82 protein-coding genes, 3 tRNA genes and 5 riboswitches (1 of these 90 running past the window's edge) are annotated in these 115343 nt (G+C 40.6%); of the genes, 57 read left to right on the top strand and 28 right to left on the bottom strand.

Translation table 11 applies throughout. The annotated features are described in order from the left end of the window. From DXB63_RS02345 to DXB63_RS02310, 8 genes are all read left to right on the top strand, one after another. Positions 1-712, top strand: partial view of a hypothetical protein gene (locus DXB63_RS02345; protein WP_122124774.1) — the 3' portion only. It extends 11 nt beyond the left edge of the window; 712 of the gene's 723 nt are visible here — the last part of the coding sequence; the start codon falls outside the window, past its left edge; it ends in the stop codon at positions 710-712. Further along, positions 712-1239, top strand: a complete 528-nt coding sequence (locus tag DXB63_RS02340; RefSeq protein ID WP_122124773.1) for a hypothetical protein — start codon at positions 712-714, stop codon at positions 1237-1239. Before DXB63_RS02345 ends, DXB63_RS02340 begins: the two co-directional genes overlap by 1 nt. 90 nt (positions 1240-1329) lie before the next feature. After that, positions 1330-1995 (top strand): YitT family protein, encoded by a 666-nt coding sequence (locus DXB63_RS02335; RefSeq protein WP_122124772.1) that lies wholly within the window; start codon positions 1330-1332, stop codon positions 1993-1995. A 195-nt stretch (positions 1996-2190) separates the two neighbouring features. Further along, positions 2191-4098 (top strand): NADH-quinone oxidoreductase subunit NuoF, encoded by a 1908-nt coding sequence (locus DXB63_RS02330; RefSeq protein ID WP_122124771.1) that lies wholly within the window; start codon positions 2191-2193, stop codon positions 4096-4098. A gap of 11 nt (positions 4099-4109) precedes the next feature. Next, entirely contained in the window at positions 4110-5876 is a 1767-nt protein-coding gene (locus DXB63_RS02325) for an NADH-dependent [FeFe] hydrogenase, group A6 (protein WP_122124770.1), read from the top strand. Positions 5877-5896: 20 nt separating this feature from the next. Then, the gene (nuoE, locus tag DXB63_RS02320) at positions 5897-6373 is read left to right on the top strand and encodes an NADH-quinone oxidoreductase subunit NuoE (RefSeq protein WP_122124769.1); all 477 of its coding nucleotides are present in this window, start codon (positions 5897-5899) and stop codon (positions 6371-6373) included. A 1167-nt stretch (positions 6374-7540) separates the two neighbouring features. Then, the gene (locus tag DXB63_RS02315) at positions 7541-8293 is read left to right on the top strand and encodes a DUF4469 domain-containing protein (RefSeq protein WP_122124768.1); all 753 of its coding nucleotides are present in this window, start codon (positions 7541-7543) and stop codon (positions 8291-8293) included. Positions 8294-8495: 202 nt separating this feature from the next. Further along, entirely contained in the window at positions 8496-9770 is a 1275-nt protein-coding gene (locus DXB63_RS02310; RefSeq protein ID WP_122124767.1) for a leucine-rich repeat protein, read from the top strand. Positions 9771-10000: 230 nt separating this feature from the next. Here the strand turns inward: DXB63_RS02310 and hydF are convergent, their stop codons facing one another. The 4 genes from hydF to DXB63_RS02290 form a co-directional block, all read right to left on the bottom strand. Further along, positions 10001-11197 carry a [FeFe] hydrogenase H-cluster maturation GTPase HydF gene (gene hydF / locus DXB63_RS02305; RefSeq protein ID WP_122124766.1) on the bottom strand — a complete coding sequence of 399 codons (1197 nt, stop codon included), beginning with the start codon at positions 11195-11197 and terminating at the stop codon, positions 10001-10003. Positions 11198-11372: 175 nt separating this feature from the next. Continuing rightward, positions 11373-12785: a [FeFe] hydrogenase H-cluster radical SAM maturase HydG gene (gene hydG, locus DXB63_RS02300; RefSeq protein ID WP_122124765.1), complete on the bottom strand. Its 1413-nt coding sequence runs from the start codon at positions 12783-12785 to the stop codon at positions 11373-11375. A gap of 36 nt (positions 12786-12821) precedes the next feature. Further along, a complete protein-coding gene (gene hydE, locus DXB63_RS02295) occupies positions 12822-13871 on the bottom strand; it encodes a [FeFe] hydrogenase H-cluster radical SAM maturase HydE (protein WP_122124764.1) in 1050 nt (349 codons plus the stop codon). Beyond that, the gene (locus DXB63_RS02290) at positions 13855-15327 is read right to left on the bottom strand and encodes a 4Fe-4S dicluster domain-containing protein (RefSeq protein WP_122124763.1); all 1473 of its coding nucleotides are present in this window, start codon (positions 15325-15327) and stop codon (positions 13855-13857) included. Before DXB63_RS02290 ends, hydE begins: the two co-directional genes overlap by 17 nt. A gap of 269 nt (positions 15328-15596) precedes the next feature. On the opposite strand from DXB63_RS02290, the gene DXB63_RS02285 reads away from it, so the two are divergent. The 5 genes from DXB63_RS02285 (at position 15597) to DXB63_RS02265 (ending at position 22521) form a co-directional block, all read left to right on the top strand. Next, positions 15597-16214 (top strand): type 1 glutamine amidotransferase family protein, encoded by a 618-nt coding sequence (locus DXB63_RS02285; RefSeq protein ID WP_122124762.1) that lies wholly within the window; start codon positions 15597-15599, stop codon positions 16212-16214. 397 nt (positions 16215-16611) lie between these two features. After that, positions 16612-18654 carry a glycoside hydrolase family 2 TIM barrel-domain containing protein gene (locus DXB63_RS02280; RefSeq protein ID WP_122124761.1) on the top strand — a complete coding sequence of 681 codons (2043 nt, stop codon included), beginning with the start codon at positions 16612-16614 and terminating at the stop codon, positions 18652-18654. A 314-nt stretch (positions 18655-18968) separates the two neighbouring features. After that, entirely contained in the window at positions 18969-20450 is a 1482-nt protein-coding gene (gene nrfA / locus DXB63_RS02275; RefSeq protein ID WP_122124760.1) for an ammonia-forming cytochrome c nitrite reductase, read from the top strand. Positions 20451-20461: 11 nt separating this feature from the next. After that, positions 20462-21733, top strand: coding sequence for a cytochrome c biogenesis protein ResB (locus tag DXB63_RS02270; RefSeq protein WP_122124759.1), 1272 nt, complete (start codon positions 20462-20464; stop codon positions 21731-21733). Then, positions 21730-22521, top strand: a complete 792-nt coding sequence (locus DXB63_RS02265) for a cytochrome c biogenesis protein (protein ID WP_122124758.1) — start codon at positions 21730-21732, stop codon at positions 22519-22521. Before DXB63_RS02270 ends, DXB63_RS02265 begins: the two co-directional genes overlap by 4 nt. Positions 22522-22549: 28 nt before the next feature. Here the strand turns inward: DXB63_RS02265 and DXB63_RS02260 are convergent, their stop codons facing one another. Then, positions 22550-24931 carry a PAS domain-containing sensor histidine kinase gene (locus DXB63_RS02260; protein WP_122124757.1) on the bottom strand — a complete coding sequence of 794 codons (2382 nt, stop codon included), beginning with the start codon at positions 24929-24931 and terminating at the stop codon, positions 22550-22552. Positions 24932-25324: 393 nt separating this feature from the next. On the opposite strand from DXB63_RS02260, the gene DXB63_RS02250 reads away from it, so the two are divergent. After that, complete coding sequence (locus DXB63_RS02250; RefSeq protein ID WP_122124756.1) at positions 25325-25699, top strand: DUF4625 domain-containing protein; 375 nt, start codon at positions 25325-25327, stop codon at positions 25697-25699. A gap of 1071 nt (positions 25700-26770) precedes the next feature. Here the strand turns inward: DXB63_RS02250 and DXB63_RS02245 are convergent. After that, a complete protein-coding gene (locus DXB63_RS02245) occupies positions 26771-27610 on the bottom strand; it encodes an AraC family transcriptional regulator (RefSeq protein ID WP_122124755.1) in 840 nt (279 codons plus the stop codon). A gap of 95 nt (positions 27611-27705) precedes the next feature. On the opposite strand from DXB63_RS02245, the gene DXB63_RS02240 reads away from it, so the two are divergent. From DXB63_RS02240 to DXB63_RS02230, 4 genes are read left to right on the top strand one after another with little or no spacing between them, the layout of a single operon-like run. Continuing rightward, a complete protein-coding gene (locus tag DXB63_RS02240; RefSeq protein ID WP_122124754.1) occupies positions 27706-28359 on the top strand; it encodes a flavin reductase family protein in 654 nt (217 codons plus the stop codon). Beyond that, on the top strand, positions 28344-28931 hold the full coding sequence (locus tag DXB63_RS02235) for a PepSY-associated TM helix domain-containing protein (protein ID WP_122124753.1): 588 nt from the start codon (positions 28344-28346) through the stop codon (positions 28929-28931). Before DXB63_RS02240 ends, DXB63_RS02235 begins: the two co-directional genes overlap by 16 nt. 17 nt (positions 28932-28948) lie before the next feature. Continuing rightward, complete coding sequence (locus DXB63_RS18175) at positions 28949-29107, top strand: hypothetical protein (protein ID WP_233522738.1); 159 nt, start codon at positions 28949-28951, stop codon at positions 29105-29107. Continuing rightward, positions 29107-29736, top strand: coding sequence for an EamA family transporter (locus DXB63_RS02230; protein WP_233522737.1), 630 nt, complete (start codon positions 29107-29109; stop codon positions 29734-29736). Before DXB63_RS18175 ends, DXB63_RS02230 begins: the two co-directional genes overlap by 1 nt. Positions 29737-29790: 54 nt before the next feature. Here DXB63_RS02230 and DXB63_RS02225 read toward each other — a convergent pair. Continuing rightward, positions 29791-29864, bottom strand: a tRNA-Asp gene (locus DXB63_RS02225). 231 nt (positions 29865-30095) lie between these two features. On the opposite strand from DXB63_RS02225, the gene purU reads away from it, so the two are divergent. The 8 genes from purU to lysA all read left to right on the top strand — a co-directional run bounded on the left by purU (position 30096) and on the right by lysA (position 37103). After that, positions 30096-30974: a formyltetrahydrofolate deformylase gene (purU, locus tag DXB63_RS02220; RefSeq protein ID WP_122124752.1), complete on the top strand. Its 879-nt coding sequence runs from the start codon at positions 30096-30098 to the stop codon at positions 30972-30974. 2 nt (positions 30975-30976) lie between these two features. Further along, positions 30977-31567 carry an imidazole glycerol phosphate synthase subunit HisH gene (gene hisH / locus DXB63_RS02215; RefSeq protein ID WP_122124751.1) on the top strand — a complete coding sequence of 197 codons (591 nt, stop codon included), beginning with the start codon at positions 30977-30979 and terminating at the stop codon, positions 31565-31567. 22 nt (positions 31568-31589) lie between these two features. Next, positions 31590-32309: a 1-(5-phosphoribosyl)-5-[(5-phosphoribosylamino)methylideneamino]imidazole-4-carboxamide isomerase gene (gene hisA, locus DXB63_RS02210; RefSeq protein ID WP_122124750.1), complete on the top strand. Its 720-nt coding sequence runs from the start codon at positions 31590-31592 to the stop codon at positions 32307-32309. A gap of 12 nt (positions 32310-32321) precedes the next feature. After that, positions 32322-33077, top strand: a complete 756-nt coding sequence (hisF, locus tag DXB63_RS02205) for an imidazole glycerol phosphate synthase subunit HisF (RefSeq protein ID WP_122124749.1) — start codon at positions 32322-32324, stop codon at positions 33075-33077. Positions 33078-33102: 25 nt separating this feature from the next. Continuing rightward, complete coding sequence (hisIE, locus tag DXB63_RS02200; protein ID WP_122124748.1) at positions 33103-33696, top strand: bifunctional phosphoribosyl-AMP cyclohydrolase/phosphoribosyl-ATP diphosphatase HisIE; 594 nt, start codon at positions 33103-33105, stop codon at positions 33694-33696. Positions 33697-33703: 7 nt separating this feature from the next. Further along, complete coding sequence (locus tag DXB63_RS02195) at positions 33704-34462, top strand: cell division ATP-binding protein FtsE (protein ID WP_122124747.1); 759 nt, start codon at positions 33704-33706, stop codon at positions 34460-34462. 97 nt (positions 34463-34559) lie between these two features. Beyond that, the gene (locus tag DXB63_RS02190; RefSeq protein WP_122124746.1) at positions 34560-35879 is read left to right on the top strand and encodes an aspartate kinase; all 1320 of its coding nucleotides are present in this window, start codon (positions 34560-34562) and stop codon (positions 35877-35879) included. Between the two features lie 63 nt (positions 35880-35942). After that, positions 35943-37103: a diaminopimelate decarboxylase gene (gene lysA, locus DXB63_RS02185; protein ID WP_122124745.1), complete on the top strand. Its 1161-nt coding sequence runs from the start codon at positions 35943-35945 to the stop codon at positions 37101-37103. Between the two features lie 94 nt (positions 37104-37197). On the opposite strand, the gene DXB63_RS02180 is transcribed toward lysA, so the two are convergent. Both DXB63_RS02180 and DXB63_RS02175 read right to left on the bottom strand, forming a co-directional pair. Continuing rightward, positions 37198-38166, bottom strand: a complete 969-nt coding sequence (locus DXB63_RS02180; protein WP_122124744.1) for a type I phosphomannose isomerase catalytic subunit — start codon at positions 38164-38166, stop codon at positions 37198-37200. A gap of 112 nt (positions 38167-38278) precedes the next feature. After that, positions 38279-38352: transfer RNA gene (locus tag DXB63_RS02175), tRNA-Asp, on the bottom strand. A 246-nt stretch (positions 38353-38598) separates the two neighbouring features. Between DXB63_RS02175 and DXB63_RS02170 the strand changes: the two genes are divergently transcribed. Continuing rightward, the gene (locus tag DXB63_RS02170) at positions 38599-39915 is read left to right on the top strand and encodes a pyridoxal phosphate-dependent aminotransferase (RefSeq protein WP_122124743.1); all 1317 of its coding nucleotides are present in this window, start codon (positions 38599-38601) and stop codon (positions 39913-39915) included. Positions 39916-40007: 92 nt separating this feature from the next. Then, positions 40008-40598: a YqgE/AlgH family protein gene (locus DXB63_RS02165; protein ID WP_122124742.1), complete on the top strand. Its 591-nt coding sequence runs from the start codon at positions 40008-40010 to the stop codon at positions 40596-40598. A gap of 14 nt (positions 40599-40612) precedes the next feature. On the opposite strand, the gene DXB63_RS02160 is transcribed toward DXB63_RS02165, so the two are convergent. Genes DXB63_RS02160 through DXB63_RS02145 form a run of 4 tightly spaced genes read right to left on the bottom strand, consistent with a single transcriptional unit; the run spans position 40613 to position 43228 of the window. Then, on the bottom strand, positions 40613-41140 hold the full coding sequence (locus DXB63_RS02160) for a GNAT family N-acetyltransferase (RefSeq protein ID WP_122124741.1): 528 nt from the start codon (positions 41138-41140) through the stop codon (positions 40613-40615). Between the two features lies 1 nt (position 41141). Continuing rightward, a complete protein-coding gene (locus DXB63_RS02155; RefSeq protein WP_122124740.1) occupies positions 41142-42320 on the bottom strand; it encodes a glycosyltransferase family 2 protein in 1179 nt (392 codons plus the stop codon). Between the two features lie 6 nt (positions 42321-42326). Beyond that, positions 42327-42773, bottom strand: coding sequence for a BT0820 family HAD-type phosphatase (locus DXB63_RS02150; RefSeq protein ID WP_122124739.1), 447 nt, complete (start codon positions 42771-42773; stop codon positions 42327-42329). After that, the gene (locus DXB63_RS02145; protein ID WP_122124738.1) at positions 42770-43228 is read right to left on the bottom strand and encodes a hypothetical protein; all 459 of its coding nucleotides are present in this window, start codon (positions 43226-43228) and stop codon (positions 42770-42772) included. The genes DXB63_RS02150 and DXB63_RS02145 overlap by 4 nt, the downstream gene beginning before the upstream one ends. A 115-nt stretch (positions 43229-43343) precedes the next feature. Here DXB63_RS02145 and DXB63_RS02140 point away from each other — a divergent pair, with 115 nt between their 5' ends. Beyond that, positions 43344-43853, top strand: coding sequence for a flavin reductase family protein (locus DXB63_RS02140; RefSeq protein ID WP_122124737.1), 510 nt, complete (start codon positions 43344-43346; stop codon positions 43851-43853). Here the strand turns inward: DXB63_RS02140 and recR are convergent, their stop codons facing one another. Continuing rightward, positions 43854-44471, bottom strand: coding sequence for a recombination mediator RecR (gene recR, locus DXB63_RS02135; RefSeq protein ID WP_122124736.1), 618 nt, complete (start codon positions 44469-44471; stop codon positions 43854-43856). A 95-nt stretch (positions 44472-44566) separates the two neighbouring features. Between recR and yihA the strand changes: the two genes are divergently transcribed. After that, positions 44567-45172, top strand: a complete 606-nt coding sequence (gene yihA, locus DXB63_RS02130; RefSeq protein WP_122124735.1) for a ribosome biogenesis GTP-binding protein YihA/YsxC — start codon at positions 44567-44569, stop codon at positions 45170-45172. A 218-nt stretch (positions 45173-45390) separates the two neighbouring features. On the opposite strand, the gene DXB63_RS02125 is transcribed toward yihA, so the two are convergent. From DXB63_RS02125 to DXB63_RS02100, 6 genes are all read right to left on the bottom strand, one after another. Continuing rightward, the gene (locus DXB63_RS02125; RefSeq protein ID WP_122124734.1) at positions 45391-46266 is read right to left on the bottom strand and encodes a histidinol-phosphatase; all 876 of its coding nucleotides are present in this window, start codon (positions 46264-46266) and stop codon (positions 45391-45393) included. 7 nt (positions 46267-46273) lie between these two features. Continuing rightward, entirely contained in the window at positions 46274-48139 is a 1866-nt protein-coding gene (locus DXB63_RS02120) for an ABC-F family ATP-binding cassette domain-containing protein (RefSeq protein ID WP_122124733.1), read from the bottom strand. 110 nt (positions 48140-48249) lie between these two features. After that, positions 48250-49098, bottom strand: a complete 849-nt coding sequence (locus DXB63_RS02115; RefSeq protein WP_122124732.1) for a DUF3805 domain-containing protein — start codon at positions 49096-49098, stop codon at positions 48250-48252. 23 nt (positions 49099-49121) lie between these two features. Continuing rightward, positions 49122-49499, bottom strand: coding sequence for a VOC family protein (locus tag DXB63_RS02110; RefSeq protein ID WP_122124731.1), 378 nt, complete (start codon positions 49497-49499; stop codon positions 49122-49124). Positions 49500-49515: 16 nt separating this feature from the next. Continuing rightward, positions 49516-50223, bottom strand: coding sequence for an MBL fold metallo-hydrolase (locus tag DXB63_RS02105; RefSeq protein WP_122124730.1), 708 nt, complete (start codon positions 50221-50223; stop codon positions 49516-49518). A gap of 36 nt (positions 50224-50259) precedes the next feature. After that, on the bottom strand, positions 50260-51450 hold the full coding sequence (locus tag DXB63_RS02100; RefSeq protein ID WP_122124729.1) for a hypothetical protein: 1191 nt from the start codon (positions 51448-51450) through the stop codon (positions 50260-50262). A 379-nt stretch (positions 51451-51829) separates the two neighbouring features. On the opposite strand from DXB63_RS02100, the gene DXB63_RS02095 reads away from it, so the two are divergent. The 4 genes from DXB63_RS02095 (at position 51830) to DXB63_RS02080 (ending at position 59942) form a co-directional block, all read left to right on the top strand. Then, entirely contained in the window at positions 51830-52519 is a 690-nt protein-coding gene (locus DXB63_RS02095; protein WP_122124728.1) for a response regulator transcription factor, read from the top strand. Continuing rightward, entirely contained in the window at positions 52516-54309 is a 1794-nt protein-coding gene (locus tag DXB63_RS02090; RefSeq protein WP_122124727.1) for a cell wall metabolism sensor histidine kinase WalK, read from the top strand. The genes DXB63_RS02095 and DXB63_RS02090 overlap by 4 nt, the downstream gene beginning before the upstream one ends. 461 nt (positions 54310-54770) lie before the next feature. Continuing rightward, the gene (locus tag DXB63_RS02085) at positions 54771-56588 is read left to right on the top strand and encodes an Omp28-related outer membrane protein (RefSeq protein WP_158563614.1); all 1818 of its coding nucleotides are present in this window, start codon (positions 54771-54773) and stop codon (positions 56586-56588) included. Between the two features lie 57 nt (positions 56589-56645). Then, on the top strand, positions 56646-59942 hold the full coding sequence (locus DXB63_RS02080; protein ID WP_158563613.1) for a carboxypeptidase regulatory-like domain-containing protein: 3297 nt from the start codon (positions 56646-56648) through the stop codon (positions 59940-59942). A gap of 79 nt (positions 59943-60021) precedes the next feature. Here DXB63_RS02080 and DXB63_RS02075 read toward each other — a convergent pair whose 3' ends face one another. Beyond that, entirely contained in the window at positions 60022-61242 is a 1221-nt protein-coding gene (locus tag DXB63_RS02075; RefSeq protein WP_122124724.1) for an ROK family transcriptional regulator, read from the bottom strand. A gap of 207 nt (positions 61243-61449) precedes the next feature. Next, positions 61450-61650: riboswitch (cobalamin riboswitch) on the top strand. A gap of 202 nt (positions 61651-61852) precedes the next feature. On the opposite strand from DXB63_RS02075, the gene DXB63_RS02070 reads away from it, so the two are divergent. Continuing rightward, positions 61853-62953, top strand: a complete 1101-nt coding sequence (locus tag DXB63_RS02070; RefSeq protein ID WP_122124723.1) for a T9SS type A sorting domain-containing protein — start codon at positions 61853-61855, stop codon at positions 62951-62953. 200 nt (positions 62954-63153) lie between these two features. On the opposite strand, the gene DXB63_RS02065 is transcribed toward DXB63_RS02070, so the two are convergent. Continuing rightward, the gene (locus DXB63_RS02065; protein WP_158563612.1) at positions 63154-70080 is read right to left on the bottom strand and encodes a DUF4465 domain-containing protein; all 6927 of its coding nucleotides are present in this window, start codon (positions 70078-70080) and stop codon (positions 63154-63156) included. A 150-nt stretch (positions 70081-70230) separates the two neighbouring features. Further along, a riboswitch (cobalamin riboswitch) is annotated at positions 70231-70435 on the bottom strand. A 336-nt stretch (positions 70436-70771) separates the two neighbouring features. Next, positions 70772-70976, top strand: a riboswitch (cobalamin riboswitch). Positions 70977-71109: 133 nt separating this feature from the next. Between DXB63_RS02065 and DXB63_RS02060 the strand changes: the two genes are divergently transcribed. From DXB63_RS02060 to DXB63_RS02015, 10 genes are all read left to right on the top strand, one after another. After that, a complete protein-coding gene (locus DXB63_RS02060) occupies positions 71110-73122 on the top strand; it encodes a TonB-dependent siderophore receptor (protein WP_122124721.1) in 2013 nt (670 codons plus the stop codon). 6 nt (positions 73123-73128) lie between these two features. Continuing rightward, positions 73129-74307, top strand: coding sequence for a YncE family protein (locus tag DXB63_RS02055; RefSeq protein WP_122124720.1), 1179 nt, complete (start codon positions 73129-73131; stop codon positions 74305-74307). Then, entirely contained in the window at positions 74304-75536 is a 1233-nt protein-coding gene (locus DXB63_RS02050; protein WP_233522735.1) for a PKD-like domain-containing protein, read from the top strand. Before DXB63_RS02055 ends, DXB63_RS02050 begins: the two co-directional genes overlap by 4 nt. A gap of 35 nt (positions 75537-75571) precedes the next feature. Next, positions 75572-77302: a DUF5074 domain-containing protein gene (locus tag DXB63_RS02045; RefSeq protein ID WP_122124719.1), complete on the top strand. Its 1731-nt coding sequence runs from the start codon at positions 75572-75574 to the stop codon at positions 77300-77302. A 65-nt stretch (positions 77303-77367) separates the two neighbouring features. Next, positions 77368-78537, top strand: coding sequence for a leucine-rich repeat protein (locus DXB63_RS02040; RefSeq protein ID WP_122124718.1), 1170 nt, complete (start codon positions 77368-77370; stop codon positions 78535-78537). A 115-nt stretch (positions 78538-78652) separates the two neighbouring features. Then, positions 78653-78881: riboswitch (cobalamin riboswitch) on the top strand. An 87-nt stretch (positions 78882-78968) separates the two neighbouring features. Then, positions 78969-82931 carry an Ig-like domain-containing protein gene (locus DXB63_RS02035; protein WP_122124717.1) on the top strand — a complete coding sequence of 1321 codons (3963 nt, stop codon included), beginning with the start codon at positions 78969-78971 and terminating at the stop codon, positions 82929-82931. Between the two features lie 472 nt (positions 82932-83403). Further along, positions 83404-83611, top strand: a riboswitch (cobalamin riboswitch). Between the two features lie 68 nt (positions 83612-83679). Further along, on the top strand, positions 83680-84423 hold the full coding sequence (locus DXB63_RS02030; RefSeq protein WP_122124716.1) for a DUF4465 domain-containing protein: 744 nt from the start codon (positions 83680-83682) through the stop codon (positions 84421-84423). Between the two features lie 89 nt (positions 84424-84512). Beyond that, a complete protein-coding gene (locus DXB63_RS02025; RefSeq protein WP_122124715.1) occupies positions 84513-86531 on the top strand; it encodes a TonB-dependent receptor in 2019 nt (672 codons plus the stop codon). A gap of 5 nt (positions 86532-86536) precedes the next feature. Next, positions 86537-88534, top strand: coding sequence for a YncE family protein (locus tag DXB63_RS02020; protein ID WP_233522733.1), 1998 nt, complete (start codon positions 86537-86539; stop codon positions 88532-88534). Between the two features lie 103 nt (positions 88535-88637). Next, positions 88638-90011: a tryptophanase gene (locus DXB63_RS02015; RefSeq protein WP_122124714.1), complete on the top strand. Its 1374-nt coding sequence runs from the start codon at positions 88638-88640 to the stop codon at positions 90009-90011. A gap of 116 nt (positions 90012-90127) precedes the next feature. On the opposite strand, the gene DXB63_RS02010 is transcribed toward DXB63_RS02015, so the two are convergent. Together DXB63_RS02010 and DXB63_RS02005 are read right to left on the bottom strand one after the other, a co-directional pair. Further along, the gene (locus DXB63_RS02010; RefSeq protein WP_122124713.1) at positions 90128-92032 is read right to left on the bottom strand and encodes a nucleoside-diphosphate sugar epimerase/dehydratase; all 1905 of its coding nucleotides are present in this window, start codon (positions 92030-92032) and stop codon (positions 90128-90130) included. Between the two features lie 136 nt (positions 92033-92168). After that, complete coding sequence (locus DXB63_RS02005; protein ID WP_122124712.1) at positions 92169-93497, bottom strand: PhoH family protein; 1329 nt, start codon at positions 93495-93497, stop codon at positions 92169-92171. Positions 93498-93631: 134 nt separating this feature from the next. Between DXB63_RS02005 and DXB63_RS02000 the strand changes: the two genes are divergently transcribed. Continuing rightward, positions 93632-94930 (top strand): folylpolyglutamate synthase/dihydrofolate synthase family protein, encoded by a 1299-nt coding sequence (locus tag DXB63_RS02000; RefSeq protein WP_122124711.1) that lies wholly within the window; start codon positions 93632-93634, stop codon positions 94928-94930. Positions 94931-95067: 137 nt separating this feature from the next. Here DXB63_RS02000 and DXB63_RS01995 read toward each other — a convergent pair whose 3' ends face one another. Together DXB63_RS01995 and DXB63_RS01990 are read right to left on the bottom strand one after the other, a co-directional pair. Beyond that, complete coding sequence (locus tag DXB63_RS01995; protein WP_122124710.1) at positions 95068-95445, bottom strand: RidA family protein; 378 nt, start codon at positions 95443-95445, stop codon at positions 95068-95070. 7 nt (positions 95446-95452) lie between these two features. Next, positions 95453-97162, bottom strand: a complete 1710-nt coding sequence (locus DXB63_RS01990; RefSeq protein WP_122124709.1) for a DUF4153 domain-containing protein — start codon at positions 97160-97162, stop codon at positions 95453-95455. A gap of 362 nt (positions 97163-97524) precedes the next feature. On the opposite strand from DXB63_RS01990, the gene rho reads away from it, so the two are divergent. Continuing rightward, positions 97525-99534 carry a transcription termination factor Rho gene (rho, locus tag DXB63_RS01985; RefSeq protein WP_122124708.1) on the top strand — a complete coding sequence of 670 codons (2010 nt, stop codon included), beginning with the start codon at positions 97525-97527 and terminating at the stop codon, positions 99532-99534. Positions 99535-99656: 122 nt separating this feature from the next. Continuing rightward, the gene (locus tag DXB63_RS01980; RefSeq protein WP_122124707.1) at positions 99657-101120 is read left to right on the top strand and encodes a sulfatase; all 1464 of its coding nucleotides are present in this window, start codon (positions 99657-99659) and stop codon (positions 101118-101120) included. 526 nt (positions 101121-101646) lie between these two features. On the opposite strand, the gene DXB63_RS01975 is transcribed toward DXB63_RS01980, so the two are convergent. After that, positions 101647-102015 (bottom strand): DUF3127 domain-containing protein, encoded by a 369-nt coding sequence (locus tag DXB63_RS01975; RefSeq protein WP_122124974.1) that lies wholly within the window; start codon positions 102013-102015, stop codon positions 101647-101649. A gap of 161 nt (positions 102016-102176) precedes the next feature. Between DXB63_RS01975 and dnaN the strand changes: the two genes are divergently transcribed. The 7 genes from dnaN to DXB63_RS01940 all read left to right on the top strand — a co-directional run bounded on the left by dnaN (position 102177) and on the right by DXB63_RS01940 (position 110528). Then, positions 102177-103301: a DNA polymerase III subunit beta gene (dnaN, locus tag DXB63_RS01970; RefSeq protein ID WP_122124706.1), complete on the top strand. Its 1125-nt coding sequence runs from the start codon at positions 102177-102179 to the stop codon at positions 103299-103301. 5 nt (positions 103302-103306) lie between these two features. Continuing rightward, positions 103307-104077, top strand: a complete 771-nt coding sequence (locus DXB63_RS01965; RefSeq protein WP_122124705.1) for a 3'-5' exonuclease — start codon at positions 103307-103309, stop codon at positions 104075-104077. A 15-nt stretch (positions 104078-104092) separates the two neighbouring features. After that, on the top strand, positions 104093-105292 hold the full coding sequence (gene coaBC, locus DXB63_RS01960) for a bifunctional phosphopantothenoylcysteine decarboxylase/phosphopantothenate--cysteine ligase CoaBC (RefSeq protein ID WP_122124704.1): 1200 nt from the start codon (positions 104093-104095) through the stop codon (positions 105290-105292). Between the two features lie 176 nt (positions 105293-105468). Beyond that, entirely contained in the window at positions 105469-106389 is a 921-nt protein-coding gene (locus tag DXB63_RS01955; protein ID WP_122124703.1) for a DUF4835 family protein, read from the top strand. Position 106390: 1 nt separating this feature from the next. Beyond that, the gene (gene recN, locus DXB63_RS01950; protein WP_122124702.1) at positions 106391-108049 is read left to right on the top strand and encodes a DNA repair protein RecN; all 1659 of its coding nucleotides are present in this window, start codon (positions 106391-106393) and stop codon (positions 108047-108049) included. A gap of 15 nt (positions 108050-108064) precedes the next feature. Then, positions 108065-108808 (top strand): 23S rRNA (guanosine(2251)-2'-O)-methyltransferase RlmB, encoded by a 744-nt coding sequence (gene rlmB / locus DXB63_RS01945; RefSeq protein ID WP_122124701.1) that lies wholly within the window; start codon positions 108065-108067, stop codon positions 108806-108808. 19 nt (positions 108809-108827) lie between these two features. Then, on the top strand, positions 108828-110528 hold the full coding sequence (locus tag DXB63_RS01940; protein WP_122124700.1) for a tetratricopeptide repeat protein: 1701 nt from the start codon (positions 108828-108830) through the stop codon (positions 110526-110528). 247 nt (positions 110529-110775) lie between these two features. Here DXB63_RS01940 and tilS read toward each other — a convergent pair whose 3' ends face one another. Then, entirely contained in the window at positions 110776-112110 is a 1335-nt protein-coding gene (tilS, locus tag DXB63_RS01935; protein WP_122124699.1) for a tRNA lysidine(34) synthetase TilS, read from the bottom strand. 118 nt (positions 112111-112228) lie between these two features. On the opposite strand from tilS, the gene feoB reads away from it, so the two are divergent. Both feoB and DXB63_RS01925 read left to right on the top strand, forming a co-directional pair. Continuing rightward, complete coding sequence (gene feoB, locus DXB63_RS01930) at positions 112229-114781, top strand: ferrous iron transport protein B (RefSeq protein WP_122124698.1); 2553 nt, start codon at positions 112229-112231, stop codon at positions 114779-114781. Positions 114782-115079: 298 nt separating this feature from the next. Next, positions 115080-115151: transfer RNA gene (locus tag DXB63_RS01925), tRNA-Cys, on the top strand. Positions 115152-115343 lie beyond the last annotated feature (192 nt).

Raw genomic sequence — 115343 nt, 5'->3', positions numbered from 1 at the left:
GTTTTTAACTTGGATTTGTATTGCAGCGACTCTATGCAGTTCATGCAATAATGATTTGATTGAATACCGGAAAGGTGATATTAAAGTTTCCATAGAGGCAGGTGATGCCTATCTGCATGATTTCCCGTTATTCATGGGTATCAAAAGAAAAAACGCACCCCAGATGGCTGTTTGGATAGAAGATATGCAAGGCAACTATCTCTCTACCATTTACGTAACCGATAAGATAGCCAATCAATCATGGGCTTTTGCCGGAGGTAACAGAAGAAAAGAGGCTTTGCCGCATTGGTGCTACTCCAGAGGTGTACAAGCGGAAGACGGATTATACCTCCCAACCAAAAGCGCGCCTGTTACAGACGCTGTCTCCGGTGCAACTCCACACGAAAGTTTCAACCTGAAACTGATTCCACAGAAGGAACTCAAACAATTCATTGTAAAGATTGAAGTCAACCACTCAACAGACTTTAATGAATTTTATCCTAAATCGGCAAAAGAAGGAGAAGCAAATTATTCCGGCGGCAAGATGGGAAGCGGACAGCCTGCCGTGGTATACGCAGCGCAAGTAGACTTGAACTCCGGTGAAAAGGCATTTGAAGCCAAACTTATCGGGCACAGCAGTCCCGACGGAAGCGATGGAAAAATAACTGCCGATACCTCTACCCTTACCACCGCTTTGAATATCGTTAAAAAGATAACTATAAATATAGAATAATGAAACGGCTGATATTTATTCTTCTGCTATCCGCTATCCACCTATCCGGGTTCGGACAAAAGAAGCCTCAACAATTTACTCTATCCACTGGCATAGGGACGGGAATAGCGATTGACTCCCCGTCCCGGACTCCTCTCCTATGGCAACTATGCGGATATTACAACGTCAGCCGGCGTTTCTCCGTCGGAGCAGGAACGGGCATCTCCATATACGAAAAGACGCTATTGCCCCTATTTGCCGATGTAAAATACAAGTTGACCAAGCCACATCTGTTTACTCCTTATCTGAACTGCGGAATAGGATATTCCGTTGCGCTAAGTGCCGACTGTAACGGAGGATTCCTGTTTTCACCCGGTATCGGCACGGAAATTCCCGTTTACAAAAAGATGAAACTATTCGTCTCTATCGGATATGAATATCAGAGACTTGAAAGGATAAAAAAATACAAAGGCGAATATCTTTCTGCCGAATTTAGTGAAGAATTAAGACACAACTCTATCACCTTCAGAGCAGGTATAACATTTTAGCACATCCTGCATTTATTCTGAAATGATGACATATTTCTCGATAAAAATCATGATATTTGCACTTCATTTAATGTAGACGTACAGAGAAGCATGAAAAATATACTAAAAAGATATTCGGTCTTTGTAATTGGTTTGTTCTTTCTGGCAGCAGGTATCGTACTAATTATACACTCCGCATTAGGCACTACTCCCATATCAAGCGTAAATTATGTATTAAGTCTCAACAGTCCGCTATCCTTGGGCACTTGTACATTTATCATCAATATGTTATTGATTTTAGGACAATTCTGGTTGATAAGAGGGCATCAGAATCGTCAGGACACGATAGAGATACTTCTCCAGATACCATTTTCGTTTATATTCTCTATGTTTATCGATCTCAATATGACATTAACAGAAGGACTGCATCCATCCGGGTACGTTATGTCCATGATACTGTTGCTCATCGGCTGCATAGTCCAGTCCATAGGAGTTGTCCTCGAAATCAAGCCCAAGGTAGTCATGATGAGTGCAGAAGCATTTGTCAATTACGCATCACGTCGTTATAACAAAGAATTCGGGAAAATAAAGGTCGGCTTCGACATTACCTTAGTCACATTGGCTGTTATCATCTCCTTACTATTTACGCAAAGCATCGAAGGAGTAAGAGAAGGCTCACTTATAGCTGCCTGTATCACAGGATATATCGTTAGTTTTTTAAACAAGAAAATCATAACCAGAAAGACGCTATATAAGTTCACTTCAATACTGAAATAAAGACATTTCAAAAGTATTATAACCAAACGCCATCCTTTCTATCAGGCAGAATCAATATGCCACAAAAACAAGCGGGCATACACGAATTTAGCCCGTTATTTAGAAACATTCTTTTTAGCTTAACTATTCCCTACTTTCTTTTTGTTATTACAACCGAATCATTATCTTTGTCCCCCGAACCCAAATCTATTACAAATGAAAATATTATCACTTCATGATTTAGAACTAATCAGGAAAAAGGCGGAAAGCGCGCTTTTGTTGCGTGAAGAAAGCAACCAAAAGGTTTCTGAACAAAACTGCGGACTGGCATTGGGAACAAAACATTTGCAAATTCTTATTTGCGGAGGTACGGGTTGTAAAGCCTCGGCCAGTCATACAATAGCAGAGAATCTCCAAAAGGCACTGGAGAAAAATGAAATTACCGACAAAGTCGATGTCATCACTACCGGCTGTTTCGGTTTCTGCGAGAAAGGTCCTATCGTAAAAATCATTCCGGACAACACGTTTTATACGCAAGTCACCCCTGAAGATGCCGAAGAAATTGTATTCGAGCACATCATCGGCGGACGGAAAGTGGAGCGTCTGCTTTACATAGACCCGAAGACGGAAAAAGCCGTAAGTGACTCCAAGCACATGGATTTCTACCGGAAGCAGATGCGTATCGCTCTGCGCAATTGCGGTACAATCGACCCGGAAAACATAGAAGAGTATATCGCCCGTGACGGTTACATGGCTCTTGCCGACTGTCTGCTCAACAAACAACCGATCGATGTGATCAACATCATCAAACAATCCGGTCTGCGCGGACGAGGCGGTGGCGGTTTCCCTACCGGACTGAAATGGGAATTTGCCCACAAGCAGAAAGCGGACATGAAATATGTGGTATGTAATGCCGACGAAGGCGACCCCGGAGCATTCATGGACCGTTCCATCATGGAAGGCGACCCCAACTCTATCGTAGAAGCTATGGCACTTTGCGGTTACTCCATCGGGTCACCGAAAGGATTGGTTTACATCCGTGCCGAATACCCGCTTGCCATCCAACGATTGAAAAAAGCCATCGAACAGGCACGTGAATACGGACTGCTCGGAGATAATATATTAGGTACTGATTTTAGTTTCGATATTGAGATACGTTACGGTGCAGGTGCATTCGTCTGCGGTGAGGAAACTGCGTTGATTCACTCGATGGAAGGAAAACGCGGTGAACCGACTTTGAAGCCGCCGTTCCCTGCCGAATCCGGTTACCTGAACAAACCGACGAATGTGAACAACGTGGAAACACTTGCCAACGTGCCTATCATCCTGACAAAAGGTGCGGAATGGTTTGCTTCCATCGGTACAGAGAAGTCAAAGGGTACGAAAGTATTTGCCCTTGCTGGTAAGATTAATAATGTAGGTCTGATTGAAGTACCGATGGGAACTACCCTGCGTGAGGTAATCTATGAAATCGGCGGCGGCATCAAGAACGGCAAGAAGTTCAAAGCCGTACAAACCGGAGGCCCTTCGGGCGGTTGCCTGACGGAAAAGCACCTCGATACTCCGATTGACTTTGACAACTTGTTGGCAGCAGGTTCCATGATGGGTTCCGGCGGTATGATTGTCATGGACGAAGATGACTGCATGGTATCCGTTTCCCGCTTCTATCTCGACTTTACGGTAGAGGAATCCTGCGGAAAGTGCACGCCTTGCCGCATCGGCAACAAACGTCTGTTGGAAACACTGAATAAGATCACTGAAGGCAAAGGTACCATGAAAGACCTTGAATCCCTCTCCACATTGGCAAGAGTCATCAAAGACACTGCTCTCTGCGGGCTCGGACAAACGTCACCTAATCCGGTGCTCTCTACACTCGACAACTTCTACGAGGAGTATCTGGAACATGTGAAAGATCATACTTGCCGCGCCAAACAGTGCAAGGCATTGCTCACTTACACCATCAACCCGGACATCTGTACCGGCTGTCACCTCTGCTTCAAGCACTGCCCTGCCGGAGCCATCATGGGAGATGTGCGTAAGCCTCATGTCATCAACCCGGAGACCTGTATCAAGTGTGGCATGTGTATGGCACGCTGTAAATTCAAAGCAATCAACGTTTGCTAAAATCTACAACTATGGAAGAAAAACAAATAACCCTGCAAATAGACCACCATTTTATAACCGTGCCCGAAGGAAGTACCATTCTGGAAGCTGCACGCAAAATAGGTATCGACATCCCTACCCTTTGCCATATTGACCTGAAGGGTACTTGTATCAAGAATAACCCGGCATCCTGCCGTATCTGTGTTGTGGAAGTGGAAGGACGCAAGAACCTTGCCCCTGCCTGTGCCACCCGTTGTACGGAAAGTATGGTAGTCCACACCAGCACGCTCCGCGTGATGAATGCCCGCAAAGTAGTGGCGGAACTCATTCTTTCCGACCACCCGAACGAATGCCTTACCTGTCCCAAAAGCGGTGACTGCGAACTGCAAAACCTCGCCCTGCGCTTCAATATCCGTGAAATGCCGTTCAATGGCGGTGAACTCTCTCCACGCAAACGGGAAGTGACTGCTTCCATCGTACGCAACATGGATAAATGTATCTTCTGCCGCCGCTGCGAAAGTGTATGTAATGAGGTGCAGACCGTCGGTGCTTTGGGTGCTATCCGTCGCGGATTCAACACGACCATTGCTCCCGCATTCGACAAGATGATGGTGGACAGTGAATGTACTTACTGCGGACAGTGCGTTGCCGTTTGCCCGGTAGGCGCATTGACCGAACGCGATCATACCAACCGCTTATTGGAAGATTTAACTAATCCGGATAAGGTGGTTATCGTTCAGACCGCCCCTGCCGTACGTGCGGCTTTGGGTGAAGAATTCGGTTTGCCTGCCGGTTCGTTGGTGACCGGGAAGATGGTTTACGCCCTGCGCGAACTTGGTTTCGACTATGTATTCGACACCGACTTTGCCGCCGACCTTACCATTATGGAAGAAGGTACGGAGATCTTGAACCGCCTTACACGTTATCTGGACGGTGACAAATCCGTTCGTCTGCCTATCCTGACCTCTTGCTGTCCGGCATGGGTGAACTTCTTCGAACACCATTTCCCGGATATGCTCGACATACCTTCTACGGCACGTTCACCGCAACAGATGTTCGGCTCCATCGCCAAGAACTATTGGGCGGAGAAGATGGGCATCCCGCGTGAGAAACTCGTTGTAGTTTCCATCATGCCTTGCCTTGCCAAGAAATATGAATGTGACCGTGACGAATTCAAGACCGACGGCAACCCGGATGTGGACTATTCCATCTCCACCCGCGAACTTGCCCGTCTGATAAAACGCGCCAACATCGGCTTCACACTGTTACCCGACATGGAATTCGACAACCCTATGGGAGCTTCTACGGGAGCAGGTGTCATCTTCGGAACTACCGGAGGTGTGATGGAAGCCGCCTTGCGTTCCGTCTATGAAATCTATACGGGTCAGACTTTGGAGAACGTCAACTTCGAGAAAGTGCGCGGTCTGGACGGTGTTCGCCGTGCAAGCATCGATCTGAACGGGTTCGAGCTGAAAGTAGGTATCGCTCACGGATTGGGCAATGCCCGCCATCTGCTGGAGGACATACGCAACGGCAACAACGAATACCACGTGATTGAAATCATGGCATGTCCCGGCGGTTGCATCGGTGGTGGCGGTCAACCGCATCATCACGGCAACTCGGAAGTGCTTTACGCACGTGCCAACGCACTCTATCGGGAAGATGCCAACAAACCCTTGCGCAAGTCGCACGAGAATCCGTACATCAAGACCTTGTACGAGGAGTATCTCGGCAAACCGCTCAGTGAGAAGTCGGAAATGCTGCTGCATACGCACTATTTCAACAAAGCGATCGATTAACCCTTTAAACGAAAAGAACTATGTCAGATATAAAATTAGCCTGCGATGTAGCCGAACAAGTAAAGGCCATCTGCGACAAGCATGGAAACAATCCGGGCGAACTTATCAACATCCTGCATGAGGCACAGCACCTGCAAGGCTATCTGCCGGAAGAGATGCAGCGCGTCATCGCCCATAAACTGAACATCCCGGTATCAAAAGTGTACGGCGTGGTCACATTCTACACCTTCTTCACCATGACACCGAAAGGCAAGCACCCCATCTCCGTCTGTATGGGAACTGCCTGCTATGTGCGCGGCTCGGAGAAACTGCTCGAAGAGTTCAAGCGCGTGCTCGGCATCGAGGTAGGCGAAACCACCCCCGACGGTAAATATTCCCTCGACTGCCTCCGCTGCGTAGGAGCCTGCGGACTCGCTCCGGTGGTGATGATCGGCGAGAAAGTGTACGGACGTTTGCAGCCTGTCGATGTGAAGAAGATCATCGAGGAATTGGAATAAAGGGCACATAGAAAGTGTCCAATACTTTCTAATATGCGGTAACCCGGTTCAACTCCCTCCCCCCCTTCGGGGTACTCCCTCTATAAACAGAGGGAGAGTTTTCAGTTACTTCTGCCTATCATTGCCTGACGAATCAAAACTTTCGGATAGCTCTGCCAATGATAGTCAAAGGCAATTAAAGCTCTCCCTCTGTTTATAGAGGGAGCACCCCGAAGGGGGGAGGGAGTTCTTAAGAGTTAAATAAGAAAATATCCCCCGCCACCCGCACCATCCTAACTAAATAATCCCTATCTTTGCGCCCATGACAACCAACAACCTACACATATTAACCACTATTAACCCCGCACATTTGCAAGGCTCGGATAATTGTGTATACACACACACACACACACACACACACACACACACACACACACACACACACACACACACACACACACACACACACACACACACACACACACACACACACACACACACACACACACACACACACACACACACACACACACACACACACACACACACACACACACACACACACACACACACACACACACACACACACACACACACACACACACACACACACACACACACACACACACACACACACACACACACACACACACACACACACACACACACACACACACACACACACACACACACACACACACACACACACACACACACACACACACACACACACACACACACACACACACACACACACACACACACACACACACACACACACACACACACACACACACACACACACACACACACACACACACACACACACACACACACACACACACACACACACACACACACACACACACACACACACACACACACACACACACACACACACACACACACACACACACACACACACACACACACACACACACACACACACACACACACACACACACACACACACACACACACACACACACACACACACACACACACACAAGGCAGACGTACATTTAAGGTAACACACCCGCGCGTAATATACACTAAAATATTTCACCTGCAAGAGGACACAGCATTCTCCGGCAGGTTTTTTCATGTTTGTACCCCATGCGGGCACAAGCACCCGCTTATGCTGAAAATAACTCTCAAGTATCCACACTTTAATACCACTAAAAACGTATGCGTAGAAAAGTAAAACCGGGAAAGCTACGTGGCAACACAATGCCCAACGAACTCACCCTGAATCCCAATGACTTCACCCTCCAGCTCATCGGCGGAATGAAGTATTCACTCGCCGACATCATCCAACTCGTCCTCCTCGACGGAGCTACGGTGAAGACCGCCCAAGACCTCGAAGAGAGCTTCCGCATGGTGATGGAAAAAGGCATCGAAATGTCCCTGATGGGCAACAACGTCAGCCTCGAGTACATCCAAATGCGCGCCTCCGTGAGCGGCGTATTCGACAGCAGCACGGAAAGCTTCTCCCGCCCCAAGCACGAGGTGAACCCCGTCATCGTGGCAGGCGAAAGCTACCTCGAAGCCGCTCATCAGACCCTTGTGGAAAACATGGGCCCGGCACAGAACAATATCATCGCCGAAGTAGTGAACCGCAGCACCAAGCAGGTGAACACGGACATCACCGCCGGAGGCGTCCTCGAACTGCACGGCAAGGGCCTGAAAGTGGTAGGCAGCGAGGAATACCCCGCCCACGTCTACATCTGCGACGCCGCAACGGGCAACATCGCCAAGAACATCGCGGTGGAAGACCTGCTGACGAACCTCCCCACGCAAGTCATGTTCCAAGTGCCCGCAGGACTCGAAGCAGGCAAGAAGTACATCGTGAAGATCTCCACGCAGGCTACAGGCACTTCCACCAAGCTGCTGAAAATGCCCCGTCTTATTATAAGCGACATCGTACTGACATGCGTATAACCCCTCTTCTTGTTCGCTATGGCACGAACGTACGTGTTCGTGGTATGGCGAACGTATGCGTTCGTGGTGGTACGAACGTATGTGTTCATCGTATAGCGAACGTATGACGTCACGCCTTAGTGACTTTTTTGACAGAGAAACAAACGGGTGGTGAACACCCGACACATATTATATAGTACTAATCAATAAAAACAAAAAGAGTATGAAAACAAAAACATTACTTTTAGCAAGCCTGCTCGTCGCTGCATTGACGGCGCAGGCACAGACGGTGGAATACACGGATGCCAATGGCAAGTCCTCTAAATCAATCAATGAATTCCAAGACCATGATTTGCAAAATGCTACAACTATTACCCTTAGCGGAGCTTGGGATGATGAGGATTTAAGCAAGTTGAGGTTAGTATTGATACAGGAAGACTACAAGAATAAACAGCTAAAAACGGCAGACCTCAGTGCTATGACTTTCAGTGGCATCATTTCTAATGGAATGACTGAACTATTTAACCATTGTGAAGTACTAAGCACCTTGAAGATGCCGACGGATGCATCTGCTGCCAATGTGCATAGCTTTTCCGAAACCTTCTGGTATTGTTCTGAACTGACAGAGGTAGACCTCTCGGCATTTACCGGTATAAGTTATTTCGGCGGAGCTTTCGGAAGTTGTGAAAAGCTGAAAACTGTGAAGATGCCTGCCAAAAACGACTGTGAAGATATTTACGGTATCGATTTTAGCAATGCCTTCGAATTCTGCTCTGAACTGACAGAGATAGACCTTTCGGCTTTCACCAATATACATGATCTCACCGGTATCTTCGACCAATGCCGCAAGCTGACTACTGTAAAGATGCCTGCCAAGAATACGACGTATATGTACTTTAACTATGCCTTTAGAGGATGCTCAGAATTGAGAACTATCGATATTTCCGGCTTTACCAATGTGGGCTCTTTCTCTGCAACTTTTTCAGGATGCAAGAATTTGACGGAAGTAAAGATGCCTGCTAGCTCTGAATCTGAGGACGCATACTTTCGGAGTACATTCTCCGGATGCAGCAAGCTGACCTCCGTCGATTTGCGTGCATTTACTAGAGTAACCGACTATAAAGAAACTTTTCACGGCTGCACAAGCATGGAAGAAATCTATCTGGGTACTGCTGTAATCTTTGAGCCCGAGAACTATGGCGGTAGCTATACCGATACCTTCACCGATTGCCCTTCCACCTGCAAAGTCTACCTCCCCAAAGGCGTAATGGAAGCACCCGAAGCATGGCGTGACGCCCCTGTTACCTTCATTCCCGATGGCGGTGGTGCCGGCATCGAGGCTAACGGCGTGACGGAAGCGATCCCTGCCATCAGCCACGTCTACAGCATAGACGGACGTCTGATCAAGACCGTCCCTGCTGCCGAGTACAGCACATTGAAGAATGGTTTGGACAGAGGCATCTATATCGTGAACGGTGAGAAGATGATGGTGGAGTAGAATAGGAGAAACTCCCTCCCCCCTTCGGGGTACTCCCTCTATGAACAGAGGGAGAGTTTTTTGAATATCCTCCTCTGTTTATAGAGGAGGTGTCGCGTTAGCGACGGAGGAGTAAGAGGGAATAGAATGCGAATGACGCGGGTCAGAGTTAAAAGCCTGATCCGCGTCATTTGCATTCTATACGGTTGATGCGTAGCCCTTCGCGCGGTAATTGGCAAATTGGTTGCCGATCAACTGCTTATTACGCAGATCTTATCCAATATCCCGTTCATATAGGCAATAGCCACGCCGTAATTGGTCATGGGGATGCCTTGCGCACGGGCACGGGCGATACGGCTGAGCACGTATTTACGGTTGAACATGCAGGCTCCGCAATGGATGACGAGGTCGTAGGCGGACAGGTCTTCGGGAAAGTCGCTGCCTGCCACAATGTCTATTTGCAAGTGTTCCCCTACCCGTTTGCGTAACAATCTCGGAAGCTTCACCCGTCCGATATCTTCCGTCAGCGGAGCATGGGTGCAGGCTTCGGCTATCAGCACGCGGGAGCGTTCGGTAAGGCGGTCGATAGCAGCGGCACTCTCCATGTAGTAACGGATGTCTCCTTTGTATCCGGCAAAGAGGACGGAGAAGGAGGTGAGCAGGCTCTCGGCAGGCTTCTTCCGGTAGACCTCGTGAAATACTTGGGAGTCGGTGACAATCAGCCGGGGCGGGCGGGCAAGGACTCGAAGGGTATCGTCCATCTTGTCGGTGGTGCAGCTCATGACGAGGCACTTCTTGTCGAGCAGTTCACGGAGGGTCTGTACTTGCGGCAGGATAAGCCGGCCTTTCGGGGCTTGGATGTCCTGCGGCATAATGAGCAAGACCACATCGCCTTCCGATACAAGGTCACCGGTGATAGTCTGCGTGCCCGAATCGGCAGGAAGTACCTCTACGATAGCATTGAAGAGCTGGTTGATACCCATGCGTTCCTTTGCACTGACGGCTACGGACGGTACTTTATGAGTATCTCCCATAAGCCCGGCATACATTTCCGCACTCGGCAAAGTATCTGCCTTATTAACCACCAGAATGAGCGGGATACCCTTTTCCTTCAACATAACCACCCACTTACGTTCCAACTCCGACAGGTAGCGTCCACAAACAAACAGGATGACGTCCGCCCGCTCTATGGCTTTCAGGGTGCGGGCAACGCGCTTTCCGCCCAACTCCGCATCATCGTCATCGAAGCCCGGAGTGTCTATCAGCAGACATGCACCGAGCGGATGGATTTCCATCGGCTTACTGACGGGGTCGGTGGTGGTGCCCGGTATTATGGATACGATGGAAGTATCTTGCCCGGTCAAGGCATTGATCAGGGAGGACTTGCCCATGTTGCGCCGTCCTAAGAGGGCGATGTGCAGGCGGTTGGAGTTCGGAGTTTGATTCATATTGTTATTATTATTGTTTTAGGAAAAGGAAGAACGAAGAACAAGGTACGCGGATGACACAGATAAGGCTGATTAAAGCGGATTTAATATAATAATCCGTCTGTATCCGCTTAATCCGTGTCATCCGCGTACCTTGTTCTTTACTTTCAACATTCAATTCATTATTTCATTCTATTTAAAACCGGAAATCGCGTTTCCCCTCTTCTATCTCACGGAGGTTGCGCAGGGCTATCTCCTTTATCTTCGGGTTGGGAATCTGCTCCACCTCCCGGTGTATCATGCGGATACCTTTCTCACGGGTATCGGGAGAGGCATAATCCTCCAAATACTCCTTCAAAGTCATCAGGGCATTGGGCGCGCAGCAGTTGGCTATCTGACCGGACTTTACCAACGACATGAAACGGTCGCCCGTACGTCCGGCGCGGTAACAGGCGGTGCAGAAGCTGGGGATATGCCCCAAGTCGAGCAACCAATTCACCACTTCATCCAATGTACGGGTGTCGCTCACATCAAACTGTGCCGAGTTCTCCTCTTCCGGCACGGCATAACCGCCTACGCTGGTGCGTGAGCCTCCGCTTATCTGCGAGATACCGAGTTCGAGCACCTTACGGCGGGTGGCTTCCGATTCGCGGGTGGAGATAATCATCCCCGTATAAGGCACGGCGATACGAATGACGGCGATGATACGGCAGAAGATGTCATCGGATATGGCATCGGGAAAGTCCTGCGTAGAAATGTCGTCTGCCGGACAGATGCGCGGCACGCTGATGGTGTGCGGACCGACACCGAACCTTGCTTCCAGATGTTCGGCATGCATCAGCAGCCCCACGAAGTCGTAACGATACGTGTTCAGTCCGAACAGCACGCCTATGCCCACATCGTCGATGCCGCCTTCCATCGCGCGGTCCATCGCTTCCGTGTGATAAGCATACTTGCTTTTGGGCCCCGTAGGATGCAGTGCCTCGTAGTTCTCCTTATGATAGGTTTCCTGAAAGAGGATGTACGTACCGATACCGGCATCCCTCAATTTACGATAATTCTCCACCGTAGTGGCAGCGATGTTCACATTCACCCGGCGTATTGCACCGTTCTTATGCTTGATACCGTAGATAGTTTGGATGGACTCCAAGATATAATCGATAGGATTGCGCACGGGGTCTTCTCCGGCTTCCAATGCCAAACGCTTATGCCCCATATCCTGCAAGGCAATCACTTCCTGTTCTATCTCCTCCTGCGAGAGTTTCTTGCGGGCAATAGTCTTGTTCTTCAAATGATAAGGGCAATACACGCATCCATTCACACAGTAATTGGACAGGTACAGCGGTGCGAACATCACGATACGGTTGCCGTAGAACTTATGCTTAATCTCCCGTGCCAAATGGAAGATACGCTCGATCAAGTCGGGTTGGTCACACTCCAGCAACAGGGCGGCTTCCCTGTGTGAGAGGCCTTTGCATTGAGCAGCTTTATCTATCAGTTGTTCGATGAGAGGTCGGTTACTTTTGTTTGTGCGGGCATAGTCCAACGTATCAAGTATCTCCTGATGGTCGATGAACTCTTCCGCGTGTTTTGAATTTGGTTTATACATGACGTATATTGTTTTTATAGTACTGATTCTTCTTCATTATTCGTTTCGGGCAGCCTCATAGTCTCCCCTGCTGTTGGATATCTTGTATCCGATGGCATTCAGGCGTTCCGCCAATTGTCTTAGCCCCTCTGCCGCCTCCGCACCGAAAGATGCCTTATTGTCATACAGCGAGTATTTCTCCCGTTGCTCCGTAGGCGAAAGATTGGGCATCACCACATTTGCCCCTGCCTGTATGCCCCGTTCCCGTCCGTCTGCAACGAGCGTAGCCAACGCAGTGGTGGCAGGTATCAATGCTGCCGGATGCATCAGCCGGAAGATGGAGAGCAACCGCAAAGTCATTTCCACACTCCCTGCCGGATAGGACGCAAACGGCGTGTCATGATGCGGTATGAAAGGCCCGATACCGATCATCTCGGGGCGGAACTGCTCGATGAAGAGCACGTCCTCCACCAGATGGTCAACGGTCTGTCCCGGACTGCCTACCATCATACCCGTACCCGTCTGGTAGCCGATTTTTTTTAATCTATATAAACATTGCAACCGTTTGTCATATGACATTACGGCCGGATGGAGCAAGCGGTAATGCTCTTTATTATAGGTTTCGTGACGAAGCAGATAACGGTTTGCACCTGCCCGAAAGAAACGTTCATAGGCATCTCGGAATTTCTCGCCTAAAGACAAAGTGATAGCACAGTCGGGAAACTCACCGTGTATAGCAGAAACTATTTCCTCAATCCACTCATTTGTCATAGAGGACGACTCCCCTCCCTGCAGCACAAAGGTGCGGAAGCCGAGCCTGTACCCCTCGCGGCAACAGTCCAAAATCATCTCCCTGCTTAATTCATAGCGGGGTAACGAACGGTTTCCTATCCGTATGCCGCAATAATAACAGTTATTATGGCATTGATTGCCAATCTCGATAAGTCCTCGAATGAACACCTCGTTACCAAACCGGCCGAACGTCACTTCCTGTGCCTGCATCCGCAGATACTCCAGCGTATCGGCATCCCGGCAAAGGAGAAGTTGCTTGTACTCCCCGGCAGTCAGACGGTGTTCCCTACGGAACTTATCAATCAATTGTATCATACGTCTTCTCCTGCTTGTCCAACTCCTGCACAAACTGACGTTTACCGGCCACGATTTCATTATGTGCGCATGGCCCGGTGATGCATCCACCCTCGCACGCCATTACTTCAATGAATTGTCCGGCAGCCTTGCCCGTCTTGGCATAAGCACGCAATGTTCCTATATTCTTCTTATTCAGATCGGACACCTGAACCGCACTGATCTTATCACCGTCGGCTTTCAGATAAGCCTTCACCGCTCCCATCACTCCACCGGACTGACCGAAGCCATGTGCTTCACGTACGGATGAAAAGTCCACCACATACGATTGAGCCTGTTCCATTTGAATACCCAACCCATCCAATACAGAAGCCACTTCCTCGAATGTCATGACAAAATCCACCGCCTCATCACGTTGCGCTTCCTTGCGTTTCGCCACACACGGGCCGATGAACACCACTTTCGCATCCGGATATTTCTTCTTGGCAATACGGGCTGTATAATACATGGGCGAACCTGTGCCGGACACGTACGGTTTCATGTTCGGAATATGTTTATTCACTAATTCAATATAAGACGGACAGCAGGAAGTAGTCATGAACTTCTGTCCCTCTTCCAGTTTCTCCTGCAATTCATGGGCTTCGTTGCTCACCGTATCCATTGCTCCCTGAGCCACCTCAATAACGTCGGCAAATCCTAAAGCACGAAGTGCTCCGTACACCTTATCTATTGTCGTACCAAACTGTCCTAAGATGGAGGGTGCAACAATGGCTACTATCTTTTCACCTTTACGTATCTTATGCAATACATCGAACACTTGCGATACCTCGAAGATAGCCCCGAACGGACAAGCATTCAGACATTTGCCACAATAAATACACTTTGACTCATCAATATGCTCGATACCCTTTTCATCCTTACTGATAGCTTTTACAGGGCAAGCCTCCTCGCAGGGTACGGGAATGTAGACAATGGCATGATACGGGCAGTTCTTATGGCAAATACCGCAACTGATACATTCGTCATGATCAATCCATGCCTGCCCGTTATCTTTCACGTGTACCGCTTTCTTCGGACAATTGCTCTGACAACTGCGCGCCGTGCATCCGCGACAAAGATTGGTTATCTCATAGTTAATACGCACACATGCCGAGCAGGCTTCATCAATAACACACATGATGTTATCTTTCGGCTTTCCTGTCTCTGCACGTTCCAATGCCTGTCTTGCATATTCAGACAACAGCGTCAGTTCATCCGTTTCATCCTCCATATCCAGTCCGAGCAACGGTAATGATTTGTATTTCCATACGGCACGTTCCTTATGTACACAGCAACGCCCCGCATGCTTTGACCTTCTCGGACTCAGCTCAATAGGAAGCCGGTCTATCTTCTCAACTAATTCATTCGTATTCCACAATTTTACAAGCTCTGTCAACAACCTGTGACGGACAATCATAATGTTGTTCGTAAATGCCATAGTTCTTTATCTGGGTTAGTTAGTTATTACAGGATGCAAAGATAACTATAATTTATAGAGTGTACGGGAAAGATGAACAAGAAAATAAAGAGATTACCGATGAAAAGAACGGTGCTCCTCCACTTTTGAGAATTAATGCCGGCTTTGAAATGGACGTTGAATTGAACATGCAATGAAATAAAAGAGAGAAAGCCATTGCTTATCTATCTAAAGTAACTACTTTTGAACCATAGAAAGAGAACGGTAAACAAATTAAAACCTATCGATTAATGGATACGCACAAAGAAGTTATTTTCGTACTGCTCAATGAATTTGCAGATTGGGAGGGAGCATTTATAGCCTCAAGTCTTCATAGCGGAATAGAACCCGGAAGAGCCAAATATACAGTAAAAACCTTATCGCTCACAAAAGCCCCCGTAGTCTCCATCGGTGGTTTCAAAGTATTGCCCGACTATGACATTCACACGATTCCCGATGAATACGCGGGATTAGTCCTGATAGGCGGCATGAGTTGGTTCACCCCCGAAGCGCAGCTCTTGGTTCCTCTTGTAGAAGATGCCATAGCAAACAGCAAGTTAGTTGCCGGAATATGCAATGCATCCGTTTTTCTGGGTATGCACGGTTTCCTGAATCAAGTAAAACACACCAGCAACACACTGGAATATCTGAAACAATACGCAGGAGAAAACTATACCGGCGAAGCAGGTTACATCAACGAACAAGCTGTCAGAGACGGTAACATAGTAACCGCCAACGGAACCGGATACTTGGAGTTCTGCCGGGAAATACTATACGCTCTGGATGCCGACATACCGGAAAAGATTGAAGACAACTATCTTTTTTCTAAAGTCGGACTGTGTGAACTGATAAAGCAGAGAGGAGAATAACAGATTATACTAAGCAAGCCTAACCATCGACATCAGCAAGCCTAAGCATCAGCATAGGCAGGATTAAGCATGTCCATCCTGAAAAGTAGATCGTTTGACAACTGTCAGACGCATAACTGACAATTGTCAGACACGTGTTTGACAGCTGTCAAACGATCGTCGTACAGTTGGCAGACGATTTAGTTCACAGGAGGCACGAACTTAGCCATACGCACCCTTCGGCTTAAAGGTACGGAGGTGAACGCTTAGACATGGGCATCTGCGAAGCCTTAACTATACCGGCAAAAGACAGGACACGGCAGGCAGACGGGAGGTTTCTTTATTTTTTTGCCAATTAATGAAGGTAAAAAGCATTGATTTTATATCTTTGCAAAAACCATAATCATTAAACGAGACCATGAAAAAGCCCCTTTTTGCAGTTTACTTGTTTTTACTCTTCTCAACCGCACTATATGCAGAGCGAAAAGACATTTTATTGAATAGCGACTGGACGTTCCGCCTCAGTCATCAGATACAGAACAGCGAAGGCAGAAGGGTAGATCTGCCACATACATGGAATGCTCAGGATGCACCGGCGGGCAATCCTGCCTATATACGCGGAATAGGCAACTATAAGAAAACGCTTCATGTATCCGAAGAATGGAAAGGGAAAAGACTTTTCCTTCGTTTCGAGGGTGCAAACAGCATTACCAACCTGTTTATCAACGGGAAGCATTTGGGAGAACACAGAGGAGGATACGGTGCTTTTGTGTTTGAAATCACAGACGATGTAAAATACGGCGCGGATAATATCATCTGGGTACGGGTAAACAATGCAGAGCAACTTGAAGTGATGCCGTTGGTAGGTGATTTCACGTTCTATGGCGGCATTTACCGGGACGTACATTTACTGATAACAGACGGGATTTGTATTTCTCCGTTGGATTATGCTTCTCCGGGAGTATATCTCGTACAAGAATCCGTGACAGACGACGAAGCTAAGGTTTGCGCAAGAGTAAACCTGTCTAACGCTTCTCCCGAAGTCGGTGATGTGGAACTCCGTTTATCAGTACGCGACGGTCAGAAAGTTATTTACGAAACACGCCGGAAAGTATTTTTAGGCAAGCAAGCCACCAATCAGGAGCAAATACGTTTCACACTGACCAAACCTCACTTATGGAACGGGCGACAAGATCCCTTCATGTATCAAACGGAGATTGCCTTGTATAAGGAAGGCAAAGAAATTGATAAAGTAGTACAACCTCTTGGTTTACGGTATTACCACATCGATCCCGACAAAGGATTCTTCTTAAACGGAAAGCATTTACAGTTGAGAGGTGTATGCCGCCATCAAGATCGGGAAGGACTGGGCAATGCGCTGGTAGCGGATCATCATAAAGAAGATGTAGCGTTGATGCTTGAAATGGGTGTCAATGCCGCTCGTCTGGCACACTATCCGCAGGCCGACCTTATGTATGATTTAATGGATAAATACGGTCTGATAGTCTGGGCGGAGATTCCGTTTGTAGGTTCGGGCGGTTATGACGATAAAGGCTTCGTAGACCAACCCTCATTCCGGGAGAACGGTAAGGAGCAGTTAAGAGAACTGATCCGTCAACACTACAACCACCCTTCTATTTGTATGTGGGGACTATTCAACGAACTGAAAGAAATCGGGGACAATCCTGTGGAATATGTGAAGGAACTAAATAAGCTGGCACATCAGGAAGACCCTACGCGTCCTACCACCTCGGCCTGCAATGCTAAAGGAGAATTGAACTTCATTACTGACAATATCGCATGGAACCGTTATGACGGATGGTACGGACAGACTCCCGCTTACTTGGGTGAATGGCTGGACGATATGCATAAACAACACCCTAATATCCATATCGCAGTGAGCGAATATGGCGCCGGAGCAAGCATCTATCATCAACAAGATTCATTGGTACAATCCATTCCTAACAGTTGGTGGCATCCGGAGAATTGGCAAACCTATTACCACATCGAAAACTGGAAAGCGATTTCCGCCCGTCCGTATATATGGGGGAGCTTTATATGGAATATGTTCGACTTTTGTGCAGCCCACCGTACGGAAGGCGACCGTCCGGGTATCAACGACAAAGGTTTGGTTACTTTCGACCGTAAAGTACGTAAAGATGCATTCTATTTTTACAAGGCCAACTGGAATCATGAAGAACCTATGATTTATCTGGCAAGCAAACGCAATATTCACCGCACGAAACGCATACAGACCATACAGGCATTCACCAATCGTCCGGGAGCGGAATTGTTTGTAAACGGAAAGAGTTACGGTAAAGTTACAACGGATAACTATGCTGTTGCAGAATGGAAAGATGTAGAGTTACAACAAGGCAAGAACGATATTCGCGTGATATCTACCGACAAGAAAGGAGCGGTAAGCGACAGTTTTTGTTGCACTTTAGATCCTCTACCCTAACTATCATACAGACTTTCTCCGGTACGGATAATAGTCCGGACTTGCCCTTCCGACATCACCCATTAGTGAGGTCTATCGCTATCTAATAAAAAGTGACAGAGGTACGGTCGATTGTCTGCAAACTCCTATCGCTTGCAAACGATCGACCGTATGCCTTGATTACCCTCTATAAATAAAATATATATTGATATGCCATCATCTTATATAGCGGAATTTATCTATATTTGTAGCAAATATATAGCATTCATAACATGGAATTGAACAGGAACAAAAATGATAAAGCAATAACCACAAGTTTTCATACGAAATAGAATATGAAAAAGAAACTAAAATCATGGCAAGGATGGCTATTGTTTTGTGGTGCAATGGTCATTGTGTTCATCTCGGGTCTGGGTATTTCGGCTTTGATGGAACGAAGAAGCGAATCAGATAGCGTATTTAATAATCGTACAACAATAATAAAAGGGACCGAAGCACGCAACGAAATCTTTAAGAATGACTATCCCCATGAGTATCAGACTTGGAGTGAAACGACAAAAACAGATGTACAGGGTGAATTAAATGGGAATGCCGGGGAAGATGTATTGGAACAGCGCCCGGAAATGGTGATACTTTGGGCAGGATATGCTTTCTCCAAAGATTATTCCAATCCACGCGGACATATGCACGCAATCGATGACATCAGGGCTTCGCTCCGTACCGGTGCACCGGCAACGGATACTGACGGTCCACAGCCTTCTACTTGTTGGACCTGCAAAAGTTCGGATGTCCCCCGTATGATAGAGGCTATCGGGGTAGATGCTTTCTATAATAGTAAATGGGGCGCATTAGGAAGTGAAATCGTTAATCCCATCGGTTGTGCCGACTGCCACGAGCCCGAAAGTATGGACTTGCAAATCACTCGCCCGGCTTTAATCGAGGCTTTCCAACGTCAAGGCAAAGATATCACGAAAGTCACTCCGCAAGAGATGCGATCTTTGGTCTGCGCACAGTGCCATGTGGAATATTATTTCAAAGGTGACGGCAAGTACCTGACTCTTCCTTGGGATAAAGGACTCACAGTAGAAGATATGGAAGCATATTACGATGAGGCGGGTTTCTCTGATTACATTCACAAGCTAAGCCGTACTCCGATATTGAAGGCACAGCATCCCGATTATGAAATTTCAAAGATGGGTATTCACGGACAGCGTGGCGTATCATGCGCCGATTGCCATATGCCTTATAAGAGTGAGGGCAGTGTGAAGTTCAGCGACCATCATGTACAAAGCCCGTTGGCTATGATCGACCGTACTTGCCAGACTTGCCATCGTGAGAACGAAACGACATTGCGCAACAACATTTACGACCGCCAGAGTAAAGCAAACGAAATTCGTAACCGGTTGGAACAAGAATTGGCAAAAGCCCATATCGAAGCAAAGTTTGCCTGGGACAACGGAGCTACTGAAGAACAGATGAAAGATATATTGCCACTAATTCGTCAGGCACAGTGGCGTTGGGATATCGGTACGTCATCTCATGGCGGTTCCTTCCATGCGCCACAGGAAGTACAGCGTATTCTATCTCATGGGCTCGACAGAGCCATGCAAGCCCGTCTTGCCATATCCAAAGTATTGGCAAAGAACGGTTTTATAGATGATGTGCCCATGCCAGATATTTCCACTAAAGCTAAGGCGCAAGAATACATCGGCTTGGATATGGACGCCGAAAAGGCCGCGAAAGACATTTTTTTGAAAACTACCGTACCGGCTTGGTTGGAAAAAGCTAAGGCCAACGGACGTTTGGCACAGAAATAAGCGTATTCTGTATGTGGAAAAAACCGTGGGGATATAAAGAAGGTTTTATCTGCGGAGCAGGTCTGTTAGTCACAGGTTTGCTATTACAAAGTATTACAGGGGGAATACGTTGGGAGTTGTTTGCGTGGTCGATTAATATCATAGTCTTGGCATTGTACTTGTTTCTATTAACGGCAATGCATCTGCTTCGCAAACGGGTATATGCCTTTGAATGGTTAAGTCATTATACGTCCGCCGTTTCTTCTCTCATTTACGTAGCAGCTATCACGGTGCTAATGGGATGTATACGGCAAGTACCTTCCACTCAGTCTCCCGTAGACTTACTCGGGCTTTCAAAGATGCTCTCCTTTTGGCCGTTTGTGTTACTTTACAGCTGGTTGGCATCTGCTTTGGGGTTAACCATTCTCCGTACAAGTTTCCCTTTGAAAGTACGTAAGATACCTTTCCTGCTCAATCATATGGGACTTTTCATAGTCCTGCTGACGACAACCTTCGGTAGTGCAGACTTGCAACGCCTGCGAATGATTACTCAAATAGGAAAGACCGAATGGCGAGCTACGGATGAAAATGGTAAATTGGTTGAACTGCCACTTGCCATCGAGCTGAAAGACTTCACGATTTATGAATATCCTCCCAAGTTAATGTTGATTGATAATAGAACGGGGCAACCTCTTCCTGCAAACGCACCCGAGCACCTACTACTCGAAGACGGAATAACAAGTGGTAAATTATTGGATTGGGAAGTAACCATTCTTCAATCTATTCCCATGGCCGCTTCAGTTGCTACGGAAGATACGTTGAAATATACAGAATTTCATTCAATGGGAGCCACTTATGCCATCTATCTTACAGCTACGAATACAAATACCGGACAAACAAAAAGAGGTTGGGTAAGCAATGGAAGTTTCGCATTCCCTTATAAAGCCTTGCATCTGAATGGAGAAAACAGCCTTGTAATGCCCGAACGCGAGCCTCAACGGTTTGTTTCTGATGTAACAGTCTATACGCAAGAAGGAAGTATTTTGCAAGATACGATCGAGGTAAACCATCCTTTAAAGGTAGCCGGATGGAATATTTATCAGTTGAGTTATGATGAAACAAAGGGACGTTGGAGTAATATCAGTATATTTGAACTGGTACGTGACCCATGGTTACCGTTCGTTTATACCGGAATTATAATGATGGTATTAGGGGCGATCTGCTTATTCATCAATGCTCCCAAAGAGAAAGAAGTATCTTCGGATGAAAAACAAACAGAATACAAAGAGGAGGAAAATATATGAGTTGGGACTACTTTGGAGTGTTCGCCATTGCCGCCCTGCATTTCTGGGGATTCGGTGCCTTTGCCGCCTGGCATGGAAAAAGGCCGACAGCTGTATATGTGTTGACATTGACCGGATTAGCAATCTTCTTTAGTTTCATCATAGCGATGTGGATATCTTTGGAACGTCCTCCTATGCGAACGATGGGAGAAACTCGTTTATGGTACTCTTTTTTCCTTCCATTGGCAGGGCTTATTACTTATAGCCGTTGGAAGTACAAATGGATACTCAGCTTTAGCTTTATTCTTTCATTGGTGTTCATCTGCATTAACCTCTTTAAACCGGAAATACACAATAAGACATTAATGCCTGCCTTGCAAAGTCCGTGGTTTACGCCTCATGTCATTGTTTATATGTTCGCCTATGCCCTTCTTGGAGCTGCTGCGGTAATGGCAGTCCACCTGCTATGGTTCAAGAAAAAAGAAATTGAACGTCGCGAAATGGATTTATGCGATAACTTGACTTACGTAGGACTTGCCTTTATGACTTTGGGGATGCTTTCCGGTGCTGTCTGGGCAAAAGCTGCGTGGGGGCATTATTGGGCTTGGGACCCTAAAGAGACTTGGGCGGCAGCTACCTGGTTTTCTTATCTAGGGTATATCCATTTTCGATTAGGACGTCCTTCAGCACACCGAAAAGCATTAATAGGATTACTTGTTTCATTCTTATTATTGCAAATGTGCTGGTACGGTATCAATTACCTGCCTTCGGCACAAGGAATAAGTATACATACCTATAATGTAGAGTAAAAATACAACTACTATCATTATGCAAAATTTATCTTTCTGTCGTATCCGGCACTGTATCAGCCAAAGAAAGAATTGCAGCGAAGCGACTACCCTTTCCTATTTCGGAATTGACCTCTATACGTCCGGATAATCTTTCAATAATGACTTTACTGATAGATAGTCCCAATCCGGTACCTTGTTCAAATTCATCACTCTTGTAAAAGCGTTCGAAAATCATCATAAGTTCTTTTTCCTCAATACCTCGTCCACTATCTTCTACATATATGCAAACTTCCTTATGCTCTGTATCCAGTCTACATCCTAACTCTATATATCCGCTTTGAGTAAACTTATTGGCATTATTTAAAAAGTTAGTGATAACTTGTATAAAACGGGAACGGTCTATATCAACCGGTAAAGAAAGAGTTTCGTTCAATTCCAGATGGAACTGCAAAGAGGGTTGTATCAACGGTCGGTAAGTTGCATAAATCTCTTCGACAATTTCAGTCATATTCCACCTCTTTATCTCAAAATCCATATAACCGGAATCTAAATGCGATATTTCCAACATATCATTAATAAGCTTCAATAACAGTCCATTGTTATGATTGATAATCCTAAGCATATCTGCTTTTTCTTCCGGACCTATTTCGTTACCGGTTTCTCCTATCAACAAATTGGTAAAACCCACAATTGCATTTAGCGGAGTTCGGATTTCATGACTAATGTTATTCAGGAACGATTGTTTCAATTCCGCTTTTTCAGCCATTTGTTTGGCTAAAATCAGTTGTTGTTCACGGTCTACCAGTTCTTGAATATTCTGCATAATACCGGCCAACACCATTTTTCCTTTAGCATCATTCAAACTGTGGCATCGAAATTCATACCATTGATAATCTTTCTTCTCTAAGCAAGAACAGAGACGGATACGTTGTACTTGTGTACCTGTAGTTCGATACAACATTTCGTAAAGCGAATTTAATAGCTGTAAATCATCCGGATGCACATAATTTGAGAAAGCCGCCTTCGTAAATTGTCGTTGCTGCAATCCTGTCAATCGTGTATAGTTATCATCAAATTCTATGATATCTCCCTGCATATTCCAAAGTGAAATCCTACCGCCATCAGTAGAAAGTGTTAATCGCTTATGGACATCTTCAAGCATTTTCATATTTTTACGCTCAATCAAAGAGCGCCGGTGTACACACAGCAGGCTGATAGATATGAAAACAAATGCCAAAATAAATAATACTCCCAAGAAATAGAGCTCTTTCCGATAATGATCATATAGCGGATAATTGATGATACGGGTATTTTTAGGAACATTTTTTATGCTATGATCTTTATAAGTCGAATAATAACTCCAATCAAGTACATACTCCTTTTCCAGATCCCTGATCTTAGGCATACCGAGTTTCTCCCTATTAATCAGACGAGCAGAAAGATCAACAGCAGCTCGGGCAGAAATCTCCTCCGTTGCCATATAGCCACCTATAATTTTGGTTCCTTCTCCAAAACCTTCACGAATACAACTAAAAGAAGGAATATTCAAGGCATTTACAATCGGCAACGATACCAAATCGAACTTATCCAGCAAGAATGCTTTTTTTGCATGCTCACCTTTAGATCTCTCCATCATAATAAGCAAAGACTTGCCTTTTATATATTGAAACGGACAAAGGCTGATGGTTAACTCATCTTTTTTAATATGTTCGTTGGCCAATGCAGGCATAAGGTTGTAATATTCCACCATATCCTGCATTTCTTTATACTCGTTTTCCAAAGAATATACCGATTGCTGTCCTAAAATCTGCACATTTTTTCTATCAACAAATTTGGTTAGCAAATCAAAGGATTTACGTCCGAGATCAGTTATATCGACATTAAAAATAATCTCCATATCCATATCAGGATGCAATGCCTTTATAAACTCGATATTACGTTTAAAATCCGGTGTATCCCGTAAAATATAAATCTTTTTAGATTCATACTCATTTATAAGTTTTTCATTGGGAAAACTCACATTGCAGGCAACTATCGGGATAGAACTGAGCAACTTGTGCCGGGTTGATAATAGAGAATGTGTAGCTTGATCGCCTATTGTCAGAATCAGATCTATCGGTTTGCTCTTAATAAATTCCAGATACTGCTTTGCATGACTGATCTTCTTTTGCTCATCAAGATGGTTACCATCAAGATAAAATTTATCAAATATAGGTTCTATTCCCTGATTTATAAATTCCTGCTTGAGAAGTTTTTCAAAATTCAAATTGCTGATTTCATTAGCAGAAAATGAATATACAAGAGAAATATGTTTCTTCACTCTGTGGTTCATGACGTACCACTGTTTGCAATTATACCCACATAAAAAGATGCCTAATAAAAGGATAAAGGCAAGTATGTATTTATATTTAAGGTTAGCAATTCCCATGATTTATTTTATGTCGGACAAAAATAATATAAATTTTATAAAGACAGCAACTTATCGCTAATATATATTCTGTTTTCACAAGTAAAAGAAGAAGGCTTTTATTAAGAAGTACAATCTTATACTAAATAGACTGATAATAAAGAGGCCATATGAACGAGCACTTCTTCCTGACGGCTTACTCTGATGAAAATCTTGAAATAAAGGTTGAAAGAACCGACTCGGTATATAAAGAGCGTTCAACCCCATTGAATCATTCGTTTCATAGTTTCACATGATCGGCCGGCATCAATTATAATACCAATACATGGAATCTGAAAGCAAACATTGGTAAAAGTTTTCGTGCCCCATACCCAAAGAATTGGGTTCTGACGGAGTGAACTACCCTCTATTGATATGAGTAGTAGTAATTCATTTCCTGAAAACTGCGCTATTCTCTATCGAGGGGAAAGTTTCTCTTTCCAAGCTACTTTTACCGACAATATCGAGCTGGGCAATTATAACGTTGAAGTTCACAATAACTTCGATCATCACTCACATAGTACGGAAGCTGAAGAATGCGAACTTGAACCGAAGAAGGAAGCTGTAAAGCCATGGGTATATAATCAAGATTTTACAATTCCCGCTAATCAAACGAAATACTCAGTAAATAATACAATACAGGTACCATCAGATATTGATACGGGAAACTATCATTTTATGATAAGACTTACAGATAAGGCAGGATGGCAACAATTGAAGTCCATAAGTATAAAAGTCGAAGATAAATAGCAACTGTTTTTCAGCATACGGTCGATTGATTACAAACGATAGGAGTTTGTGAACAATCGACCGTATCTTTGTCTTCAATCGACCTGATGTTTTTTAAAAACAACCTGATGATTTAAAAAAACATCAAGATGGATTTTTACAGAATCCACCAGTCTTTTATTAATTCGCAAGCAAAAACAAGTTATTCTCATTCATCCTTCAATCCTTCAGTTTGTGAAGTATTACTTGGTTATCAGTGTATTATCCTGAACCTTTCTCTGAAAAAAGATTCAGCCGATAATAAGCATTAAACAATATGCTGAATGATTCCGTCTTTCAGGCTAATCCACTCAATATCAATATAGAATAGGGGTGACTGAAGGATGAAGCTTATAGGCTATAGTTAACCTGAGGAGATAAAGAGAAAGATATATCTATACCTTTGGATAGCACTACATCAGGATTTAGCATAAGATTTTTATCGGTAAATCCAACCTGCAATATAGCTACGAAATTGTTACTTTTCCGAGATTCTAAAATCTAAGTAACGATTTAGAAACGATTTTTGTATGCAAGATGGCTTTGGTTGTATTTTATCGAAGTGAGGAAAAAGCAAAAGCTCTGAAATCTTTCTCCCACTAATAACCCCACGTGTGCAATTCGTTAGATTGCTTGGTGTTGCGGTGGTTGTTTGAGTTGGTGCAAACATACAATTAAATTATGAAGCTTACTATACAGTTGATACAAAATTATGAAGATGATTGCAAAAAGCTATTATTTGCTACAACTATAATATTACATCATATACCACTACTAATCAGTTAGTTATAATGTAATTATTAAAAAAGGGTAACGCTTTAGCAACGTGTTATCCACCTTCGTTTGCATAAAAAATCCAGTATTTCAAATAACCTGTAACAAATATACTGCATTATTCTAGTTTATCAAGAATTTACTGTCTTTTTAAATAATCTCAATCCAAAAACATCAACACATAACAACCTATTTATTAACTTATAAAAAACACCTATAGCAAGATACATAAAGTCCAACAACATGAAATATCAATCTATTTATCTAGAATACAATCTCCTATTTTCCTACGTTTTTATAAGCAGAAGGATTAATACCTTCATGCCTTTTAAAGAATTTGGATAAATGGCTTACATCTGTAAAACCAAATTCATCCGCAATTTCTTTCAACTTGATTTCTCCGGTCTCTAATCTGCGCTTGATGAGTTGTAATTGCATCTTTTCGATATATTCTTTATAACTTATCTCGAAATTCCGCTTGAAATAAGTACTGAAATAAGATGGCGAAATATTAAAATTATTAGCAATCATATTGATGGAAATACAGTCACGGTTAGATATATTCTCTTGAATATATGCTGCTATATGAGCGTTAGTTGGAGTTTTCTTCTTTAATTCAATATTTCGGTTCTCAATGTATTCCTTTATCATTCCGAAAATGGAAAGAATATGATAATACACAATAGACGAACGAAGTACGTTAATCGTTGAATTATATAGGATAATATTCTCAAAAATATTCTTCAATATAGTTTGGCAAGGCTCACTCACTGTTATCTTATCCTCTTTCAGCCATTGAATTTCCATGATGGAAGTTGGAGTTATTTCTCGCGAAAAGGACTTATGGGAGCGGTCATAAGTCTCAAAATAGCTTGAAGTAAATTTAATATAGGTAAAGCGCGTTACAGTTTTTACTGTGAAATAATGGCGGTCACCGGGTGCAAGCAGAAATAAATCCCCTTTTTCATATGGAATTGTAACTTCATTAAAGACATGCACCCCACACCCATAATGAATATAGATGATTTCAAAATGATCTTGGGCATGTAATTCGCAAGAATATTCTTCCTCAATTACATCTATAATCTTTAATGATTCAAACTGGCTGCACTTTCTCATAGCGCAAATATACAAAATAATATAATGTAAATACAAGTATTTCAATCCTATTTCTGCCTACCTTTGCCCAATAATCATTAACTAAATAACAGAAAATGAAAAAGATAACATTATTATCAATGATTTTAGGTACCTTTTTAATTACTTCATGTATGGAAAATAGTAAAAAATCAGACAAAGCAGTCTTCACACAGAATGAAGACAGCACGAGTACCACAGGCTGGCAATCTCATTACGACCGGATGGAAGCAACCGACCTTCCTGATAACGTAATAGACTTAATAGGCAAGCAATGGATGCTGGTGACAGCAGGGAATAAAAGTTCTTATAACACAATGACAGCAGCGTGGGGAGCGGTTGGCTATATGTGGAGCAGACCATCTACTTTTATCGTAGTCCGTGATTCAAGGCATACTTATCAATTTTTGCAACGAGAAGAAAGTTTTACATTAAGTTTTTTTACAGAAGAATATCGGGGAGCACTTAGAATTTGTGGAACAAAATCGGGACGAGATACTGATAAAGTGTCAGAAGCAGGGTTGACCCCATTGGAAACCCCTTCCGGACTAATGAGTTTTGAAGAGGCTCGAATGATTATAGAATGTAAGAAAATGTTCGTTCAAGAGATGGACTATGCAAATTTGACTCAACCTTATAAAGAGAAAATTATGGAAGAATCTTATAACAACGAGCCTTCTAAACACCAACTCTTTATTTCAGAAATAACCAATATATGGATAAAGAAATAAAAAATAAATTAGTTGCACGTAATTCGTTCCGACGGTATTGCAGGACGGTTCATTTTCATCTATCCTTTTTCTTTATGGGAGTGATTCTTATTTATGCAGTATCAGGCATAACGATGAATCATTTAAAGGATTTTAATCCGAAATACTATATAACTGTAAACAATTATACGGTGAAGGGGACATTCCCTACCTCCCATAAATTTAATAAAAATGAAATAATACAGTTGTTAAAAGATGTAGGCGAGCAGGATAATTATATTAAACATTTTTATCCGAATAACTCAACGCTGAAAGTTTTCTTGAAAAGTGGTTCATCCTATGTTCTTGATACTCAAACAGGAAACGTTGCTTATGAAGGAATAAAGAAAAGACCGGTTTTTTATCAACTCTCATTTCTCCATTATAACCCGGGAACATGGTGGACCTATTTCTCAGACCTATTTGCGGTATGTCTTATATTGATATGTATAAGCGGTATTCTAATGAATAAAGGTAAACGAGGTTTGTTCGGAATAGGAGGAATTGATTTATTAGCAGGTATATTAATCCCTGTGCTGGCTTTAATTTTATAGATAAATTACATAATAAAATGGATGCAAAATTCAAAAGTTCAATTTATGGGATTATTGCAGCAATCAGCTATGGGACAAATCCACTTGGGGCATTATCTCTTTATGAAGCCCGAATAAACACTAAGTCTGTATTATTTTACCGCTTCTTACTTGCGGTTTTTTTCTCGGTGGGTTAATGTTTATACAAAATAAATCGTTCAGGGTTACCCGAAAAGAATTAGGGATTTTGGCAGGGTTAGGAATTTTGTTTGCGGCATCTTCGCTGACCCTGTTTCTAAGTTTCCACTACATGGATGCAGGAATAGCGTCTACAATTCTGTTCGTATATCCTGTTATTGTAACTGTCATCATGGCTATTTTCTTTAAAGAAAAAACATCTTTAATTACGGTTTCATCTATTCTTTTGGCTATTGGGGGCATAGGACTGTTATACAAAGGGAATAATGGTAGCGTGTTAAATGCAACGGGAGTATCGCTTGTTATGCTATCCTCCCTTTCTTATGCACTTTATATAGTTGCTGTAAATAAATCCTCTTTAAGAATGTCATCTATAAAGTTAACGTTTTATGTTCTGCTATTTTGTACATTAACTATCATAGTTCAATCATTTTTTGACAGCAACAATCATTTACAGTTACTTACAACCTCTTCTATTTGGATGTTTGCTATAATGCTTGCATTGGTTCCTACTATTATATCCTTAGTATTTATGGTAATTGCAGTACGTCAAATAGGTTCAACACCTACTGCTATCATGGGCGCATTGCCTAAAACCGCTATTTTTTGCCGAAGTGGAGAAAAATAAAAAACTCTGAAATCCTTGAATTTCAGAGCTTGCTTTAATCTACTATTTGCTTTGCGGTGCGTACGAGACTCGAACTCGTGACCCCATGCGTGACAGGCATGTATTCTAACCAACTGAACTAACGCACCAAAATTTATTTTATCGCATCTCTCTCGATTGCGGATGCAAAGGTAGAGATATTTTTTAGAATTCCAAATCTATAAGAGAAAAAAAATAAAAAAACATTCCTTAGATAAAGAAAGTGTAATTTGCAAGAACACAAAATTGTTACTGCTTACACTCATCATACAAACTTTATGCTATATTTTTCAATTATTTTATTATAAATCGTTATATTTGCGACCTATAATTAATCACAAATGACAACTAACGATCAAAATAATAAAACAACAGCGAAGTTATTACTTCATTGCCCCGACAGACCGGGAATTGTAGCAGAAATAACTGATTTTATCACTGTCAATAGAGGAAACATCATTTACCTTGACCAGCACGTAGACCATATAGAGAATATATTCTTCATGCGTATCGAATGGGAATTAAAAAGGTTTATCATCCCCAAAGAAAAGATAGAAGACTATTTCGAAACTTTATACGCACAGAAATACGACATGAGTTTTCGACTTTATTTCTCGGATGTGAAACCTCGTATGGCTATATTCGTTTCTAAAATGTCACATTGTTTATATGATATGCTGGCACGATACACCGCCGGAGAATGGAATGTGGAAATACCTTTAATTATAAGTAATCATCCGGATTTGCAACCTATCGCAGAAAGATTCGATATACCTTTCCATCTCTTTCCCATTACAAAAGAAAATAAGTTGGAACAGGAACAGAAAGAGATGGAACTACTTGCCAAATATCGTGTTAACTTTATTGTGTTGGCACGTTATATGCAAGTAATCTCTGAAAATATGATAAAGGCATACCCTAACCGGATCATCAATATACATCACTCTTTCCTACCTGCATTTGTGGGAGCAAAACCATATCATGCAGCCTTTGAGCGTGGTGTTAAGATTATTGGAGCAACCAGTCACTATGTTACTACAGAATTGGATGCAGGACCTATCATTGAACAAGATGTAGTGCGTATCACACATAAAGATTCTATCCAAGAACTGATAAACAAAGGTAAGGACTTAGAAAAGATCGTATTATCCAGAGCTGTACAAAAACATATCGAACGAAAAGTATTGGCATATAAAAATAAAACCGTTATATTCAACTAATTATGAAAGTCGCTGTTATCAAATACAATGCAGGAAATATTTATTCAGTGGATTATGCACTGAAACGATTGGGTATTGACGCAGTTATTACTTCAGACAAGGAACAACTGCTTAAAGCAGACAAAGTAATCTTTCCCGGCGTAGGTGAAGCAGCAACAACAATGGAACATCTTCATAAAAACAACCTGGATACTTTTATAAAAGAGCTGAAACAACCGGTATTAGGGATATGTCTGGGTATGCAATTAATGTGCAACCATTCGGAAGAAGGTAACGCCGACTGCCTTGATATCTTTCACGTCAATGTAAAAAAGTTCAGCCGGACATCCCATGCAGAAAAAGTTCCGCATATGGGTTGGAATACGATAACAGACACTAACAGTGGTCTATTCAAAGGATTTACAAAAGAAGAATATGTCTATTTTGTACATAGCTTTTATGTTCCCTTGAATGAATATACGGCAGCTCAGACTGATTATATTCTTCCTTTCAGTGCCGCTCTACATAAAGATAACTTCTATGCAACGCAGTTCCATCCTGAAAAAAGTGGTAGCGTAGGCGAAAGGATCTTGAGAAATTTTCTAGATTTATAATTGTATTTACATTATTATATATATGATAGAACTGATTCCGGCAATCGACATTATAGCAGGTAAATGCGTCAGACTCTCACAGGGCGACTACAAAAGCAAAAAGGTTTATAATGACAGTCCCGTAGAGGTGGCAAAAGAATTTGAGGCGAATGGTATAAGCAGAATACATATTGTTGATTTGGACGGTGCCGCTTCCCATCATATTGTAAATTACCGTATATTAGAACAAATCGCCTCGCAGACATCTCTTACCATTGATTTCGGAGGAGGCATTAAAAGTGATGATGATTTAAAGATAGCTTTCGACAACGGAGCCCAAATGGTTACAGTAGGCAGTATTGCTGTTAAACAGCCTGATTTATTTCTGCACTGGCTGAACCAATATGGTAATGAAAAAATAATCCTTGGCGCTGATGTCAAAAATAAAAAGGTTGCAGTAAACGGATGGAAAGAGGATAGCGCCCATAAGCTTCTCCCCTTTTTGAATGATTATGTTCACAAAGGAGTTTACAAAGTGATTTGTACGGATATTAGTCAAGACGGAATGTTGCAAGGTCCTTCTATAGACTTATATAAAGAGATTCTTGAACATACACCCGAGATTTACCTGATAGCAAGCGGCGGAGTTAGCTGCATAGATGACATCATAGCATTGGAAGAAGCCAAGATACCGGCAGTCATCTTCGGCAAGGCATTGTATGAAGAACGAATTTCATTAAAAGAACTTTCCCGTTTTATTTAAATCAATAATACCATGTTAGCAAAAAGAATCATACCCTGCTTAGATATCAAAGACGGACAAACGGTGAAAGGCACAAACTTCGTCAATCTCCGTCAGGCAGGTGATCCGGTCGAACTAGGAAAAGCATACAGTGAACAAGGCGCAGACGAACTGGTTTATCTGGATATTACGGCAAGCCACGAAGGAAGAAAAACATTCACGGAATTAGTGAAACGAATTGCAGCAAATATCAGCATACCTTTCACCGTAGGTGGCGGTATAAACGAATTGCAGGACGTAGATCGTTTATTAAATGCAGGAGCTGATAAAGTCTCCATTAATTCTTCCGCCATACGTAACCCACAGCTTATCGATGAAATCGCACGGAACTTTGGCGTTCAGGTTTGTGTTGTGGCTATTGATGCCAAACAAACAGGTACAGGATGGAAATGCTTTCTAAACGGCGGACGTATAGAAACAGATAAATATCTCTATGATTGGGCTAAAGAAGCAGCCGATAGAGGAGCAGGTGAGATACTGTTTACAAGTATGGACCATGACGGGGTTAAAACCGGATATGCTAATGAAGCACTCGCTGTTCTTTCAGAAAGGCTTCCGATTCCCGTTATCGCATCCGGTGGTGCAGGCAAAATGGAACATTTTAAAGATGCGTTCAATCAGGGAAAAGCTGATGCTGCATTGGCTGCCAGTGTTTTTCACTTCGGAGAAATTAAAATTCCCGAATTAAAAAACTATCTTTGCAAACAAGGAATTAATATAAGGAAGTAAGACATAGAATTTAAAACTAAAAAACATGGATTTGGATTTCAACAAGATGAACGGATTGATTCCTGCTATTATTCAGGACAACTATACTTCTAAAGTTCTTATGCTCGGCTTTATGAATCAAGAGGCATATACAAAAACTGTAGAAACAGGAAAAGTCACATTCTTTAGCCGCACCAAGAACCGTTTGTGGACGAAAGGAGAAGAAAGCGGTAATTTCTTGAATGTAGTTTCCATCAAAGAAGATTGCGACAAAGACACTTTATTAATAAAGGTAAATCCTGTAGGTCCTGTTTGTCATACAGGAACAGATACCTGCTGGGGCGAACAGAATGAAGAAGACATCATGTTCCTTAAATATCTGCAAGACTTCATAGAGAAACGCCACAAAGAAATGCCGGAAAAGTCTTATACTACTTCCCTATTCCAATCCGGAGTAAACCGTATGGCGCAAAAAGTTGGGGAAGAAGCCGTAGAAACCGTGATAGAAGCAACTAACGGTACTGATGACAGACTTATTTATGAGGCCTCCGATCTTATTTATCACCTGATAGTACTACTCACATCCAAAGGTTATCGTATAGAAGACCTTGCCCGTGAACTGAAAAAGAGACATAAATAATAAAACTATGCTCATTAATTATAAAAACGTAGAAATCAACCAACAAGACCTTTGTGTACTGAATAACATCAATATGCAGCTTGACAAAGGAGAATTTGTATACCTGATCGGGAAAGTAGGTTCAGGAAAGACCAGTCTACTAAAAACAATATATGGCGAATTAGACATTGTCTCAGGAGATGCAGAAGTTTTGGGGTATAACATGCGTACAATAAAAAGGAAACATATTCCGGAACTCAGAAGAAAATTAGGAATCGTATTTCAAGATTTCCAATTACTGACAGACCGAACGGTTTACGATAATTTGGAATTTGTATTACGTGCAACCGGGTGGAAAAACAAAAAGGAGATTGAAATGCGTATCGGTGAAGTACTGGAGCAGGTAGGCATGTCCAACAAAGGATATAAAATGCCTAATGAATTATCCGGAGGAGAGCAACAGCGTATTGTCATAGCACGGGCAATCTTAAATTCACCGGAGATTATTCTTGCAGACGAGCCCACCGGTAATTTAGATGTTGAGACAGGTAGACAAATTGTAAAACTATTAAAAAACATTTGTGAGAACGGCTCTTCTGTAATGATGACCACTCATAATCTGCAACTGTTACAAGAATTCCCGGGAAAAGTATATAAATGTGAGAATCATGGTATAACAAGACTCTCTGAAAAACAAGAGAAGCCAGATGCCGACATACCGCAAGAAATCATAAAAGAAAGAAGCATGGAAATGACTGCCGAACAAGCAGAATATGTTGATGAATAATAAAATATTAATGCGAACATACATATATTCAAGGTAAATTCGTACATTTGCAAGCTTAACAATCAAGATACTAAATAATTAAATACCGTAACGAAAGATGAAAGTTTTAAAGTTTGGAGGTACTTCTGTCGGTTCTGCACAAAGAATGAAAGAAGTGGCCAAATTAATAACCAATGGTGAAAGAAAGATTGTTGTACTCTCTGCTATGTCAGGAACAACAAACACCTTGGTGGAAATTTCGGACTATCTGTACAAGAAAAACCCGGAGGGTGCTAATGAAATTATCAACAAGCTGGAAGCTAAATATAAACAGCACATTGATGAATTATATTCTACTGCAGAATATAAACAGAAAGGTCTTGAAATTATAAAATCACATTTCGATTATATCCGTTCTTATACAAAAGATCTTTTCACGTTGTTCGAAGAGAAAGTTGTATTGGCACAGGGAGAGCTTATCTCGACCGCAATGGTAAATAATTACCTTCTTGAAAATGGAGTAAAGTCTGTTTTACTTCCTGCACTTGATTTTATGCGTACCGATAAAAACTCAGAGCCGGATCCTACTTATATAAAAGAAAAACTTCAAACTCAACTGGAATTACATCCAGATGCAGATATCTATATCACACAAGGATTCATCTGTCGGAATGCTTATGGTGAAATAGATAATTTATTGCGTGGAGGAAGTGACTACACCGCTTCGCTTATCGGTGCAGCAATCAATGCTTCTGAAATACAGATATGGACTGATATTGACGGACTGCATAACAATGATCCGCGTATAGTAGATAAAACAGCCCCTGTTCGTCAACTTCATTTCGAAGAGGCTGCCGAGCTTGCTTACTTCGGAGCTAAAATACTACACCCGACATGCGTACAACCGGCCAAATATGCCAATATCCCTGTCCGTTTGTTGAATACAATGGAACCAAGCGCACCCGGAACGCTAATTTCCAACGAAACGGAAAAAGGCAAAATCAAAGCTGTTGCAGCAAAAGACAATATTACAGCTATTAAAATTAAATCCAGCCGGATGTTGTTGGCACACGGATTCCTGCGCAAAGTTTTTGAAATATTTGAAAGCTATCAGACTTCAATCGATATGATTTGTACATCTGAGGTAGGTGTTTCCATGTCAATCGATAACACGAAACATCTAGCGGAAATCCTCAACGACTTAAAAAAATACGGTACAGTAACCATAGACAAAGATATGTGCATTATTTGTGTCGTTGGCGACCTTGAATGGGAGAACGTCGGATTTGAAGCTAAAGCATTGGATGCGATGCGAGATATTCCCGTACGTATGATTTCCTTCGGAGGAAGCAACTATAACATTTCTTTCCTCATCCGAGAGTGCGATAAGAAAAAAGCACTACAGTCACTAAGCGACATGCTCTTCAACGATAAATAATTTATAAATATGATAAACATTGCGGCCCATTCGACCGCAATGTTTTTATAAATACATTTGTATATGAAAGGAACATTCCCTATTTCCAAATTTAGAGAATTGGAAACTCCATTCTACTATTATGATACTCAGTTATTGAGAGATACTCTTACTTGTGTCAACAACGAGGCCAAGAAATACGAAAAGTATATAGTTCATTATGCTGTAAAAGCAAACGCTAATCCCAAACTTCTATCAATTATACGTGAGAACGGCTTGGGAGCGGATTGCGTAAGCGGCGGAGAGATTCGTGCAGCTATTCAAGCCGGCTTCCCCTCCTCCAAAATAGTATATGCCGGTGTAGGCAAAGCAGACTGGGAGATAAATTTAGGTTTGGAACATAACATTTTTTGCTTCAATGTAGAATCGGTCCCTGAACTGGAAGTTATCAATGAGTTGGCAGGTACAAAAGAAAAAGTCGCGTCCGTGGCTCTACGCATCAATCCGAATGTAGGAGCTCACACGCATGCAAATATAACGACCGGTCTGAAAGAGAACAAATTCGGTATCAACTTAGAAGATTTGGACACAGTATTAGATAAAGTAGAGGCACTACCTAACGTTAAGTTAATGGGCTTGCACTTCCATATTGGTTCGCAAATTTTAGATATGGGCGACTTTATCGGATTATGCAATCGTGTAAATGAAATACAGGAACATATGTATAATCGCCGTATCATCGTTGAGCACATCAATGTAGGTGGAGGATTAGGTATCGACTATCAACATCCGAATCGCCAAGCCATTCCTGACTTTACCGAATATTTCGCAACATTTCATAAACACTTGAAGCTTCGCCCGCAACAGTCCCTGCATTTTGAGCTGGGCCGTTCGATTGTTGCTCAATGTGGCAGCCTGATTGCAAAAACGCTCTATGTAAAACAAGGAGCCAACAAACAATTCGCTATTCTTGATGCAGGCATGACAGATTTAATTCGTCCAGCATTGTATCAGGCTTATCATAAAATAGAGAATATTACATCCGAAGAACCAATAGAGAAGTATGATGTAGTTGGACCTATTTGCGAATCATCGGACGTATTCGGCAAAGCCGTAGACTTGAACAAGGTAAAAAGAGGCGATTTAATAGCTTTGCGCTCGGCAGGAGCATACGGAGAAATTATGGCATCCGGATATAATTGCCGACCATTACCTAAAGGATATATTTCAGAAGATATCGTATAAAAAAACATCCTGATGTTTTTTAAATTCATAGGAGTGATTGCAAACAATCATCAAGGTGAATAAAAAAAACATCAGGATATTTTTTTATTTCTATTTAAACATATGTTTCCAACAATTTGGCATTCCCTTCCAGAACAATAGATATTTCCTGAACAGCAGCTGGTAAAAGAGTTGTTTCCCCCGCACGCAAGCTAATCTCATGTCCTTCATTATCTGTAATCAAGCATGTTCCTTCCATACAGATTAAAATAACAAATGAATCAAGCTCTGAATAGTCACAATTTATACTCTCTGTCAGATCATATAAAGAAGTCGTAAAGTACGGACATGCCACCAATTCTACCGGTTCATCCTTCAGAGGTTCGTATTCTGTTCTGTAATCAGCCAAAACATCATAATCAATCGCATCTTTAGCCAGCTCTGTGTGCAACTCACGAGTCTTGCCATTAGCATCCTTACGATTAAAATCAAAGATACGATATGTAATATCCGAAGTTTGTTGAATCTCTGCAATAAATGCCCCGGCGCCTATACTATGTATACGACCCGCAGGAAGGAAAAACACATCACCTTTATGAATATCATATTCTTGCAAGACCTCCGTAATAGTAGAATTATAGATTCTTTCCTTATATTCTTTAGGAGTAATTTGTTTAGAAAAGCCGGAACGCAACTTCGCACCGTCTTCAGCATCTACCACATACCACATTTCCGTCTTTCCCATCGAATTATGACGTTTTTTCGCCAGTTCATCAGACGGATGTACCTGAATGGATAAATCCTGTCGGGCATCAATGAACTTAATCAATAAAGGAAAAGTATTTCCGAAACGTGCATAATTGGACTCACCGACCAGTTCTTCTTTAAAGGTCTTTACCAGATCTGTCAGTGTCATTCCTTTATATTCCCCGTTGGCTACAACCGATTCATTATCATTGACACCGGATATTTCCCAACTTTCGCCTACATTATGAATACTATCAGACAGATGTTTGAATGGAATAATCTTTTCTCCTCCCCAAAGCGTCTGCTTCAGTATAGGATTAAATTTTAAAGGGTACATTTTTCTCAAAAGTATTGATTGATTTATTTTATTTTCAATACATATCAAGAGAGATAACAAAAAAAAGCAGATAAATAAATATTTATCTGCTTCAGGATTATCTTAAAACTTGCGGTGCGTACGGGACTCGAACCCGTGACCCCATGCGTGACAGGCATGTATTCTAACCAACTGAACTAACGCACCATTAAGTTTTTTAACTGCTTTCCCTCTCGATTGCGGATGCAAAGGTAGACGTTTTTTTTAATTTTGCAATACTTTCGATTAACTTTTTTGCAACTTTTTCATCCTCTATCTGATTTCCAAAGGTTTATAAATGGCATAAAAATAAAAAGCCTTTTTTAATATTGAAAAGCAAGAGCATTTTTACATATTCAACAAATTTATTATTATATTTGAGGCACCAAATTTATTACTAAAACACACCTTATTATGAAAAACACTCCTATTGACCGTAAATTGATTGATGAAGCCATCAATAGTTTTCAAATTAACGATTTAGCAAAAGCCACTATCCGTGAAGTAAAAGCAATCGCCGCTCATGCCGAACAACTTTCCGGTGTAGAATTCATTAAGATGGAAATGGGAGTTCCCGGGTTACCACCTTCCGAGATTGGTGTCCAAGCTGAGATTGAGGCTCTAAACAATGGCATTGCAAGTTTATATCCCGAAATCAGCGGATTGCCGGAACTTAAAAAAGAAGCGTCAAACTTTGTAAAAGCATTTATCAATATCGATATTAGCCCTGAATCCTGTATTCCTGTAACAGGCTCCATGCAAGGAAGTTATGCTTCTTTTATGGTATGCACCCAATGCGATGACAAAAAAGACACCATTCTGTTTATTGATCCGGGATTTCCGGTTCAAAAACAACAGCTGATTGTAATGGGGGAAAAATACGAAACATTCGATGTCTATAATTATCGCGGAAAGAAGCTACATGATAAGTTGGAAAGTTTTTTAAAGAAAGGAAACATTTCGGCCATAGTTTATTCCAATCCTAATAACCCAAGCTGGATATGTCTAAAGGATGAAGAACTGAAAATAATCGGTGATCTGGCAAACCAATATGATGTTATTATCTTAGAAGACTTAGCCTATTTTGCAATGGATTTCCGCAGTGACATGAGTACTCCTTATCAGCCGCCCTATCAACCGTCTGTAGCAAACTATACCGATAATTATGTATTGATGATTTCTGGTTCAAAGGCTTTCAGCTATGCAGGTCAACGTATAGGTGTCACTTGCATATCCGATAAATTATATCACCGTGCTTATCCCGGACTAACCAAACGTTACGGAGGGGGAACATTCGGAAGCATATTTGTTCAACGTATATTATATGCATTGACATCAGGAACAAGCCATTCGGCGCAATATGCAATGGCAGCTATGCTAAAAGCAGCCTGTGCGGGCAAATACAATTTCTTAAACGACGTCAAAGTATACGGTGAACGTGCTCGCAAATTGAAAGACATATTCTTGAAAAACGGATTCTACCTTGTATATGATAATGATTTGGGCGATCCTGTTGCCGACGGATTCTACTTTACCATCGGTTATCCGGGAATGACGAGCGGAGAGCTTATGAAAGAATTAATGTATTATGGGGTAAGTGCCATTTCACTCGTAACAACAGGAAGCAACCAGAAAGGACTGCGTGCTTGTACATCTTTTATAAAAGACCATCAATATGCCCAATTAGAAGAACGAATGAAGCTATTTTATAAAAATAATCCCATAAAATAATAAAATAGTTATAGTAACTATTGGATGTTTCAAAAGCTTTTTATATATTAGAGCCTTATATTCATCATTTATATTAGAAATATTAATTTATAATGACTAGAGGTTCGGATATATTTAAAATAAAATCGAACAGCATATTACCAGACAAAGGAAAGGTTCTCATTTCAGAACCTTTCTTACGTGATGCTAATTTCACCCGTTCTGTTGTACTTCTTATCGATCATGGAACAAAAGGCAGTGTAGGTATCATTATGAATAAGCCGTCCAAACTGATAGTTAACGATATTGTAAAAGAATTCAAATACTTGGATAACATTCCTTTATTCAAGGGTGGACCTGTAAGTACCGATACCTTATTTTATTTACATACATTTGCCGATATAGAAGGAGCGTTACCCATTGGTGACGGTATATATCTTAATGGAGATTTTAATGCCATAAAACGTTATATATTACAAGGTAACCCCATTGAAGGAAAGATAAGATTTTTTCTTGGCTATGCAGGATGGGATACCGACCAACTCCAGAATGAAATAGAAGAAAACACCTGGATCATAGGAAACGCAGATATGGCAAATCTTGTAAACAATCAAATCCAAGATTTATGGAAAACATCTTTGGAAAAACTTGGGAAGCAATATAAGGCATGGGCACGTTTCCCTAAAATCCCCTCACTAAATTAAACATCTGGTTTACTTTATTGGATACGTTGCAGCAGATATGCGTCTTTATAGCCATCATCTGCTTGCAACCATTCTTTCAACAGTCCGCACTGAAGGAAACCATTGCCGTAAAACAAAGCTAAACTAGCCTCATTATCACAAGAAACAAAAGCATACAACTGGTGCAGATGAAGAAAATTAAAGCTATATTCGTATAACAACTGCAATATCTGATTTGCATATCCTTTCCGCCTATCATCTTCTAAAACAACAATGCCGACAGCAGCTCTGCTATGTAGCGGATCAAAATCCGTTAAATCTGCAATACCGATAACCTTATTCTTCTTTTTGTCTACAGCCATCAAACGGAGTTGTTTGTCCGCATATATATCATTTTTAGAAGATTCAATGTATTGTTTCAATGTATAGCGCGAATATGGAACAGTAATGCCGCTTACTTCCCATAAAGAAGTATTATTTTCAATGTGATACATTACTTCCAAATCTTCCGGTTCGCAAGCACGCAAATAAATAGTTGAGTTCATTAGATAAGGGGATGGCATATCATTGGAATAATTGTTGTGAAGTAATCAACACTTTGCTTTGAGAAGAATAAGTTCCCAAACCGAGTTTATAATGTTCTGCAGACCTCTCTAAAAGAGTCAGAATCTTAGAATTGGAGAAAGAATCCGTATCATAAACCACATGCGTATATTCTTCAAGAGGCAATCCCAGATTTAAATGTCCTTCCGGGGTGGATAATTCACCGGCCAATACATAATGATGCCTTCCCTGTAAGTTATTTCTTTCACAAATAGAACGCACATCACGCAGAGTCTTCTCACCTCCCAACACCAAAAAACGATATTCAAATGGTTTCTTCTTCATAAACCGGCTCATCATCCGGCGGAGCACAGCAACCAATGCTCTCAAGTAGATGACAACTTTCACCGACAATGAAAAGACAAGGCTATAATGAGGAAAATGCTTCTTAAAAAAGATAACCATTGCATCATAAAAAGTATACACATACTTAAACGACTCTTTTTTAGTACTTTCTCCTTTATAATGTATGATGGATGAGGGCACGTAATAGTTTTCATACCCGGTCAATGTAATACGATAAGATAAGTCGATATCTTCACCGTACATAAAAAAACTTTCATCCAACAAACCTGATTTATTCAATGCTTCACGGCGAAGGAACATATATGCTCCGGAAATTATATCAATACGATTTATCTGATTTTTATCAAGATAACGAAGATAGTACTTTCCAAACCGACGGGAATAGGGAAACAAATTACATAAACCGGTTATTTTATAAAAGGAAGTCATAGGAGAAGGAAATCCGCGACGCGATTCAAAAGCAAATGCGCCGTCCGCTCCCAACATTTTCACTCCCAAGCCACCGGCTTTAGCACAAGAATCCATCCATGTGATACAATCTTTCAGCACATTTTCCCCAACGAGTGTATCCGGGTTCAATAACAGGACGTACTCTCCTGTAGATTGCTTAATTGCCATATTGTTGGCTCTGGAAAAACCTACATTCTCTTTATTTTCGATAAACCGAACCTTTGGAAAGCGAGGTATCAAATACTCTAAGGAATCATCAGAAGAAGCATTATCTACCACAAATATTTCAGAAGTGATATCTTCAGTAGCTTTTAAAACAGAGACAAGACATTGCTCTAAAAAGTATTTGACATTATAATTAACTATGACAACCGACAATTTCATTTTATTCTACCTATTAGAGCCGTCCAACGCCTCCCCTATTCTTATAAAGATATTCTTTTTTCTTCGTCTCTCCGAATACGCAGGCATATTACCGATAACTTGTTCATAAGTCAGATTATCATGTACCATCCGGTAAATTACTCCCCAATCAGGCAAACCACCTAAATTTCTATCATCAATGAACAAGTCTACCTTTAACTTACGGGAATACCTTTTATCTTCCGTCGTCTCTTCCGGATAATCTTTATTTGCCGCGTAAAACTCCAATCCTCTTTGACGACAATACTCAACAGCTTCTTCCAACAATTTCCCTTCGCGGACAGACCATAATATGATTCGATGTTGTTCTTTTTGAAGCCTCTTCAGCGTATCTATGGCAAAAGGTATTTCTGCTCCGATACGAGGATATTCATGTTCTACAATTGTACCATCAAAGTCTACTGCAATAATCATTCTTCTATTGTATTGGTTATGTTCAGTTCTTCTTTCAGCTTTTTCTCACTAGGTAAACAAAAGATAGATGCCGTCACTCCTATTAACGCACAAAGTCCGCCAATATTGTCTAATGTAGTGTAATATACATATATGTTTAAGAAAGTAACAATAGCCAACATCAACAGACGTATTTCATTCCATCTCTTGTATAAACGCATTGCTACCTGTAGGGAAGACTTTACAACCTTCTTCGTCATTATAATATTAAACAATTTCAATGACAAAGGGACTAAAATAACCGTAGTCAGAATCGCAATCGTCTCCCATATATATTGCAAACGTACATCTCCCGCATATATTCCCTCTTCTATCCATCCAATCTCATACACAGCACAATACGCTATCGCCAAAGAGATAAAGAGCCAGTATTGAATTTGAAGGATTCGTACCAATTTCTTTATTTGTTCATCCATCGATTGTTATTTTATATTTTGAGAGTGCAAATATACCCAATTATTTCCTTTCGGCATTGGGTATTCCCTGATAATTGAATACTTTTGTTGTTGAACAGATTAAAATTGTATTAGTATGAAAAAGATTGAGCCAAACAAACTTCCTGATAATTATATCAATATTATCGGCAATGAATGGATGCTGGTGACAGCCGGAACAAAAGAAAAGTTCAATACGATGACTGCCAGTTGGGGAGGAACCGGATTTCTATGGAACAGACCCGTCGTATTCATTTTTATCCGACCGGAACGTTATACTTATGAGTTTATCGAAAACGGAGATTATTTTACGTTATCTTTTCTGGGACAAGAGCACAAAGATGTTCACAAGATATGCGGAAGCAAGTCCGGTCGTGACATCGATAAAATAAAAGCGACCGGAATCCAACCCTATTTTTCCGAATCAGGGAATATCCTGTTCAAAGAAGCCCGTATCAGTATAGAATGTAAGAAACTATACACAGACATGATTAAAGAAGAAAACTTCTTGGATAAATCACTCTTTGAAAAATGGTATGGCGGAGCACATGGTAACCCTCACAAAGTATATGTTGCCGAGATAGTGAATATGTGGGTAAATGAATAATTAAATATTTCCGGTGAAGGGCGTACGATTGACGATAGAGCGTCCCAACGTTACTTCATCGGTATATTCCAATTCATCACCGATAGAGATGCCGCGCGCAATAACACTCATCTTGACATTCGTTTTTGCCAGTTTCCTGAAAATATAAAAGTTCGTCGTATCTCCTTCCATTGTCGAGCTGAGAGCCAGCACCACCTCTTTCACTTCCCCCTCTTCTACCCGATGCACAAGACTTTCTATCTGCAAATCACTCGGTCCGATACCGTCCATCGGAGAAATCACACCACCCAATACATGATACAATCCTTTGAATTGTTGGGTAGCTTCCACAGCCATCACATCCCGTATATTCTCTACGACACATACAACAGATGCATCCCTGGAGGGGTTGGAACAAATCTGGCAAATATCCGTATCGGAGATATTATGGCAAACCTTACAGTACTTCACCTCACGTTTCAAAGTGATGATAGCATTACCGAAAGCCTCTACCGTAGCTGTATCCTGACGCAATAAATGAAGCACAAGGCGCATCGCAGTCTTTCGTCCGATACCGGGAAGCTTTGCAAACTCTCCGACCGCTTTCTCCAATAATATAGAAGGATATTGCTGATTCATTAACTGTTTTTATTCCATTATTAAGGCGCAAAGATAACACATATTCAATAAATAATAAAAATAAGACTTATCTTTGTAATCTAAAAAAGAATGTAATGGATATACTAAGTGCAGAATTTATCATCAGTAATACGGACGTAACCAAATGTCCCACCGGGAACTTGCCGGAATATGCGTTTATCGGACGTTCCAATGTAGGTAAATCCAGCCTCATCAATATGCTGACCAAAAGTCCCAAATTGGCAATGACCTCTTCCACTCCCGGAAAAACTTTGCTGATTAATCATTTTCTCATCAATAAGGAATGGTATTTGGTGGACCTTCCGGGATACGGTTACGCTCAACGAGGTAAAAAGGCGATAGAGAAGATACAAAAAATTATTGAGGATTATATTCTGGAACGGGAGCAAATGAGCAATCTTTTCGTTCTGATAGATATTCGTCTGGAACCTCAAAAGATAGATTTGGAATTTCTTGAATGGCTGGGAGAAAACGGGATTCCTTTCTCTATCATCTTTACCAAAGCCGATAAGTTAACTGCCGGGAAGCAAAAGGATAACGTAAACAGATACTTACGTAAGCTCCACGAGACATGGGAAGAGCTTCCGCCATATTTTGTTTCTTCAGCCGAGAAGAAACAGGGAAGAAAAGAAATTCTGGATTATATCGAGAATATCAATCAAGACTCCAAAGTACATTAATAAAGGTGCGGTCCTTTGTCTGCAAACTCCTATCGTTTGTAAACAAAGGACCGTATGTTTTTATTCAATCGACCGCATGTCATTTCTTAATCACTCAAGGGAGTATCGTCATACGCCTAAGGAAGCGTTGACCATCACTCAAGGGAGCGTTAGCTAACGCCTAAGGGGGCGTTGGACAACACTTCCTTAGGCGTTTTTAGTTTGCTTATTCTATTACTTTAATGGTTCACAAACAGAGTATCACAAATACAAACTTCTTCCCACTTCCCTCCATGCAATTCCATGACTTCATCAATTCCTGCTTCTTTCAAAGCCTTTAAGGCATCTGTTCTACCACTGTTTATTTTAGCCGGAAAATGAGCATCCGAGTTCACCAAGACCGGGATATGCAGTTCTTTCAATAAGGGGAAATATTTAATATTAGGGAAAAAGACTCCCATTGTCTGGTATGCTTTTGTATTGATTTCCACCATTAAACCACGTTCTGCTATAAATGCAAAATATTCGTGTATCCGCCGATTATACCAATCCTGTTCCAACAAATCGGGTTGGCAATAAGAAGCATTATAAGACATTTTATCCGCATGCCCCACAATATCAAAGCCTCCCAATTCCACCATTCGCATCAACTTATCATAATAAGTATTCACCAGTTTTTGTAAATCATTGCCGAAATACAAGGGTAAAAGGACACGAAAACGTTCTTTAGAAACGTCAATATCAATAATACCATCTTCTAAAGATTCCAACATATGTACCGAACCTATGCGATAATCCAACGGCAGCTCACGAAAATAGCTGATGGACGGATTACTGTCCTCATCCAGATAATCTATCTCCATACCCGAATACAGTTCTATTTCTGCGGCATATTTCTGCTTAAGGCGTGCAATCTCTTCCAAGTAGGGAGGTACATCCTCTCTTTCCATTGTCCAACGGGTAGAAAACGGAAGCGGAGCATGGGAAGATACGCCATATGAAGTAAAGCCTTGTTCAATAGCTGCCTTTACAAAATCCTCCAACGGTGCACGACCGTCGCAAAACGAACAATGGCTATGATAGTTAGTCAGATTAGTATTAGTATTAGTATTCATATAAATATTATCCCTCTATTTCACTTAATTCAAGCCAACGCATTGTTTTTTCATCTATTAAATCAACAAGTTCGGCTATACGCTTAGACTTTACAGTCAGTTCATCCGAAGAAAGTGTTCCCGTACAAAGAGCGGCTTCAATGTCCGATTTCTCCTGCTCCCATTCTTCCAAGTCTTTCTCTATCTGTTGAAGTTCCAAACGTTCCTTATAAGTCAATTTACGTTTATCATTCTCACGGACTCTGGCTGTCTTTTCTTCTTTCGGTTTCTCTGCGTCCTTCTCTTTCTGCGCTTTCGCCTCTTTCCAATCACGATAATCCGAATAATTACCAGGGAAATCACGAATGTCGGCCTGTCCGTTGAATACGAGTAGATGGTCCACTACTTTATCCATAAAATAACGGTCGTGGGAAACGACAATCACGCATCCCTTAAAGTTCATGAGATATTCTTCCAGTACATTTAGTGTGATAATATCAAGGTCATTGGTAGGTTCATCCAGTACAAGGAAGTTAGGATTACGCATCAGAACCGTACAAAGATAAAGTCGACGACGTTCTCCTCCGCTTAATTTATAGACATAACTATGCTGGGTTTCCGGAGTGAACAGGAAGTGTTGCAAGAATTGAGAGGCAGTCAGACGCTTACCGTTGCCAAGCTCTATCACCTCTGCAATATCCTGTACCACATCAATGACTTTCATCTGTTCATCAAATTGCAACCCGTCTTGCGAATAATAGCCGAACTTCACCGTCTCGCCAACATCAATCACTCCTTTATCCGGTTCTACCTCTCCCATTAGAATCTTGATAAAAGTAGATTTTCCTGTTCCGTTATTACCAACGATACCCATCTTTTCATAACGGGCGAAAATATAAGAGAAGTCCTCCAATATTTTCAGATCACCATAACTCTTATATAAATGGTCTGCCTCGAATATCTTTGACCCGATATAAGATGCTTTTACTTCCAACTTAACGTTATCATTATTGAAACGTTGTTTTGCCACCTTTTCCAATTCATAGAAAGCCTCTTCACGATAACGGGCTTTGTGTCCGCGTGCCTGGGGCATACGCCGCATCCAATCGAGTTCCGTACGATAAAGATTATTCGCACGGGCAATTTCCGCATTGGTAGAATCAATACGTTCCTGACGCTTTTCCAGATAATAACTATAATTGCCTTTATATTGGTATATCTGACGGTTGTCTATTTCGACAATCTCGGTACAGACACGATCAAGGAAATAACGGTCGTGAGTGACCATCAGCAGGCTAATATTCGTACGACGAAGGTATTCTTCCAACCATTCCGTCATATCCAGATCCAGATGGTTGGTAGGCTCGTCCAAGAAAAGTAAATCAGGTTCGGTAATCAAGACGTTTGCCAAAGCTACACGTTTCAACTGACCGCCGGAAAGATGTTTAATCTGCTGCTCAAAGTTACGAATCTTCAGTTGTGAAAGAATCTGCTTAGCTTTCCGCTCATAGTCCCATGCCTTCTCATGCTCCATTTTAACCAACAGTTCTTCCATGCCGGGGTGACCTTCTGTCTCCATACACCGTTCGTACTCCTTTATCAATTGCACGATACCGTTATTCGAATGAAAGCATGCTTCGAGTACCGTCAGTTCTTCAGGATATTGCGGGTCTTGTTCCAAATACCCCACGCGAAGGTCACGTCTGAAAATGATATTCCCGGCATCATATCCTTCTTTCCCTGCTATTATATTTAATAAGGTAGTCTTTCCGCTTCCATTTTTAGCTATCAACCCTATCCGTTGCCCTTCGGCAATACCGAAAGATATATTTTCAAAGAGGACCAAATCTCCAAAAGATTTTGTCAGTCCCTCTACTTGCATGTAACTTACCATCTTGTTCTCGGATTCTTTATTTCGGACACAAAGATACGAAAAAAAGCATGTTAGCAGGCAAGGTGGCCTAATAACATGCTCTTTTAATGTATTTAAAGAAAAAGATGATATCAAATCACTTTCTCCACTTCTTCCTTTATCTTTTCAAACTCCTGTTGCAGATGGCAGGATTTTCCCTCTTTCACTTTATCCCAAACCAGTTGTTGAGGATAAACCATCACATCCGTCTCACCGAAACGAAGCGCCGGGAGTTCACGATTACCATCTATTACGGTAACCCACTCCATTCCGTCTATTTCATTCACCAGAATAGTGCCGAAAGCAATACCAAACGAATACCACGCATCACGCTGTTTTGCATTAAAGTTACCACTATCGATCATTTGCTGCAACTTGACAATATCTTCCGCAGACGAAGTGAAATCTTTTTTCAACTGCTTCTTTACCGTAGAAGACGCCCATTCGAAAGCCTCGTTTACCTCACCGATTTCCAATACACGAATCGGAATAATTTCTTTCGGATAACGTTTGCCTTCAGTTCTTACCTCGATAGATGAAAGGATTGTTTCGGCTTCTTTCACATTACCACCTTTCGCCACGGTAAAGGAGCATTCAAAGACAAGATTGCCCCTGCCGGTAATCCAGATGTGAGAAGTATAATATACTCCTTCTTCCTGAAACATCTCTTTGCTATAAGCACAATCCCATTCGCCGACCTTTATGCGAACAGCAGAAGAGTTATCCCTTAGTTCTTCTTCCAAAGCCTCTTTGGCATAACTCATGGCTTCCGGTAGTTTCGGGTCTGCTTTAAAAGCAGAAATACGGAAGTTCCCCGTCCACTTATCGGGGTTATAGAATAAGAAAGTATTTTCCGTATCCTCAAACTCACACCAATCCAGAGGATAGACCAAAGAGAACCATGCTCCCGGAGATATAAATTTCTTTCCTTTTGTATTCATTTGTTCATTGTCTGTTTTATATCTTACATCAACGGCAATATTTCAATCCAATAATCATCCGGATCATTGATAAAGTAAAGTCCCATATCCGTATTCTCATAACATACACAATTCATCGACTTATGATATTCGCGAATCTTATCATAGTCTCCCGCCACACGAAAACAGAGGTGACTTTCATTATCACCCAGATTATACGGTTCACGCCTGTCGCGCAGCCAGGTCAACTCCAATGTAAAGTTTGACTGCCCGTCCGTCATATATACTAAAATAAACTCGTTATTCTGAGCAACCTTACGTCTTGCCTCTTTCAAACCTAAGGCAGCTTCATAAAACTTGATACTCCTGTCCAAGTCAAGGACATTGATATTAAAATGATCGAATCTTCCTTTTACTTCCATAATCGTATATTATTTATTAAAATTCAACAGTTTGTCCTACATGAGTAAGACTTATAAATTCACAGCCTTTGGATTCCGCATAGGCTTTAAAGGCATTTGCTTTAGCATATTCCTCATCAAAATGCATCGGAACAAACAGAGCGGTCTGTATCCTGTCGACAAATTGTTCGGCTCCACGCATATAGTCTTTTCCCAAGCGCGGATCAACAGGAAACATGGCAAGGTTCACCGACTTTATATCCTTATTAATAATCTTCAATTCTCCGAGGTATGCTTTTTCTGCCGTTTCTATCTCTTCCGGCGTAGATTCTTCATTCCAATGCCAATTATTCAGGTCGCCCGCATGAAATATCTTCTTGTCTTCCGCTTCTATCAGAAAAGAGACTCCCACATCTGTAGAACCATACGCTTTTACCCGGATGGTATCGTCTTCATAAACATCCAGTTTCTTCAGGTATAATGCATCTTCCTTACCTGCGCGGCGATGTTTCAATATATCTTTCGAAAAGATATAGATGATATCGGGACGTTCTTCTTTCCAGCGTAACACTTCAGGGTTAAAATGGTCGGGATGAAAGTGAGTCGCCATCACGTAAAACTTTCCGGGACGTGTCAACAAATAGTCGTGAACAATACCTCCGGCATCTTTAAAGTAATCCAGAATAATCGTAAACCATTCTCCTTCTATGGCAAAACAGCTATGATAAATATAAGTCAGCTTCATACGTTTATTGTTTTAATTCCATCTACTGTAACATTGCTACTTGCCGATTGGTTGTATCTTTTGCCTGATATCACGGGATATTTCAAGAAACATATAGTTCAGTTTGCCGGAGTGTATTCCCTCCACATTCGTATTATACTTCTTATTCGCATATTCTTTGGATTTCTCAAAAGTAATCCTTGAAACTTGGTTTTGCGACTTACCGACCATTGTTGAGTCAAGCTGTTCGTCCGGAAAGAAATCATCCAGATTCACATCGCCAATCATGGTTGTTTCCAAAAAATTCTTCTTCGTATGCTTACTATCCATATAATAACCTACGAACATGTGTCCGGGTGTCCGTACCAGGATAGGGTCTATATTTATAGCCCGCAACAAAGATGCAAACAATACCGTGCCATCCACACAGTTGACCTGTGCCGACTCTAAAGCATCATCGAAAGTCCGAACCCGTTGCGCATACACCACATTGGATGACAGACTTGTATTGGATATGGAGCTATACCGGAAATTACGTTTCTGCAAGATATTCCACAATGCATAAACCTGCTTGTCTACAATATCTTCTCGCCCACCCTGATAGCCCCAAAAACGGTTTACAATACGGGTATTGAGAGCTTCACGCAATAATTTATCAATCATCGGATGCTCTTCATTGACGTAAGCCGCAAAGAAGATACCGGTATCGTGAAACTTCATCGCACTGTCCACATACCCAAGCAAACACTCATTGACGCTTCTCACCGACATTGTCTTTACTTTCTGTCCCAAGTTCTCCTTGTTCATCTCCACCGTAACGGCAATACTTATCGGCATCGCCTGATTATTATCTTTCAACGCCTCGTAGTTCCATATAATATCGGGATAAATCAAATAATCCGTGCGAGGTTTCTCTAAAATAAATTCCGATACAGATTCCGAGAAGAAAGGAGTCTGCGCCACGTTAATCCTCACTTTACTATAAGCATTACGAGATCTGACCCGAACGGCGATGCACGATTTCGGATTCCCCAAATAAACACTGTCACCCGGCACAATAATCTGCGCATCCGTCGTAGCGGTAGAAAGCAGTGCCGATGGAAATATATTCCCGCCAAGGTCATCGCTTATCTCAAAACTCTCACGGAAAGGCTCGTAACGATAGATATACATTCCTCCCAATACTAAAAACAGGAGAAACAATACGACCGCAGATAGTTTCCATTTATTTATTTTTAAAATCCTCATTCCCTCGTGTCTAAAAAGTGTACTTAAATGAAACGGTAAAAATAAGAAATAGTTCAGAACTATGAAAGCGTATCCGCTTATTTTAGGCAGTTAATCATCTTTTACACCGAAGCGTTTAAGGTAAAGATGCGGACGTTTGAATCGTTTGCCCTTGGGAAGCCTATCGTTTACCCTTGGGCAACCTTGCGTTTCACCTTGGTCGTTCATTCGTTTACGCTGGGCTGAACGAATCGATCGACAAGACCGTCAGACCTCATTCTCCGCACAATTTGTCACACCAATGTAATGTACATTTCACTTCTTCGTAACAAAATTGTTCCATCTTTGCAGCAGATTAAAGAAAGATAGTTAGATTTGTACATTCAAAACACAAAGAGCCATGAATGATTATCGTATTTTAGTAGTTGACGATGAAGACGATTTATGTGAAATCCTCAAATTCAACCTCGAAAATGAAGGTTATTGGGTAGACACAGCAAACTCTGCCGAAGAAGCTTTAAAGAAGGATTTGACGAGTTATGACTTATTATTGCTTGATGTTATGATGGGAGAAATATCAGGCTTCAAGATGGCGAATATGTTGAAGAAGAATAAAAGTACGGCCAACATACCTATCATCTTCATTACAGCAAAAGATACGGAGAATGATACTATGACCGGGTTCAATCTCGGAGCCGATGATTATATCTCTAAACCGTTCTCTCTTCGTGAAGTCATCGCACGTGTCAAAGCCGTTATCCGCCGCACTGCAACGGATAAGCCGGATGATGTGCCGGAACAGATTTGTTATAAGACACTCGTTTTGGATATTACCAAGAAAAAAGTCTGTATCGACGATATGGAAATAGCTCTTACCAAAAAAGAGTTTGAGATATTGTTTCTCTTATTACAAAATAAGGGACGGGTCTTCTCCCGCGAAGACATCCTATCCAAGATATGGAGTGACGAAGTTTATGTACTCGACCGCACCATCGATGTCAATATCACCCGACTAAGAAAAAAGATCGGTATCTATGGCAAATGTATTGTCACTCGTTTGGGATACGGTTATTGTTTTGAATGTGAATAAACCCATCGGTTATGCAGAAGTTCTTCTTCCCGTTCAGTTGGAAACTGTTTCTTTCCGTCATGTCGCTGTTTCTTGTATTCGCGGGATGTTTCCTTACCTATCAATATCATCGGGAAAAAGAATACAAAACGGAATTACTCGATTCCCGTCTGCAAGACTATAACGACCGGCTATATGAAAAACTATCGGCCATAGAAGGAGAAATCAATAACGATAGTCTAAGAAAAGAATTGGATGAATACATACAAGGTCATCATATTGATGAGCTTCGGGTAACTGTCATCACTCCGGAAGGAAAGGTTATTTACGACAATGAAAAAAAAGACCTCTCTCAGATGAGCAATCATAGCCAACGGATGGAGATACAACGTGCCCTCCACAACGGTACGGGATTCGCCATCAACCGCACCTCTGAAAGTATGGGATTGCCTTATTTCTATTCAGCCAAATATTATAAAGATAAATTCATATTAAGAAGCGCGTTGCCTTATAATGTAAACCTTATCAATAACTTGAAAGCCGATCCGCATTTCGTATGGTTCACATTAATCGCTACCCTGATACTCACCATTATCTTTTATAACTTTACCAGAAGATTGGGCACTTCCATTAAGCAACTACAAGAATTTGCCATGCGTGCCGACCGTAATGAGCCGATTGAAACAGGAGTCCGCTCTTCTTTCCCTCATAATGAATTAGGAGAAATATCACAGCATATCATTCAGATATACAAACGTCTGCACGAAACAAAAGAAGCATTATACATCGAACGGGAAAAACTAATCACCCACCTGCAAATATCCCATGAAGGACTCGGTATCTTTGATTCCAAAAAACAGGAAATCTTAGTGAACAGCCTCTTCATACAATACAGCAACCTGATTTCAGACCATAATCTGACAATAACCGAAGAGGTATTTTCCATCCCAGAACTAAAGGATATAACCGATTTTATAAGCAACAGCCGTCAACGTCCTACCGGAAAAGGTGAAAAGCGTAAGGCTATCACAATAGATAAAGACGGGCGTATCTTTAATGTGGAATGCATCATCTTTCAAGATCTCAGTTTTGAAATATCCATAAACGACATCACACAAGAAGAACAACAAGTCCGTTTGAAACGACAACTGACACAAAATATCGCTCATGAGCTAAAGACTCCGGTCAGCAGTATACAAGGTTATCTGGAGACTATCGTCAACAACGATAATCTTCCTAAAGAAAAACTAGATACATTCCTTGAGCGTTGCTTCGCACAAAGCAATCGGCTTGCAAGATTACTTCGGGATATTTCCGTACTGACCCGTATGGACGAAGCACCGGAAATGATCGACATGGGAAAGGTAGACATATCCTCCATGATGCGCAATATCTTCAACGAAGTAGCATTAGAATTAGAAGAGAAACAGATTACGGCAATCAATCTTCTACCGGAAGACCTGCAAGTTCACGGAAATGCTTCCCTTATCTACTCTATCTTCCGCAATCTGACGGACAATGCCATTGCTTATGCAGGAAATAATATCAATATCACCGTCAAATGTTTCCGTGAAGACGAAAACTATTACTATTTTAGTTTCTCCGATACAGGCATAGGCGTAGCATCAGAACATCTAAACCGATTGTTCGAACGTTTCTACCGTGTAGACAAAGGGCGTTCACGCAAATTAGGCGGCACAGGTTTAGGATTAGCTATTGTCAAAAATGCAGTTATTATACATGGTGGTAATATCTCTGCCAAGAATAATCAAGGCGGAGGTTTGGAGTTTATCTTCACTTTAGCAAAATAGCAATCCCACGTTATTATTATAAGTATACCTCTGAGCCATTAAAGCAGCTCAGAGGTATATTTATTTATATACATAATACATATTCTTAATAGTCAACAATATTACTTCTTTAATATACGTATTAACAATTAATATACTCTTTTTAAGTATTCAATTTTTTATAACATAAAAAACAATTTTGTTTAATTATTATTTAAATTTAATTTTGCACTTGAGATATTTAAATCAATTAAATATTTAATATCTCAAATATGCAAGGTTCAGCACTGTCAAAGGCAATATAAGTATTCCGGCTAGCGATAGTTCTCTTTATTATAATTCATAACATTTGTTTTACCATAATCTTTATCACTATGTGTAAGTACACCAAATTACTATTATTGCAGATTCTACTGCTACACACATGTTTCATCACTGCAAACATCAACAGTTCAATTAGTGGCTCTTCTAAAAGTACAACTATGAAAATAGGATATACCGAAGGAGGGTTAAATCTGAATTTAGGAACGAGTATCCGTGTTATCATTAAAGGAGCCATACAATTTCCGGAATCTTATATGCAGAAATTAAAAGGAAATAAGATAACCAGCATACGCCTTGCTATCGGAAAAGAACTTTCGGAACAGAACAATACCATATTCATAACAAACAATTTAGAAAAGCAACCACTTTATATCCAAAAAATAGAAAAGTTCGAAGCCGGATGGAATGACATTACCCTAGATACTCCTTTTAATATCTCCGGAGAAGAATTATTTATCGGCTTTCAATATACAAGTTCCGGAGAAGTCATATCATTTGACGGTAGTGCAGATAACAATTACGCAAATTGGTTAGCGCATGGTCAAAAAGAAGAAGATTTATCATGGCCCCACCAACCCGGAGGATGTTTAAACCTGCAAGCTATCATCAATGGGGACCATCTACCTCAGAATGATGTCTGCTTAAATAATATCTCTGCCAGAAAATATGCACATCCGGGAATGGAGTCTCCTATTGATCTAATCATCAGAAATATGGCAGCTGCCGACATCAATAATCTGGAAGTAACTTATACTGTTGAAGACCAAGAACCAGTCACTCGTCTAATTGAAAATTTATCTATAAAAAGCAATGATATAGGTATGGTATCTCTAGATGATATGATTATAGATGAAAGCGGTATCTACAACTTAGATATTAAAATCAATAAAGTGAATGGAGAGATAGACGAAGATGATACAAACAATACCGGATATTTTGAAAACATAATCTGCAAAGAGGATTATACTAATCGAAAAGTACTCTTAGAACAATTTTCTACTATGGAGTGTATCAACTGTCCCGATGCCCATAAAACATTGGATAATGCATTAAAATATAAAAGAGATGTTATAAGAATAATACATCATTCCGGATACGGTACAGATGCATTAACAATAGATGAAAGCAGCAAATACCTATTCTTCTTTTCAAACGAAAGTGGTGGAAATCATTATGCACCAGGCATGATGTTAGACCGTACAAACTTGACAAAATATGGAGCTGATAATGGAAATGGAGGCAGCACACCCGGCCCGGCTTTCTTCCCACGTCGTGAAAATGTTTCAAAACTAATAGACCAATGTATGTCTACTCCGGCATTAATCAGTCTGAATATGAATAAAAAGTATGATGCCAATACCCGTTCATTAACAGTCTCCGCATTCGGGCAAATACCTTCGGGAGATGTCAGTCGGTTAAAGGGTAGTAACATATGCTTAAACATTGTTCTTACGGAAGACAATATTTTAGGCACTCAAATAGGAGCAGATAATCCAAATGAATACTATCACAGCCATGCTATACGTAAAGTTCTAACTTCCGTTTGGGGAGATCCGATAGAATTTACAGGGGATACATTCCATTCTAAAGATTATACCTTTACGATTCCGGCAGAATGGGTTGACAAGAACATGCATGTCATAGCTTTTATAGCAAATAGCGACCAAATAAGTTCCAATAATTGTCAGGTTTACAATTCGGAAGAAGCGACTTTATTAGATCCGGATCCTTCTTCCATTGAATCGAATCAACAAGAAACAGGACCTAAAATATATGCAAATACAATTGCCGGGTATATCTATGTAAGCGGAGAATATAATTCAGCCTCCATTTATAATACAGCAGGATGTTTAATAAAACAGATAAACCAACCTAAAAGCGAAATAGATATATGTTCTTTAAGTGAAGGAATATATTTTATCAAGCTACATACGGCAGACTCATCTTATTCTTTTAAGTTTATCATAACCCGATAGTGCTATATGATAAACTATTCGATACTTATTTTAATGTTACACTTAATTCATTCCACTATGAAACATTTCAACTTTTTATTAATCATGCTGTTATTGGGCATTAGCTCACAACACTTGTACGGAGTTACAACAGAAACTCCAACCGATAGTTACTTCTGTGGTTTCAATACAGAAGAAGAATTTAACTCATGGACAGTTATCAATGCCAATAATGATGACCTACAATGGTATTGGGAAGGAAATGATCTTGCCGCCTGTTATAGAATGAGCTTTGAACAAGCTGCCGACGATTGGTATATTTCTCCCAAAATATCATTAACCGGAGGAAAACAATACACCCTGAAAAGTAAAATGGGTATTTATTATAACCCGGAACATATCACCATCACTATGGGAAAAGGAAACACGGTTGAAAGTCAAAACATTGTTTTATTAGACACGATCTACACCGAAGAATATATGAAGACTTACGCTTCTATTAAGTTGCCGGCAGATTTAGAAGCCGGAGAGTATAATTTCGGATTCCATATCACATCACCTGCATGGAGTGGGATATACTACATATACAGTTTTCAAATTACAGAATTCACAGACGGGAGTTTGGAAGGAACAGTAACTAACTCAAAAGGGGAAAAAGTGGAGGGAGCAGAAGTTTCTTTAAAAAACGACACTGATTATGAAGGAATGCAATTCACTACTGATGCCGAAGGTAAATATCATTTCGATAATTTATCGGCAGGAGAATATCAAATTTCAGTAACAGCAGACGGACATCACCCTCTTGAGTTAGAAAACGTAACGATACAAGCCTTTAACAAGACTGACCATCCGATTCTATTAACAGCAATGAATCTTGAAACCGTTACGGGTAAAGTTATGAGCGAAGAAGGTACTCCTGTGAAAAATGCTTTTGTTACAATCAAAGGTGAACTATCTTACGAAACGACAACAGATGAAAACGGAATCTTCACAATAGAAAATGTGCGGGAATATGATAAATATCAATTAAAGATTGAAAAGGATTTGAAAGTTACCCATACAGATGTATTCTCCGTCACCGACGCTACTATTGATTTCTCAACTATCGTATTAAAGACAAGAGTAGTAGCTCCTGCTAATGTCAATGCTGAAGAAATCAATTCCGGAATGTTATTATCATGGATGATGCCGCTTAAAGAGACAGAGATTGCTTATGATAACGGGAGTTGCGAAGGTATGACCGGACTTTCGGGACCAACTGTAGGAGAAAATACTGTTATGGGGAATGTTTTTGATTTTCCGCTTGTCGTATCCGGCATGAGTTGGATGCTTACCAAAGAAGGGGGACCTCACGAAACTGTAGACTTATATGTATTCTCATTGAATCCTGATGGTTCTTTATCCAATAATATCTTATACTCTAAAAAAGGAGTTCCTAACGTTGATTATGATTATGGTGATAATTATACATGGTGCGAATATTATTTTCCGGAAACCATTACCGCACCATACGGATGCGTATTGGCATTAGGTTATAATGGATACTTAGGATTAGCTCTAGACTGGGAAAGTAGCGGAGAGCATTCATGTGCTTCTTTCGACTATACGAAAGGATTATCAAACCATAGCAGTGGAAACTTTTTTATTCGTGCATTAGGTTCACCTCTGGGAATACCACAAATGGCACCAAACAAGAATCCGTATTCAAATAATACTAAATCTTATCAAACCAGCACTTTAACTGAAAGCGATGGCATCTCCTGCATTCGCAAAAAAGGTATCGCTCCAAATAAGGAATACCACATGACACCCAGAAAAGCAGAAGCTATCGGACAATTCACATACAAAGTATGGAGATTTAATATGGAAGATAAAGAAGATATGGATTATTGGACAGAGCTGGAGCCAAATATAAAAGATTTGACTTATATAGACAGAGATTTCAAACAGTTAGAACAAGGTGTTTATCAATATGCCGTTCAAGCTATCTATGCAGATGGACAAGTTTCCGACATTAGCTACTCCAACGAAATAGAACATCAGATGTATACGAATGTTACGATAGAAGTCGAAACAAATACAGCTATAGATTTCTCGAAAGGTACAATTCTCACTCTTGAGAACATTGAAGAACCGGAATACGTATACACAAAAGTAGCAGAAGGTCCGAATACACTTTTCGAGAACGTAAGAAAAGGTATCTATAACCTATATGCTTCTCAAAAAGGATTTGAAAAAGCAGAGTCTGACGAACTTTGGTTTACTGACGGTAACGAAAACAACGATTACATCTCGCTTAGCCTAATACCTGTAAAACCATTCAACTTAAAGACAAATCAGGCAGAAGGCACAACAGACATCACCTTCAGTTGGAATGTGGAAGAAGGAATTCATGAAGATTTTGAGAACATGGATGACTTCACTATCAATCCTGCCGGAGAGTTAGGGTGGACTTATCTCGATGGAGATCAAGGTACTACTTTCGGAATAGCAATGTGTCAAGACAGTCCATACCCCAACATGTATGCTCCGATGGCTTATATGTCATTCAATCCCAATGCCACAACACCCAATTTATTAGAATATATCCAACCTCACAGCGGAGATAAAGTTCTGATTGATGTTTCTTTGGAAGAAGGGGGTCAGAATAACGATTATCTTTTCTCTCCGGAACTATCATTTGAATCTGATTTTGTATTGAGTTTCTACGCTATGTCCGGATTCTATGCAACATCAGGTGACGAAGAATTCATGGTGGGTTATTGCAAAGAAAGTGCTACTCCGGAAAATGTAGAATGGATAACGGCCACTCCACAAACAGTTGGCGGATTATGGACCGAGTTTACCTATGATATTCCTCAGGAAGCCAAATATATCACAATCAGATGTACTTCCAATCAACGTTTCATCTTTGTTCTGGATGACATTTATATTGGTTATAAAGAAACCGAATTTAATAAAATGGCAACTTATGAAGTCTATCTGGACGAAGAAATGATGGCCAAAACAAACGGAAGATCTGTCACATTCGATAACCTATCCGAAGGAAAACACATAGTCAAAGTGCAAGCCGTCTATCCAATGGCTAATGATGAAAAACAATATTCCGATTTCGCTGAACTGATGTTTAAAATAGAAAAAGCCAACGGTATTGAAGATGTACAGGAAGAACAACTGTTCTCTTATAATTCAGAATCCGAAATCATTACTTTAAGTGATGATATACAAGAAGTTTCGTTCTATGATATGCAAGGTCGTTTAACAGGGATTTATTCGACTGCCCAAGTGAATGTATCTAACTGGAATAGCGGACTCTATGTCATGAAAATGAAAACAGATAACAAAGTTTCTTTCAATAAAGTTCTTATTAAGTAAGTAGAATAAGACCTAAACCTTAAAAACAAAGCCGCCCGGAAATTTTCCAGGCGGCTTTATCTTTTATTGAATCTTAAATCTATTCATTGGCAAATAATCTTTTTTGAAGAATATAACAAGCACCTATAATAGCCGCCTTCTCACCAAGTGATGAAACTTTAAGAGTCATATCCTGCAACAAAAGATTCAGAGAATATTTATAAAGAGCTGTTCTTATCGGTAATTCGATATAAGACCCGGCAGCGGCCATATCTCCTCCAAGAATAACCATATCAGGATTAAAAACATTCACAATCAAAGAAAGATAACGTCCCAACTTCTCTCCTATCTTCTCTATCACTTCAATTGCCAATAAATCCTCGTTTTCTGTTGCGGCATGAATTATATCATACATCGTAATATCTTCTATCGGCTTTTTATTCGTCAGCATCGATGTACTTCCTTCTTTAAGACGTTCCTTAAATAAACGTAGTATTGTTTCGCCCGACATTTCTGTCTGTATGCAACCTTTCTTGCTACACTCACAGATTATTTCATTGTCGAGAATGGGACTATGTCCGAACTCTCCGGAATATCCGGACTGACCATAGTAAAGTTCACCATTACAAATGATACTAATACCAAATCCCCAGCTTATATTCAAATAAATAACATTCTTCTTTCGTCCGGCATCTCCACTGCAATACTCTCCATAAAGCATAGCCCGGGAATCGTTTTCAATAAACGTTTTTATATTAATTTTCGACTCGATCAGTTTATCCAAAGGAGCGTCTTCGAAGTAGAAGAAAGTATTATTATACCCCTTCTCAGAATTTATTCTTCCTGTAAATACAACACAGGCACTCACTATTTTTTCCCGAGGAATAGGTAAGGTACTTACAAACTCATTAATCATACCACAAAGGACATCAAGAGATTCCATGTTGTCTTCCAGTTTATAAGGTAAACGAATAGCCTCATAAACCAGCTCATTCTTAAAATTCTGGAGTCCGAAACTCACAGAGTCCCGTTTAACATCCACTCCCATAAAAAAGGCTGAATTTGGATTAACACCATAGATCACAGGTCTTCTACCACCTGACGTTCCTATTTTTCCTTTTTCAAAAACGATTCCGGCTTCCATTAATTCTGCAAGAACTTTTGTAACCGTAGGAATACTAAACTCTGTCTCTTTACAAAGTTCTACTATCGTTTTTTCTTCATTTGTTAGTAATTTGATAATGCTTCTTTTAAGCTTGATCATCCTCAGAGTTAACAAGGGTACTTGTTCACGAGAATCCAATAATTCCGATAAAATCATATGCTTCTAGATTAATAGGTTTCGAAGATACATTAAAGTATTGAATCTTGCAACGATTTGAAATATTTTATTCAAATTTGGAGATTTTGCACCAAACAAATAAGAGATAATATCATTCGATAAAGCCCTTCTCATGCCAACAGAGCCATCATTTTAGAGCAAAACCACATTTTTATATCATATTACTTGCGCTACGCGTTTTTTTAATTACCTTTGCTCCGTATTGGTTCGTATTCCTTTTTCAGGGGAAACGATTAAAAGGGAATCAGGTGAGAATCCTGAACAGTCCCGCTGCTGTAAGTTTCATTGCAATACCGAGAGCAATAACCATTGCCACTGAACACAAATTCGGGAAGGCGCTATCGGTCGAAACAAGTCAGAAGACCTGCCGTACATATAACAATCTGAAGCTTTCGAGGAAAAAGCGAGAGACCCAGAACAACCTTGTAGAAATACAATGTTTCTCTTACGTTTCACACAATTCCGGGAAAAGTTTATTGTTTTAGTTTTTAACTGGACATAATTTCAAATAAACTCTGCCAAGTTTATTAATCCGATACCCGGCTGAAGTGATTTCACCCGGGTATTAAAATTAAAGAATGAATAATATATGAGAAAACAACTGTTTGTCATAGCACTTGCCACGTTAAACATATCCGTCACGATGGCACAGAATAAACCCTATCTTACTAAAGTATTGGAATATTGCCCTGCGCCCGGCCAGTTCATACACGAACTCCCCTTATATGAAGAAGGTGACAATGCGGAAACAATGGCAAACAAATGCTTGGACAACTTAAATGAGGGGAATTTAGTATGCCTCGGTGCTTATGGTGGTTATATTACGGTTGGATTCGATCATACCGTTCTCAATATTGAAGGAGAAAAGGATTTATTGATTTACGGCAATGCCAACAATTATAATACAAGTGCAGAACCGGGTATAGTCATGGTATCCGTTGATACCAATCGGAATGGTTTGCCGGATGATGAGTGGTATGAGCTTGCCGGATCTGAGTATGGGAATGAATCTACCATACACAATTATGAAATCACTTATACACGTCCGGAAAGAGAAGATATGGATGTAACATGGACTGACAATCAAGGGAAAAGCGGTATAGTGAAATATATGGGGATAGTATCCGGCAGCTATAATCACGCCCACGCCCATTACCCGAAATGGATAGAATCCGACAAATTAAGTTTTAAAGGCGCACGCTTGCCGGATAACGGAGTATATAATGAAGAGGCGGGTATGTGGATAATGAAACCTTATGCCTACGGATATGCGGATAACTTATATTCAAAAGAAGGATGCAGTTTCGACATTAGTTGGGCTGTCAACAGTCAAGGAGAAAAGGTCCATCTTTCCGGTATCGACTTTGTCAGGATCTATACGGCAGTCAACCAACAGATTGGCGGCGGAGTCGGCGAAATCTCCACCGAAATCAGTGATGTGCAAGATCTGCACCCCTCAGCAGTATCTATTACAGAGAAAGGAAAGAGACTCACCTCCATCTACTATCAAAACGGGGAACTAATAATCGAAAGCGAAACCAACTCTCACGTCTATCTTTATAATACACAAGGATTATTACTCACGCAATGGCAACATGAAAGTGGGAACAGGAGCACATCATTGAATATGGAAAAAGGAATATATATCATACGGATAGGCAACAAGATACAAAAAATCCATGTAGAATAAATGCCTGTTTTTTAGCATACGGTCCTTTGTTCACAAACTCCTATCGTTTGCAAACAAAGGACCGTATGTTTGTTCTCAATCGACCGTATGTCTTTTTTCAACCCTCCTATCCCCTTTCCATGAACTTAAAAAGCCGTATCGGAAACGGATAATATCCGGCATCCCGATACGGCTCGTTATTTATCAAAACTCCGATTCTTCTATTTCACTTTCGTAAACCGTTTGATTATAGAAGTGCCCGCATTACTAATCTTCAATAAGTAGATTCCATTTTCCAACCCACTGACATTGATTGATGTATCACCGGAGTTACCCTCTCTAAGCAGCATCATAGTTCCATTGGCAGCAATCACCTCTATTTGATAGTTATCCATATCCGTAGCGATATGCAGTTTATCGACCGTCGGAACCGGATAAATAGAAACAGCATGAAGTAATGTATTGGTAATACCGATATTCGAATCAATGGTGACAGGGATACGGACAAACTGTTTCTTTCCCTTTTGAAGGGCACTTACCACCAAATCCGTCGTTCCATTCTCTTTTCCATTAATCAAAAGCATACCATCTGCCAAAGAAGCATCCAGCACCGTTTCATTATAAGCATCCTCGATATGATAAGTAACCGTAGCGTCAGCATCATCCGGAGTAAAGAATTTATCCAGACTTAGTGAAGAGTCACCCAAACTAAATGTTTGCGCTTCTCCGGCAGCGATGTTTCTTTCGCCATTAAAGTTATCCATACAGAAATAAAGAGGAGTCGTCATTCCAAATTCATTTGATTGAGTACTGTACATTGAGAACGAAATCTCTTTCACTTTACCCAATGCCCGCATATCAAACCATTGCCAGCTATCCAAACAATAATAATCCGCTTCATTTTCTCCGCGATAATCCGCTAAGTAGAAATCAAGACTGCCGGCAGTGCTTCCATCTGCTTTTATCCCGGTAGCTGTCAACTTGAAATAGTCGCCTTTCTCGAAACCTTCATCTCCCTGAGTCAAGCCGTCTCCATCCAGAATAACCTTTTTAGCCCAAGCCGTATTAGATACATAAAATCCTTTGATAACATCATCATTTTCCGAATTTGCCACCACGACTTTTACTTTCGACGGTTCGGATACATAGGCTACGGCATAGTTCTTAGAATTATCTACGCCACTGCCTACGGCTGAATAATATTGTTCTTTCCAGTATTCACCGGTAAAGACAGTAGAAGTTACATTAGAATAAGAGAATCCGTTCCAATATTTCTGTTCATCCTCTGTGCCTACATTATTTAGGAATTTATAAGTCCCGCTGTAGAAAGAATAATCGCCATTATCTGCATTCGTTCTATTCCAATAGCTTTCTTCATCCAAGTAAAGTTCCTCAAAAGTAGCAACCTTAGCTTCACTTATCACTTTTACCGCAACGGCGCTTTCTTCTTTTGCACCCCAAGCGTCTACAACTGTCAATGTATAATCTTTCGTTATATCTCCGGTGAAGCTGTAAGCTCTTTCCGTAGACAAAACCTGAAGCCCGGCATCCGCCCATTCATACGTATAAGGAGGTACACCACCATACAAGTCAGGAGTCAAAGTAACTTCCGTTCCGGCAGCAATCATGTCATCCGAAGCTCCGCTTATCATCAGAGCAATAGGTTGCGGAGTACCGCTGAAATCATCAATAAAGACTTGCGTACCCGTAGTGGTAAGAGTTACAGAAGTAAGTTCTCCCATATCTTTCAGGTTACAGAATATCCATTTACCGTTGGTGGAAGCAATCGTCTTGCTCTGTTCGTTAGATACGGTAACAGTCACCCCGGCATCCGATTTCAAATAGAAGCCTGTCAGCTGCAAACCGGTACTTGTATTGGTCAGTGTAACCGTTGCACTGTTTCCACTCATACGTGCTGCCTTATGGTTATCTTCACCTACACCGTCTTCTATTTCTTCAACCACAAAACCTTCAAATGAAGCTGTTCCATCTTCAAAAGTTCCTTCTGTCTCCGTTACATCTTCAAATGTCGAGATAACGGTAGGTGGATAAGTAGTTGTAAACATATCCAAAGAATAAACGTCGGATAAAACATCATTAGCCAAAGTCTTCAACACAAAGAACACATAATAGTCCGTATTCGATTTCAGGTCATTCAACTGCACTGTTATCTCCTGACCTTTCGATACAGAGCTTTTATGAGCGGTAGCAACAACATCCTCCGCAGCAGGAGCCTCATTCTCCGTTTTGCATACATAATAAGCCTCAGCATTCTCTGTTACTTTCACAAGTACCATAGCCGTATTATAACTAACGTTACCTGTCAGCTTCGGATAACCATCTTCCATTGCAGCAACCGTCGGCTCTACATATTCATAAGCACCAATGGTAGGATGTTCCGCATCACGAAGGTTTCCGGTAATATCCGTTGTCACAAAATCTAACGGCTTTCCATTATTCAGATTACCCACAAACTTAGGAGCAAGTATTTCGTCGGATAAGAATGTTACTTGTTCATTATAACTGTCGGTTTCCTTTCCGAGTGCCAACCATTGTTCCATCGTCAAAAGATCAGCAGTATTAACGAGTGCCTCACCGGATGAATACAACATATTATTATTAAATGTAAGAACATTATAAGATGTGCTGTTAAGCCGATATGCATATCCTCCAGCTTCGTTTTGGAAGATATTATTCTGAAGCGTTACTCCCAAACTCCTTGTGGTATTAAAGAAACCTGAGCTTGCGGTATCTGTTCCTGTTATGCGAACCGTATTATTTACAACATCAAGATATGCGCATAGAGTATTACTTATATGTATGCCGTACGAACTGGTACTTCCTGTCGCCTCTACGTTTATCACATTATTATATATATGACCATGCGTAGTAGCTGTTCCTATAATCGGACGAATCTTCATTCCAATCAGATAGTTTCCGGATAAAGTAATTCTATTATTTCTTATATTCACACCTTCATAACCCAAAAGCATATCGATTCCGCAATATTCACTTGTTCCGTCACAATCTCTTGTGATGGTGTTTCCTTCAATTAATGTACTTATATCATATTTTGCATAAATACTTTTAGAATACTGATTCCTGAAGACATTATTCAGTACGCGAGTACCAGAATTCCGATTACCTTCCACTGCATTATAGCCACCCACTTCAAGACCGATATAGCCGCCCTCGAAAACATTGTTCTCGATTGTCAGATTCGTATCCGGCATATTGTCTACGGATTGATTAACAAACCCCGTATGTAGTAAATGCCTTTTATTGGTAGATTCTACCGGACGCTGGAAATAACAATTACGCACAGTCACATAGTTACTTGCATTTCTAATATCCATTAAGAACGGATAAGACTGATCTGTCGTAATAAACTTAATACCATCTATTATCAGATAGTCGGCGCCTAAAATGGTCAGCATACCATTATCGGCATCTCCGTAACCTCCAACGTTATATTTCGAAGAACAAATTGTCACATCGCTATAATTACCTGTCGCAGACTTAATAGTAATCGTATTAGTGGCAGAAGCTCCCGCTATCTCCGGAATAATAACCGCTTCATCATAAGTACCACTTTCCAACTCCAAGATAACCGGTCCGTTAATACCATCTATACCCATATCTTCAATAGCAGAGGCAAGGGTCTTGTATTCACCGTTAACACCTACTGTATGCGTACCATGGAAGCCGTCTTTCACTGTCAGTGTCGCCGTCTCCGGAGTGCCCAAATCTGCGATACCACCATTAACTGTAATACCGGCAGGTACAAAAGATATGACGGCGCCTACTTCCGCATCTGTCTTTATATCACAAGCCAACCAGAAATAATAAGTACCCGGTTCGGTAATAGACTGGCTTCCTGAAAAGACGGGAGCATCTCCTGTCTGTTCCGTACCGAATAACACAGCTTCCGAGGAATAAACACTACTTGTCCCCGTATAGAAAACTTTCATACCGGAAAGATGGGTAGAATTGGTTACGGCAAATGAAAGTTCATCAATAGTAAATGAGCCCCTGTCTCCGGTGGTTTCTACCGCTATGCAAAGCATTTTTTCATTCAAAGAGCCTCCCAAAAGCTGTTTACGATTCACTGCGGTGGTAGTAACCGAGCCATACGCTAAAGGAAGCGGGGTATAAGAGGTAACCTCTATTTCCCAACCGTCATTCACGCTATACCCCGTCCTATTGAACTTCACGGTAAGTGAACCATCCTGTGCATCAGACAAAAGAGCAGACGGAATTTCTGGTTCAGAATACATTGTATATTCAGATAACAAATCTTTACTATCCTCATCTCCATTGTAAAATCTCAAGTAGTCTCCCGAACTTGTTTTAAATTGCTTGAACACAACTTTAATAACTTGTCCTTGTGCCGGAACAAAAGTTACCGAACCATTTTGCGTACTGCTATATTTATCGTCAGCCCCTCCATCGTCATAAAACATATACGGGTATTCCCCTACCTGAACAATTTCATGTCCGGATGTCGGCATCAGATAGATATTCTTAATCTCCCGTTCACCTTCAGGGTCTCCGTCGGTTACCGTTTGGGCTACATTATTAATAGTAAGAGAAAGTAATTTCGCGTCTACCTTTTGAGCGGGTTCGGCATCTACTTTCAGACTATAAGCTAGCCAATAATAGCATTCACCTTCTTCCAAGAGATACTCCTCGCTCATAGGAATATCCACAGATTCTTCAGTTCCTGTCACATCAACACTACCAATCAGCCTGTCCGTGGCAAAAACATTGTTCTTACCGGTATAAAAGACAGAAACTTTATCAATATTGTTTTGGCTTCCTTTCAGGTTTAAAGAGACCTTGTTCAGAGGCAATGGATTTTTATCGCCACTTGTTGTTATTTTCAGACGGAGTATTTCCTGATTGGCACTTCCACTCGCCACATATTCAACATTAGCCTGAGCAACTTCCACTCCGTCATAAGTCATATCCTTAGGCAGATATTCACGAACTTTTGCCGTCCAGCCTTTAGCTGTATAATATGAAGAAGTTGTATTCGCATTAAACACAACCGTCAATGAGCCGTCCGCTGCTTTTGAACGAATTATTCGTCCCGGTCCTTTATCCTTATCATCCGCAGACATCAACTCCCAAAGTTTTTCACCGGATACGCTTTTTCCACTATATATCTCATATTTCGCTTTTACCCCATACGATCCGGCTGCATAATATATATGAAAATCACTGAATTCCAACTCCATAACCATATTAGGAGTGGCAGGTATAAACGTTACAATCTGATCTCCTGATACCGGATCGTAACCATCATAACCTATACCGGGATTAGGAGTATTCTTAAAGTTCCATGTTCCCTGTACCGTTTTCTCATAAGTTCCTACTACTGAAAAATATTCATTCTTTATGATACGATTACCTTCCGGATTACCATTTGTTATAAGATGTTCTCCGTCCGAACAAGTCACACCAACGATTCCGGCATCAATTATATTTCCATCAACAGCCTTTTCAGACAAATCATAAGTCAGCCAGAAATAATTGTCGCCTTCCGTCAAGGATACGGGATCATTCACTGTTATTTCAAAAGCATCCGCAGTAATTTCTATTTCACCCAATTTAGTGATTGTACTAAAAGCACTGTTGCGCTTAGTATAATATAGAGTTGCTTTTACCAGTTTATCAAAAGTACCTCCCGTGATAAAGGAGAATTTATTGATTGTTAATACCGGTTCTGTATTTTCCGTTTTAATATTAAAAGATAATATCGGCTGATTAACATCTCCGGCCGCAACCGTACCTTCTGTATATTGAGTCGAGAGAATTTCACTTACAGTCATTGATTCCGGAGTAAACTCAGAAACCTCCGCTTCAAAGCCATCTTTCGGAAAACCGGTATCACAATTTAAAGTAACAGTCAAGGCTCCATCTTCAGACGTTGAGTGTATTAGTACAGTTTCACCACTTTTAATCTGCTGAATTAAATTAGTAGCTTTAGCCTCTTTTCCATCATAGACCTTCAGAATTTCATTTTTATTGGAACTCTCAAACAAATCTACTTTTGTAAAATCAATCATGACTTTCTTGCCAACAGTAGTCGGTTGAAAAGTCACTTGTCCGTTAAAATTCTCGGATATATTTCCGTCTTTACCTCCATCATCATAGAAAGCAATCGGATTAGCTCCAACACTGTAAGTAACCGGAGTTTCAGATATCAAAACAAGATTATCTATATTTATATCACCTTCCGGAGAAAGTGAAGTTTGAACTTTTTCTTCTCCATTAACTTTCAATGATGTACATGAAGCATCAATCTTATTCATTGGTGTAGCATCAGGCTTGACATCAGTAACCAACCAGAAATAATTATCACCTGAGCCCAATATCTGCATTCCTTTTACAACAAAAGATGTTGTCGCAACTTCAGTAATTTCACCAAATAAATTCTTTTCACTACAAGAGCTTCCACTACCTGTATAACAAACCTTCAAATTACTAATATCCGTAAGAGATGTTGTACCATCTAAATTAAAACTAATTTCATCTACAGAAAAAGGATTCAGACTACCATCCGTTTTTACATTCACAGCAATTATTGGTTGACCTTTCTTGCCCAAATGTGCCGAAGTGATAATACTTTGGTCAGCTACAATACCGACATAAGACATTTCTTTAGGAACCAAACTCTTCACTGTAGCTACCCAGCCTGTACCGGAAGCACTTCCTTTACAATGATAAAGAACAGATAATTTACCTTTTGTAGAAACAAATGTTTGATTAGAAAGCTTTCCGGAAAGCTCTGCTAAAGGATTTTCCGGTATATCAGAACTGTATGATGCAAATTCCACATCTCCATCATATACATAAACAGAAGCAACTCCAGATAAATCAACTTCATCAAAAGTAATCTCTATCTGCTCACCCATATTTTTAGGAACAAAACATATTTTGCCTGCATAATAAGCAACAGTATTGCCATCTTTCCCTCCCATATCATAGAATGTCAGATATCCGTCTACTTCTTTTTCACCCAAATTTCCATCTTTCTTCGGCATCGTATACTCTTCTCCGGGAGAAGACATACTCTGTGCTCCCACAAACATCGGTATACACATTAATTGCAATACAATTAAAAATGTAACAATTCTCTTCATAAGCATAATAAATTAAACGGTTTATATAGAATCTTAATAAAATCCTAAACCATTGAATAATCTTATGTCATAAGGAGATAAAAGAGATGAAAAGATATATGGCATCCCTTCAAGTTCTTACCCTTGCTCTAACTCCCGAAAGCATAAGATATTCAAGATAATGATACTGGCAGGTCTTCTGACTTATCTCTCCCCTTTCGGACGTCTTCCCGGAAATTCAGCTTTCCAGTGACACAATGTGTCCGGGTTCAACGAGAATTACAGCAGCGGGTACTGTTACCGATTCTCACGGTATTCCCTATTATGTGTTCTTTCTTGTGGATGAAAGCCACACACCAATTCAAATGCAAAGGTACACTTAAAAACGATAAGTTAAAGCAAATATAATATTTATTTTTATTCATTATCAAGAACATCATCGGCAAAAAGCAACCTGATTAGTGACAAGTGACAAGAATGACAGAGTTTTTAAAAGATATATAGTGATTAATATATAATAAGTATAGTATATATACTACTATATATTTATATACATCTATATAAGTTTATGAAAACCGCTGTCATTTCTGTCACTTGTCACTGTTTCAATCAACCCGATGTTTTTTAAAAACATCAAGACGTTTGTTCACAATCAACCTTATGTTTTATAAAAACACCTTGATGATTGTATCTCTCAATTGATTATTTTATATATCTTTGCACCGCATTCGGTTCACGAGCCTCTTTTTACGAGGTAGTGATTAAAAGGGAATCAGGTGGAAATCCTGAACAGTCCCGCTGCTGTAAGTTTCACAGAAATGTTGTAAGCAAGCACCATTGCCACTGAATATAAGATTCGGGAAGGCGCTTACCAACAGAAATAAGTCAGAAGACCTGCCATGCAACGCATTTCAATAGCTTTCGAGGAAAGAGCTGTGGAACAAATGGCAGAACATCAATGCAAAGTAAGAAATCCGCCATTCTATTCATGCTGTTCTTTTTTGATTAGAGCTATTTGATTTATATACAAATGTCAAATAGATATTAATTATGAAAAGTCATTCACAGGCACTGATTAAATTCAACATCATATTTATACTCTTATGGAATAGCTGTACCCTTATCCAGGCACAATATAAGTTAGACAGCATTCAAAAGCTGGATGAGGTTGTGGTGACGGCTAAAAGCTATAAAGAAGTTATTCCTGCACAGAAACTTTCGGGAGCCGAATTAAAAAATCTAAGTAGCCACAGTATAGCAGATGCTCTTCGTTACTTTTCGGGCGTACAGATAAAAGACTACGGAGGTGTAGGAGGTATTAAGACAGTAAATATCCGCAGCATGGGTACGAATCACATGGGCGTGTTTTATGACGGTATCCAACTCAGCAATGCCCAAAACGGGCAAGTGGATTTAGGGCAATATTCGCTGGACAACATAGAAGAAATATCCATGTACAACGGGCAGAAAAGCGAAATCTTCCAATCGGCCAAAGACTTCGGTGCGGCAGGCTCCATATATATACGTACACGTATCCCTAAATTTGAAGCAGGAAAAACCTATAATATGAGAGCCTCTATCAAGGTAGGTTCATTCAATGTGATAAATACCTCCGTTCTTTTTGAAAACAAACTGTCTGAAAAACTAAGTTCTTCTTTCAGTGCGGAATGGCTGAACGGAAGCGGCAAATATAAATTCCGTTATCAAAGGGTCAATCCGGCAGGAGAGATAGCTTATGACACGACTGCCGTCCGCCAGAACGGAGACATCAACGCAACTCGTCTGGAAGGTACGCTTCACGGCCGCATTAATGACGGAAGTTGGTACATCAAGGGCTACAACTATAATTCGGAACGGGGAGTACCGGGAGCAATCGTCAATAATGTATGGCGACGCGGTGAACGTATTTGGGACACAAACTCTTTCGTTCAAGGCAGTTTTCAAAAGGAAGTGGCTAATTTCAAGACCAACCTCAAAGGCAAATACTCTTTCTTCCGAACACACTACGTAAATAACGACGATAAACAGGTGAAGGTGGACAACCTTTACAAACAAAGGGAATTCTATCTGTCATCTTCAAATATGTATACCATCCTGAAGAATTGGGACGTATCGTTATCATATGATTTACAGTGGAATAAACTGGGAGCGGAAATGTATGGCTTCGTCTGGCCGGTAAGATATGTCAATATGCTGTCTGTAGCTACGGCATTCAAAATAGGAAAGCTCAAGATACAGGGAAGCGGACTTGCCACATTCGTAAACGATAAAATAAAGGAAGAGGTCAATCCTCCTAAGAAACGGGTGTTCACTCCCGCTGTATTCGCGTCTATCGCTCCTTTCCGGACAAACGACCTGACGCTGCGCGCCTATTGCAAAAAAAGTTTCCGTATGCCTACGTTTAACGACCTTTACTATGCTGACATGGGTAACTCCAAGCTGAATCCGGAGTACGTTACACAGTATGATTTGGGAATTGCCTATAACAAAAACTTCCCCAACGCATTCTTTCAGGAAGTGAAAGCGCAAGCCGACGTATACTATAATAAGGTGAAGGACAAAATCGTTGCTTACCCCAAAGGGCAACAATTCCGCTGGACTATGTTGAATCTCGGTAAAGTGGAAATAAAAGGTATCGATATATCTGCCCAGACAACAATCAACCCGTTCCGCCATTTCTATATCACCGTCAGGGCACAGTATACCTATCAGGAAGCGATTGATGTCACCAATCCGGAAGACAACTATTACCGGGATCAGATACCTTATATTCCCTGGCACAGCGGTTCGCTTATTGCTAATCTGAAATATAGAAGCTGGGCTTTAAATTACAGTTTCATCTATGTGGGCGAACGTTACAACCAACAGGAAAACATTCGTTATAACCACACGCAACCGTGGTATACCAGTGACCTTTCTTTAATGAAAGATTTCAATATAAGAAAAGTAAAAATGAAAGCAGCACTAGAGGTCAATAATCTGCTAAGTCAGGATTATGACGTGATACTGAATTACCCGATGCCGAAACGCAATTACCGTTTTACGCTTACCATTGAAATTTAACGCAAGATGAGAAACAGAAAAGCCTATATATTAATCCTGACGGTACTCCTGTCCGCCCTGTTCATTTATTCCTGCAGGGAGATTGAGCTCGTTGTACCTACGGAATATGAAATAATATATAATGACTATCCTGCCCCCGACTCCAAGATAAGAGGTATGTATGTGGTAAACGAAGGCAATATGGGAAGCAACAAATGTACCCTTGACTATCTGGATTTCATGAGTTCGCTTTATGCACGTAACTTCTATGCGGAAAGAAACCCGAATGTCGTCATGGAACTGGGCGATGTGGGCAATGACATACAAATCTATGGCAATAAGCTGTATGTCGTTGTCAACTGTTCTCATAAAGTGGAGGTACTCAATGCACATACAGGCAAGCGTATCGGTCAAGTGGATATTCCTAATTGCCGTTACATCCGTTTTTATAAGGGTAAAGCCTATGTCAGTTCTTATGTGGGCCCGGTGCTTATCGATCCGGATGCCCCCAGAGGAGCCGTTTACAAAGTGGACACCACCAGTCTGAAGGTACTCGATAAGGTAACGGTAGGTTATCAGCCCGAGGAGATGGAGATTGTGGACGACTATATGTACGTTGCCAATTCAGGAGGCTATCGCGCACCGAATTATGACAACACCGTATCCGTCATTCAAATGGAAGACTTCAAGCAGGTAGAGAAAATCCCTGTAGGCATCAATCTACACCGTGTAAAACTAGATTCATATAAGAGACTTTGGGTAAGCTCGCGAGGCGACTATAAAAGCATACATTCCAATCTTTATATTCTGGATAAAAGAAAAGGATATAATAAAATGGTTGTCACCGACACGTTAAATATCCCCTGCTCCAATATGGCGATACATGGTGATTCCCTATATCTGTACAGTACGGAATGGAGCGATTATGAAGGTAAAAATACCGTTACTTATGGAATTATCAATGTCAAGACGAAGGAGCTAGTCAGCACGAACTTCATTACGGACGGAACAGAAAAAAGCATTACCATTCCCTACGGCATCGCCATCCATCCGGAGACGGGAGATATTTATGTAACGGATGCCAAGAACTATGTATCAAGCGGTACGCTCTACTGCTTCGACAGATACGGGAAAAAGAAATGGAGTGTACGTACGGGAGATATACCCGCACACATGGTATTCTTAAATAAAGATTTCGGAAGATGAAGATACTGAAACAAATATGGACACTGATGGCAAGCATGGTTTTAATTACGGCTTGCACACAAGATATTCCGACGGTTAGTCTCGGTATAGACGATATCTACTATCTGGAAAGGATGAAAAGTTACAAACTGACACCTGCCTTTACGGGACAGGAATATCGTTGGACAATGAAGACAGCTTCCGGAAAGGATTCACTGGTTTCTACGGAAAGCACTTATATCTTCTTGCAAAAAGATGAAGGAACGTATGATATGACTTTTGAGATTATCGACCCTGTTACTCCTTATAAACATGATTTCCGCTTCATTGTGATACATGAAGAAATAGAGTACAGCCCTTACATAGCCCATATATATGAGTACCGCCCCGCACCGGGACAATTTATCAACACCATGCCGGAATACAAAGCCGGCGACACGGAAGCCGATATGTGCAAAAAAGTGGAAGAATCTATTTCCGGAACTAACAATATCATGATATCTCTGGGAGCTTACGGAGGCTACGTTACTTTCGGATTCGATCATACCGTCATGAACGTCAAAGGAGAAAAAGATTTCATGGTACTGGGCAACGCTTTCTATTCGGACATAGGGTCTTACAAGGAAAAGAAAGGTGGAAGCTGCGAACCCGGTATTGTAATGGTAGCATTCGATAAAAACCAAAACGGCAAGCCCGATAAGGATGAATGGTACGAACTGGCAGGAAGCGAATATTACAAACCGTCCACTAAAAAAGGATACCGGATAACTTATAGCCGTCCCGATCCGGACAAAAAGCCTATAGCCGACATAAGCAACGGGCTTACTGATGTAACCTATATCCCCTGGACCGACAATAAAGGCGGAGAAGGATATGTATCCAAAAATATGTTTCACGAGCAAAACTATTATCCGTTATGGCTGGAAGAAGACGAACTGACATTCGAAGGTACGTTGCTGCCCCCTAACGGAGTGGATGAAAGTGGCTTCGGCACTTATTGGGTACTTTATTCATATCCGTGGGGGTATGTGGACAACCATCCGAATAAGGACGCAGATCTGAACAGTTTTGATATTGACTGGGCAGTGGACAAAGAAGGAAACCCCGTGCATCTGCCGGGAGTGGATTTTATACGTGTATATACCGGCTTAAATCAGTATTGCGGCAGAATCGGCGAAACATCCACCGAGATAACCAATGCACGGGATTTGCATATACAAGATAAAAGTACAATCATACCAAACCCATAAAACAAATTTAGAATCACTCTATAAAAGCAAGCATCATGAAAAGAATTACCCTTGTATTATGTGCATTATCATTGATTACCTTACAATCATACGCACAGTCAAAAGCCGATGAGGCAAACTATACGAACGGTGTATTTATTGTTAACGAAGACTGGTACGGACACCAGAATTCAACGGTCAATTGGCTTTCCAATGAAGGCGAATGGACATATCGTGTATTCCAAAAAGAGAATCCGGATCATGAACTGGGATGCACGACACAATTCGGAACTATCTATGGTGACAATTTCTACTTTGTATCCAAACAAGACCGTGATCCCGGAGCATCCGTTACAGGCGCACGTTTTTCTGTATGTGATGCCAAGACAATGAAAATAAAAAAGACATTCCAATATATTGCCACACAAAACGGAGATAACAACACGATAGAATCCATTGCTGACGGCCGTTCTTTTTTGGGAGTAAATGAACACAAGGGATATATAGGAACCAGTAATGGAATCTGGCTTTTTGATATTGACAATCTGAAAATAGGTTCTCAAATAGAGGGAACAGGCAATCCCAGTGAAGATGGCTACGGCAAACTCTATTATGCTCAAATAGGAAATATGCTGAGAAAAGACGAATTTGTATATGCAGTACATCAGCAATATGGTCTTCAGATAATTAATCCGGAAACAGATCAAATCGTACGCACTATACAAGCACCTATAGATGGTGACAAACAACGTGGATTCGGATCCATCATCATGTCCAAAGACGGAAACATTTGGTTAAGTGTTGCACAAGACCAGACAGGAGGCGGGGCTACAGCTCCTTACTTATTAAAGTTAGACCCCACTACCCAAGATACAACGCGTATTCACATACCAACAGGGATAAATGCACCTGCCAATAGTTGGTATGCATGGACTGCCGACGGATTCTGCTCCAGCAAACAGCATAATCGTATCTATTGGAATGGAGGAACAAACAGTTGGTTCAGCAATTCGAATATTTATTGTTATGACATCGACTCAAACGAATTTTCACAGATTCTTAATTTAACGGATACCGAATGGAAACTCTATGGAGCAGCATTCCGTGTCCATCCCGTCACAGATGAACTATATTGTTTTTATTACCATGATTTTATAGATCCGACCCATGTGCTCACCCGTTTATCAAACAAAGGTGAAGAGCTTCAACAATATTCCATGATAGAGAATTTCTGGTTTCCGGCAATGCCTGTCTTTCCCGATAATGAGCCGCCTGTCATTGCAGAAATCGAGAAAATCAGAAACAATTATACCCCATTTATTATTCCACTCTCCGACATAGTCACTGATGCGGATAACATGGAGGCTGCCATTGTTAAAAGCATCGTCAGTATTTCAAATGAAGATATTCTTTCCGCTAACATTACCAACGGCAATTTATCCGTTACTCCTAAAGGGGTAGAAGGTGATGCGGATATTACGATCAAATTTAATTCGAACGGGAAAGTGGCGCAATCAACGATCTCCATTAATCTATCTCCGGGAAATCCGGATAAAATAGATAGCGAACAGGTTCTTCGTTCTGCATACTATAATGACCGACAATTATACATCAATAATTGTGATGCATTTAACTTTACACTCTATAACATGAACGGTCAGAATATCGAGACCTTTCACGTAAATAGTAATACATTCTCTATTCCTGTTAACAAGCCGAATGGAATCTATATTCTGAAAGGAAGCAACGGAAAGGATAACATAATACTAAAGGTCATTATTAAATAAACTCAATGAAAACATAGACAAAGGCCTGTTTTGTAAGACGGACCTTTGTCTATATCATAAAAGACATGAAAATCTTACCATACAAACATATTCTTTGTCTACTATCGATCTGGATTATCAGCCAGAATCTGCTTGCGGAACAAGTTACTACTATTGATGCCAACGATTTGTCCGTCCAACAAATTAAAGATAATTCCAATTTAAAGATTATAGGAGTACTTACTTCCAAAACCGTCAGTGTATTTAAGAATGCCGGTATTTCCGGTGAAACATCAAGCCCTAACTCTAACGTCAAGAGTGTAGATTTCTCTGAAGCAATTATTACAGAACCACTTGCTTTAGACTCTATTTTTCTAAACTATCTTGAATTAACCTCGGTCATTATGCCGTTTTCCGGTGCGGAAAATATCACAAGTATGAATGCAGCCTTCTTTACATCCGGTATAACAGATATTGATTTAAGTAATTGTACAGGAATTACTTCTCTCCAAAGCGCATTTAACGGATGTAAAAGACTAAAGTGGGTAGATATCAGCGGATGTGAAAAATTGGAGAATCTGTTTCTTGCTTTCTCTAATGCACCCTTATTGGAAGAAATTATAATGCCGGATAAAGCGCCACAGCTAAAAGTCATGTTTCACATGATTATAGGGAATAACAGTTTAAGAGAATTAAAACTTCCATCTATTGTACATCCGGAATGTTTAAGTACTTATTCTATTATTGATTGCGGTTTATTGCATAAACTCACATTGCCAACAAATATAAAACAACTTCAGGATGCTTCTCTATTCTCATGTCCTAACCTGACAGAGTTAATATTTGAAGGGGATATTCCATTGCTATGGAATGAAGGAGCATTTTATAGTGAGCGGGCACAAAGTACTACCAACCCGGCATTCCTCACTCTATACGTGAAAGAGGAACAGATCGAATATTATTTGCAGGACTATGGCTGGAGAAATATAAAAGCTATCTTGCCTATCACAAGTACCAATGTCGATTACAGGAAGAATGAAGATATTGAATTGATCTATCATAATGTGTATTTAAACAGCATTAAAAGCGCGACAGAAAGTACTATTACTTTTTATCCGATAAACGGTAATCAGGCATACACACTATCATTATCTCCGGGAGTAACGCCAATACCCGACTACATACCCTCCGGATTTTATATTCTAAAGATAGTGAAATCCAATAATGATAAAACCTATAAGGCATTTATTCGATAATACAAAAGCAAGCAAACCTCTCCTACTTTTGCTCCACTAAAATAACAACGATAAATATATATGTTTACGGAACATTTTTAATGGCATATGAATTAAAAATCTAAATAAAATCTTGTATCTTTGCACCCGCATTGGTTCGACTTCCCCTACTATTAATTACAGGGAAGCGATTAAAAGGGAATCAGGTGAAAATCCTGGACAGTCCCGCTGCTGTAAGTTTCACAAAATGTTGTAAGCAAGCACCATTGCCACTGAAAGTATAAAACTTATTTTTAAATACTTTTCGGGAAGGCGCTTACCAACAGAAACGAGTCAGAAGACCTGCCATGCATGCTACTTTCAACTTTCGAGGATTTAGTTGAAAGACCAGTAAAACGATTACGTTGATTTTTGTTGTATTTCGTTTTTTATTAATATTTAATTACTTTATTATGAGAAAGATTTACTCTTTTCTTTTACTGTTTATGTGTGTAATCTGCACGTATGCACAGCAAACAATTACTACGGTACAAGGCAGACCGTATGATTTTGGCAAATCCATTGCCAAAGCACCTGAAGTATCCTATCAAGACTACTCAATGGATGATATTGAATTCTGGGTAGGTGAAGGTAGTAACCGAGTACTATTTGTAGTACAATTCAATGATCCCAGAGAAACAAATGCACTTGTTTGGGGATACCGTTTTGATGGCGATAAGCGTGGTATTGATGTTGTCACAGACATTGCGAGGGCCGACCCGCGTTTATATGTATTGATAGAGAATGCAGACGCTTCAATGGGATATACGATTTGTGGAATCGGCTACGATGCCGACGGAGATGGAGATATTAGTTTGACACACATACCCACAGGACAGATAATGACTTCCGAGGATGGTGTTTTTAATACCTTGGGACATTATGACTACGATGATTATACAGCTACGGATCCCGATGACTTCTTTGGTGCGGGATGGTATCAAAGTTATTGGTCTTACTGGGTGAAAGATGGTGACGGAAAGTTCGGCTACAGCGGTCTTGGAGCCAGCAGCCGAGTTTTGAAGGATGGAAGTTGGGACGGATGGAACTTTGCCGTAGGAATGAGTCCACAAGATTTCAAACCATTTAAAGCCATATCCGCACCGGGATATAATAACGGAACTTTCTTCATTGGAAACGAAAAAGAAAATGGTGCAGTCAACTATCTTAGCACCAAAAATGAATGGGAAAACAATATCTATCAGGCAAACAATAATGGTTTGAAGCTCAATTCCAACATATTGTCCGGAACATTTTTCGGAAATAACCTTTACATTGTTTCAGGAGATAAAGATAACAATAAAGGAAACATTATTGTCGCTGAAAGCAACAAGCTAGTTAATAGTGCAACAATTGCCGATATAAACGGGCGGGCTTTTGTAGGAGTAACTCCTGAGAAAGGTTATGTAAGTACGGATAATGGCATTTACGCTATAGATTTAACTACGATGACCTTAGGAGACTTGGTAACAGGAACAGACAATAATAAGGAAAGCGGTAAGATGATTTGTGCCGGGAAATATGTATTTGCAGTTCAAGACGAAAAAGGTATTATAATCATCGACTCCGAAACAAACAGTATAGCACAAACTTTCGCAGGAAATTTCTCAGGCATAGCTCAATCAGGAGACGGATATATATGGGCAGCGGGAAGTAAACTGATAAAAATAGATCCGGCTTCTCTTATTATCACAAATAAAATAGAACTTCCTGAATATTGCAAGATCAATGAAAGTTGGGATACATGGAATGCAGGTAAATTTATTGCCGATCCAAAGAGCAATACATTATATTGGACCAACGGAGGATTCCTTTCGGATACAAGATCGGTATATCGTTATAATCCGGAAGAAAACTCTTCGCTGGCATCTCCTTTCTTTAGTTTGCCGAATGAAAAACAAATATTCAGTTCTGCCGGTATTTGTTTAAATACAGCAACAGGGCAACTGGTTATCACCGCAATCTCTACAGAAGACAACAGCGTATTTATCTATTATGTAGATGCAAAAACCGGAGTACTGGCTAACACAATAGAAGCATCTCAAGACTTCCCTGTTCCGGCATTTACATTATTTCCGGACAAAGCACCGACGATTAAAGATGTTGACGGCAGTATAACCGTTCCGGTTAACAATGCCCCAATACAAATCAGTCTGCAAGGTAAAATAACAGACGAGGACAATGTAGATACCAATATCACGGTAAGTGTCATTTCCGAAAACCCTGAAATTGCAACAGCAGAGCTCAAAGGCAATACACTTATTATCACACCGTTACAAGGAGTAAGCGGAAAAACGACCATTATTCTCAGTGCCGTTTCCAATGGCAAAATAGTAACAAAGAAAATCAGTCTTACCATCAATCGCGAATTGGAAGGTATCTCTATGGAAGAACCTGAGATTACAATGAAAGCGGGAAGCACCAAGCAATTAAATGTAATCTTTACACCGGCTAACGCTACAAATCAAGAACTTAAATGGAGTTATGAGAATTATAGCACGGCAAGCGTAGATAGTAAAGGTTTGGTTAGTGCAAAGAAAGAAGGAACAACCACCATCACGGCAAAATCAGTTGAAGGAAACTTCACCGCGACATGTAAAATTACAATCGTAAATGAAGCTGCTACGGGTATTGCATTAAACAAAACTGAAAGTAATATTTACGTAAACCGTACGGATACACTCGATGTAATCTTCACACCGGAAGACGCAAGTACCAAAGATGTAACTTGGACGGTAGAAGATCCCACTATTGCCAGTATGTACGCTTATTATAAAGCAATTACCGGAAAGAAAGAAGGGACGACTAAAATCACGGCAACTTCCAAAGACGGAAACTTCACTGCCGAATGTATAGTAAATGTAACATGGAATCCTGCTACAAAATTAAAACTGGATAAAACATCCATACCATTACAAGCACCAAACGGAGTGTCATTAACCGCAACATTCGAACCATCCGATGCAAGTAATAAGGATGTTGTATGGAGTTCTGAGGACGAGACAATTGCTACTGTAAGCAGTTATGGAAGCGTTAAGGCAGTAGGTCAAGGCACTACTACCATTAAAGCTACATCTAAAGACGATGAAAGCTTGTTTGCGACTTGTACCATAACCGCAACATTTATTCCTGTGGAAAGTATCGCAATTCCATCAGATACTACCATAGCAGTATCCAAAAGTGCAACTTTGAGAGAAACAATACTTCCGGACGATGCTAGTAATAAAAGTGTAGAATGGAGCAGTTCCGATGAAAGCATCGCAACAGTAAGTCAATATGGTAGTGTTAAAGGCATCAAAGCCGGAACTGTTACTATCACAGCTACAACAGTAGACGGAAGCAAAATTGCGAACTGTAATGTAACAGTTGTAGAAAGCATTCCTGTCACTGCTGTAACTATAGCTCCGGAGGCAACTATTAAAATTGGTAAGACAACATACATAACCCGGGGGTATCTTCCATCCAATACAACTACTAAAATAGCCTATACATTTAAATCCGATAATGAAGAAGTTGCCACAGTAGACCAATATGGAAATATAAAAGGAATAGCGCCGGGTAATGCAAACGTTACAATTGGAATAGTAGATACAGAGTTGACTGCAACTTGCTTCGTACATGTCGTACCGAATGTAGAGAGTGTTGCCATCACTCCAGCTACAGCAGATATAATAGTAGGAAACCAACAACAACTTCAAGCCGATATTACGCCGGCCGAAGCATTGCAAGGTACTACTTGGGATTCATCAGACAAATCCATTGCAACAGTCGATGAAAATGGAGTCGTTACTGCATTAAAAGCCGGTAATGTCATCGTTACAGCAACCAGCAGTGACGATAACAAAATTTCCGCTACTGCAGAAATCACTGTTAAAGACCAACTCATGACAAGTCTTGCATTCGAAACCGAAAAACAAACAATAGAAGAAGGTGAAGGTATACAGCTTGCCACTATTATCCTGCCGGAAAATACGACAGACAAACGTGTAAGATGGACTACTTCCGACTATACAATTGCAACCGTCACTAGTTTTGGTTACGTAAAAGCCATCAGTCAGGGAGATGTTACCATTAACGCTATCAGCCAAGACGGAACCAACATTTCCGCAAGTTGTGAAGTAACGGTAAAAGAGGCTCCTTCCGGAATAGAAAAGAATGTAAATTCTTACAGTATCTACCACATCAATAATGAACTGGTGATAGATAATTTCTCCGGATACACCTTTAGAGTTTATTCCGTTAGAGGTGATTTACTTAAAGAACTGAATGTAACAGAAGAGCATACTTGCTTCCCATTAGACTTTGCTACCGGAGTTTACATCATAAAAGGTAACAATGGCACGAATGACATAGCAACAAAAATAATCATTCAGTAAGTAGTTCATAATAATACAATTATTTTCTGATTTAAACGAATAGGGGGTGCCACAAAGGTATCCTCTATTTTTTGTATAAAAGCCTGTATATTTTGTTTCAATCTTCAAGACCATTAAAGGTTATCTTCACTAACAGTATCATTTTCCGCCCCTATGCCTAACCGTATTCCTCTATAGTCATGTTCCAAAAGACGTAGTGCATTAATGGTAAAGACGTAGTGTGTCATACATAAAGACGTAGTGCATCCTCATGCAAAAAGCGCGACAAATTTTCAACACTCATAAGGGAGATTAATGTCACAAGTTTTCTTATTTGAGGCTTTTTAAAAGATAAAGCATTGATAATGAGCTCCGCGACAAAAATAAACTAGGGGGTATAAAAAAACTATAAAATAGGAAAGGCTATCCGGAAAGAAATCACTATTCCCGATAGGTATTTTAGCTGTCATCATCACTTTTACTGATAAATTTCATATCTTTGCACCGCATTGGTTCACAGACTTCTCTATATTAGAGAAAAGTGATTAAAAGGGAATCAGGTGAAAGTCCTGGACAGTCCCGCTGCTGTAAGTTCCAATAGTATGTTGCAGGCAAATACTCACACCACTGAACAAAAGGTTCGGGAAGGAGTCTGCCAACAGGAACAAGTCAGAAGACCTGCCATGCTTTTATGCGACTAATACTTGCGAGGAATGAGAATTAGTACATATATATATTTTAATCACTTATTTATTTTAATTATTTAGAAATGAAAAAGATTTTATCTTTAATGGCGCTTGCCATGATTGTAGCTTTTAGTAGCTGTAACAATGATGATGATGAGAACAACATCACATGCAGTTTTAAAGGAATGCTTATCGAACCTAACAGTGAGTATTTAAGTAATGAAAGCAACGGAACGGATACTAACAACGAGTTTGGAAGTGTCTATACCAGCACATTTACTGACAATACAAAAACATTTGTTTTCGATAACTATAGTGCCGATTGGGTAGGTTCCGGAAAATATTCTTTATCCGGCGGTTTCACTTACACAAACAAGACTGACATTACAACAACAAACAGTATTGCAGCCATTACCGGAAAAGGTGTAAATGGAGATACTTACGTTACCGCATTTATCGATGGCATGAACCAACACGCTATTAAGTTCGCCAACAATGCTTCTCACAAATTAAAAAGTGCTTATTTCACAAATACAACTTATTCTTACTTGTCTATGAAAAATGGTGATAATAACACCAAACAGTTCACTGCAGACGATTGGTTTAAGTTGACCATTACCGGAAGTTTAACAGATAAAGAAACCGGTAAGGTCGATTTCTATTTAGCCAAAGACGGAACTATCATAAACACATGGACTTTAGTGGACTTATCTGCTCTTGGCACGGTTGATAAAATAACCTTCAGCCTGTCTTCTTCTGACAATGGAGAATGGGGGATGAACACTCCGGCATATTTCAGTATGGATCAATTGACCATCGAACTCTAACATATTATAATTCAGAACGGAGTAAAGGAATCTTGTCTATTAGATTCTTTACTCTGTTCTAAATGGTAAATATACGTGCATAAACAAAAATGAAGCTATTTCGATCTTTTCTGCTTTTTCAGGTCCTATTTGTCGGCTGCATCTTTTATCAAGCGAAAGCACAGCAACGAATAGATACTACTCATGTCTATAAAATAGATGAAGTGGTAGTAAAAGAAAACAGGAAAATGAAAGAACTTCGTTCTACTACTCCCCTACAAATTCTTAATGCCGACAAACTCCGGCAGAACGGTGCAATGCAAGTATCCGATGCTGCAAAACTGTTTAGCGGAGTAGTAATAAAAGACTACGGAGGTATCGGGGGATTAAAAACAATCTCCGTACGAAGTTTGGGTGCTGCACATACGGCTGTTGCTTATGACGGAATAGCAATCACAGATGCTCAAACCGGACAGATAGACTTAGGAAAACTGTCACTCGATAATGTAGATGCAGTGAGCCTGACAAGCGGACAAAGTGATAATATCTTTCAACCGGCACGTTTGTTCTCCGCAGCAGGAGTGCTTTACATCAATACACTTACGCCTCAATTCATCCGAAAAAAAACGAACCTCAATGCCTCATTAAAGGCAGGAAGTTTCGGATTGGTAAATCCCAACATACACATCGAAAATCGCTGGAATAAGAATTTCTCTTCTTCCGCTTCCTTGGATTATTTACATATAAACGGTGCTTATCCTTATACATTAATCAATGGTGATGCCACGGAGAAACGTCACCGGGAGAACTCCGACGTTGAAAGTTTCAAAGCCGAAGCAAATATTTACGGAACTTTCGGAGAACATCGGAAAGCAAACCTGAAAGCCTATTATTATCAATCGGAACGTGGTCTTCCTACCAACATCTTATATAACAAGTATGCCGGACAAAGACTTTGGGACAAGAACTTCTTTGTACAATCCGGTTATGAGAACCGTTTCAATAATCAGTGGTCTTTATTGACAAATGCAAAATTCAACCGGTCGTTTAATCGTTATAACGATCCGTCAATACATAATATCAATGGTTTCGAGGATAACCATTATTACCAGAATGAATATTATCTCTCTGCAACGGTTATGTATCGCCCCACCTCCCACCTCTCTTTTTCATTAGCCAATGACGGTAGCATTAATCATATGCGTGCCGACCTTACGGATTTTGCCGTACCAACACGATATACCTTATTAAATGTATTGGCAGCAAAATACGTTTTAGAACGTTTTACGGCAACAGCACATTTGTTATCGACTCTGACCAAAGAAACCGTCAAGCAAGGCAACCCCGCTCCAAACAGGCAACGGCTGTCTCCTTCCGTCAGTTTGTCCGTTCAACCATTTAAGCAAGAAGAACTGCGTATCCGGCTGTTTTACAAAGATATTTTCCGCTTGCCTACTTTCAATGACCTTTATTACGGCACGGTAGGTACACGCAATCTCCTGCCGGAAAAAGCCACCGAACTAAATGCCGGGGTAAGCTGGATAAAACAAACAAGTACATTCTTATCCTCTATTTCCTTGTCCGCCGATGCTTTCTATAACCGGATAACAGATAAAATTGTAGCAATGCCTACCAAGAATCTGTTTATCTGGAGTATGATGAACATAGGTCGTGTAGATATTAAAGGGACGGAAATAAATGCCCAACTAAATTTTAATCTCTATAAGGATATACATTTATATATGACGGGAAACTATACGTGGCAGCGTGCACTAGATAAAACAGATAAAAATATAATGCCTTATAAAGCCACTTACAATCATCAAATACCTTACACCCCCCGTCATTCCGGCTCTATACGCATGAATCTGGATATGCCATGGATAAGTGTCGGGTATACCGTTCTGGTATCCGGCGAACGCTATTGCAACCAATATAATTCATCCGAATATCGCATGGAGGGCTATCATGAACATAGTTTATCATTATACCGTACTTTCGAACTTAAAAAATGCAGTTTAAGTGCACAAGTAGAGGCACTGAATTTCACGAACGAAAGATACGAAGTAGTTAAGAATTACCCTATGCCCGGAAGACAATTCAGAGGCAGTATCATCTTTAAATATTAAAGTCAATGAATAGATATACTTTTATATATAAGATTAGAATAAATCCTGTGAGATGGCAATCTCTCTTTATGTTGCTCTTTATTCTTTTAGCTTCATGCGATGATAAGATTGTTTGGGAAGACGGAGGTGACACTCCTACAGACACGCAAACATCCGGTATGTATATCTTATGCGAAGGGCTATTCAACACGAACAACAGCAGTCTGTCTTACTATGACTTCACTAAAGGCGAGATGGTTTCGTTTCAGGATGAAGACAAACGTGGAAATGATAAGACCAGTTATGATTTCTTTAAGAAGCAAAACGGAAGAAAACTAGGTGATACCGCCAATGACTTGCAACGTTACGGTTCTAAGTTATGGTGTGTTGTCAATGTATCCAGCCAGATAGAAGTCATGGACTTAAATACCGGAAAATCATTGAAACAGATTCCTCTTTTTAATGAGGGAGGTATCGGCAGGCAACCCCGATATGCTGCCTTCTATAAGAATAAAGCCTATATATGCAGTTTTGACGGCACCGTAGCACAAATAGATACCACAACTCTCAATATTGAGAAATACATAACAGTGGGACGTAACCCCGATGGAATATGCACTGCCAACGGTAAGGTATATGTTTCCAACTCCGGTGGTCTGAACCAAAACAATCCGGATAATACCGTGTCTGTTATCAACACAGAAACATTCACAGAAATAAAAAGAATAGAAGTAGGTGAAAACCCCGGAACAATACATGCAGATGTCATGGGTAATATATATATAGTATCAAGAGGAAGATACGATGAATCATCAGGAGATTATGACTGTCACTTACACCGTATAGACAGTGAAACAGACGAAGTTATCACAACCTATCATCTTCCGGTGCTCAGCTTTACCATCTCCGGATATAAAGCTTATATGTACAGCTATAATTCCAAGCAGGAAAGTATTCAAGTCATGGACACACGTACCGGTCAGATTATTGACGATAACTTTGTCAAAGATAAAACAGAATTCACACACATCTATGAAATAGCTGTCAATCCTATCAATGAGGACGTGTACATCTGTGATGCACAGAATTATACGGTAAACGGTTCAGTGGTTTGTTTCGATAAAAACGGTCATTACAAATTTACCATTGACGCGAAAGGTATAAACCCGAACTCCATCGTTTTCACAGACGCTCCTTATCAGGAACTACCGGATGACCCGAATAATGGTTCTACGGCATCCAATTGTATTACCAAAGTATTCGAGTACATGCCTGCTGCGGGCCAGTTTGTCAATGAGCTCCCCCCTTATGAAGAAGGAGACGATGAGACGACAATGTGTGCCAAATGTTTACAAAGACTCGAACAGGGTTCATTGGTAAGTTTGGGAGGTTTCGGCGGATATATAACAGTCGGTTTTGACAGTCCGATTCTCAATCACACAGGAAAATACGATTTCAGAATACTCGGCAATGCATTTGACGGTAGTGCCGAACCCGGCATTGTCCTCGTTTCCAAAGACACAAATGGAAATGGACTACCGGATGATGAATGGTACGAGTTGAAAGGTTCTGAATATGATAATCCTCGGACAATTCACAATTATGAAATTACTTATTATAAGTCAGACATCGAACCTAATCGGATACGCTGGACAGACAATCAAGGCGAAGAAGGATATATAACAAAAACAATTCACGATCAAAGTTATTACCCTTCGTGGATCACAGCATCCACTCTTACATTCAAAGGTTCACGGCTTCCGGATAACGGATTCTTTGACAATTCTCTTAATAAATGGGTGATGTCTTCCTATAAATACGGTTATGCGGATAATCAACCTAACAATAGCGACGGAAGTAAATTCAAAATTGATTGGGCAATAGATTCTAACGGGAATCAGGTACAACTGGATGCCATAGACTTTATACGCATTTATACGGCAGTCAATCAACAGATTCCATCCGGAGCCGTAGGAGAACTATCAACAGAAGTACAGGGAATCGAACGGTTGTCATACGAATAAGTATACTATCTCCATACATTTTTTCGAAAATATAATTGGATTTTATGATATTAAAACGTAACTTCGCTTCATCATAAATATTAACTACTATAAAAAATCTAGTATGGAATTACCTTTTGCAGAATCTTGGAAAATCAAGATGGTAGAACCCATTCGGAAAAGCACACGCGCCGAAAGAGAACAATGGATTAAAGAAGCACATTACAATGTTTTTCAGCTTAAAGCCGAACAAGTGTATATTGATTTAATCACTGATTCAGGAACAGGAGCGATGAGCGACCGCCAATGGGCAGGCTTGATGTTAGGGGATGAAAGTTACGCAGGTGCAACATCTTTCTTTAAATTGAAAGACATGATTACGAAGCTTACCGGCTTTGAATATGTTATCCCTACTCACCAAGGACGTGCAGCAGAAAATGTATTATTCTCTTATCTCGTTAAAGAAGGGAATATTGTACCGGGAAACTCTCACTTCGACACAACTAAAGGACATATCGAAGGACGCAAAGCTATTGCCTTGGATTGCACCATAGACGAAGCTAAAGACACTCAACTGGAAGTTCCTTTCAAAGGAAACGTAGATCCGAAAAAATTGGAGAAAGCATTGCAGGAATATAGTGACCGCATTCCATTTATCATTGTCACAATCACCAATAATACGGCAGGCGGACAACCGGTTTCCATGCAGAATCTTCGTGAAGTACGTGCTCTCGCCGATAAATATAATAAGCCTGTAATTTTTGACTCTGCACGCTTTGCTGAAAACGCATACTTTATAAAGACACGTGAAAAAGGTTACGAAAACAAAACAATCAAAGAAATCACCCGCGAAATGTTTGACTTGGCAGATGGTATGACCATGAGTGCTAAGAAAGACGGTATCGTAAATATGGGCGGTTTCATTGCTACACGTAAACAAGAATGGTACGATGGAGCAAAAGGATTCTGTGTACAATTTGAAGGCTATCTCACTTACGGTGGTATGAACGGTCGCGACATGAATGCTTTGGCTATCGGGCTGGATGAAAACACGGAATTTGATAATTTGGAAACGCGTATCCGTCAAGTACAATACCTCGCCGACAAATTAGATGAATTCGGTATTCCTTATCAACGTCCTGCAGGTGGGCACGCTATCTTTGTCGATGCTCCTAAAGTGTTGACTTGTGTCCCTAAAGAAGAGTTCCCCGCTCAAACATTGACCGTAGAACTTTATCTGGAAGCAGGTATCAGAGGATGTGAAATAGGATACTTGTTGGCAGACCGTGATCCTGTAACACGCGAAAACCGTTTCGGAGGTTTGGATCTATTGCGTCTTGCCATACCTAGAAGAGTATACACCAATAATCACATGGATGTCATTGCTGTAGCTCTAAAGAATGTATATGACCGTCGTGAAAGTATTACGAGAGGAGTACGTATCGCATGGGAAGCCCCATTGATGCGCCACTTTACGGTACAGTTAGAAAGACTTTAAATAATTATCGAGAAACAGTTTATCTATTTCAACAACAGATAAACACTTGATATAATCCATAAAAAAATCTGCTAGTAAAGATTACTAGCAGATTTTTTATATCTGATAAATACGAACTATGACTTCTTATCCAACACCTCAAAACAAGAATTCTTACTGATAAACTCTGGAACAATATCTTTCATTGCTCCGACGATGCGCATCTGATCATATGAATAGCTTTCATCAATCAGCTTTTGTATACGCACCTTTACTTCATCATAATCATATTCACGCACTGTTGCAATCATTATTTTCTTATGATAAGTAGGTTTTGTTAGTTCTTTAGTGTTCAGAAGTTCTTCATACAACTTCTCGCCATGACGAAGCCCTGTAAACTCAATCTTGACATCACTACGTCCGGAAAGAGAAATCATACGCTTCGCCAAATCTACTATCTTAACCGGATGCCCCATATCAAAGATATATATTTCACCGCCGTTGCCCATACTTCCTGCTTCCAGAACCAAACGGCAAGCTTCAGGTATCGTCATAAAATAGCGGATAATATTAGGATGTGTCACCGTAACAGGCCCACCTCTTTGTATTTGTTCTTTAAAGCGAGGAATAACAGAGCCATTAGAGCCTAACACATTACCAAAACGTGTTGTAATAAACTTCACGGAACTATCACCCTCTGATTGTAATTTCTTGGCCAAAGACTGCACATAAATCTCAGCCAAACGCTTGGAACATCCCATCACATTGGTCGGATTCACAGCCTTATCCGTAGATATCATTACAAACTTCTCCGCATTATATTTCACCGCCAAATCTGCAACAATACGAGTACCCATCACATTCACACGAATAGATTCGGATACATTATCTTCCATCATCGGGACATGTTTATAAGCTGCTGCATGGAAAATATATTGGGGACGGTATTCTTTAAATATTTCTTCCATCCGTCCTTGATTGGATACGTCCGCAATAATAGTAACTGCATCTATATTACGCCAATAATCCTGCAATTCCAAACGGATATCATGCAAAGGAGTCTCTGCCTGGTCTATCAAAATTAATTTATAAGGATTGAAAGAAGCAACCTGCCTCATTATCTCACTACCGATAGAACCCGCAGCACCGGTAATAAGCACGCGCTTTCCTTCCAAATGTGATGCAATCTTCATCATATCCACCTCTATCGGTTCACGAGGAAGTAAGTCTTCAATCTGTATTTCTTTTAGCTGGGTATGATCTATTGTCTGTCCGTTCCATTCGCTCAACGGAGGAGCAGTAAGTAGTTTTACGTGATGCGTTAACAAAGTATCGACAAGATCAGTACCCGTTAAAGTCTCCATCTTTGCAGGCGATACGATAACCACACTAACACCACGGTCATCAATCGTATCCAATAAATAGTCATCATTCGGATATACCCTGACTCCCATCATCACTTTATTTATCAATTCAGATTCATCGGCAATAAACCCGCGCAAGCGATAACGGTTCTTTAAGTTGACACGCAATGACTTCGCAATATTAATTCCGGCTTCTTTTGCTCCATATATAAATACATTCACACTGCGACGACCATCAAAATGAACCGATTCATACATTAACTTCACAACAATACGTGAGCACGCCATCAAGGTAAAGTTCAGTATATAAGCCATAAAGATTACGCTATCCGGCAATAGTTTACCGCCTTCAATAACATAATGAAGAGAGTTTCCCAATATAAGTACGATATAACCTATTGTCAAGGAAACAAAGATTCGCATAATATCTACGAACGAAGAGTATCTCAGAACTCCTAAATATGTACGGAAGCAACGGAAAAAGAAGACATTAACAACAACAGCTATCAGTAAAAACTTTTCTACTGATGTTGATTCATCCACTATCCCATCCACATCATAACGGAGGAAAAATGCTACCAAACACGATAAGATAACTAGAGCAATATCCAATAACAAAATAGCCCAGATAGGCAGAACCTTTGTTGATAGATATTTACGAAACAGCTTAGTTCTCATTTTTATTTTATGATTGTTTATAATAGGACGCAAAGATAGAATATTTTTTATTAATCGAAACCTAAAATCAACAATAAACGACGGACTATTCAATAAAAATAGCCCGTCGTACAAAGGATATCATTGAATTCAGTGATTATAACAGATTACTTGCCAACTCACTGAGAGCACTTCTCTCTCCTTTCACCAGATTCACATGTGCAAATATATTTTGTCCATTCATTTTGTCTATCATATAAACCAATCCATTGGATTGACTGTCGAGATAGGGTTGGTCTATCTGCTGGATATCTCCGGTAAACACAATTTTTGTTCCTTCACCGGCACGGGTTATGATGGTTTTTACTTCATGAGGAGTCAGGTTTTGAGCCTCATCTATAATGCAATAAGTTTCAGATAAGCTACGTCCGCGAATAAATGCCAAAGCCTCAATGACCAATTGTTCACTCTTCTGCATATCGTCCAATCGTTTCACTTCCGCAGAGTTAGCTGAGAATTGTCTCTTTATTACATTCAGATTATCGAATAGAGGCTGCATATAAGGAGCTACCTTCTCTTTTGCATCGCCCGGCAAGAATCCCAAGTCTTTATTAGACAGTGCTACAATAGGCCGTGCAAGCAATATCTGCTTATAGTCGTTTAGTTGTCCTAATGCTCCCGCCAAAGCAAGTAATGTCTTACCCGTACCCGCTTTCCCTGTTAAAGCAACCAGCTTTATCTCCGGATCATTCAAGATTTCAAAAGCAAAGCTCTGTTCTGCATTTCGTGGCTCAATACCATAATATTTCCCTTTATTGACTTTATGCACGCAATGCGTAAACGGATTATAACGTGCCAAGACACTGGAACGATCACTCTTCAAAATGAAACATTCGTTAGGTTTAATAACAGACTGAAAATCAAATTCACTGATATCAATCCCTTCTTTAGTAGAATAAATACGGTCGATTAAAGTGGGATCAATGCCCTCAAATACCTCATTGGATTTCTCAAAGATATCGATATTGATTACTTTATCGGTAATATAATCTTCACAAGGAATACCCAAAGAGCGCGCTTTCATACGCAGATTCACATCTTTGGTAACGAGGATAGTAGATTTTTTCTTATCTCTTTCCAATAACCAGTCTGCAACTTCCAAAATATCATGATCCGGCTTACGCTCCATAAAAGCGTCTCTCACCCGTTTCGAGTTTGCTTCTTTGACAATCACAAAGAGTTTCCCCATACCTTCGCCCAAGCTTACTCCACCTTCCAGTGAATTACAGTCGGCGGTGATCTCATCCAACTCACGGGCAAACTCACGGGCATTAAAGTTTATCTGTTCATTACCTTTCTTAAACTTATCTACCTCTTCTAAGACAACAATAGGAAGATAAACATCATTTTCCTGAAAATTCTTCAGACAATTATAGTCGTGCAGGATTACATTTGTATCCAAAACAAAATTTTTCTTCTTGCCCATACTTTCTTAGATTTAAAATGTTGATATTTGCAATCGATTTATGATTAACGCCAAAGGTAGCAGTTAATCATGCAACTAATATAGTTATTTTAATAAGACAGTGAACCCGGTTCGCTGTTAAATATTATAAAACGATGAATTATCAAGAGACTTTGACCTATTTATATGAGAGTGTTCCGATGTTTCAACAAATCGGTTCATCCGCCTACAAAGAAGGTTTGGACAACACTTATGCCTTAGACGAATATTTCGGGCATCCTCATCGGAAGTTCAAAACCATCCATGTGGCAGGTACCAATGGGAAAGGTTCCTGCTCGCACACGTTGGCTGCGATACTTCAAAGCGCCGGGTACAAGACCGGATTATATACTTCACCGCACTTGGTAGACTTTCGGGAACGTATCCGCATAAATGGGAAAACCGTCCCGGAAGAATTCGTTGTGGATTTTGTTGATAAATACCGTTCATTCTTCGAGCCCCTGGCGCCATCTTTCTTTGAACTGACTACAGCCATGGCTTTCAAGTATTTTGAAGAGGAAAAAGTTGATGTTGCAATCATAGAAGTAGGTTTGGGAGGCAGATTGGACTGCACCAATATCATCACGCCGGAATTATGCATCATCACCAACATCAGTTTTGACCATACCCAATTCTTAGGAAACACATTGGCTGAAATAGCAAGCGAGAAAGCCGGCATCATCAAAGGCGGCATCCCTGTTATTATCGGAGAAACGACTCCGGAAACAAAGCCTGTGTTCATCAATAAGGCACAGAAAGTTGGTGCTCCCATCTTGTTTGCGGAAGAAGAGCACCTGCTCCATGACGCACGCAAAGATGAAAACGGGCAATGGGTTTACCAAACGGAAGATTATGCTGCTTTAAACGGAAAGCTGGGCGGTCTGTGCCAATTAAAAAACACGAATACACTGCTCTCGGCTATTCGCCAATTAAACAAAAAGGGATTTAAATTGTTCGAGAACGATGTTCGCAAAGGATTCGCCGAAGTCACAAACTTAACAGGATTGATGGGACGCTGGCAGAAAATAGGGGAACACCCTACCATCATCTGCGACACCGGACACAACACGGGAGGCATATCTTATATTGTAGAACAATTAATCAATTATCAGACTTACCGTCAATTACATATAATAATAGGTATGGTAAATGACAAAGATATAAGCGGCGTACTTGCCATGCTTCCTAAAGACGCTACATATTACTTTACACGTGCCAGTGTAAAACGTGCTTTACCGGAAGACGAACTGCAACTATTGGCCGACAAATCCGGACTGAAAGGAAAACGCTACCCCACCGTATCACAAGCTCTGGAAGCTGCAAAAGAAAACGCACAAGAAAATGATTTTATCTTCGTAGGCGGAAGCAGTTTTATCGTTGCGGATTTACTAAAAGATTATTGTTATCAAGAATAAATATCAAGACGATTGAATCGTTTCACCAAGGGAAGCCTGTCGTTTGCCCAAGCCTGAACGACAGGCTTCCCTTGCCTAAACGCAAGGATGTCCCTGCTGAAACGATTCAATCGTCCTTTTGACTGTATCCGGTCATACTAACGGGCAACAATACACTCGATTTCCACCAAAGCACCTTTCGGTAATGCTTTCACAGCCACAGCCGAACGAGCAGGAAAAGCTCCTTCAAAATAGGTAGCATACACAGCGTTCATTTCCGCAAAGAGCGACATATCAGACAAGAATACCGTAGTTTTAACAATATCTGCCATCGTCAATCCTGCTTCAGTAAGAATATGCTTGATGTTTTCTAACGACTGACGTGCTTGTTCCGATACACCACCCGGAACAAATTCCCCTGTTTTGGCATCAACCGGAAGTTGTCCCGATACAAATATCATTCCGTTTGCTTCTATTGCCTGACTGTAAGGTCCTATCGCAGCAGGAGCCTTATCACTAAAAATTACTTTTTTCATATTTTCTTTATTTGGTTAATAAATAATCTGCTCTCAAATAATCCACCTTATATATACTATCGCCGGAAAGCGTGAGACTGCTGAACACAATACGTCCCAAATCCGTATCTACATAATGCAAACGCTCTCTGCATGAATCCGGCATATCTCCCAAAGACTTCATGCCTCTTAATATACCGTTAACATATTGATTCATGTCCTGAACTGCCATATTACCCAAAGTATCTTTCAAAGTTAACGTACCATTCTTAAAACGAAAAGTATACATTCCCTTTGTTACCTTATAATCACCGTTAGAATATTCGGGACTTACATCAAGATCATATAATCCGGTAAAGCCCTCAATATCCGTCCAAGCCCCGAAAGTAATGAATCTCTCTTCAGATTGAGAATCAATCTCCCCTCCCCACGTCACATAATTATCCAAACTACCGGGAATAATCTTCTTTCTCAAATCAAAAGCACCATCCACACCATAATGAGCCATCATATATGCTTCACTCCTTTGTCCGGCAACATATCTGAACGCACCATACAGTTCTTTGTATTCCCTCTTATAAACCGTATCATTATCTGCGTGAATACGATGCAAAAGACCTGAAGAATCCGCAATTCCCAGCTTCTCTATCACTTTGTCCAACCGCTTCGTCTGTGAGACCAGTCCTATCCGCTTCGCAGAAACAGCAGGGATAAAGGTAAATATCGAGAGAACAAAAATAGCAATTAAAGCTATATATAAATACTTTCCCAACACTTTTGTCAGAAAAAAGAGCATACAAAGCGTAGTCAGTCCGCCTAATAATACAAGGTAGACACGCTCCTCCGTAAATCCGTATTCATTTATCCGATAGCCTACCCCGACCCAAAACATCACAAACAGGGGTAAAGAGATAAAGCTGGCATAACGATAAAACCAATCATAAAATCTCCGGTACAAAAGCGGCTGACAGGCTTTACCTATCACCACGCTCAACACAAAAGCAAATACCATATATGCCACCTGGCCTTTAGGCAATTCCCAAAGAACGGCAATCTTAGCAAAGTAGATATACAAGATGACCGTATAGACAATTATTGCCGGAGAGAAAATAAAATTCATCAGTATATCAAAAACTCTCGAAGAATGAAAATCCGGCTCCTGTTCCTTCTTGTCAAAGTAGACAAATGCCAAAGGTAAAGATACGAAGTTTGAGAAACTCAAAATATAACTGTAAAAGTCAAAGTCTTTTAGAAAGTCTATACTAAAGATATAAATAATAGAAGCATAAATAGCCACAACAGCCAGACAGAGGGCATACGCTATGAACACCGCAGAGAAAATATTCAAAAGTACACGGACGGCATGAGCAGCAAAACGTTCATTATCCCGATACCATCCATAAGAAATAAGAACAAGAAAAGCAATCAAAAGTGAGAACCAATAGCCCGCCGAATGCACAAAAGCGTCCACATTCGCCATAACAAACATAAAAAGCAAGAAACCGGACAGATAATAAATAATACGCCCCAATCCGTTCCGAAACAATTTATTGCAGATAAACGTCAATACAAAGAATTGCGGACACAGTGCCAATACACTGTCATAAGAATATCCTTCATCAATATTTTGATAGATAATCCACAGAATAAAAAAAGTAACTCCGATAAAAATCTCCATCGGCGCATAAACACTCATTTTAGCTAACTCTTGCCCTGCTTTCTTTAGTCTGTTTTCCATTATACTATATCCGTTTGCAAATTTATTCCGCTAAAATAGGTTATTTCTACCAACAATTCTTTATTTCCGGTGAACAATTCCACGCTTATTAACGTTCGTTACAAGGAAAGAAAGAATAGTACACAAAAAAATATTTAAAAAAAAGCGTTAAAACAATGCTGGTATAAAATAATTGCGTACATTTGCCAAGTCTAAAACCAAGAAGTGCTCTACCTAAGAGTATGAGGTATCTGACTCACAATCAATAAATATTATCCCAAAAACATTAATTACACATATGTTTTAAGCGTTGTGGCAACACGATAAAAAGATTCATCTGTGTATTGCAAAAATAAACATATTACTAACATTACATTATACGTATGTATAACATTATTCAATTAAACGACAAAGATCTGTCGGAACTACAATCTATTGCATCGGAATTGGGTATCAAAAAGCCGGACTCTTTCAAAAAAGAAGATTTGGTTTATAAGATATTAGATGAACAAGCAATTGCCGGAGCAACCAAAAAAGTGGCATCAGAGAAAGCCAAAGAAGGGCAGAAGAAACAACGTTCACGTATCTCCGTAAAAAAAGAAGGAGACAAGGTTTATACGGCCAATAAAGACAAAGCCGTAAAAATAGAGGAACCGGTGGTAGCTGTCACTCCGAAAGAAGTCGTAGAACGACCAGCAGAAGAGCCTAAAACGGTAAAAGCTAAAACGACAAAAAGCAAGACAACCAAAAAAGCTACTACCAAAAGTGTTGAAGCTAAAAGTGCAGAAGAGAAACAGCCTGAAACTGAAACTGTAAAAACTTCAGTACCGGAAACACCGGTAAAAGAACCGGTTGAAGAAAACAAAAAGCCTAAGAAAGCAGTTAAAAAAGTAGCATCACCGGTTGAAGAAAAGAAAATAGAGAAGCCTATAAAGAAGGAAATCATTCAGGAATTAGAGCTACCTCTCGATGACAACGATGATGATTTTATTCCGATTGAGGACTTACCATCAGAAAAAGTAGAATTGCCAAGTGAACTTCTCGGTAAGTTTGAAGCTACAAAAGCGGAAGTTCCTGTTATACCTGCCCAACAGCAGCAACAACGCCCAAAAGTTGTTCGTCCGCAAAACAATTATAATAACAACAATAATAATAATCAGCGTAACAACAACCAACGTCCGCAAAACAACCGTCCGGTTCAACAAGGACAGGAAGGCGAAATGCAACAACCGCAACAGCAAGAACGTCGTCAAATAGAAAAGCCGTATGAATTCGACGGTATTCTGACCGGAACCGGCGTATTGGAAATCATGCAGGACGGATACGGTTTCTTACGCTCATCCGACTATAATTACCTTTCTTCACCGGATGACATCTATGTATCGCAATCCCAAATTAAATTATTCGGATTAAAGACCGGCGATGTCGTAGAAGGTTCTATTCGTCCACCGAAAGAAGGCGAAAAATATTTCCCGCTTGTTAAAGTAGAAAAGATAAATGGCAGAGACCCGGCATTCGTGCGCGACCGTGTACCTTTCGACCACTTAACACCTCTATTCCCTGATGAGAAATTCAAACTTTGCAAAGGCGGATACAGCGATAATCTTTCTGCACGCGTTGTAGACCTGTTCGCTCCTATCGGTAAAGGGCAACGTGCACTAATCGTAGCACAACCAAAAACCGGTAAAACTATCTTATTAAAAGATATTGCAAATGCCATAGCAGCCAATCATCCTGAAGTGTATATGATTATGCTTCTTATTGATGAACGTCCGGAAGAAGTTACCGACATGGCTCGCAGCGTTAATGCCGAGGTTATTGCTTCTACATTTGACGAACCGGCAGAACGCCATGTGAAAATCGCAGGAATTGTTTTGGAAAAAGCAAAACGTATGGTAGAATGCGGGCATGATGTTGTCATCTTCTTGGACTCTATCACCCGCCTGGCTCGTGCTTACAACACAGTTTCCCCCGCTTCAGGTAAAGTCCTATCCGGTGGTGTGGATGCCAATGCATTACATAAGCCCAAGCGCTTCTTCGGAGCTGCACGTAACATTGAAAACGGTGGTTCATTAACCATTGTCGCTACCGCCCTGATTGATACCGGCTCTAAAATGGACGAAGTTATCTTTGAAGAATTTAAAGGAACAGGTAATATGGAGCTTCAGCTCGACCGTAACTTATCTAACAAGCGCATTTTCCCTGCTGTTAATATTGTGGCTTCAAGCACACGTCGCGACGATTTGTTGCTTGACAAGCAAACACTTGACCGTATGTGGATTCTCCGCAAATACTTGTCGGACATGAATCCTATCGAAGCTATGGACTTTGTAAAAGACAGATTAGAAAAGACTCGTGACAACGAAGAATTCCTTATGAGCATGAACTCTTAAAATAACTGAAAGTTATAATTCCACAATTGGAAGTTCTCGGATTAATCGTATTTTTGTCCGAGTAACTTCCATTTTTTATTGGAAATATCAGCATTTAATTAACTTAAACCCTATCAATTATTATGAGAAGCCTTTATCCGTTTCTTGGACTCTCTGTCTGTGCCACTGTCGGTATCAATGCGCAGGAACGACCTAATTTCTTAATTATTCAATGTGATCAGTTAGCCCAACGTGTAGTCGGGGCATATGGAAGTACCTACGGACTAACCCCAACTTTAGATAAATACGCTTCGGAGGGCGTCGTATTTGCAAATGCCTATGTAGGTTGCCCACTCAGCCAACCATCCAGAACTGCATTATGGAGTGGTATGATGCCCCATCAAACCAATGTACGTTCTAACTCTGCCGAACCTTTCAATTCTGAAATCTCTACCGACATCACAACATTGGGAGAGGCATTTACTACGGCAGGCTACGATGCAATGCACTTTGGAAAAAGGCATGATATGAACTCTTTAAGAGGTTTCAAACACAAAGAACCTGTGGCAGAACCGTTCAAAGATGATAATTTCCCGGTAAATAATGATAGTTTCCTCGACGTAGGTACTTGTAAAGATGCCGTAAATTATTTAAAGAATCCACCTTCAAAGCCATTTATCTGTATTGCCGACTTCCAAAATCCTCATAATATATGCGGATATGTAGGTGCTAATGAAGGAGAACATATAAACAAACCTTATTCAGGAACATTGCCCGAACTACCTGAAAACTTTGAAGTAAAGGACTGGGAGAATCTTCCTATCCCGATTCAATATACCTGTTGCAGCCATAGAAGACTGGCACAAGCCGCTCATTGGAGCGAAGATAACTACCGTCATTATCTTGCAGCCTATAACTATTATACGGATATGGTAATGAAACAAATAGACCAGGTTATTGAAGCATTAAACTCTACTCCTGCAGGTAAAAACACCATTATCGTATTTGTGGCAGACCATGGAGACGGGATTGCTTCACACCGAATGGTGACAAAACAAACAAGTTTTTATGATGAAATGACAAATGTTCCTTTCATTTTTGCAGGACCGGGCATAAAGAAACAAAAAAAGCACATTACTCAATTGGTATCACCAACGATAGACCTGCTGCCTACCCTTTGTGACCTTGCCGGCATATCAATACCAGAAGGCAAACCGGGAATCAGTTTCGCACCTACTTTAAAAGGAAAGAAGCAAACAAAAGAGCATCCTTATGTCGTGTCCGAGTGGGATAGCGAATATGACGATGTAATAACTCCGGGACGTATGGTACGCAGCCCGCGCTATAAATACACACATTACCTGGAAGGCAACGGAGAAGAACTTTATGATTTGCAAAAAGACCCGGGAGAACGCAATAACCTAGCAAAATCTCCGGAATATGCCAAAGTTCTTGCAGAACACCGTGCTATGCTTAACGACTACATAATTCGTACAAAAGACGATTATCGCAGTCGCACGGTTAAAGCCGACAAAGAGTGGAGAAGTCACCCGTTAGGCTATCCTAATCATACCGGACGTTGTGTTTGGGATCTAAGAAAGAAGTAAATAACTTCCGGATACCGTTTATTTAGTTAAAGCTCCTCCTCTGTTTATAGAGGAGGTGTCACGTAGTGACGGAGGAGTTCTTCCATTCTGAATTTTTAATTCTCAATTGAACAATTCTCAACTTCAAAAGAAAACTCCCTCCCCTCTTTCTGAGGTACTCCCTCTATAAACAGAGGGAGAGCTTTTATCGCTTGTCACGAAAAAAGCCACCTTCACTCTAACAAGCTATCCCTCAATAGCTAAGGATCAAATCGTGATAAGGTGAAGGCAAATTAAAGTAATTTTGTTTTGCTTAAAACAGCGGTAAAAGCCATAAAATCCCCCTCTGATATAATTCTTAAAGGACTTCAACATCCGTAAAAAGACATACGGTCGATTGAAAACAAACATACGGTCCTTTGTTTGCAAACGATAAGAGTTTGCGAACAAAGGACCGTATGCTAAAAACAAATATCCATTACAACCGAACCGGGTAATGGATATAATAAATTTATGGGTAATCTCTCAAACAGCAAGTACCAAACTATCAGAAAGGCAAATCGTCTTTCTCATCTGTTGCCGAGAAATCAGCAGGAGCACCGGTCGGAGCCATCGAGGCCATAGGTGCAGCAGAAGCATCCATCGGAGCACCTTGTCCGCGTTCCACTTTCCACGCACGAATATCATTATACCAGCGTCCGTTATATTCACGGCAATCAATATCAAAAGAAACAGTCATTTCTTCTCCGGCTTGTATTGCAAATTGATCAATCTTATCCCCCCAAAGGTTAAAACACATTTTTTTAGGATATTGATCATGAGTTTCTATCACATATTCTTGCTTTTTCCATTCTCCGTTTCGTCCCATTCCTGTTTGTAAAGGAAGTACAGCAATAATCTTTCCACTAAATTCCATGTCTATCATTTTAAATTTTCAAGATGCGAAGATACACTTTTCTACTTTAGGATACTAATTTATTTATTGCTTTTTTATTCCCTTTTTGTTAGGCTAACCCAATCTTTTTTCATAATTTTGTGCGACAGATATTCAGTATAATCATTAAATAAAATACAAATATGAAATTTATTGTTTCGAGTACAGCACTTTTCAGCCATTTGCAGGCAATAAGCCGTGTTATTAATTCAAAGAACACGCTGCCTATCCTCGATTGTTTTTTATTCCAATTGGTAGACGGAACTTTGTCCATTACAGCTTCTGACAACGAAACCACCATGGTCACTTCCCTTGAAACCAACGAATGCGATTCAGACGGAAAGTTTGCTATTTCATCGAAAACAATACTTGATGCTCTAAAAGAAATTCCGGAACAACCGCTGTCTTTTGACATTAACATGGATAATCTGGAAATTACCGTATTATATCAAAACGGTAAATATAGCGTAGTAGGACAAAATGCAGATGAATTTCCACAATCGGCAACACTCGGAGAAAGTGCCGTACGTGTAGAAATAGATGCAAATATCCTTATGTGCGGTATTAACCGTACACTTTTTGCCACAGCCGATGACGAACTTCGTCCGGTAATGAACGGAGTTTATTTCGATATTACCACTGAAGACATTACAATGGTAGCATCCGACGGACATAAACTTGTCAAGAACAGAACTACTGCTGTTAAAGGCAACGAAAGAGCAGCTTTCATTTTACCGAAAAAACCGGCTACTCTTGTCAAGAACTTACTTCCGAAAGAAAACGGTTCGGTTACTATAGAATTTGATGACCGTAATGCCGTACTTACATTAGAGAACTACCGCATGGTATGTCGCCTGATTGAAGGACGTTATCCTAACTATAACTCTGTTATTCCGCAGAATAACCCACATAAGGTGACCATCGACCGTCAGCAATTAATCAGTGCATTGCGTCGTGTTTCCGTATTCTCTTCACAAGCAAGCAGCCTTATTAAATTGCGTCTGCAAAATAACCAAATCGTTATTTCAGCGCAAGATATTGACTTCTCAACCTCAGCAGAAGAATCATTGACTTGTCAATATGACGGTAACCCGATGAGCATCGGTTTCAAATCAACATTCCTTATTGACATCTTAAACAACATTTCTGCAACGGAAGTGGTAATAGAATTGGCAGATCCATCTCGTGCAGGAGTAATAGTCCCTGTTGAACAAGAAGAAAATGAAGATTTGCTGATGCTATTGATGCCGATGATGCTTAACGACTAATTAAAATGAAATTAAACCTGAAAAATCCGATAGTTTTCTTTGATCTTGAGACTACGGGTACAAATATCAATGCAGATAGAATTGTAGAAATCTGTTATTTAAAAGTATACCCGAACGGGAATGAAGAAGCTAAGACTTTACGTATAAACCCGGGGATGCATATTCCTGAGGAGTCGTCTAAGATTCATGGTATCTACGATGAAGATGTAATCGATTGCCCTACTTTCAAAGAGGTGGCAAAAGATATAGCAAAAGATATTGAGGGTTGTGACCTTGCCGGATTCAATTCAAACCGCTTTGATATACCCGTATTGGCTGAGGAATTTCTACGAGCTGATGTAGATATAGACATGAGTAAACGAAAATTCATTGACGTACAAGTCATTTTCCATAAAATGGAACAGCGTACGCTTTCTGCCGCATATAAGTTCTATTGCGAAAAGAATCTGGAAGATGCACACACGGCCGAAGCGGATACACGTGCCACTTATGAGGTGCTCAAAGCACAGTTAGACCGTTATCCGGAATTAAAAAACGATATGGCTTTCTTGTCTGAATATTCCAGTTTCAATCGTAATGCCGACTTTGCAGGCAGAATTGTTTTTAACGACAATGGCGTAGAAGTATTTAACTTCGGCAAATATAAAGGACAGATAGTCGCGGAAGTTTTAAAGAAAGATTCGGGATATTACAGTTGGATACTCAACGGCGACTTCACACTCAACACAAAAAATGTGCTTACAAAGATAAGGTTACGCGAGTTGACCGGAAAATAACATAAAGAATATAATATGCCTTTAAAAGGGAAAAAGATAGTATTAGGTATTACAGGAAGTATCGCTGCCTACAAAGCAGCCTATTTAATTCGTGCACTCATCAAAAAAGGTGCGGAAGTACAAGTCGTTATTACTCCGTCCGGAAAAGAATTCATTACTCCTATTACTTTATCCGCACTAACCAGCAAACCGGTTGTCAGTGAGTTTTTCTCACAAAGAGACGGTACATGGAACAGCCATGTAGATTTGGGATTATGGGCGGATGTGATGATTATTGCACCGGCTACTGCCGCTACCATAGGAAAAATGGCAAACGGTATTGCGGACAATATGTTAATCACGACTTATTTATCCATGAAAGCCCCTGTATTCATAGCTCCGGCGATGGACTTGGATATGTACGCGCATCCTGCCACTCAGAAAAATCTGAATACGCTTCGTTCTTACGGTAACCGTATCATAGAACCGGGAGAAGGCGAATTAGCCAGTCATCTGGTAGGTAAAGGAAGAATGGAAGAGCCTGATAATATCGTTAAAGCATTAGAAGAATTTTTCATACAGCAAAACGAACTTTCAAAAAAAAAAATACTGATAACAGCAGGACCTACTTATGAAAAGATTGACCCTGTACGCTTCATAGGAAATTATTCTTCCGGCAAAATGGGATTTGCCCTTGCCGAAGAGTGTGCCAAACACGGTGCGGAAGTCACATTAATTTGCGGTCCGGTACAACTGACTACGAATCACTCGAATATCCATCGTATTGACGTAGAATCTGCCGAAGAAATGTATCAAGCGGCAACAAAGTATTTTCCGACAATGGATGCCGGTATCTTATGCGCTGCCGTAGCCGACTTTACAGCCGACCATATCGCCGATGAGAAAATCAAGCGTAAAGGTGATGAACTACATATTTGTTTGAAACCCACAAAGGATATTGCTGCGAGTATAGGCAAAATAAAGAAACCGAATCAGACATTGGTAGGTTTCGCTCTCGAAACCAATGACGAGCAACAAAATGCCCAAAGCAAACTGGAACGTAAGAACTTTGACTTTATCGTCTTAAACTCTTTAAACGATAAAGGTGCAGGATTCCGATGCGATACAAACAAAATCACGATAATAGATAAAATAAAAGCCACCGAATACCCGTTAAAATCTAAAGCATTAGTGGCAAAAGATATCATTGACAGATTAACAGAATATATCAAATGAACAAGAAAAAGATAAAAACGGGAATAAGGATGATCGGGGTCATCGCTGTTGTATTAGCCATAGGCGGTATAATCCTATCACTGTTATACAAACATTACCAACATGCCATCTGCTACTTTCTGATTGCAGCTGGTATGTCGTCACTTTTATATATAAACAGAAAATAGCTTTGCTCTATGGATAAGATAAGATATATCAGTCTGATTTTGATTATGTTTCTCGCCCTCACAGCTAAAGCACAGAGCAATAGCGGGGAGATGAACTGCAAGGTCACTGTTAATTCCTCCCAGATACAGGGTACGAACAGCCAAGTATTCACTACTTTAGAAAATGCTATAAAAGAATTTATCAATGACCGTAAATGGACTTCCGCACAATATTCTCCGGTAGAGCGTATTGCCTGCACTTTCAATATCACCGTAAAGGAATATGATGAAAGCGGGGGAGCTTTCAAATGTGAGCTGATCGTTCAATCCAACCGACCGGTCTATAATTCTAATTACAATACGATATTACTCAACTTCAAGGATGTAAACTTTACCTTTAATTATTTAGAGTATGATCCGTTGGAGTTTAAAGACAACATCATAGATAATAACCTCACGGCCGTACTTGCTTACTATGTCTACCTGATAATCGGACTGGATATGGACTCCATGTCGCCAATGGGTGGAACAGATGTATTACATATTGTAGAAAACATCGTAAGTTCTGCGCAAACATTGGGTGAAACGGGATGGAAAGCATTCGATGATTCCAAGAACCGGCATGCTATTATCAATGACTACATGGATGGAGGTATGAAACCGTTTCGACAAATGATGTACGACTATCACCGTTTGGGACTGGATGAAATGTCGCAGAATGCGGATCGTGGAAGAGCCAAGATCACAGAATCATTAGGATTGCTGAAACAAGCCAAAGAAAATAAGGCGATGTCTTCCCTACCCCAGATATTTATTGATTCCAAAAGAGACGAACTGATAAATATCTATTCCAAAGGTACGCAAAAGGAACGTGAAGAAGTCTATGATATGTTAATGGAGATAAATCCTGCTCAATCAACCGAATGGGAAAAAATTAAGTCTACTCAGTAATATGTTGCAATCTATCTATATACAAAACTATGCGCTGATTGATACACTTGATATCAGTTTTGAAAAAGGATTCTCTGTTATCACAGGAGAAACCGGTGCAGGTAAATCAATCATTCTCGGAGCTATCGGTCTATTACTCGGACAACGTGCAGATACGAAAGTAATAAAGAATGGCGCCGGCAAATGTGTCATTGAAGCTCGCTTCAACATATCTGCCTACGATATGAAAGACTTCTTTGAAGAGAATGAGCTTGAATATGATTCACAAGAATGTATATTACGCCGTGAACTTCAGGCATCCGGTAAATCAAGAGCGTTTATAAATGATACCCCCGCTCCACTCAGTGCCATGAAAGAACTGGGAGAACAATTGATCGATGTTCACTCCCAGCATCAAAACTTACTGTTAAGCCATGAAGAGTTTCAGTTAAACGTATTGGATATTCTGGCAAATGATGAAGAAGAACTGGGTAAGTACAAATCTGCATACCAACAATATAAAGAAATCATCCGGCAACTGGAAAAGCTGAAAGATGATGCTGAAAGAAATAAAGCGGATGAAGATTACATCCGTTTCCAACTGGAGCAACTCGATGAAGCAAAGTTGTCCGAAGATGAACAGGAATTGTTGGAGCAAGAAGTTGACGTACTAAGCCATGCCGAAGAAATTAAAGCAGGATTATATAAGGTGGAACAAACCCTCACCGGTGATGAAGAAGGTATACTGCCTGTGCTCAAAGATAATCTTAATACTTTAAGAAATCTGCAGAAAGTGTTTCAAGCAGCAGAGGAGTTGTCTTCACGAATGGAAAGTTGCTACATTGAGCTCAAAGACATAGCACAGGAAATAAGTAATCAGGAAGAAGAAGTGGAATTCAATCCTGAAAGGCTGGATTTTGTGAATGAGCGTTTGAACCTCATCTATTCATTAGAACAAAAGCACAGGGTACAAACCGAGAAAGAATTGATAGAAATAGCCGAAGGTTTCCGTACTCGTCTTAATGCCATCACCTCGTTCGATGAACGGATTGAAGAGCTGGAAGCCGAGAAAAACAACCAATGCAAAGAAGTGAAGAAGCTGGCTGGCGAACTGACCAAGAAACGATGTAAAGCCGCCAAAGAGATTGAAAATCAAATGCGTCCCCGGCTCATCCCGTTGGGCATGCCTAATGTACGTTTTGAAGTAGAACTGACAGACAAGAAAGAGCCTGATGCCACAGGTGCAGACAATGTTACTTTTCTTTTCTCTGCCAATAAGAACGGAAAACTTCAACCGATTTCCTCTGTTGCCTCCGGCGGTGAGATAGCCCGTGTCATGCTCTCCATCAAAGCCATGATTAGCGGCATTGTTCATCTGCCTACCATTATCTTTGATGAAATAGATACGGGAGTTTCCGGTGAGATTGCCGATAAGATGGCATCTATCATGCAGGAGATGGGAAAATGTATGCAGGTTATCAGCATTACCCATCTGCCTCAAATAGCAGCAAAAGGGATTACCCACTATAAAGTATTCAAACAAGACAATGAAAAAGAAACAAGCAGCAACATCCGCTTGTTAAGCAAGGAAGAACGTATAGAAGAAATAGCGCATATGTTGAGCGGAGCCACATTGACAGAAGCTGCAATCAACAATGCCAAGGAGTTATTAAAACAATAAGATACAATTATATAAATGGAAAATAGCGAAATGATATTCGGTGTTCGTGCCGTCATCGAAGCCATTCAGGCAGGGAAAGAGATAGATAAGATTCTAGTTAAAAAAGACATTCAAAGCGACTTATCCAAAGAGCTCTTTGCCGCACTGAAAGGACTGCTTATCCCGGTACAACGCGTTCCGATTGAGAAGATAAACCGTATTACCAAGAAGAACCACCAAGGAGTAATTGCATTCATTTCTGCCGTGACCTATCAAAAGACCGAAGATTTGGTCCCTTTCTTATTCGAACAGGGAAAAACACCTTTCTTCGTTATGTTGGATGGTATCACCGATGTACGTAACTTCGGAGCAATAGCCCGTACCTGCGAGTGTGCCGGTGTGGATGCCGTCATTATCCCCGCACGCAACAGTGTAAGCGTAAACGCCGATGCGATGAAAACCTCCGCCGGTGCACTTCATACATTGCCGGTATGCCGTGAACAAAGTCTGACGCAAACCATCAAATTTCTGAAAGACAGTGGATTTAAGATTGTCGCAGCCACAGAGAAAGGCGATTATGATTATACTAAAGCCAATTATAAAGATCCTCTTTGCATTATTATGGGTGCGGAAGATACGGGTGTACCCTACGAACATCTGTCATTGTGTGATGAATGGATTAAAATCCCTCTCCTCGGCACAATCGAATCGCTCAATGTATCTGTCGCAGCAGGCATATTAATCTATGAGGCTATCAAACAACGCGGATTCAACGAATAACCAATTAACCCCAAATACCATGAAGAAACTGTTACTTATACTTCTTTGTTTATCTTCTCAGTGGATAATGGCACAAAAGGATGCGCCAAAATGGGTGGATAAGGCTAAACGGGCAGTATTTTCAATCGTCACCTATGATCAGGAAGATAAATTGATGAATACAGGAAATGGATTCTTTATCAGCGAAGATGGAATTGCATTGTCCGACTATACCTTGTTTAAAGGAGCTCAACGGGCGGTAATCATTACTTCGGAAGGCAAACAGATGCCGGTCAAAAACATTATGGGAGTAAACGATATGTATGATATTGTCAAGTTTCGTGTAGATGTAGACAAGAAAGCTCCTGGGACACTGAGTGTTGCGACAGAAGCTCCGGAAAAAGGAACCGAAGTGTACTTACTGCCCTACTCCACCAAGAAAGACCGTACATGCACAATCGGTACAGTCAAAGAAGTGTCACCTTTGCCCGGAGGGTATCATTACTACACACTGGATATTCCTTCTAATGAAAAGATGGTAAGTTGCCCTGTTACAACGGCAGACGGACAGGTATTCAGCATGATTCAGGCAGATGTTTCCGGTAATAAGACAGAAAGTTATGCCATCAGCGCTGCTTTCGCCAAGGATCTGTCCATCAATGTCCTATCTCTGAATAATGCCGCTTTAAAAAGCATCGGCATAAAGAAAGCACTCCCCGACACGGAAGAACAAGCGTTAGTATATCTGTTAATGAGTGCGAGTACGATGGACTCTAATGATTACCTGCAACTGTTGAATGACTTTATCGAGCAATATCCTAATAGTCCGGAAGGTTATACACGCCGTGCAAACTATTACGTTTACAATCTCAAGGATGAACAGCATTTCGCTTTAGCGGAAGCAGACTTGAACACTGCATTAAAACTGACAGATAAGAAGGACGAAGTATATTACAACAAAGCAAAACTTATCTATGCTAACGAGATCGACCAATCACCTTTCAAATACAAAAACTGGGGATACCCGGAAGCATTGGAGGAAGCTGGCAAAGCATTAGCAGTCAATCAACTCCCACTCTATCAGCAGTTACGCGGTGACATCTATTTTGCCATGCAAGATTATCCTAAAGCCTACGAATGTTACAGTATTGTAAACCAAAGTAATCTTGTATCTCCGGCAACATATTACAGCGCAGCCAAAACAAAAGAGTTAATGAAAGCCGATGAAACAGAAGTCATTGCCTTACTGGATAGTGCTATCAATCTTTTCTCAAAACCGCTACCGGAAGACGCCGGACCATATTTGTTCGAACGTGCTCAACATAAGGAGAACAAAGAGATGTATAAAGAAGCTGTCGACGATTATGATGAATACTATCATGTTGTAAATGGTAAAGTAAATGATTTATTCTATTACTATCGTGAACAGGCCAATTATAAATCAAGAAACTTCAAACGCGCTTTGGAAGATATTCAAAAAGCACTGGAGATTAGTCCGAAAGACGTTACTTACCTAGCCGAACTCGGAGCAATCAATCTGCGTGTTGCCCGTTATGAAGAAGCGATAAAAAACTTACAGGATGCTCTTGCCATCGATCCTAAGTTCGCCGCTTGTTACCGTCTCATCGGTTTCTGTCAAATACAGCTCAATCAGAAAGATAAAGCCTGTGAGAACTTTGCCAAAGCCAAAGAATTAGGAGATGAAGCGGTAGAAAGCCTTATACAGAAGAATTGCCAATAATCGGGATTCTTCCCCTTTGAGAACATCAAAATAGACAAGCTGAAAACGCCTAAGGGAGCGTTGGCTTACGCTCCAGTAGCTATAAGCCAACGCTCCTTTAGGCGTTAGGCATCACTCCCTTGAGCGAAAAGCAACGCTCCCTTGAGTGATTTTACAAAGGTACGGTCCGTTGCAAACAAACATACGGTCCGTTGATTACAAACTCCTATCGTTTGCAAACAAACGACCGTATGCTGAATAACAGGTATCAATATGCGCTATCTACCGACAGTATAACGACTTCTTCCGTCTTATCATCCACCCGAAAACGATCATCACTCCGTTCGCCTACCAACCAAGCAATTTTCTCACCGGAACATACGACATAAGTTTCCTCTTTCGCTTTGCGTGAAAACTTGCGATCCGTCAGGTAATCACTGACCAACTTCTTACCCTTCATACCAAAAGGAATAAATGAATCGCCGGCTTTCCAATGACGGATGGTTAACGGGAAAGTCAGCTTTCGTGTATCTAAGCAAGCAACATTCCGTTCTTTCGGTATCCGGAAATCAGGAGTATAAACTTCCTTTGTCACATAGATGCTTTTCTCTTTATAATAAATCAATTCACCCTTATCGGGCAATTCTTTAGGCAAATCATCCGTTTTCGATACTTCGTCAAGCCTCTGTAATAGTAAATATGTACGATCTTTCAAGATACGCCAACCGGCAGAAAAAAACTGTTTGCCGGGTTGTCCGTCAAGACTCCGAAAGATTTCATCTGTTTGCGATGCATTAAATCCCAATGGAGATATCAATTCAAAAAGCAAGGATTTAGGAGCAGACTCATCCAACAGGCGTTCAATCGAAATGCCTTGTTCATCCAGCACACGCTGTCTACCCTCATCCATCACCTTATTATATATATGCGCAGCTTCTTCCAGACGGGAAGCCGTAGCTGCAATGCTCTCTTTCACCGAAGGATTGATAGATTCCATCATCGGAAGAATATTCAAGCGAATTTTATTACGCATATATTCGTCCTGCATATTCGTGCTATCTGTTACAAAATCCTGCCCTAAACTACCGAGATAACTCAATATATCATCCCGTCCCACCTCAAGTAGCGGACGGACGATAAAACCATTTCTTGCACGGATTCCGCATAATCCATTAATCCCCGTACCCCGAATCAGGTTCAAAAGAAAGGTTTCCACACTATCGTCACGATGATGCGCAATGGCAATCACATCAAAACTTCCTTCTTTACGAAGCTGTTCAAACCAGCTATAACGCAACTCACGTGCAGCCATCTCTATCGACAAGTGATGCTCTTGTGCATATTCTTTTGTTTCAAAATGAACGATATGCAACGGTACGTCACAGGTACGGCAAAGCATCTTTACAAATTCCTCATCCCGGCAAGATTCTTCTCCACGCAAATGAAAATTGCAATGAGCTGCTTCACAACAATACCCCAACTGCAACAACAAACGCAGTAGAGCCACCGAGTCCGCTCCACCGCTAAGAGCAACTAACACTTTGTCATTCAACGACAAAAGCTTCCCTCTATCTATATATTCAGCAACTTGATTATGTAACATATTGCAAATATACTTCTTTATTCTTATCTCATAGCCACCTCTCACTATTTAAAAACGTTCTAAATAATTTGTTCAACTAAGAAGAATCACATATCTTTGCAGACAAATAAAAAGAAGTATGCGTCTATCCGAATTGAAAACCGGCGAAAAAGGTGTCATTGTCAAGGTATTAGGACACGGAGGATTCCGCAAACGTATTGTGGAAATGGGATTTATCAAAGGCAAAACAGTCGAAGTTATCCTGAACGCCCCATTAAAAGACCCGATTAAATATAAAATATTAGGCTATGAAATTTCTCTCCGCAGACAGGAAGCGGATATGATTGAGATTATTTCCGAACAGGAAGCGAAAGAGCATAAACAGGAAATAGTGGATTATCATGGTTCTATCAACGAAGATATAGAATTATCTGAAAAAGATATTCAGGAAATAGCACTCAGAAGACGCAGAACCATAAATGTAGCCCTTGTTGGTAATCCGAACTGCGGTAAAACTTCCCTTTTTAACTTAGCCTCGGGCGCACACGAACATGTGGGAAATTACAGTGGCGTCACGGTAGATGCCAAGGAAGGCTTCTTCGAATTTGAAGGATACCGATTTAAAATCGTGGATCTCCCCGGCACTTACTCACTATCCGCCTATACACCCGAAGAGTTGTACGTTCGCCGTCATCTGATAGACGAGACTCCTGATGTGGTTATCAACGTAGTGGATGCCTCCAACTTAGAGCGCAATTTATATCTGACTACACAGCTGATAGACATGAATGTGCGTATGGTGGTAGCTCTGAATATGTATGACGAACTGGACGCAAGTGGTAATACGCTAGATTACGAACTATTAGGAAAGTTGTTCGGTGTGCCGATGATACCGACTGTCTGCAAGCGTGAGATCGGTGTCAAACAATTGTTTGACCAGGTGGTAAACGTTTACGAGAATGCAGATATAATCAGCAGTGAGATGGCATCCCGGATGCAACCTGTCAAACAACACATAGAAGAACATCTTGAAAGGCATGAACAACGCTTGCAGAAACGTTCGAGAAACTGCAAAAGGATGGAGCATATTACTCAACATATAGAAAAACATGAGGAGCATTTCAAAGAACATTTGGAAGAGCATATAACCCGAAAGATGAAGTCGCCCGTTATCCGCCATATTCACATCAATCATGGACCGGAACTGGAGCGCGCCATAGATAGTGTAAAAGAGGAAATATGCAAGAACGAAAATATCCGTCATAAGTATTCAACCCGCTTCCTCTCTATAAAGCTGTTAGAGAACGACAAAGAAATTGAACGGTTTATCCGGACATTGCCGAATAACAAAGAAATTCTTGAGAAAAGAGACAAAGCCATCAAGCGCATTCAAGAGACATTGAATGAGGATAGCGAATCAGCAATTACCGATGCCAAATATGGTTTTATCAGCGGTGCATTGAAAGAAACCTTTACAGACAACCACTTGGAACAGCAACAAACAACGAAAGTATTGGATTCCATCTTCATACACAAGATATGGGGATTTCCAATCTTCTTCCTGTTGATGTATCTGATGTTCGAAGGAACATTTACCATTGGTGAATATCCGATGATGGCTATCGAATGGTTAGTTGATTTATTCGGCAATTTCATTAGAGAAACAATGAGCGAAGGTCCGCTGAAAGATATGCTAGTCGACGGAATCATCGGCGGTGTAGGAAGTGTAATCGTCTTTCTGCCCAATATTCTGATTCTATACTTCTGTATCTCCATAATGGAAGACTCCGGATATATGGCACGTGCCGCATTTATCATGGATAAAATCATGCATAAAATGGGATTGCATGGCAAATCATTCATTCCGTTAATAATGGGATTCGGTTGCAACGTCCCCGCAATCATGGCCTCACGTACCATCGAAGACCGTAAAAGCCGATTGATAACAATGCTGATAAATCCACTTATGTCATGCAGCGCCCGACTGCCGATCTATCTTGTACTTGTAGGAGCATTCTTTCCCAATCAGGCAAGTTTGGTGTTACTGAGTATTTATGTAGCAGGTATTTTATTAGCTGTAATTATGGCCCGACTATTCAACCGTTTCCTTATCAAAGGAGAAAGCACTCCATTCGTAATGGAACTTCCCCCTTACCGAATGCCGACAGCCAAATCTATTTTCCGGCATACTTGGGAGAAAGGAGCCCAATACTTACGTAAGATGGGAGGTATCATTATGATAGCATCCATCATCATCTGGTTCTTGGGCTACTATCCTAATCATAATGACTACAATTCAGTAGCCGAGCAACAGGAAAATTCATATATCGGACAAATCGGTAAAGCTATCGAACCTGTCATCGAGCCTCTTGGTTTTGATTGGAAATTAGGTATCGGACTGATCTCCGGTGTAGGTGCGAAAGAGTTGGTAGTTAGTACGCTTGGCGTACTTTATACAAATGAGTCAGACGTTGAAAACGTAAATCTATCCGAGCGCATTCCAATTACCCCATTAGTGGCTTATTGCTATATGCTGTTCGTTCTCATTTATTTCCCTTGTATTGCCACAATTGCTGCCATTCGGCAAGAATCAGGCAGTTGGAAGTGGGCTTTATTTGCAGCCGGATATACCACCATATTGGCATGGATAGTATCCTTTGCCGTATTCCAGATAGGAAGTCTATTCACATAATTGAACCGAATAGTAACTGATTTGTTTATGTAACATGAGTTTACAAGAAATTATAGTCATAGTTGTCGTTTTTTTCTGCGTTAGTTACGTTGGAACTCGCATCTTTCGTTTCTTCCAAGAAACAAAAGGTGGGAAAAATCCCTGCATCAATTGTAACTGTGATTGCATCCTGAGAGATCAACTAGAGAAAAAGAAGCAAGAATGTAGAAGAAACAGACAAAAAACAAAGAAAAATTGCTGCGGATAGTTGCTATTTTCAAAATAAGTTCTACCTTTGCAACCGCAAACAAAAAGACAAGGTTCCTTGGATGAGTGGCTTAGTCAGTGGTCTGCAAAACCATGTACGGCGGTTCGAATCCGCCAGGAACCTCAAGCAAAGCTCCGAAACTACTGATAATAAAGAGTTTCGGAGCTTTTCGTTTCTTGGAGGTACGCAAATAGGGGCGCAGATAGGATCAACGTAAAAACCTGAGGGATTAAGTCTAAATTCTTATCTTTGCCTCCCCAATTATATAATAATGGAAACGAATGGTTATCGCCTTCTTCTTCCCGAAGGCACCTT

Origin of the sequence: Bacteroides sp. OM05-12 (assembly GCF_003438995.1) — a bacterium.
Lineage (GTDB): Bacteria > Bacteroidota > Bacteroidia > Bacteroidales > Bacteroidaceae > Bacteroides.
The sequence above is the reverse complement of the archived record's forward strand: the minus strand, read 5'-3'. Positions and strand labels throughout refer to the sequence as shown.

Coding starts and splice junctions, on each gene's coding strand:
- DXB63_RS02340 (WP_122124773.1), top strand. CDS start 712: ATGAAACGGCTGATATTTATTCTTCTGCTATCCGCTATCCACCTATCC.
- DXB63_RS02335 (WP_122124772.1), top strand. CDS start 1,330: ATGAAAAATATACTAAAAAGATATTCGGTCTTTGTAATTGGTTTGTTC.
- DXB63_RS02330 (WP_122124771.1), top strand. CDS start 2,191: ATGAAAATATTATCACTTCATGATTTAGAACTAATCAGGAAAAAGGCG.
- DXB63_RS02325 (WP_122124770.1), top strand. CDS start 4,110: ATGGAAGAAAAACAAATAACCCTGCAAATAGACCACCATTTTATAACC.
- nuoE (WP_122124769.1), top strand. CDS start 5,897: ATGTCAGATATAAAATTAGCCTGCGATGTAGCCGAACAAGTAAAGGCC.
- DXB63_RS02315 (WP_122124768.1), top strand. CDS start 7,541: ATGCGTAGAAAAGTAAAACCGGGAAAGCTACGTGGCAACACAATGCCC.
- DXB63_RS02310 (WP_122124767.1), top strand. CDS start 8,496: ATGAAAACAAAAACATTACTTTTAGCAAGCCTGCTCGTCGCTGCATTG.
- hydF (WP_122124766.1), bottom strand. CDS start 11,197: ATGAATCAAACTCCGAACTCCAACCGCCTGCACATCGCCCTCTTAGGA.
- hydG (WP_122124765.1), bottom strand. CDS start 12,785: ATGTATAAACCAAATTCAAAACACGCGGAAGAGTTCATCGACCATCAG.
- hydE (WP_122124764.1), bottom strand. CDS start 13,871: ATGATACAATTGATTGATAAGTTCCGTAGGGAACACCGTCTGACTGCC.
- DXB63_RS02290 (WP_122124763.1), bottom strand. CDS start 15,327: ATGGCATTTACGAACAACATTATGATTGTCCGTCACAGGTTGTTGACA.
- DXB63_RS02285 (WP_122124762.1), top strand. CDS start 15,597: ATGGATACGCACAAAGAAGTTATTTTCGTACTGCTCAATGAATTTGCA.
- DXB63_RS02280 (WP_122124761.1), top strand. CDS start 16,612: ATGAAAAAGCCCCTTTTTGCAGTTTACTTGTTTTTACTCTTCTCAACC.
- nrfA (WP_122124760.1), top strand. CDS start 18,969: ATGAAAAAGAAACTAAAATCATGGCAAGGATGGCTATTGTTTTGTGGT.
- DXB63_RS02270 (WP_122124759.1), top strand. CDS start 20,462: ATGTGGAAAAAACCGTGGGGATATAAAGAAGGTTTTATCTGCGGAGCA.
- DXB63_RS02265 (WP_122124758.1), top strand. CDS start 21,730: ATGAGTTGGGACTACTTTGGAGTGTTCGCCATTGCCGCCCTGCATTTC.
- DXB63_RS02260 (WP_122124757.1), bottom strand. CDS start 24,931: ATGGGAATTGCTAACCTTAAATATAAATACATACTTGCCTTTATCCTT.
- DXB63_RS02250 (WP_122124756.1), top strand. CDS start 25,325: ATGAGTAGTAGTAATTCATTTCCTGAAAACTGCGCTATTCTCTATCGA.
- DXB63_RS02245 (WP_122124755.1), bottom strand. CDS start 27,610: ATGAGAAAGTGCAGCCAGTTTGAATCATTAAAGATTATAGATGTAATT.
- DXB63_RS02240 (WP_122124754.1), top strand. CDS start 27,706: ATGAAAAAGATAACATTATTATCAATGATTTTAGGTACCTTTTTAATT.
- DXB63_RS02235 (WP_122124753.1), top strand. CDS start 28,344: ATGGATAAAGAAATAAAAAATAAATTAGTTGCACGTAATTCGTTCCGA.
- DXB63_RS18175 (WP_233522738.1), top strand. CDS start 28,949: ATGGATGCAAAATTCAAAAGTTCAATTTATGGGATTATTGCAGCAATC.
- DXB63_RS02230 (WP_233522737.1), top strand. CDS start 29,107: ATGTTTATACAAAATAAATCGTTCAGGGTTACCCGAAAAGAATTAGGG.
- purU (WP_122124752.1), top strand. CDS start 30,096: ATGACAACTAACGATCAAAATAATAAAACAACAGCGAAGTTATTACTT.
- hisH (WP_122124751.1), top strand. CDS start 30,977: ATGAAAGTCGCTGTTATCAAATACAATGCAGGAAATATTTATTCAGTG.
- hisA (WP_122124750.1), top strand. CDS start 31,590: ATGATAGAACTGATTCCGGCAATCGACATTATAGCAGGTAAATGCGTC.
- hisF (WP_122124749.1), top strand. CDS start 32,322: ATGTTAGCAAAAAGAATCATACCCTGCTTAGATATCAAAGACGGACAA.
- hisIE (WP_122124748.1), top strand. CDS start 33,103: ATGGATTTGGATTTCAACAAGATGAACGGATTGATTCCTGCTATTATT.
- DXB63_RS02195 (WP_122124747.1), top strand. CDS start 33,704: ATGCTCATTAATTATAAAAACGTAGAAATCAACCAACAAGACCTTTGT.
- DXB63_RS02190 (WP_122124746.1), top strand. CDS start 34,560: ATGAAAGTTTTAAAGTTTGGAGGTACTTCTGTCGGTTCTGCACAAAGA.
- lysA (WP_122124745.1), top strand. CDS start 35,943: ATGAAAGGAACATTCCCTATTTCCAAATTTAGAGAATTGGAAACTCCA.
- DXB63_RS02180 (WP_122124744.1), bottom strand. CDS start 38,166: ATGTACCCTTTAAAATTTAATCCTATACTGAAGCAGACGCTTTGGGGA.
- DXB63_RS02170 (WP_122124743.1), top strand. CDS start 38,599: ATGAAAAACACTCCTATTGACCGTAAATTGATTGATGAAGCCATCAAT.
- DXB63_RS02165 (WP_122124742.1), top strand. CDS start 40,008: ATGACTAGAGGTTCGGATATATTTAAAATAAAATCGAACAGCATATTA.
- DXB63_RS02160 (WP_122124741.1), bottom strand. CDS start 41,140: ATGCCATCCCCTTATCTAATGAACTCAACTATTTATTTGCGTGCTTGC.
- DXB63_RS02155 (WP_122124740.1), bottom strand. CDS start 42,320: ATGAAATTGTCGGTTGTCATAGTTAATTATAATGTCAAATACTTTTTA.
- DXB63_RS02150 (WP_122124739.1), bottom strand. CDS start 42,773: ATGATTATTGCAGTAGACTTTGATGGTACAATTGTAGAACATGAATAT.
- DXB63_RS02145 (WP_122124738.1), bottom strand. CDS start 43,228: ATGGATGAACAAATAAAGAAATTGGTACGAATCCTTCAAATTCAATAC.
- DXB63_RS02140 (WP_122124737.1), top strand. CDS start 43,344: ATGAAAAAGATTGAGCCAAACAAACTTCCTGATAATTATATCAATATT.
- recR (WP_122124736.1), bottom strand. CDS start 44,471: ATGAATCAGCAATATCCTTCTATATTATTGGAGAAAGCGGTCGGAGAG.
- yihA (WP_122124735.1), top strand. CDS start 44,567: ATGGATATACTAAGTGCAGAATTTATCATCAGTAATACGGACGTAACC.
- DXB63_RS02125 (WP_122124734.1), bottom strand. CDS start 46,266: ATGAATACTAATACTAATACTAATCTGACTAACTATCATAGCCATTGT.
- DXB63_RS02120 (WP_122124733.1), bottom strand. CDS start 48,139: ATGGTAAGTTACATGCAAGTAGAGGGACTGACAAAATCTTTTGGAGAT.
- DXB63_RS02115 (WP_122124732.1), bottom strand. CDS start 49,098: ATGAATACAAAAGGAAAGAAATTTATATCTCCGGGAGCATGGTTCTCT.
- DXB63_RS02110 (WP_122124731.1), bottom strand. CDS start 49,499: ATGGAAGTAAAAGGAAGATTCGATCATTTTAATATCAATGTCCTTGAC.
- DXB63_RS02105 (WP_122124730.1), bottom strand. CDS start 50,223: ATGAAGCTGACTTATATTTATCATAGCTGTTTTGCCATAGAAGGAGAA.
- DXB63_RS02100 (WP_122124729.1), bottom strand. CDS start 51,450: ATGAGGATTTTAAAAATAAATAAATGGAAACTATCTGCGGTCGTATTG.
- DXB63_RS02095 (WP_122124728.1), top strand. CDS start 51,830: ATGAATGATTATCGTATTTTAGTAGTTGACGATGAAGACGATTTATGT.
- DXB63_RS02085 (WP_158563614.1), top strand. CDS start 54,771: ATGAAAATAGGATATACCGAAGGAGGGTTAAATCTGAATTTAGGAACG.
- DXB63_RS02080 (WP_158563613.1), top strand. CDS start 56,646: ATGAAACATTTCAACTTTTTATTAATCATGCTGTTATTGGGCATTAGC.
- DXB63_RS02075 (WP_122124724.1), bottom strand. CDS start 61,242: ATGATTTTATCGGAATTATTGGATTCTCGTGAACAAGTACCCTTGTTA.
- DXB63_RS02070 (WP_122124723.1), top strand. CDS start 61,853: ATGAGAAAACAACTGTTTGTCATAGCACTTGCCACGTTAAACATATCC.
- DXB63_RS02065 (WP_158563612.1), bottom strand. CDS start 70,080: ATGAAGAGAATTGTTACATTTTTAATTGTATTGCAATTAATGTGTATA.
- DXB63_RS02060 (WP_122124721.1), top strand. CDS start 71,110: ATGAAAAGTCATTCACAGGCACTGATTAAATTCAACATCATATTTATA.
- DXB63_RS02055 (WP_122124720.1), top strand. CDS start 73,129: ATGAGAAACAGAAAAGCCTATATATTAATCCTGACGGTACTCCTGTCC.
- DXB63_RS02050 (WP_233522735.1), top strand. CDS start 74,304: ATGAAGATACTGAAACAAATATGGACACTGATGGCAAGCATGGTTTTA.
- DXB63_RS02045 (WP_122124719.1), top strand. CDS start 75,572: ATGAAAAGAATTACCCTTGTATTATGTGCATTATCATTGATTACCTTA.
- DXB63_RS02040 (WP_122124718.1), top strand. CDS start 77,368: ATGAAAATCTTACCATACAAACATATTCTTTGTCTACTATCGATCTGG.
- DXB63_RS02035 (WP_122124717.1), top strand. CDS start 78,969: ATGAGAAAGATTTACTCTTTTCTTTTACTGTTTATGTGTGTAATCTGC.
- DXB63_RS02030 (WP_122124716.1), top strand. CDS start 83,680: ATGAAAAAGATTTTATCTTTAATGGCGCTTGCCATGATTGTAGCTTTT.
- DXB63_RS02025 (WP_122124715.1), top strand. CDS start 84,513: ATGAAGCTATTTCGATCTTTTCTGCTTTTTCAGGTCCTATTTGTCGGC.
- DXB63_RS02020 (WP_233522733.1), top strand. CDS start 86,537: ATGAATAGATATACTTTTATATATAAGATTAGAATAAATCCTGTGAGA.
- DXB63_RS02015 (WP_122124714.1), top strand. CDS start 88,638: ATGGAATTACCTTTTGCAGAATCTTGGAAAATCAAGATGGTAGAACCC.
- DXB63_RS02010 (WP_122124713.1), bottom strand. CDS start 92,032: ATGAGAACTAAGCTGTTTCGTAAATATCTATCAACAAAGGTTCTGCCT.
- DXB63_RS02005 (WP_122124712.1), bottom strand. CDS start 93,497: ATGGGCAAGAAGAAAAATTTTGTTTTGGATACAAATGTAATCCTGCAC.
- DXB63_RS02000 (WP_122124711.1), top strand. CDS start 93,632: ATGAATTATCAAGAGACTTTGACCTATTTATATGAGAGTGTTCCGATG.
- DXB63_RS01995 (WP_122124710.1), bottom strand. CDS start 95,445: ATGAAAAAAGTAATTTTTAGTGATAAGGCTCCTGCTGCGATAGGACCT.
- DXB63_RS01990 (WP_122124709.1), bottom strand. CDS start 97,162: ATGGAAAACAGACTAAAGAAAGCAGGGCAAGAGTTAGCTAAAATGAGT.
- rho (WP_122124708.1), top strand. CDS start 97,525: ATGTATAACATTATTCAATTAAACGACAAAGATCTGTCGGAACTACAA.
- DXB63_RS01980 (WP_122124707.1), top strand. CDS start 99,657: ATGAGAAGCCTTTATCCGTTTCTTGGACTCTCTGTCTGTGCCACTGTC.
- DXB63_RS01975 (WP_122124974.1), bottom strand. CDS start 102,015: ATGGAATTTAGTGGAAAGATTATTGCTGTACTTCCTTTACAAACAGGA.
- dnaN (WP_122124706.1), top strand. CDS start 102,177: ATGAAATTTATTGTTTCGAGTACAGCACTTTTCAGCCATTTGCAGGCA.
- DXB63_RS01965 (WP_122124705.1), top strand. CDS start 103,307: ATGAAATTAAACCTGAAAAATCCGATAGTTTTCTTTGATCTTGAGACT.
- coaBC (WP_122124704.1), top strand. CDS start 104,093: ATGCCTTTAAAAGGGAAAAAGATAGTATTAGGTATTACAGGAAGTATC.
- DXB63_RS01955 (WP_122124703.1), top strand. CDS start 105,469: ATGGATAAGATAAGATATATCAGTCTGATTTTGATTATGTTTCTCGCC.
- recN (WP_122124702.1), top strand. CDS start 106,391: ATGTTGCAATCTATCTATATACAAAACTATGCGCTGATTGATACACTT.
- rlmB (WP_122124701.1), top strand. CDS start 108,065: ATGGAAAATAGCGAAATGATATTCGGTGTTCGTGCCGTCATCGAAGCC.
- DXB63_RS01940 (WP_122124700.1), top strand. CDS start 108,828: ATGAAGAAACTGTTACTTATACTTCTTTGTTTATCTTCTCAGTGGATA.
- tilS (WP_122124699.1), bottom strand. CDS start 112,110: ATGTTACATAATCAAGTTGCTGAATATATAGATAGAGGGAAGCTTTTG.
- feoB (WP_122124698.1), top strand. CDS start 112,229: ATGCGTCTATCCGAATTGAAAACCGGCGAAAAAGGTGTCATTGTCAAG.